The 84,234-nt window shown below is 34.9% G+C and carries 72 protein-coding genes and 8 pseudogenes; 35 read left to right on the top strand and 45 right to left on the bottom strand.

The window, feature by feature from the left end; all coding sequences use genetic code 11:
- The 3 genes and pseudogenes from CD147_RS00920 to CD147_RS11970 form a co-directional block, all read left to right on the top strand.
- Positions 1-222: pseudogene (locus CD147_RS00920) on the top strand (carbamate kinase); the annotation flags it as partial.
- Between the two features lie 302 nt (positions 223-524).
- Entirely contained in the window at positions 525-1,469 is a 945-nt protein-coding gene (locus CD147_RS00915) for a cation diffusion facilitator family transporter (protein WP_103165582.1), read from the top strand.
- Positions 1,470-2,010: 541 nt separating this feature from the next.
- Positions 2,011-2,106, top strand: coding sequence for a type I toxin-antitoxin system Fst family toxin (locus CD147_RS11970; RefSeq protein ID WP_107505571.1), 96 nt, complete (start codon positions 2,011-2,013; stop codon positions 2,104-2,106).
- A 501-nt stretch (positions 2,107-2,607) separates the two neighbouring features.
- On the opposite strand, the gene CD147_RS00910 is transcribed toward CD147_RS11970, so the two are convergent.
- From CD147_RS00910 to CD147_RS00890, 5 genes are read right to left on the bottom strand one after another with little or no spacing between them, the layout of a single operon-like run.
- Positions 2,608-3,630, bottom strand: coding sequence for a lipoate--protein ligase (locus CD147_RS00910; protein WP_103165581.1), 1,023 nt, complete (start codon positions 3,628-3,630; stop codon positions 2,608-2,610).
- A 12-nt stretch (positions 3,631-3,642) separates the two neighbouring features.
- Positions 3,643-4,539 carry an SIR2 family NAD-dependent protein deacylase gene (locus CD147_RS00905; protein ID WP_103165580.1) on the bottom strand — a complete coding sequence of 299 codons (897 nt, stop codon included), beginning with the start codon at positions 4,537-4,539 and terminating at the stop codon, positions 3,643-3,645.
- The gene (locus CD147_RS00900) at positions 4,529-5,326 is read right to left on the bottom strand and encodes a protein-ADP-ribose hydrolase (protein WP_103165579.1); all 798 of its coding nucleotides are present in this window, start codon (positions 5,324-5,326) and stop codon (positions 4,529-4,531) included. The genes CD147_RS00905 and CD147_RS00900 overlap by 11 nt, the downstream gene beginning before the upstream one ends.
- Positions 5,327-5,668, bottom strand: a complete 342-nt coding sequence (locus CD147_RS00895; protein WP_103165578.1) for a glycine cleavage system H family protein — start codon at positions 5,666-5,668, stop codon at positions 5,327-5,329.
- A gap of 21 nt (positions 5,669-5,689) precedes the next feature.
- Positions 5,690-6,691: an LLM class flavin-dependent oxidoreductase gene (locus CD147_RS00890; protein WP_103165577.1), complete on the bottom strand. Its 1,002-nt coding sequence runs from the start codon at positions 6,689-6,691 to the stop codon at positions 5,690-5,692.
- Between the two features lie 233 nt (positions 6,692-6,924).
- On the opposite strand from CD147_RS00890, the gene CD147_RS00885 reads away from it, so the two are divergent.
- The 3 genes from CD147_RS00885 to CD147_RS00875 all read left to right on the top strand — a co-directional run bounded on the left by CD147_RS00885 (position 6,925) and on the right by CD147_RS00875 (position 9,646).
- Positions 6,925-8,118 (top strand): NADH-dependent flavin oxidoreductase, encoded by a 1,194-nt coding sequence (locus CD147_RS00885; protein ID WP_103165576.1) that lies wholly within the window; start codon positions 6,925-6,927, stop codon positions 8,116-8,118.
- 148 nt (positions 8,119-8,266) lie between these two features.
- The gene (gene bioB / locus CD147_RS00880; protein ID WP_103165575.1) at positions 8,267-9,232 is read left to right on the top strand and encodes a biotin synthase BioB; all 966 of its coding nucleotides are present in this window, start codon (positions 8,267-8,269) and stop codon (positions 9,230-9,232) included.
- A gap of 36 nt (positions 9,233-9,268) precedes the next feature.
- Positions 9,269-9,646, top strand: coding sequence for a hypothetical protein (locus CD147_RS00875; RefSeq protein ID WP_103165574.1), 378 nt, complete (start codon positions 9,269-9,271; stop codon positions 9,644-9,646).
- Between the two features lie 77 nt (positions 9,647-9,723).
- On the opposite strand, the gene CD147_RS00870 is transcribed toward CD147_RS00875, so the two are convergent.
- Together CD147_RS00870 and CD147_RS00865 are read right to left on the bottom strand one after the other, a co-directional pair.
- Complete coding sequence (locus CD147_RS00870; RefSeq protein ID WP_103165573.1) at positions 9,724-10,035, bottom strand: hypothetical protein; 312 nt, start codon at positions 10,033-10,035, stop codon at positions 9,724-9,726.
- Positions 10,036-10,175: 140 nt separating this feature from the next.
- Entirely contained in the window at positions 10,176-11,594 is a 1,419-nt protein-coding gene (locus tag CD147_RS00865) for an anion permease (protein ID WP_103165572.1), read from the bottom strand.
- A gap of 784 nt (positions 11,595-12,378) precedes the next feature.
- Here CD147_RS00865 and nagA point away from each other — a divergent pair.
- Together nagA and CD147_RS00850 are read left to right on the top strand one after the other, a co-directional pair.
- Positions 12,379-13,533, top strand: a complete 1,155-nt coding sequence (gene nagA, locus CD147_RS00855; protein WP_103165571.1) for an N-acetylglucosamine-6-phosphate deacetylase — start codon at positions 12,379-12,381, stop codon at positions 13,531-13,533.
- A 200-nt stretch (positions 13,534-13,733) separates the two neighbouring features.
- Positions 13,734-13,976 (top strand): hypothetical protein, encoded by a 243-nt coding sequence (locus CD147_RS00850; protein WP_103165570.1) that lies wholly within the window; start codon positions 13,734-13,736, stop codon positions 13,974-13,976.
- Positions 13,977-14,027: 51 nt separating this feature from the next.
- Here CD147_RS00850 and nagB read toward each other — a convergent pair whose 3' ends face one another.
- Complete coding sequence (nagB, locus tag CD147_RS00845) at positions 14,028-14,756, bottom strand: glucosamine-6-phosphate deaminase (protein ID WP_103165569.1); 729 nt, start codon at positions 14,754-14,756, stop codon at positions 14,028-14,030.
- A gap of 27 nt (positions 14,757-14,783) precedes the next feature.
- Positions 14,784-15,470 (bottom strand): N-acetylmannosamine-6-phosphate 2-epimerase, encoded by a 687-nt coding sequence (locus CD147_RS00840; protein WP_103165568.1) that lies wholly within the window; start codon positions 15,468-15,470, stop codon positions 14,784-14,786.
- Between the two features lie 207 nt (positions 15,471-15,677).
- Here CD147_RS00840 and CD147_RS00835 point away from each other — a divergent pair, with 207 nt between their 5' ends.
- The gene (locus CD147_RS00835) at positions 15,678-16,484 is read left to right on the top strand and encodes a MurR/RpiR family transcriptional regulator (RefSeq protein WP_103165567.1); all 807 of its coding nucleotides are present in this window, start codon (positions 15,678-15,680) and stop codon (positions 16,482-16,484) included.
- An 89-nt stretch (positions 16,485-16,573) separates the two neighbouring features.
- Here the strand turns inward: CD147_RS00835 and CD147_RS00830 are convergent, their stop codons facing one another.
- Positions 16,574-17,437, bottom strand: a complete 864-nt coding sequence (locus tag CD147_RS00830; protein WP_103165566.1) for an ROK family protein — start codon at positions 17,435-17,437, stop codon at positions 16,574-16,576.
- A gap of 242 nt (positions 17,438-17,679) precedes the next feature.
- Here CD147_RS00830 and CD147_RS00825 point away from each other — a divergent pair, with 242 nt between their 5' ends.
- The 3 genes from CD147_RS00825 (at position 17,680) to CD147_RS00815 (ending at position 21,139) form a co-directional block, all read left to right on the top strand.
- Positions 17,680-18,561: an N-acetylneuraminate lyase gene (locus tag CD147_RS00825; protein ID WP_103165565.1), complete on the top strand. Its 882-nt coding sequence runs from the start codon at positions 17,680-17,682 to the stop codon at positions 18,559-18,561.
- Between the two features lie 49 nt (positions 18,562-18,610).
- A complete protein-coding gene (locus CD147_RS00820) occupies positions 18,611-20,143 on the top strand; it encodes a sodium:solute symporter family protein (RefSeq protein ID WP_103165564.1) in 1,533 nt (510 codons plus the stop codon).
- 159 nt (positions 20,144-20,302) lie between these two features.
- Positions 20,303-21,139 carry a CPBP family intramembrane glutamic endopeptidase gene (locus CD147_RS00815; RefSeq protein WP_103165563.1) on the top strand — a complete coding sequence of 279 codons (837 nt, stop codon included), beginning with the start codon at positions 20,303-20,305 and terminating at the stop codon, positions 21,137-21,139.
- Between the two features lie 194 nt (positions 21,140-21,333).
- Here the strand turns inward: CD147_RS00815 and CD147_RS00810 are convergent, their stop codons facing one another.
- Positions 21,334-22,152 (bottom strand): CPBP family intramembrane glutamic endopeptidase, encoded by an 819-nt coding sequence (locus CD147_RS00810; RefSeq protein ID WP_103165562.1) that lies wholly within the window; start codon positions 22,150-22,152, stop codon positions 21,334-21,336.
- A 166-nt stretch (positions 22,153-22,318) separates the two neighbouring features.
- Between CD147_RS00810 and CD147_RS00805 the strand changes: the two genes are divergently transcribed.
- Entirely contained in the window at positions 22,319-22,984 is a 666-nt protein-coding gene (locus CD147_RS00805) for a CPBP family intramembrane glutamic endopeptidase (RefSeq protein ID WP_103165561.1), read from the top strand.
- Positions 22,985-23,226: 242 nt separating this feature from the next.
- Here the strand turns inward: CD147_RS00805 and CD147_RS00800 are convergent, their stop codons facing one another.
- The 6 genes from CD147_RS00800 to pcp all read right to left on the bottom strand — a co-directional run bounded on the left by CD147_RS00800 (position 23,227) and on the right by pcp (position 28,725).
- Entirely contained in the window at positions 23,227-23,862 is a 636-nt protein-coding gene (locus tag CD147_RS00800; protein WP_103165560.1) for an ABC transporter ATP-binding protein, read from the bottom strand.
- Positions 23,849-24,622, bottom strand: coding sequence for an ATP-binding cassette domain-containing protein (locus CD147_RS00795; protein WP_103165559.1), 774 nt, complete (start codon positions 24,620-24,622; stop codon positions 23,849-23,851). Before CD147_RS00795 ends, CD147_RS00800 begins: the two co-directional genes overlap by 14 nt.
- Positions 24,589-25,356, bottom strand: coding sequence for an ABC transporter permease (locus CD147_RS00790; RefSeq protein ID WP_103165558.1), 768 nt, complete (start codon positions 25,354-25,356; stop codon positions 24,589-24,591). Before CD147_RS00790 ends, CD147_RS00795 begins: the two co-directional genes overlap by 34 nt.
- Positions 25,346-26,305, bottom strand: coding sequence for an ABC transporter permease (locus tag CD147_RS00785; RefSeq protein WP_103165557.1), 960 nt, complete (start codon positions 26,303-26,305; stop codon positions 25,346-25,348). The genes CD147_RS00790 and CD147_RS00785 overlap by 11 nt, the downstream gene beginning before the upstream one ends.
- Complete coding sequence (locus tag CD147_RS00780) at positions 26,298-27,863, bottom strand: ABC transporter substrate-binding protein (protein ID WP_103165556.1); 1,566 nt, start codon at positions 27,861-27,863, stop codon at positions 26,298-26,300. Before CD147_RS00780 ends, CD147_RS00785 begins: the two co-directional genes overlap by 8 nt.
- 223 nt (positions 27,864-28,086) lie before the next feature.
- Complete coding sequence (gene pcp, locus CD147_RS00775) at positions 28,087-28,725, bottom strand: pyroglutamyl-peptidase I (protein ID WP_103165555.1); 639 nt, start codon at positions 28,723-28,725, stop codon at positions 28,087-28,089.
- 265 nt (positions 28,726-28,990) lie between these two features.
- On the opposite strand from pcp, the pseudogene CD147_RS00770 reads away from it, so the two are divergent.
- A pseudogene (locus CD147_RS00770) lies at positions 28,991-30,364 on the top strand (MFS transporter).
- Between the two features lie 222 nt (positions 30,365-30,586).
- Here CD147_RS00770 and CD147_RS00765 read toward each other — a convergent pair.
- Together CD147_RS00765 and trhO are read right to left on the bottom strand one after the other, a co-directional pair.
- Positions 30,587-31,570, bottom strand: a complete 984-nt coding sequence (locus CD147_RS00765; protein WP_103165554.1) for a choloylglycine hydrolase family protein — start codon at positions 31,568-31,570, stop codon at positions 30,587-30,589.
- 139 nt (positions 31,571-31,709) lie between these two features.
- A complete protein-coding gene (gene trhO, locus CD147_RS00760) occupies positions 31,710-32,672 on the bottom strand; it encodes an oxygen-dependent tRNA uridine(34) hydroxylase TrhO (protein ID WP_103165553.1) in 963 nt (320 codons plus the stop codon).
- 280 nt (positions 32,673-32,952) lie between these two features.
- Between trhO and CD147_RS00755 the strand changes: the two genes are divergently transcribed.
- From CD147_RS00755 to CD147_RS00750, 3 genes are all read left to right on the top strand, one after another.
- Positions 32,953-33,930: an SMP-30/gluconolactonase/LRE family protein gene (locus CD147_RS00755; RefSeq protein ID WP_103165552.1), complete on the top strand. Its 978-nt coding sequence runs from the start codon at positions 32,953-32,955 to the stop codon at positions 33,928-33,930.
- Positions 33,931-33,989: 59 nt separating this feature from the next.
- Positions 33,990-34,082, top strand: coding sequence for a type I toxin-antitoxin system Fst family toxin (locus CD147_RS11965; RefSeq protein ID WP_107505585.1), 93 nt, complete (start codon positions 33,990-33,992; stop codon positions 34,080-34,082).
- A 258-nt stretch (positions 34,083-34,340) separates the two neighbouring features.
- Positions 34,341-35,987 (top strand): phospho-sugar mutase, encoded by a 1,647-nt coding sequence (locus CD147_RS00750; RefSeq protein WP_103165551.1) that lies wholly within the window; start codon positions 34,341-34,343, stop codon positions 35,985-35,987.
- Positions 35,988-36,047: 60 nt separating this feature from the next.
- Here CD147_RS00750 and CD147_RS00745 read toward each other — a convergent pair whose 3' ends face one another.
- From CD147_RS00745 to CD147_RS00715, 7 genes are read right to left on the bottom strand one after another with little or no spacing between them, the layout of a single operon-like run.
- Entirely contained in the window at positions 36,048-36,905 is an 858-nt protein-coding gene (locus tag CD147_RS00745) for an urease accessory protein UreD (RefSeq protein WP_103165550.1), read from the bottom strand.
- Entirely contained in the window at positions 36,905-37,519 is a 615-nt protein-coding gene (gene ureG, locus CD147_RS00740) for an urease accessory protein UreG (RefSeq protein WP_103165549.1), read from the bottom strand. Before ureG ends, CD147_RS00745 begins: the two co-directional genes overlap by 1 nt.
- Before the next feature lie 10 nt (positions 37,520-37,529).
- Positions 37,530-38,219: an urease accessory protein UreF gene (locus CD147_RS00735; protein ID WP_103165548.1), complete on the bottom strand. Its 690-nt coding sequence runs from the start codon at positions 38,217-38,219 to the stop codon at positions 37,530-37,532.
- Entirely contained in the window at positions 38,212-38,664 is a 453-nt protein-coding gene (ureE, locus tag CD147_RS00730; protein ID WP_103165547.1) for an urease accessory protein UreE, read from the bottom strand. The genes CD147_RS00735 and ureE overlap by 8 nt, the downstream gene beginning before the upstream one ends.
- A gap of 11 nt (positions 38,665-38,675) precedes the next feature.
- Positions 38,676-40,391, bottom strand: coding sequence for an urease subunit alpha (ureC, locus tag CD147_RS00725; RefSeq protein ID WP_103165546.1), 1,716 nt, complete (start codon positions 40,389-40,391; stop codon positions 38,676-38,678).
- Positions 40,388-40,798: an urease subunit beta gene (locus CD147_RS00720; protein WP_103165545.1), complete on the bottom strand. Its 411-nt coding sequence runs from the start codon at positions 40,796-40,798 to the stop codon at positions 40,388-40,390. The genes ureC and CD147_RS00720 overlap by 4 nt, the downstream gene beginning before the upstream one ends.
- 13 nt (positions 40,799-40,811) lie before the next feature.
- Complete coding sequence (locus tag CD147_RS00715; RefSeq protein WP_103165544.1) at positions 40,812-41,114, bottom strand: urease subunit gamma; 303 nt, start codon at positions 41,112-41,114, stop codon at positions 40,812-40,814.
- A gap of 214 nt (positions 41,115-41,328) precedes the next feature.
- On the opposite strand from CD147_RS00715, the gene yut reads away from it, so the two are divergent.
- Positions 41,329-42,231 (top strand): urea transporter, encoded by a 903-nt coding sequence (gene yut / locus CD147_RS00710; RefSeq protein ID WP_103165543.1) that lies wholly within the window; start codon positions 41,329-41,331, stop codon positions 42,229-42,231.
- A gap of 144 nt (positions 42,232-42,375) precedes the next feature.
- On the top strand, positions 42,376-43,257 hold the full coding sequence (rbsK, locus tag CD147_RS00705) for a ribokinase (protein ID WP_103165542.1): 882 nt from the start codon (positions 42,376-42,378) through the stop codon (positions 43,255-43,257).
- 175 nt (positions 43,258-43,432) lie between these two features.
- On the opposite strand, the gene CD147_RS00700 is transcribed toward rbsK, so the two are convergent.
- The 8 genes from CD147_RS00700 to CD147_RS00665 all read right to left on the bottom strand — a co-directional run bounded on the left by CD147_RS00700 (position 43,433) and on the right by CD147_RS00665 (position 52,204).
- Positions 43,433-44,356: an ABC transporter substrate-binding protein gene (locus CD147_RS00700; RefSeq protein ID WP_103165541.1), complete on the bottom strand. Its 924-nt coding sequence runs from the start codon at positions 44,354-44,356 to the stop codon at positions 43,433-43,435.
- A 418-nt stretch (positions 44,357-44,774) separates the two neighbouring features.
- Positions 44,775-47,036, bottom strand: coding sequence for an ATP-binding cassette domain-containing protein (locus CD147_RS00695; protein WP_103165540.1), 2,262 nt, complete (start codon positions 47,034-47,036; stop codon positions 44,775-44,777).
- A 68-nt stretch (positions 47,037-47,104) separates the two neighbouring features.
- Positions 47,105-47,890, bottom strand: coding sequence for an arylamine N-acetyltransferase family protein (locus CD147_RS00690; RefSeq protein WP_103165539.1), 786 nt, complete (start codon positions 47,888-47,890; stop codon positions 47,105-47,107).
- A 109-nt stretch (positions 47,891-47,999) separates the two neighbouring features.
- Complete coding sequence (locus CD147_RS00685) at positions 48,000-48,635, bottom strand: ABC-2 transporter permease (RefSeq protein ID WP_103165538.1); 636 nt, start codon at positions 48,633-48,635, stop codon at positions 48,000-48,002.
- Positions 48,635-49,480: an ABC transporter ATP-binding protein gene (locus CD147_RS00680; RefSeq protein WP_103165537.1), complete on the bottom strand. Its 846-nt coding sequence runs from the start codon at positions 49,478-49,480 to the stop codon at positions 48,635-48,637. The genes CD147_RS00685 and CD147_RS00680 overlap by 1 nt, the downstream gene beginning before the upstream one ends.
- A gap of 83 nt (positions 49,481-49,563) precedes the next feature.
- Entirely contained in the window at positions 49,564-50,277 is a 714-nt protein-coding gene (locus CD147_RS00675) for a DUF3169 family protein (protein WP_103165536.1), read from the bottom strand.
- A complete protein-coding gene (locus tag CD147_RS00670) occupies positions 50,274-50,477 on the bottom strand; it encodes a helix-turn-helix transcriptional regulator (protein WP_103165535.1) in 204 nt (67 codons plus the stop codon). The genes CD147_RS00675 and CD147_RS00670 overlap by 4 nt, the downstream gene beginning before the upstream one ends.
- A gap of 188 nt (positions 50,478-50,665) precedes the next feature.
- Positions 50,666-52,204: a bifunctional metallophosphatase/5'-nucleotidase gene (locus CD147_RS00665; protein WP_103165534.1), complete on the bottom strand. Its 1,539-nt coding sequence runs from the start codon at positions 52,202-52,204 to the stop codon at positions 50,666-50,668.
- Between the two features lie 388 nt (positions 52,205-52,592).
- Between CD147_RS00665 and CD147_RS00660 the strand changes: the two are divergent.
- The 8 genes and pseudogenes from CD147_RS00660 (at position 52,593) to phnE (CD147_RS00625) (ending at position 59,944) form a co-directional block, all read left to right on the top strand.
- Positions 52,593-53,542, top strand: a pseudogene (locus tag CD147_RS00660) (phosphate/phosphite/phosphonate ABC transporter substrate-binding protein).
- 161 nt (positions 53,543-53,703) lie between these two features.
- Positions 53,704-54,477, top strand: a complete 774-nt coding sequence (gene phnC, locus CD147_RS00655; protein WP_103165533.1) for a phosphonate ABC transporter ATP-binding protein — start codon at positions 53,704-53,706, stop codon at positions 54,475-54,477.
- Between the two features lies 1 nt (position 54,478).
- Positions 54,479-55,281, top strand: a pseudogene (phnE, locus tag CD147_RS00650) (phosphonate ABC transporter, permease protein PhnE).
- Positions 55,278-56,105 (top strand): phosphonate ABC transporter, permease protein PhnE, encoded by an 828-nt coding sequence (gene phnE / locus CD147_RS00645; RefSeq protein ID WP_103165532.1) that lies wholly within the window; start codon positions 55,278-55,280, stop codon positions 56,103-56,105. Before phnE (CD147_RS00650) ends, phnE (CD147_RS00645) begins: the two are co-directional and overlap by 4 nt.
- Positions 56,106-56,378: 273 nt before the next feature.
- The gene (locus CD147_RS00640; protein WP_103165531.1) at positions 56,379-57,332 is read left to right on the top strand and encodes a phosphate/phosphite/phosphonate ABC transporter substrate-binding protein; all 954 of its coding nucleotides are present in this window, start codon (positions 56,379-56,381) and stop codon (positions 57,330-57,332) included.
- 212 nt (positions 57,333-57,544) lie between these two features.
- Positions 57,545-58,318, top strand: coding sequence for a phosphonate ABC transporter ATP-binding protein (phnC, locus tag CD147_RS00635; protein ID WP_103165530.1), 774 nt, complete (start codon positions 57,545-57,547; stop codon positions 58,316-58,318).
- Between the two features lies 1 nt (position 58,319).
- Positions 58,320-59,120: a phosphonate ABC transporter, permease protein PhnE gene (gene phnE, locus CD147_RS00630; protein ID WP_103165529.1), complete on the top strand. Its 801-nt coding sequence runs from the start codon at positions 58,320-58,322 to the stop codon at positions 59,118-59,120.
- A pseudogene (phnE, locus tag CD147_RS00625) lies at positions 59,117-59,944 on the top strand (phosphonate ABC transporter, permease protein PhnE). The gene phnE (CD147_RS00630) and the pseudogene phnE (CD147_RS00625) overlap by 4 nt, the downstream one beginning before the upstream one ends.
- Positions 59,945-60,016: 72 nt before the next feature.
- Here the strand turns inward: phnE (CD147_RS00625) and CD147_RS00620 are convergent.
- Positions 60,017-60,244, bottom strand: coding sequence for a DUF6440 family protein (locus CD147_RS00620; RefSeq protein WP_103165528.1), 228 nt, complete (start codon positions 60,242-60,244; stop codon positions 60,017-60,019).
- A 246-nt stretch (positions 60,245-60,490) separates the two neighbouring features.
- Between CD147_RS00620 and CD147_RS00615 the strand changes: the two genes are divergently transcribed.
- Together CD147_RS00615 and CD147_RS00610 are read left to right on the top strand one after the other, a co-directional pair.
- Positions 60,491-61,522, top strand: a complete 1,032-nt coding sequence (locus tag CD147_RS00615) for a DUF4352 domain-containing protein (RefSeq protein ID WP_174694336.1) — start codon at positions 60,491-60,493, stop codon at positions 61,520-61,522.
- Between the two features lie 58 nt (positions 61,523-61,580).
- Positions 61,581-62,057 (top strand): peptide-methionine (S)-S-oxide reductase, encoded by a 477-nt coding sequence (locus CD147_RS00610; RefSeq protein WP_103165527.1) that lies wholly within the window; start codon positions 61,581-61,583, stop codon positions 62,055-62,057.
- Between the two features lie 83 nt (positions 62,058-62,140).
- On the opposite strand, the gene CD147_RS00605 is transcribed toward CD147_RS00610, so the two are convergent.
- Together CD147_RS00605 and CD147_RS00600 are read right to left on the bottom strand one after the other, a co-directional pair.
- A complete protein-coding gene (locus CD147_RS00605) occupies positions 62,141-62,500 on the bottom strand; it encodes a hypothetical protein (RefSeq protein ID WP_103165526.1) in 360 nt (119 codons plus the stop codon).
- Positions 62,501-62,518: 18 nt separating this feature from the next.
- The gene (locus tag CD147_RS00600) at positions 62,519-63,571 is read right to left on the bottom strand and encodes an LLM class flavin-dependent oxidoreductase (protein WP_103165525.1); all 1,053 of its coding nucleotides are present in this window, start codon (positions 63,569-63,571) and stop codon (positions 62,519-62,521) included.
- A gap of 279 nt (positions 63,572-63,850) precedes the next feature.
- Here CD147_RS00600 and CD147_RS00595 point away from each other — a divergent pair.
- A pseudogene (locus CD147_RS00595) lies at positions 63,851-65,028 on the top strand (MFS transporter).
- A gap of 408 nt (positions 65,029-65,436) precedes the next feature.
- Here CD147_RS00595 and CD147_RS00590 read toward each other — a convergent pair.
- The 5 genes and pseudogenes from CD147_RS00590 to CD147_RS00575 all read right to left on the bottom strand — a co-directional run bounded on the left by CD147_RS00590 (position 65,437) and on the right by CD147_RS00575 (position 71,996).
- Positions 65,437-66,006: a TetR/AcrR family transcriptional regulator gene (locus CD147_RS00590; protein ID WP_103165524.1), complete on the bottom strand. Its 570-nt coding sequence runs from the start codon at positions 66,004-66,006 to the stop codon at positions 65,437-65,439.
- A 378-nt stretch (positions 66,007-66,384) separates the two neighbouring features.
- Positions 66,385-67,329, bottom strand: a complete 945-nt coding sequence (locus tag CD147_RS00585) for a glycine betaine ABC transporter substrate-binding protein (protein ID WP_103165523.1) — start codon at positions 67,327-67,329, stop codon at positions 66,385-66,387.
- Positions 67,330-68,143: 814 nt separating this feature from the next.
- Positions 68,144-70,295 (bottom strand): annotated as a pseudogene (locus tag CD147_RS00580) (MMPL family transporter); the annotation flags it as partial.
- 289 nt (positions 70,296-70,584) lie between these two features.
- A complete protein-coding gene (locus tag CD147_RS12035) occupies positions 70,585-70,755 on the bottom strand; it encodes a hypothetical protein (protein WP_167409737.1) in 171 nt (56 codons plus the stop codon).
- Positions 70,756-71,117: 362 nt separating this feature from the next.
- Positions 71,118-71,996, bottom strand: coding sequence for a LysR family transcriptional regulator (locus CD147_RS00575; protein WP_103165521.1), 879 nt, complete (start codon positions 71,994-71,996; stop codon positions 71,118-71,120).
- Positions 71,997-72,145: 149 nt separating this feature from the next.
- On the opposite strand from CD147_RS00575, the gene CD147_RS00570 reads away from it, so the two are divergent.
- The 3 genes and pseudogenes from CD147_RS00570 to CD147_RS00560 all read left to right on the top strand — a co-directional run bounded on the left by CD147_RS00570 (position 72,146) and on the right by CD147_RS00560 (position 76,836).
- On the top strand, positions 72,146-72,757 hold the full coding sequence (locus CD147_RS00570) for a metallophosphoesterase (protein ID WP_103165583.1): 612 nt from the start codon (positions 72,146-72,148) through the stop codon (positions 72,755-72,757).
- A 116-nt stretch (positions 72,758-72,873) separates the two neighbouring features.
- Positions 72,874-74,919, top strand: a complete 2,046-nt coding sequence (locus CD147_RS00565) for a ring-infected erythrocyte surface antigen domain-containing protein (protein ID WP_103165520.1) — start codon at positions 72,874-72,876, stop codon at positions 74,917-74,919.
- Positions 74,920-75,262: 343 nt separating this feature from the next.
- Positions 75,263-76,836, top strand: a pseudogene (locus CD147_RS00560) (YfcC family protein).
- A 262-nt stretch (positions 76,837-77,098) separates the two neighbouring features.
- On the opposite strand, the gene CD147_RS00555 reads toward CD147_RS00560, so the two are convergent.
- The gene (locus CD147_RS00555) at positions 77,099-79,219 is read right to left on the bottom strand and encodes an amidase domain-containing protein (RefSeq protein ID WP_103165519.1); all 2,121 of its coding nucleotides are present in this window, start codon (positions 79,217-79,219) and stop codon (positions 77,099-77,101) included.
- A 212-nt stretch (positions 79,220-79,431) separates the two neighbouring features.
- Here CD147_RS00555 and CD147_RS00550 point away from each other — a divergent pair, with 212 nt between their 5' ends.
- Positions 79,432-82,248 (top strand): YhgE/Pip domain-containing protein, encoded by a 2,817-nt coding sequence (locus tag CD147_RS00550; RefSeq protein WP_103165518.1) that lies wholly within the window; start codon positions 79,432-79,434, stop codon positions 82,246-82,248.
- Positions 82,249-82,341: 93 nt separating this feature from the next.
- Here CD147_RS00550 and CD147_RS00545 read toward each other — a convergent pair whose 3' ends face one another.
- Entirely contained in the window at positions 82,342-82,887 is a 546-nt protein-coding gene (locus tag CD147_RS00545; protein WP_103165517.1) for a hypothetical protein, read from the bottom strand.
- A gap of 202 nt (positions 82,888-83,089) precedes the next feature.
- Here CD147_RS00545 and isaB point away from each other — a divergent pair, with 202 nt between their 5' ends.
- Positions 83,090-83,620, top strand: coding sequence for an immunodominant staphylococcal antigen IsaB family protein (gene isaB, locus CD147_RS00540; RefSeq protein WP_103165516.1), 531 nt, complete (start codon positions 83,090-83,092; stop codon positions 83,618-83,620).
- A gap of 147 nt (positions 83,621-83,767) precedes the next feature.
- Here the strand turns inward: isaB and CD147_RS00535 are convergent, their stop codons facing one another.
- Entirely contained in the window at positions 83,768-84,049 is a 282-nt protein-coding gene (locus CD147_RS00535; protein WP_103165515.1) for a YolD-like family protein, read from the bottom strand.
- Positions 84,050-84,234: the final 185 nt, after the last annotated feature.

Below are 84,234 nucleotides of genomic sequence, written 5' to 3'. Positions count from 1 at the left end.
AACTTTGGAAAAGATAATCAAGAAGGTCTTGGCGAAGTGACAGTTGATGAAATCAAACAACATATTGCTGATAATCAATTTGCGAAAGGAAGTATGCTTCCTAAAGTTGAAGCTGCATTACAATTTATTGAGAAACATCCTGACGGCAGTGTACTTATCACATCATTAGCAGATTTGGGAGATGCGTTAGAGGGTAAGATTGGTACATTAATTACAAAATAACGATTAGATAGTTTAACTGTTGAAGCAGTGATTATACCCCTATATATTAAATAAATAAGTAAAACCTGAGCTTAACGTATGTGATTTACATAGTTAAACTCAGGTTTTTGAAATTAAAGAGAATGATTTAAGCTAAGGTCGAAAAATCCTATTATTATGATACAGTATGAAAGTACTCTTGATTGAAGAAATACATAATAAAATATTAAATAGCTATATATCTTTTTCTAAAATGACAATCAAAATTAAATTTATTAAAAAATAAAGATGTCTTACATTAGGTTATTAAAGGAGGGACATAGATGAAGCAAGTATATTTTCATCATGTGGAACATAGTAAGGTGCAAAAGCAATCTAAATTGACTTTATGGGCAACACTCTTAATTACTTTGTTTTTTACAATTGTAGAATTTGTAGGAGGGTTCGTATCTAATTCTTTAGCTTTATTGTCTGATTCATTTCACATGTTAAGTGACGTACTTGCATTAGGGTTATCTATGTTAGCTATTTACTTTGCGAGTCGTAAGCCAACAGCACGGTTCACTTATGGTTATTTGCGTTTTGAAGTGCTAGCGGCTTTTTTGAATGGTTTAGCTTTATCAGTGATTTCTATTGGGATTTTTTACGAAGCTATCATACGTATCATTTATCCCAAACAAGTTGAAAGTGGTTTAATGCTTGTTATTGCTATAGTTGGTTTAATCGTAAATATTGTACTAACTATTATTCTAATGCGTTCTTTAAAGAATGAACAAAATATAAATGTTCAAAGCGCTTTATGGCATTTTATTGGGGATTTATTAAATTCAGTTGGCGTGATTTTAGCAGTCTTATTAATACATTTCACAGGTATTCAGTTATTTGACCCTATATTAAGTATACTAATTTCAATCATTATCTTTAGAGGTGGTTATAAAATTGTGCGTAATGCTTGGATGATATTGATGGAGTCTGTGCCAAAAGATTTAGATACAGATGATGTTATGAAGACAATTAAGACTGTTCCTGGAGTTATAGATGTTCACGAATTTCACTTATGGAGTATTACCACAGATCAATACTCTCTAAGTGCACATATTGTCTTAGATAGTAGAAGTAGTAAAGAGGCGTTTGTTCATATTAATGCCATAGAAGAATTATTGAAGGAAAAGTATAGATTAGCACATACGACACTACAAATAGAACATTTGGATATTAATCATCTTGATGAACCTTATTTTGATAAGATTAAGCATAAGCAAGATTAATTTAAATCAAGCCATAATCAATGTGAGCGTGTTGCAAAGCGTTTAAAATAGGAAATAAAGTATAAATAATATCGTTTTATGAGGCAAACCTCTAGTAGTATTAATGATTTAGAGATTATATTACACAAACTGTAAGTTAATTAGATATTATTTAAAAATCCCCTCACTATTGCGAGTAGTGAGGGGATTGGTGCATATATGCATATAATCTTCGTTAAGTGTATTATAACACCTTAATAGTCAGAAGTACAAAGTTATATTAAGTTTTTCAGATTTTATACTTTAACTAAAGATTTGAGAGTTCTATACTCTTAGCAACTTCATCACTGATTGAAATATTGAAAGATACATGATTCTCAATCTTTAGTAGCTTAGTAATTAAACTTTTTTACGATTGATAACCCTATTATTAAATTATTGTATTAACATAGTGTTACTTATCGGAAACCCTATGCAACCAAGACGTATAAGAGAGTATAATATAAAAGTCGCCTATATCTCTCAGGCGTCAATTTCGACGTAGAGAGGGGGTGCATATCAAATGTTAGAATGTTTTGTTAACGTTATAACCACAATAATAAGTGGTTGCATTATTGCGTTATTTACGCATTGGCTACGTAATCGCAATAATAAATAGGTGATATAGCCAAACCCAAAAATCCCCTTACTACGGACATAGTAAGGGGATTTGGTGCATATATGCTAGAATGTTTTGTTAGGTGTATTATAACATCATAGTATAGAGGAATGCAAATCGGTATCTATATAGGAGGATGAAATAAGATAGAGAATATTATAGGAATTCTAACAATAATTTTCTTTATTGCAATGACTATCACTTTTACTTTTGCGGCTATACTTTATAGAAGAATCACATATTAGGCATAATCAAAAAATCCCCTCACTACTCGTAATAGTGAGGGGATTGGTGCATATAATGCACGAAGCTCTTGTCATATAGATTATAACTCTAAATAGTAGAAAAACGCAAAATACCAATTTAAATTTTTTTACATATAATTTTGCACCAAAGTCTAGGGCATCAATATGCAAAATGTCCTGTCTTTAAGGTCCACTAATACATTTCTATCACCACTACCTAAAATTTCTATCGTCGCTTCCAAATAAACCGGCATTATTAACTTAAAATAAGATCGACAAGTTCGTCGGCGGTAATATTGCCAAAGTAGAAGTTTAGGTTGATACTGTTTAATCGTGCGAATAAATCTGCTTTAACCATACGTGTGCCGACTAAGTGTGCTTCGACATCAATTATGTTGCCTTGACCGAAGAAATCGCCAAAGATACTACAAGCGGCAATGCGGTTATGTTCAATGGATAATGAAATATCTATCGTGCCACTATTAAAACGTTCATTACGGTTGTATTCATAACGTGGTGAACGACCATAATTCCATTCCCAATTATCATACTTTTCAGCGACTAATTGATCGATGCCAGCCCAATCTTCCTCGGTTAATTCATAGCGTTTGGCCTCTTTAATGTCATTGATTCCCATAATTTGAGTAATAATTAAATCTTTGAATTCATCGATAGTAATGTTCCGATATTTAGGGTCTAATGAATCTCTAATTTGACCAACACGGGCGCGTACGGATTTTATTCCTTTAGATTCAATTTTCTTACGGTTTGGTTTTAATACGTTAACCATCGCTTCATAATCGACATCAAGGAGTAGGGAATACCCGCCATAAATTCGATTATTTAATAATGTCATCGCTGCACCTGATATTTTTTTATCATTTAAAGATAAGTCATTACGGCCACTTTGAATTACTTCAGTCGCACCTAAGTTATGTAATGCTTGAATAGCTGGGCGATAGAAACGTTGGAAGTCACCATAAATAGAAGTATCTTGCTCTAAAATGCAACATACATTTACGGCGCCATCATCAACATACACGGCGCCACCACCTGTATCACGACGCACAACTTTAATGTCATGGTCATCTACATAATCTTGGTTAATTTCTACAGCCGTATTTTGAAAACGGCCAATCTCTACTTTAGGTTGGCAGTAGTAAGGTAACAAGATATCTTCGTCTAAAAAGAGATTATTATTAATATAAACCTGCATTGCTAAGTTGACGGCGCCATCATCGATATACTTTCCATTACGAATAGGTTCTATTAAATACATGATTTTGCTCTCCTAGATTGCTAATATTTTATGAACTTTTTTAATTAAGTATGAAATATCTTTATCTAAATGAATGGTTCTATCTTGAATTGCTTTTGGAACGTGGTAATCTTTTTTATTTAAAGTCACGAATATGGCGTTAGGGTTCTCACGCGTCATACGATGGAATGGATGCTTAATGAATTGAGGAGTCGTATAGCCTACGCCAATTTCTAAATAGGCTACCTTATCACCTTTATGCTCTTCGAGAAATTCATTATAGCGATTTAATTGCTCATGAAATTCTTCATCTTCTACCATACCGACCGCAGCTTTACGCTTATTGATTTCCATTGGTGCATCGCATTTAGGACAACGAGGGATAAGCTCATATGGGACTTTCATATTTTCTTGTTTAGCGACCATTTCACGAATCGCATCTTCATCTCGATAGGTTTGTGCATGACAATGTTGACTACATTGCCAGAGAATATACTTACCTTGCATGTGAAAGACTCTACTTTCATCAAAACATGCAAATTCAATGCCATTATCTGCGTTAGTAGTAATGATGAAGTAGTCATACATATATTTAAGTAAATCTCTAAGTCTAAGGTAAGAAGGACCCACGGGTTGCTCTAAAAAAATTAGTTTTACGAAACGACTTTGGAAAGCCCAATATTCTTGCCAGCTTTCAAAAGAATGTAAACTCGCTTGTAACATATCCAAGAAATTATATTTTTCGATAAAATCCGGAAAATTTTTCGTGAAACGGTCACCGACATAAGTATAACCGTCTGATGCTGACATCCCAGCACCTATCCCAATAACCAAAGCATCGGATTCGGCAAAGACTTGAGCCAACACGTCGGCTTGAGAGGTCTTTTTATCATGTGCTAGAGTCAGGGCAGTCCATTGGTCATTTGTCATATTGATCGAAAGCCTCCTTGTAAAGGGCCCAATCTTTATCGCTAAACACGTTAAAGATAACGTTAATAGATGAGTCTGTTTCTCGTAAATATGTCATTGTAGTGTCAATCGCGATACGGCATGCTTCCTCTTGAGGGAAACCAAAGACGCCTGTTGAAATAGAACAGAAGGCGAGATGACGTAAGCCGTGCTCATCAGCTAGCTCTAAACAACTACGGTAACAACGTGCTAATAAATCTTTATTCATTTGAGACACAGGACGCTTACGAATTTGCGGTCCAACTGTGTGCAATACATAGTTGGAAGGTAAGTTGTAGGCCGGCGTGATTTTCGCTTTGCCGACACCTTCTTTACGACCCTGTTCTTCAATAATCTTTGCACAATCTAATCGCAATTGAACTCCCGCTTTAGTATGAATAATATTATCAATACAATCATGGTTCGCTTGCATGCAGCCTAAGAAACGACTGTTCGCTGCATTCACAATACCATCTACTTTAAGCGTCGTAATATCGCCTTGCCATAAATAAAGTTGCGTTCCTAAGATAGGGTCTAAATCATTTAAACGAGTTAAATCTTGTTGGTTATTAAGTGTAGATAAATATGCATCTTGAACATCGATATATTCCGCACTAACAGGCTCTGGTGGACGTATATTCGCTAGCCCACGATAACACTCCCATTGTGCTTCGTCAGTGTCAGGGAAGTCTAAAGGCTTATCTCCATAACGTTCTTCCCACATAGATTGAATAAGATAAGCAAGACGTTCTTGTTGTGTATCTAGCATTTAGTCTTCGTCCGATTCCGGTAAAGCATTATAAGCATCTTCATCTACATCTTCTAATTTTACTAACCAGTTTTCTTCTGCTTTTTCAGAATTTAAAATTGCAGGTTCATCTTCTGCTTTCGTATTACGTTCAACGATTTTACCAGCAAGTGGTGATTGCACATCTAATACCGTTTTAGACGCTTCAATACTCACAATTTCATCGTTGACACTCACTTCATCTGGTCCCATAAATTCTACATAACCCACTGTACCAATATCATCCTGCAATTCAGGTGTCATGCGATAAATATATTGGTTGCCTACTTTTTCAACAAATAAATAATTAGCTAATTTAGCCATGTCATAACTTCCTTTCTATATCTATAAATACGCGTGTGCTAATAATTCAATAGTACGACAGCGTTGTTCAATGCCCGGTAATAACGGTACAACTAAGACTTCATCGGCTTCAAATTCTTGAATCATCGCATCCAAGCGAGGCTTTACCTGTTCTAATGTACCCGCTAAGATACGTGCACGGTGTTGCGCGATAACACGTTCGTCACGCTCACTAAGTTTGTAATGTTGCGCAGTTTCAATAGATGGGAAACGCTCAAATTCCGCAAACTGACGCTTACCTAATAACCAAACGTCCAATGCATGTAATAGCTGTTGCGCCTCACCTTCATCATCCGTCACAATCACGAACGTCGTTAACATTACCTTAGGCGCCATGTTTAACGCTGTTTTTTGAAAATGATCGCGATACGTCGCAAGGCTGTTCTTGGCCGCTTCTATTTTATCCTCACTAGGTAGTAAAAATGTACCTAACGTATAGCCCATTCCTTGCATAGCAGCAAGCTTAGCAGAACGTTGACTTGTACTTAAGAGCCACATTTCCGGATGGCGAGAGAGTTGCGGTTGCACAATAACCTTGCCAACACGTTGTTCATCAGATGGACTTGTTAAGTAATGACGCAAATCTTCAATACTTTGCGCGTAATCGAGGTACGCGCTTTTATCTTCATCCATAGCGCGTTTAACAACAGTAGTTCCAGGATTATTCCCAATGCCTAGATCTACACGGTTAGGATGTAATGCCTCTAACATTTTAAATTGTTCCGCTACTTTAAAGGGACTGTAGTGTGGCAACATCACGCCACCAGAACCTAGTTTGATAGATTCTGTGTGGTTAAGTAAATGCAACATGAGTAGTTTAGGACTACTACCTGCAAAGGCAGGAACGTCATGATGTTCCGTTAACCAAAAGCGATGATAGCCTAGTTGATCTGCCAACTTCGCTAGTCGCGTCGTATCTTGTAACGCTTGTTCTGCGTTTTTACCTTCATCAATTAAGGCGTAATCTAAAATACTTAACTTCATGTCGCGTTCATCTCCAAAACGTACTGTTTCCCTTTTATAATACCCACTACTATTTTAACGTGTTTAACGAAAATTTGTTAACTTTTGATTTTTATCACACACTTTTCCCGGGGAATAGAATATGAGCGAGTAGCGTTCTGTCTTATAGTGTTCACAAACAAGTCGATTGAGTATTATGAGAACGCATGGTAATTTGAATTTAAGAGATAAAATACGAAAGAGGATGTCATCACATGTCAAACTACGCACCATTACTTCAACCTATCACGTTACCCAATGGTATAAAGCTATCAAATCGTTTTGTCTTGTCTCCAATGACTACCAACTCATCGACCAAAGAAGGGCATATTACTGATGAAGATTTACGCTATGCGCTACGACGTGCAGATTCTGCTCCCTTACAAGTTACTGGCGCAGCGTACATAGAACCGTATGGCCAGTTATTCGAATATGGTTTTAATATTTCTGATGATGATTGTATTCCAGGTTTGAGAAAAGTGGCACAAGCCATGAAACAAAATGGTAATAAAGCGATTATTCAACTCGCACATGCGGGACGCTTTTCAACGACAGCAATCATGAACTATGGCAAAGTCTACGGACCGAGTTCGATGACGTTACATTCACCAATTCAACATGAGGTAGAGGAGATGTCAGTCGCTAAGATTCATGAAGTTATTACACAATATGCGAATGCCACGTCACGTGCTATTCAAGCTGGATTTGATGGTGTTGAGATTTCGGTAGCGCAACGTTTACTTATTCAAACCTTCTTTTCAACATTCTCAAACCAACGTCACGATGAATATGGGGTCGATACATTGGAGAATAGGGCACGCTTTGGTCTAGAGGTAATGACGGCAGTACAAAAAGTCATTAATGACGAAGCACCTGATGATTTCATTTTCGGATATAGAGCGACACCCGAGGAAACAAGAGGTAATGATTTAGGGTATACGGTTGATGAATTTAATCAACATTTAGATTGGGTAATGGATGTAGCTTCTATCGATTATTTAGCAATTGCCAGTTGGGGACGTAATATTTATCAGAATAAGACACGTACGCCGGGCAAACATTATGGACGTCGTGTTAATCAAGTGGTTTATGAGTATTTAGATGGACGCGTACCGTTAATTGCGAGTGGTGGCATTAATTCGCCAGAGGCTGCGTTAGATGCTTTGGAAAATGCGGACATGGTAGGCATGTCATCCCCATTTGTAACAGAACCAGATTTCGTACACAAACTTGCAGAAGGGCGAGTACAAGACATTGATTTGCATATTCAGCCTGAGGATTTAGATGAACTGGCGATTCCACATGCAGCGTTCAAAGATATCGTCCAAATGATGGACTATGGCCAAGGGCTTGAAAAGAAAACACGTGATGAATTACGTAAACTAGAACAAAACTATGATAATAAATAGGTAAATGAAAACTACATTGATATAAAAATGACATCAATGTAGTTTTATTATATTATTTTTAATGTAAACTTATAATTATAAAAAGTTTACATTATATAGTTTATCGAAGACATTGGGTAATTTTAAAAGGTAAGGAGTAAGAGATAACATGACATTAAACTTAGCACAACGTATCTTAAATCAAGAGGCGTTAACTAAAACAGAAGCGTTAGAATTATTTGAGAATCCAAACATCGACACATTCGACTTATTACATGAAGCGTATATTGTAAGAAAGCATTATTACGGCAAGAAAGTAAAATTAAATATGATTTTAAATGCGAAGAGTGGCATTTGTTCAGAAGACTGTGGGTATTGTGGTCAGTCTGTAAAAATGAAACAAAAACAGAGATATGCCTTAGTAGAATCAGAAAAGATTAAAGCTGGAGCTCAAGTCGCTTCGGATAATCATATTGGAACGTATTGTATCGTAATGAGTGGGCGCGGTCCTACAAATAAAGAAGTGAATCATATTTGTGATACCGTACAAGATATTAAAGAGCTACATCCTCAACTTAAAATATGTGCGTGCTTAGGATTAGTGGATGAGGAGCAAGCAGATAAACTGAAAGAAGCGGGGGTTGATCGCTATAATCATAACTTAAATACTAGTGAACGCTATCATGAAGAAGTGGTAACGACGCATACATATCAGAATCGTGTAGATACAATTGAAATTATGAAAGAACATCATATTTCGCCATGTTCAGGCGTCATCTGCGGTATGGGGGAAACGCAAGAAGATATTATTGACATGGCCTTTGCCTTAAAAGCGATTGATGCCGATAGTATTCCAATCAACTTCTTGCACCCGATTAAAGGTACAAAATTTGGAGGCTTAGATTTACTATCACCGATGAAGTGTTTGCGGATTATCGCTATGTTTAGATTGATTAATCCAACAAAAGAAATTCGTATTGCCGGTGGACGTGAAGTGAATTTACGTTCATTACAACCTTTAGCACTACAAGCAGCTAATTCTATTTTTGTAGGAGATTATTTGATTACCGGAGGCCAACCAAACGAACTTGATTATCAAATGTTAGAAGATTTAGGCTTCGAAATTGATGGGTAAAGCATAGTGAATCGTTTTTAAAGTGAGGTGTTAGATGTGCTTCAAGATAAAGAAAGCACAAGATTGTTATATCAAGCAATTAGTGAATTGGCAGAAGAAATGGGACAAAATCAAATTGATACGAAGTCTGTAAGTTTGTTATTTTTAGATATGGACTTAGAACATGAAGTATTTGAAAACGTCTTTGGAGCATTTGTAAAATATGTGGCACATAGAAATGAAGAAGATATTGAATATAAAGACTTAATCGCATTAATTGACCAATCATTGCCAGAAGATCGCGAATTAGCACCCATTATAAAGAATCGTATTATTATAGGATTTGCTAATAATTATCTACCTATACTTAAACCGCTTGCAACTGATATTCAAAATGAAATGGGTATGAGCATTCAACCAGATTTAGATATATAAGAAAAAATAAAGTCCTTAAACACTTGTCTATTACAAGAATATAAGGACTTTTTATGTTATATAAACATGGAAACTTATTATAATTTACTGTTGATTTGATCGGCTTTACGATTAGCTGCGGCTGCATCACGACTGGCACTCGCTGCATAATCTCTAGCTGCAGCTGAATTGTCTGATGCTTTTTTAGCCCAAACTGCTGATATTGCTGAATTGGTTGCAGCAATATTTGAGGCATATCTTGCAGCTCGAGCATCGACACTCGCTTGTGACACAGTAGATAGAATTTGTTGTTGTTTATTTTCTAAACGTGCTTGGTGTGCTTCTGTTTCATATAAGTTGATAGCTTCTTTTAACGTATCCGCACGATGATTATAGAGATATTCAAACATTGATTGAAGTGCATGGAGATGAGCGTATTTCTCTGGAAATTCAATCCAAACAAAGTGTAGTACTGATAAAAAATAGTCTTGAAGGTAATTTCTATTGAAATCATCTTCAAGACTATAACTGTATGATTAGGAATGCATACTTACATTAAACCAATGACTTTCATCCATAATGAACCGATACCGAGCCAGATAATGAAATAAACCACACCTAGCACCAGGTTCATTAGCCACCAACGTTTTTGACTTACATAGCCTGCCGCATACAGAATAGGCGCTGGACCACTACTGTAATGAGTTGTCGAAGCCATTAAGTTACCGAAGAAACCAAGCATCAACGCACTAAATAATGGTGGTGCACCAGCAGCAACAGCTACCCCAAGTAACGCTGCATACATGGCACTTACGTGAGCAGTTGAACTCGCAAATAAGTAATGTGAATAGAAGTAGAAAATAACTAAAATCACAAGTACAATTGGCCAACTTAAGCCACCTAAACTATGGGCAATTGTACTACTTAACCATGGAATAAAGCCTAATTTATTCAATTGATCTGCCATCATAACAAGTACTGAGAACCACACTAGTGTATTCCAAGCACCTGTTTCATTAAGGATATCTTTCCAATTTAACACACCAGTAATAAGTAATAATGATAAAGCGATAAAGGCAGTTAATGTAGCTTCAATACCAATAAAGCTACCAGCTATCCAGAGTAAAAGGGCGATAATAAAAATACCAATCATGAACTTTTCAGTTTTAGAAATAGTGCCCATTTCTGAAAGTTCATTCTCAGCCCATCGCTTAGCGTCAGGCGTTTCTTTAATTGTAGGTGGATACATTTTGTAAATAATAAATGGCACCACAATTAGTGAAATTAAACCAGGAACGAGTGCAGCTAAGAACCAGTTCATCCATGTTAGATGAACGTTAGCCGTTTTTTCAGCCAAATTTTGAGCGAGGGGGTTACCTGCCATCGCTGTTAAGAACATTGCCGCAGTAATTAAGTTACCTTGGAATTCTGTAAATATTAAAAATGCTCCCATCTTACGTTCAGTGCCTTGTTTAGGGTCTGAGTCGAAAGATTTTGATAATGATTGAATAATTGGAAACATAATACCACCTGCACGTGCAGTATTACTAGGAGTAGCAGGCGCTAGGATTAAATCTACTCCGACTAATGAGTAGGCAAGACCGAGTGTCTTTTTCCCGAAAAGTTTCACGAACTGTAAGGCGATACGACGACCAAGTCCTGTCTTTACGAAACCTCTAGAAATAAAGAAGGCCATCGCAATAAGCCAGATACTAGGATTACCAAAACCTTGAACCGCTGTTTTAGTATCTACTACACCAACAAGCACGGTTAATGTGAAACCAAGGATTGAAACGGCACCAATTGTCATAGGTTGTGTAATACAAGCTATAATTGTACCAACAAAAATCGCAAACATCATCCAAGCTTGTAGGTTTAATGCTTCAGGTCTAAACGGTGCGAGCAAAGCAATAAGAATACCTACAACAAGTGGAAGTATAAATTTCTTATATTTTACTGAGTTCTCCATAGCCGAACCTTCTTTCTAAGATAATGAACATTTCATACAATAGAATAGACTTAATTTTGAACAATGTACAGAGGATGCAGAAAATTAATTGAGAATATTTCTCATTATTTTAAATATAGTTAATATAAAAAAGCAGGGCCCACATCTCGAGTAATTCCAAAGATTGTTTAGACCCGCTTCGATAGTATTTAAGATAGATTAAACGATATTTTAAAATTACATCATTAACAATTTAGAAATAGAAAATAAGAAGCTGTTGTATTATTTTCGATACTTATTAAATATACGAAATAATAAAGAGCGACAGCTAAAGACGATGAAAGGTAATAAACAATAGAGACTAACAATCATCCAATTATCATCTACTTTGAAAATAATGAAATATAAAATGAATAAGAATAGGGTCGATAATAAACCAAATAAAGGCATCAGTTCATAGTATTTTTGAATGTTACTTTTGTTCTTTTTCATTATCGTCATCCTTTTTAATTGAGATTTCTTTTGCGCGTTGTTCTAGAGGAATGGAATAATCTTTATCGTCGCTAATATAAGATATTTGGAAATGTTTCGTATGTTCTCAATGTAACGCCCGCATAATTGAAATCAATTCTTCTGTATGTCGTTCGTTACGAGTATAACTATAATTTTGAAAACTTACAAAATACCGTTTTTTATAAAATTAAGCATGAAAACTTTTTCCAAAACTAGAATTACGATAAATTCAAGAATGTGAAATGCTATAATTGATTACATTAGAAGAATTATTTAGAAAAGAAGGTCAAACATGTCAAAGTATGTCATTACTAATGGGAAGATTTATACAGAAACACACGTTATTGAACAAGGATATCTTGTAGTAGAAGATGGCAAAATCAGTGAAATCCAAGAAGGCCAATATACTGGTGAATTAGAACAAATTGATGCTAAAGGCCAAAATGTCTTACCGGGCTTTATCGATATTCATATTCATGGAGGCTATGGTGAAGATGCCATGGATGCATCATTTGAAGGTTTGAAACACTTATCTGAACAATTGTTATCAGAAGGCACGACTACATTTTTAGCGACAACAATGACACAGTCGGATGCCAATATTGAAAAAGCGCTAAAAAACATCGTTGCATATCAAGCGCAACAGCAAAGAGGCGAAGCATCTGAAATTGGAGGCATCCATTTAGAAGGACCATTTATTTCAGAACATAAAGTTGGCGCACAAAATCCTGAATTTGTGCAACGTCCGTCCGTAAATAAAATCCAACATTTCCAAGAAATCGCACAAAATCAAATTAAAATCATTACATTTGCGCCTGAAGTAGATGGTGCGCGTGAGACATTAAATGCGTTACATGACGACATTATCTTTTCAATGGGTCATACTGTTGCTACATTTGATGAAGCGAACGAAGCGGTTGAACGTGGCGCAAAGCATATTACTCATTTATATAATGCTGCGACACCATTTACACATCGTGATCCAGGTGTCTTCGGTGCTGCTTGGACAAATGAAGGATTGAACACAGAAATTATTGGTGACGGTATCCACTCACATCCAGCTTCTGTACAAATTGCTTATAAACAAAAAGGCAATGAACATATGTACTTAATTACTGATGCTATGCGTGCGAAAGGCATGCAAGATGGTGAATATGATCTAGGTGGTCAAAACGTAATCGTGCGTGGGCAAGAAGCTCGTTTAGCAAGCGGTGCCTTGGCAGGAAGTATTTTAAAAATGAATAATGGTTTGTATAATTTAATGAACTTTACTCATGACACGTTAGACAATTTATGGCGTGTGACAAGTTTAAACCAAGCTATTGCTTTAAATATCGATGACCATAAAGGGAGTTTAGCAGTAGGGAAAGATGCGGATATCGTCATTGTTGATAATAAGATTAAAGTTAATACTACGATTAAAGCAGGTACAGTTCATAATTATTAAGACTACCCGTAGTGTGGGAATTTTCATTTCTGAAAGCAGAATATCGTCTTACGATATAACTTCTCAATCAACTTATTTTCATAAGAACATATACAAGTTGTATACACTTTTATTCTAATAGGTTTGAAATAATACGTAGAGGTGTATATAACTATTGAATATATAAACATGACTTCATATAGAGAAAGAGGTGTGAGAAGATGCAACATGACTTGAGGTTCCCTAGCGCTAAAAATTTTTTCTCATCGTTAGCATGGCTAGCAATTATTGCTTTACTAGCGTGGACAGTGATTAATCTAATTGCAAATAGTAGATTTACTAAAGACTTCTCTATTGGTATAAACTTTAATCAGAACGATATTATCTTCGTAAGCACGTTTGCGATTATTGCAGTGGTAAGTTTAATTATTGCGCAAATTCTAAAAGTATTTAAACATTCATAAAAATGAGGCTAAGCCATTTCTATAGCGATGGTTTAGCCTCGATTTGTATATTTATAAATTCTTATAAATTGTATCGTCAACGATTACTTCTACATTTGGGTGGTTGTGTAGGATTGAAGCGGGCAGATTTTCTGATACTTCTTCATTTAATAGTCGCTTAATCGCATCACGTTTACGTTCGCCAAATGCTAGTAAAATAATACGTTTAGCACGCATAATTGAGTTTAACCCCATAGACACGGCTTGTTTTGGTACGTCTTCAATATTATCGAAATTAACGCTATTGGCTTTAATTGTAGATTCAGTTAGATCAACCACGCGTGTTTCACTATCGAAAGATGTCCCAGGCTCGTTAAAACCGATATGACCATTTTCCCCAATACCTAATAATTGAAGGTCGGGCTGGCCGATACGTTTTAAGCTTTCCTCATAACGTTGTGCTTCATCTTCTAAATCATCAACATTACCTTGAGGAATATGGATATTAGAAGTTTGCCAACTATCATTGTGATCAAATAGAAGTTGATGCATATATGTGTAATAACTCTGTGAATGCTTAGGTTCTAGACCAACATATTCATCTAAATTAAAAGTTTGGACGTGACTTAAATCGACATCATTAGCGTTCAATAATTCAGAAAAACGGGGATATACATCTGTCATAGTATTGCCAGTAGCTAAGCCTAAAATCGTTTTTGGCTGTGCTTGAATTAATTTTAAACATTCGATAGCGACATAATCACTTGCGATCTTTTTATCCTTCAAGTTAGTAACTCTCATAATATTAACGCCTCCATCATACGTGCATTATTCAGGTTGAACAGCTTGTATAAAACGTTCAGTAATTTGCTTAGGACGCGTAATAGCACCTCCTACTACTGTGCAATGTACGCCAAGATTAGTGACTTGTTTATACATTTCAGGGGTGATGACATTCCCTTCTGCAATCACTTTCGCATTCACTTTTTGTATTATTTCTTTTAAAAATTCAAAGTCATTTTCATAAAGAATATGACCTTTCGTATATGAAGTATACCCACGTAATGTTGTGCCAATGTAATCAAAGTTTAAATTATCTGCTTGAATGGCTTCTTCAACGGTAGAAATATCAGCCATAATTTCAACGTTAGGCGCTTTTTCGCGAATGTATTTCACTAAATCTTCTAATGATTCTTTAGGGCGTGCTTGTGTCGTAGCATCTAGAGCAATTACTTCACAACCACTTTCAATAAGTTCGTCCACTTCTTTAGATGTAGCAGTAATAAAAACATTAGAATCGGCATAATTACGTTTGACGATACCAATTACTGGTAGAGAAACCTCTTTACGAATAGCTAAAATATCTTCCTTTGAATTAGCGCGTATTCCTACTGCGCCACCTTGGTAAGCAGCTAATGCCATTTTTGACATAATAAATGATGAATGTAGCGGTTCATCTTCCAATGCTTGGCATGAAACAATTAATCCTTGCGGTAACATATCGACACTCTCCATATTCTTTGAATTTGTAAATAGTTGATTACCGTGTAGTACTAATTATCTTTAGATTTAAAAGTAGTTACTACGTTGGTAGAAATGGTTGTAGTTTAATTTATTCATTCATATCATAACATCAAGAAAATATTTATCAATTTAAAAATATAATTTGAAAAAAATTTTCATTTATATTAAAGTTGGTTTATCAATTACCGAGGTGAGAAGATGAAATTTGAAAACCGCATTCAACGTTGCCGTCATTTATTAACTAAAATGGATAAAAAGATTATTGAATATATCCAGAGCCACGAATTAGATGATAATTTTTCTACAATTAGTTCCTTAGCCCATGCGATTGGTACGTCACCAGCTACTATAACGCGTTTTAGTGATAAGTTGAATTATGATAATTTTCAAGATATGAAATTCAGTCTATATCATGAAAAGTCGGAAAAGGTAGTTGAAAATGCGCCACTTGTTCAATTAATCCATCGTTATCACCAAAATGTTATTCAGCAAACTGGAGAATTTATTTCCGAGGAAAAGGTTAAAAGATTAGCACATAATTTGAAAACATGCCGACAAGTTAATTTTGCAGGATTAGGTAGTTCAGGTTTAACAGCGACTGAATTTTACTATCGGACGATGCGAATGGGTGTTAAAGGTTCGGTATCTACAGATGCTCACTTGATGAAAATTTCTGCGTCACTATTATCGGGGCAAGATATGTTTGTCGCTATTTCAAATAGCGGAGAAACGATAGAATTAATTGAAGCGGCTAAGATAGCACGATCACAGGGAGCTTATGTAGTGGTAATTACAAACTTTGAGGGCAGTGCTCTAACTAAAAATGCAGATTTAGTGTTAATAACAACCGCTCAATCAAGTAACAATGATTCAAGATTCATCAATTCACAAATCGCCACGCATTTCTTATTAGATATTGTAAGTTATTTATTGTTGGGAGATGCACATATGCATCAAGTTTATCAACGTACACGTGAACTTATTCTTAATGATGAAAAAGAATAGATATATAAAAGTTGGGACATGGATGAGTTATGGAATGAGCAACCGAGTAATGGGGTGCTCGAATCTTTATCAACCGTGTCCCAACTTATTTATTTTTGAATAGCACCGAATAAAGCGGCATTATTTTCTAGTTTAGTAGTTTGAAGTCGTGCAATACCATAATCAGATGGAAGGTAGTTGTGCATCTTTGGTTCAATATATTTTAATAGTGTGCTACCTTGTGATGAAATACCACCGCCGATTAGAATAAGTCCTGGATCATAGATGATTTGTATTTGTGCTAAGCCTTCTGCTACAAAGTCACCCCACACATGTAAGATATCTAAAGCTTCCTGATTACCAGCTTCTGCTAATTCAAATAGTTTTGGTACATCCGTATTATATTCGAAATTTCGGCGTAACATTAGGTCTTTTAATGCCGATGTTGAGGCACGTTGTTCAAACGTTGTCTCATCCAATTTTCGATAAAGTAAATAACCTATTTCATTCGCTCGATAACGTGCACCGCGGTAAATGCCTCCCACCTTACTATAGAATGCTCCTCCAATACCTGTCCCTAATGTTAAACAGAAAATATTATCTTCTTCATACTCGTGAAAAGTAAGCTCTCCTAATAAAGCGGCATCTACATCGTTATATAAAGTAATGTCTGTGGACAAGTCACTAAAGGATTCAAAGAAATTAGTTCCATCAAAATTTGGGATAGTTGGGCCTGTATAGATAATTTTGCCTAATTCTGAATTCACCACTCCTGCACTTGATATACCAATATGTGGGTTATCTAAATGATATTTATGAATCAAAGTTTCAATAAGTGTATGTGTTTCATCCACAATTAATACATTTATATTATCTGGCGTTGAAATTTTCTGGTAGTCCACAATTTCTAAGTTATCATCAATTACTGCGATTTTAATATTTGTTCCACCAATATCTACTGCAATTTTGTACATACTGAATCCTCCTATTTCACATCTATTATAAGTACTCCAAACAGTTAGATGTACTGAATATCTAATTTTGAAAATTATTTTCGTTAAATTTATTATATTTTGTTAAAACTTTTCAAAAGTAGTTGTTTAGAGAAATGATAGCGTTTACAATTAGAAATGTAAATAGAAATTGTTGTTGTTCAATTTATCTCAAAATCTATAAAAATGATTTTTCATAAAATAAAAAAACGGAGGAATACAACGTGGAAGATAAATTAAAAGGCTTATATGCTGCATTATTAGTACCATTTGATGAACAAGGTCAAGTGAAAGAAGAAGGTTTAAAACAAATTGCCAAGAATGCGATTGAAACAGAAAAACTTGATGGTCTATATGTAAATGGTAGCTCTGGTGAAAACTTTTTAATTAGTAAAGAGCAGAAAAAACAAATCTTCAGAGTAGTTAAAGAAACTGTTGGTGACCAAGTTAATTTAATTGCTCAAATTGGTTCTTTAGATTTAAACGAAGCAATAGAACTCGGGAAATACGCAACGGAATTAGGCTATGACGCATTATCTGCGGTAACACCTTTCTATTATCCATTCTCATTTGAAGAAATAAAACAATATTATTTCGACATTATTGAAACAACTCAAAACAATATGATTATTTATGCGATTCCTGATTTAACAGGTGTGAATATTAGTATCGAACAATTCGGTGAGCTTTTCAATCATGAAAAGGTAGTAGGTGTGAAGTATACAGCGCCTAACTTCTTCTTATTAGAACGTATTAGAAAAGCATACCCAGACAAATTAATTTTATCTGGATTTGATGAAATGTTAGTACAAGCAGCAATTTCTGGAGTAGATGGTGCGATTGGATCAACGTATAACGTAAACGGACGTCGCGCACGCCAAATTTTTGATTTAGCGCGTGAAGGTAAAATCGATGAAGCTTATCGAATTCAACATGATACAAATGACATTATTGAAACTGTACTTGGCATGGGCATTTATTCAACATTGAAAGAAATATTAAAAACACGTGGTATTGATGGTGGTTTACCTAAACGTCCATTTACACCATTTAATGAAGCTAATCGTGAAACGTTAAACAACTTAATTAAAAAATACGACTTATAAATATTAAAAAAATCAAACAACAGAATATGTGAAACAAGAGGTGTTAGTTATGCAACAAGTAGGTTTTGGGACTTGGAACTGGATTGCCGTTATTGGATATCTCGTAATTATGTTAATCATTGGCGCTTACTTTACGAAACGAGCGGGGAAAGATACGGATAGTTTCTTCACTGCGAGTGGACGTCTACCTTCATGGGCAATAGGATTCTCGATTTATGCCACTACGTTAAGTGCTATCACATTTATGTCTACCCCGGAAAAAGCATTTTTAACAGACTGGGCATACATCGCTGGAAACATTGCGATTGTGGCAATTATTCCGATCTTAATTGCATTTTATGTACCATTCTTTAAAAAATTACGTGTTACTTCAGCGTATGAATATTTGGAAGCTAGATTTGGACCAAGTATTCGTGTCATTGGTTCGTTATTGTTTATTGTTTTCCACTTAGGGCGTATCGCGATTGTTATTTATTTACCAACATTAGCGATTACAGCTGTGTCAGATATTAACCCATATATCGTCGCAAGTTTAGTCGGTATTTTATGTATTCTTTATACTTTCTTAGGCGGCTTTGAAGGCGTGGTATGGAGTGACTTTATCCAAGGTGTAATCTTACTTGGAGGCGCACTATTAATTATTATTATTGGTGCTTTTGAAATTAAAGGTGGCTTTGGCACAATCATTAGTGATGCCATCGCAAATAAGAAAATTATTAGCGCTGATAATTGGAAGTTAAATTCAGCTGCTGCAGCTCTTCCAATTATTTTCCTAGGAAATATCTTTAACAACTTGCACCAATATACAGCTAGTCAGGACGTCGTTCAACGTTATCAAGCGTCTGACTCATTAACTGAAACTAAGAAATCACTATGGACAAACGGAATATTAGCCTTAGTTTCTGCGCCAATCTTCTATGGAATGGGAACAATGATGTATTCATTCTATCAACATGAACAAGCATTACCTAAAGGATTCAATACATCATCTGTAGTACCGTATTTCATTTTAACTCAAATGCCTCCATTTGTAGGTGGTTTACTTATCGCAGCTATCTTCGCAGCTGCGCAATCTACTATTTCATCTAGCTTGAACTCAATTTCAGCATGTATTTCAGAAGATATTAAAAACCGTTTCTTTGGAAGAGGAACAGACAAATCTGAAGTTAACTTTGCTAGATTAGTTATCGTAGTTGCTGGACTATTAAGTTATGGTATTTCAATCTACTTAATTGCTGCAGATTCTAATAATCTCTGGGATCTCTTCTTACTTATCACAGGATTATTTGGTGTACCATTAGCGGGTATCTTTGCGGTTGGTATCTTTACAAAACGTGCCAATACATTTGGCGTGTTAGTAGGTTTAATTGCTGGTGTCATTATTGCTTATCTATTAAATGGTGTTGGTGGCGGTAACTCTCCATTCTACGTTTCAATTATTTCATTCGCCGTTGCCTTTATCTTCGGTTACTTAGTAAGTTTAGTTGTACCAACGAATAAATCAAAAGATATTACTGGTCTTACAATTTACGATAAAAATAAAGCATCAACATATATTTCAAAAGTTGGAAATAGAAATTAAGTGAGAAGTTAGATTTATATACTTCTTATAGTCATAATATTTTACTTTTATCATAGAAGGGATTGGGAACGAATAGGTTTCCTAACCTCTTCATTTTTGTGTAAAGAAGTGTGCTAAGATAAAAATGGATACGAGTTCAATTCACTTAGGAGAATAATTATGAAACTTTTGAAAATTATAGGTATGTTTTTGTTAGCCATTGTTATTATGGGACTAGCCAACGGTGTTGCTTCGCTATGTGATGCCCTTATTCCATTTCTAGGGATAGGCGTCATATTAATGGCGGTCGTTTATATCGCTTTAGCTTTCGTGACTGTTCGTTTTTTTATTAAAAAAATATTGAAAGATAAATTAATCGCTTATCGTATTACACCACCAAGAATTCAAATGAAATTCATCTTATTAGGCATAGGATTATCTATCTTTGTGTATGCTATTTATTTAATTTTTGTACCTGGTGACTTTAAAGTGCATCATTTTAATTCTATACATCACACCTTGCATACACTTTTTTGGCCGATTTTCGTACAAGCCATGGCTGGTGCATTTGTGGAAGAACTCGTATGTAGAGGACTTTTGATGGGGTATATCGAGAAGAAGACAAATATTAAAGTAGCTATCTTATCTACGGCAATATTCTTTGCAGTACTTCACTTATTTAACGGCGCCTTAAATGTAAGTAGCTTTTTATTGTTGCTTATTAGCGGCTCATTAGTGGGAATAATGTTTGGTTTAGCAACGTACAAAGCGAATACAATATGGGCGAGTATTACGTTGCATTTCTTTTGGAATATTTTCCAGGTTTTACATATTACTGAAAAGCAAAGTAACTACAATATTTGGGAATATGTGGTTCGTAACCATAATATGGCTATTACAGGTGGGCAATTCGGCTATGAAGTCTCATTGATATCAATTATAGGATATTTAATTGTGATATTTATTTTACTCAAACAACCTAAAGTTACAACTACAAAGCGATTTTTAAATAGCTAGAAAGTTCGATATACTCAAAGTGCAAGCTCTTAAAAAGATAAATAATACCTTAAATAAAAGTGGCTATTTCTATTTGAAATTAGATAGAAATACCACTTTTATATTGCACTAGTTTTTTAAGAAACCTTTAAGGTTGGATTAAACAAAAGTTTGTTAAGTTATTCATAGGAGGTGCGTTTATTTTAGCTATCCTATTAACCAAATAATAAAACAAAATAACTCACTAGCATAATGACACCTGTTACACCGTTATGAATCATGTGAACCATCATATTATCTCGCACATTACCACGACGATGATAAGCAAGGTAGAAAATCATACCCATGAGCGTGTACATAACAATTGCAACCCAGTTGGATAGACCATGTTGAGAGGCAAAGATTAATGAAGACAAAATAAATGGTAACCAGAAACGTGAACGTTTAAATAAAGTTTCTTTAAAGATGCCACGATAAATAAGTTCTTCTAAATAGGGTGCAACGAAAATTATAACAATCACGAAAACAATAAATGGAAAAATTTGGCCTAATTGGTCAGGCGTAGGTTTATTCGCGTTCATGTCGCCGAGTAAGAATTTATCATTTTGCGTTTGCATAGACCCAGTCGCAAATAACATTAAATAACTCATTCCAATAACGATTAAACGGAGTAAAAAGGCCCAACCGATATTAGTTATAATATCTTTACCTTTAAATTTTGAAGGGTGTTCATATGTATGACGTTTGTAATAGCTTCTTACAAACCATGTGATAACTGTTGTTAACAATAAAAAGATAAGAGTGATAATAGTACCGGTTAATAGGTCCATGTAGAGAGAAAAGCTGTAAATAAAAAGAATTGTAACTAAAGGTATTTGTGCGAGGAGTAACCAACCAATAAAGATAAGGGCTCTAACAAACTTATTTCCTTTAGGATAGCTCTCTTCATTATGTAAGTCATCTTCCTTAGTTTGGTGTTCATTAGGAGAAACTGGTGTAGCGGAGTGTGTATTCATATTTTCACGTTCTTTCATGCTAAACCCACCTTTATTTAATATTGTAAAACTTGAAAACGAATACTTCTCTTTAAATGTAACATATATTTTACACACTCTACAATATTAGTTAAGGGTTAAGTTATGAGTTATTTAAATTTTTAAGAAATCTATTTATTACGCAATATCACAAAGGAGGAATATTATGTTGGAAAAGATTTCCAAAATACAAAATCATCAACAAGAATTTCAAATTTCACATAAATCCTATTGGAAGTTATTACTTCAATCTATATTTATGATTATTGTAATGTTTATCGCCGAAACTTTTATTCTATTTTTAGCTGAAAAACCTCAGTATTACTGGATAGCTATTTTAGCTGTAATCATCGCTTTCTTATTATTATACGCTTTTAAGTTGAAGTTATTTAATTTTAGTATGCTTACTAAAAAACAATGGCTCTTTATTCTTATTGCGTTTGTAGTCGTTAGTGCGATTGATTTTTTATATTTGTCATTTATGCCAACACCGCCAAATCAAAAGGATTTGGATGCATCTTTTGAACATATACCGTTTTATTTACAAATATTAACTATAGGTATTTTAGGTCCAATTATAGAAGAAGTGATGTTTCGAGGATTATTAATTAAAGGAGTATTTAGAGGAGCACCTATCATTGGGGGAGTTGTGTCAGTTATATTATTTGCAGGGGCACATGGACCTACAAATATAAGTGAATGGCTTATTTATGGTCTCTCGGGCGTAGTACTTGTAATCGCATATTTAAAAACTAAACGGCTCGAAGTTCCTATTGTTATTCATGCATTAAGTAATATCTTATCGGTATTTCTATCTAACTTTTGGTGGTAAATATCACTTTCTTGAATTTCATGGTAATTTAAACGGCAGTCTCCTATTATTTTAAAGATTCCAATATAAATTTCATTGCAATTAACGAAGTATTGTTGGTGACACTCCTAGGGGAACAGGGCTAGGCTAAGACCTTGGCTTAGCCAGTCCCCCCAGGAAAGGGAACCAACAATACGAAGTATTAATAACAAAGCTCGAAGATTGTATTCTAGAACATCTTCGAGCTTTCGTTATAGTGTAAATTAATGTGATTGGCCAATAGTTAGCTTTTTACCCGGTAGGCTGTGTAATAAATAAGGATCATGCGTAATGATAATTAATTGAAGATCTTTCAATTCTCCTAACATTTGAATAATCATTTCCTCATTAATCACATCTAAATTCGTTGTGGCTTCATCCAAAATGAGAATATCTGGATTAACTAGCAATGCTTTAGCAATCCATAACCGTTGAAATTGACCACCACTTAACGTGCCTACTTTTTTATTCAACAATTCTCTATCTAATTTACATTGAGATAGCACATCATTTAATCTAGTCTCATGCTCATTAGAAGAAATATTAAAGTTCTTCAAGGGTTGTTGTAATGTCCATTTCACCGTTTTTCGAGGATCTAATGTCATCGCATTGTATTGAGGGACATATTGAATACGTTTCATCCACTCATGACGCGATACCTTACCAAGTGTTAAGTCGTTGTAGCTCACAATTCCTTGGTAATTATCATCTAACCCTGCCATGATTTGAGCTAGGGTAGACTTCCCGCTCCCACTTACACCACTAATAATTAAATTTTCATGCTTATTTATTTCTAAATTAAAGTTTTTAAAAATCTCTTTTTCTGAAAATGCCTTATTCAACTGTTTAATCTGCAACATAACGATTTCTCCTATTCGCCAGTTCAATCAATTGTTGTGTAAAGGGATGTTGAGGAGACTCTAAAATCTCTTTAGCTTCTCCACTTTCAATAATTTGTCCATTCTGCATTACGCTAATATGTGTAACGTAATCCATCGCTAAACTTAAGTCATGCGTAATAAACAGAATGGTCATGTTATGTTCACGCACAACATGGTTTAAGAGCCACATTAAACCATTTCGGTTCTCATAGTCTAATGCGCTAGTAGGTTCGTCAGCTATAAGAAATTTCGCTTCACGGACGATAGACATTACTAAAGCAATCCTTTGCGCCATACCTCCACTCAATTGAAAAGGAAAATAATGTAGTAATTCTTGTGGATGTTCTAAACCGAGGTGTGTAAATTGTCGTTTTACGAATTCATGTTGTTCTTTACGTGATGATGTTGAATTTAATGAATCAAATAGCGCGTCAAAGTGCTTATGGATTTTAACATTTTGAAAGAAATTGCTATTAGTATCTTGAAACATGGCATCGGTATTATCTATATCTATTTCAACTTGACCTTCGTAGCGCAATTGAGGTTGACGCATGCCAAGTGCAGTACGTGTTAATAATGATTTACCGCTTCCACTTTCGCCTACTAAGCAATGAAAGCTTCCTTCTAACACTTCTAAATTCACGTTATTTAATAATGTTGCTTCGCCGTCGTAGACTGAGACATTTTCAAAATGAAGTAATGGCGTTAACGAATGTAGCGACGGTTGAGTAGTTGACATATGAGTGCGAAACCTCCTAACAGGACACCTGGGAAGAAGAATAACCATGGTGCAGAATAGAAATAACTTTTGCCATCAAATAAAATGGCACCTAATTCAGGTAACGGTGGCTTAACGCCTAATCCGATGAAGGCTAGGCCGGAAATACTAAGCATGAGTTTACCGAAATCTGCAGTAATCAGCGCCATCACGTTGCTTAATAGGTGTGGAACGATATGATAAATCGTTGTTTGTAATTTTGAAAAGCCACTTAATGATGCGTATTTCACGAAAGGTTGCGTTTTAGCATCGCGTGCCAAGTTTCTAAAGTAACGTAAATAGCGACCGAGCCATCCAATAATCAAAGCGAAACATAAACCGAGCACAGAATTATTCATAAATCCTAATATCACAAGGGCAATAATAATTGCAGGTAAAGCGATTAACATATCAGCTAAAGCCATCAACACAGAATCAAGCCATTTACCGACAAGCGCTGATACTAACCCTAACATAAGACCTAATAACACGGTGCCAACTAAAATTAAAGTAGTTAAACCAAGTGTGACAATGCTGCCTACAAATAGTCGTGTTAAAAAGTCACGTCCTAAGTGATCGGTACCTAGTAAGTGAGTCAGACTAGGTGGTAGTAGCGCTTCGGATTGATGAATAGTGTTCGCTTTATCGTATAACAAATAGGCGAGTAGCGCTAAAATAATTATAATGATCGGCCATATCCAATGTTTAATCTTCATATGTCACACGGCCTCCTGACTTTTTAGACATTCTTAGACGAGGGTCACTTTTTTCAAGTAATAAGTCGCCGAAGAAATTTAATATCATAATCATTAAAATAATCATCATTAGTATCCCTTGGATTAGTGGATAATCACGTAAATTGATACCATTAATTAATAATTTTCCTAAACCAGAAATACTGAAGATGACTTCGAGAATAATGATACGGCTAAATAAATGGATAAAATTATTAATGGTAATTGTTAATAATGGCGCTAATATTTCTTTTAGTTGAACGTAAATCCGATCCTTTAACTTGAAATGGCGCAATTGAGCTAATTGATATGGTTGGCTATGAAGTGTCTGTTCAAAAAGATGACTGCTCAATAACACCATATGACTGCCTTCAACTAACACTAAAATAGTGATAGGAAGAACGAAGTACTGCCAACTATTACTACCTACAAACGGAAAGAGATGCCATTTAACACCAAAGTAGTAAATAAAGATAATCGCTAACCAATACTCAGGCAATGATGTAATGATTTGAGATACGCGCGTAGTAATGATTGCCCACTTTTTACGCGGATGGTTCCCGCAAAGATAACCAATAATATAACCTAGAGGGAACAAGATAATGGCTGAACCTATAATAAGTTTAAGTGTTGGAACAATAGCCTGAGTAATGCGGTCAGTCACAGGTTCACCATTACTAAAACTTGTTCCCAAATCCCCAGTCAAAGCATGGCCTAGCCACTGGACGTAACGAATAGGCATAGCTTGACTTAGGCCTAACTTATCTTGTGCCATTTTAATGCGTTCAGGCGTAATTTGTGCGACGCCATGTTCTTGTAAGTACTGAATGGCCGGGTTGCCGGTAGTATTTTCCAATAGTACAAATAGAATAAATGAAATGACAACTAAATAAATAATTAACTTAATGAAATGTTTTACGATACTAATCATGATTTGACACCTTCAATTTATCGAAGTTTATCGGTGCGTCCGTCTGTCCTGAAAATTGGAAATGCTTAATCTTCGGACTTGTCACAAACGTTTCGTCGGGATAAGAAATAGGGACGACTAAGTATTGACTATCGATATAATTGGATAGTCTATCGAACGCTTGTTGACGCTGATTCATATTTATAATAGATGAGAATTCTTTAATCATGCTGGTTAATTTCGCGTCATCCGCAAAAGCGCCGGGTTGTTGATCAGCCTGTTTGAAGCGCGCATTGAGGAAATTATACGGCATTAAAGCGTTGGTATAAGTACGATAGTAAATAAGATCAAAGTCCTTACGTACCGTTAAAGTTTCATAGTACGTTTGGGCGTCTAACACGTTAATATCTAACTTAATACCTATATTTTTCAATGCTTGTTGCATAATTACGGCTTTCGTTTTCCATTCTGGGAACTCATCTGTTTGAAGTGCCAATTTTAAGGAAAGCACCTTGCCATCCTTTTCAAAATAGCCATTCGAATTCTTCTTGTAACCTAATTCTTTAATCAATTTCTCTGATTCCTTAGGCGCGTATCGATGATTGTGTTGATTGTCAGAATTAACATATTGTACACCGCTTTGGAATAAACCCTTCAACTTCTTATTTGAAGAAAGTTCATTTGTATCAATTGCCTTGCTAATAGCTTCACGCATTTTTTTATCTTGTAGTACTTTGTGTTGAGGATTAAAGCCCATAAATTGTGTTTCAGTACTTGGATACTTATGTACTTTTAAATTCTCGCTACGTTGAGATTCTTTAACCTGTTGTGGCGTCATTTGACCTAACGCGCCACCTGTAATATCAATCGAGTTACTTTCTATAGCGAGATGACGTGAATCACTATCTTCAATTGACTGGAAGGTTAAATTGTAGTCCAAAGGGTGGCCGTTTCGATAATATTTATTCGGTTTAAATGTTACAGTTTCATTTGTTGACTCAGCGACTTTAAATGGTCCTGTACCAATTGCTTTCTCGAACTTGCCTGTTGTTTTTTCATCTTTAACCGCATGGGGGCTCATGATTCGAAGCGGTCTGATTTGTGTTAATTCTGGTAAGACTTGGTTGGAGGGTTCTTTCAATTTAATCTCGATTGTATATTTGTCCTTCACTGTCACAGATTGTAACTTGTCTAACGTTTCCATAGGGTCTGTCGTATCTGTAGCCTTCGCTCTTTCTATTGAAAATTTGACCGCCGACGCGTCAAATTGAGATCCATCATTAAATTTCACATCGTGCTTAAGATGGAATATGTAATCTTTACCATCATTTGAAGCATCCCATGATGTTGCGAGACCAGGCTCAATCTTGCCATTCTTACCATACTTTACAAGAGATTGATATACTGCGCTATACACTGGCATAGGGGCATCGAAGCCTTGAGCATCAAGCTGCTTAGGATTAAATTCACGAGGTAATGACACCTTAACTTCTTTATCATTATCATGGTGATGTGGAGCACAACCGCTTAAAATCAGCGTAGCGCACATGGTAAGGGTAGATAACATGCGCTTATTCAATATTTTACCTTCTTTCAATTGTGTTAATGTATATATTTAGAATTAAATTTGTATTCAAAATATATAAATATATCAATAGGCATTATTATATAATACACCTTTTTTAGGTATTATTAAAATTTAGCGAGATAGATTTTTTTCACTTTAAGGGCGACAATATATCATTTAATATAATCTATCCTTAACCGTTGTACATATTTTTAGTAGAAGTTAAAATCTACTTTTAGTGTGTTTGGCCTAGTGCTACTTTAATATCTTTTTCATATGAAATAGCTTTGATAGCAGCAGTAAGTCCTTTAGTCATCGTTTCAATAGACATAGAAGGTGTCTCTGGTTTAGTAGTCACTTGTTCTGGAATAAAAGGTACATGAATAAAGCCAAATAGTAAGTTAGGGTAGGAATGTTCGGCTAAATAACCTAATTGATAGAGGATGTGGTTACATACAAAGGTGCCGGCTGTATTAGATAGACTTGCAGGGAAGCCAACTTGTTTAATAGCTTCAGTCATCTTTTTAACAGGCATATTTGAAAAGTAGGCAGGCGCACCATTTGGTTGAATAGGGGTGTCAATTGGCTGTTGCCCCTTATTGTCAGGAATACGTGCGTCATCGATATTAATGCCTACACGTTCAGGTGTTAATGCACTTCGACCACCAGCTTGTCCAACCGCTAACACAGCATCATAGTTTCCTTGAGCTAATGTGGTATTAATTGTTTCTATTGAATCGTGAAATACTGTAGGAATCTCTAACTTCGTAATCTCATGTTCACCGATTGAATCTTCTAATCGTTTCACTGCCTCTAACGCCGGATTAATAGATTCCCCACCAAATGGTTCAAACGCCGTAACTAATATCTTCATAAATTACATCCTCCTTACTATTATATGTTTAGCTTAAATAGATAATTATATGTTAGTAATTTTTCATCTTATATCATTTATATCATGATTATAAAACTCTGACTTAGTTTATTTTTTAATTTGTTGATATTTAAGTGTAAAAAACTTTCTCGAACCCTAGAATTGTATAGTACTTCTCTTTATCACGTGATATAATAATCTGAGTTAATTGAGAATTATTCTCAATAATAAATATTATATTTCTTGATAAGGGAGTGTAGGTGTGATGTCACATCAGAATAAATTTGACTGGAATTTAGTCATTGCAACAAGCTTTGCAGTGTTAACATATTGGTTGTTCGCACAATCATTTATCAATATAGGCTTAAGTGTCCAAAAAACATTTGGCGCCACTGATTCAACATTGAATCTATCCATTAGCTTAGTTTCATTTGTTACAGGTATCTTCATGGTTGGTGCAGGAGATATTGCAGATAAAGTAGGTAACCTCAAGATGACCATTATTGGGCTAGTACTAAGTATTATTGGTTGTCTAAGTTTAATTCTTGTACCAGCTACACCATTCCTAGTAATTGGTCGTATCTTCCAAGGCTTCTCAGTAGCAATTTTATTACCATCCACTATCGGTCTCGTATCTGATAAATTCGAAGGTCAGAATTTACGTAAAGCCTATAGTTTTATGATGATAGCTACAGTAGGCGGAATCGGTTTTTCTTCATATGTGGGCGGTATAATTTCTAGTCTTTGGAGTTGGCAATTCATCTTTGCATGCTCCATTATTTTATCCGTGATTGCTATTCTTATCCTAAGCCGTAAGAAAGAAACACCTCGCGCAGAACGTGATCATCAACCGTTCGATTATATTGGGATGCTCATCTTCGGTATCTTCATCGCTTGCGTTATGCTACTCATGACCCAAGGTTTCACGTACGGTTGGACAAGTAACTTCTCATTAACAGTAGCAGGTCTCGGTCTTATAGCATTAACGATTTTTTATCTTTTTGAAAAAGGCAGAACCACACCATTTATCGATTTTTCAATAGTAAAAAATCGAGAATTTCTAGGTTCAACATTAAATAACTTCGTAGTAAATACAGGTGTAGGTACAACTGTCGTCTTCAATGGTTATGCGCAAAAACAATTTGGCATGAGTGAAGCACAAACAGGTCTGGTCACTGTGCCGTACGTCTTCATGGCTATTGCTATGGTACGTTTAGGTGAAAAAGCCATTCAACGTTATGGTGGGAAAAGTATGTTAATTGCTGGTCCACTATTCCCGGCAATTGGTATTATGTTAATCAGTTTAACGTTCTTAACGCCAAGTTGGTATGTGGGCCTAGTTACATTTGCATTTGTAATATGTGCGATTGGTAATGGTTTAGTAGCGACACCTGGTTTAACGATTGCGGTATTTAACATGCCAGAAGAGAAAGTAAGCTTTGCGACTGGTTTATACAAAATGGGGGCTACACTTGGTGGCGCGTTCGGTATTGCCTTGAATACGACCATCTTTACGGTATGACAACAAATTTATCCGGTAGAAATAGCGGCGATGATTTCATTCTTTATCGGAGCCGTTATTATGATACTTGGTGTTACCTCTGCCTTTATTCTAATACCAAAAAACGTAAAAGCTTAAATGTGATAAATTTATATAAATGAAAGAGAGAGCGGGACAGAAATCTAATGTAATTTCAAAGATTTCGTTGTCCCGCCCCGGCAAGTTTGACTAAAAATGAAGAAAGCGATGTTCGAGCGCATCTTCATTTCAGACAACTACTGCCATAACTAAAGGCTGAACCACTTTTTTATATTAATGGCTCAGCCTCTTGTTTTGTAGTGATAGTTGAATTCTTAAAATCTATTTTACTTGTTCTGTGGCAATGCCTTGTGGAATAGGCTCAAATATTACTAAATCATCACTATTCAATAAGTCCTCTGTTAGCTGTAACTGGGCGATACGGTTAGAATTATAATAACTCACATAAACTGTTCGGTTAGTAAGATTGAATACTGTTTGATACAACGTGTAATGGAACTCATTTTCAGAAGGGCGCACGGCACCTTTAGGAATACTGACGCTATCAAGAATTCTGAAGGCATCTAGTACGGCATCATCGCCATCGTCGGGCAACATATTATTAATAAGGTATGCCGCTCTAACAAAGCGTTCACCAGACGTGTAACCTCCAGGCAGACCGAATGTGCCACCTTCATTACCTAAAGATTTAAGTTCGATGCCATTAAAGGTCTTACTTTGTGGTTTATACGGTGTAACGTTAACGTAATTTTTTAAATTCTCGTAGTGCCAGTTTAAATCGGGGTTATTGGTAAGTACGCCGACTGGATTGTCATGTACGACAATACGTCCTTCGACAAATGTAATTTCTGCCGTACGACCCGTTTTATCGGATACGTGGAAATGAAGCGGTGGCGCTTCGTTAATATCGTTTAATGTATGACCAACAACGTTGACTTGTGGTGCGTTATTGATAAGTTCATCGATAGTTTTATTGTAGCCAAGCGCCCATGTAAGCACTTCGGTTTGAGAAATATTGATATAACCTTCGCGAATTTCTGTCGCATAGGAAGCATAATCGCGGTCATACTGGTTGGAAATAGCGAGCCCATGTTCATTGACGCCATCGCCAAAGATGAACCCTTCCATATCAGAACCGGCGCCTGTGAAACCGTATTTAGTCGTCCCTTTATAATCGACACGGGATTCCCAATAGAAGTTGCGTGGTTGCACGGCGAGATGACCGGTAAGCGGGTAGTCATAATCCATTGTACGACCTAAGATGATGTCGCTATTTTTTGCTTGAAAAGTAAAGCCCGTACACATATTAATCAACTCCGTTTATTTTATAATTGATAACTATTATCAATTATAAAATTTGCATTTAGATATTTCAATTCATAGTGATTGCGAGAAATAAAAAGAGAGGGCAGAAATTAGTAGAATTTCTGTCCCTCTCCTATAATTATGCGTGTGCGTGTTCAGGCACGTCTTTGAAATTTTCTAGACGACGATTCCATTCTTCATCGCTAATATTATGTTTAGCAACATAACGGTTACGCTCATGTTTAGCGCAGTCATATGAACATGCGCCAAGATATTTTTCTTCATTTTCTTCAGATACTAAGATTTGTTTGTTGCATTCAGGGTTTGCACAGTTAATATAACGTTCGCAAGGCGTGCCATCGAAATGTTCTTTACCGATAACTGTTTTCTCTACTTGGTTAACGTCAACGCTAATACGTTCGTCAAATACGTACATTTTACCGTCCCAGTATTCGCCTTTAGTTTCTGGATCTTTACCATACGTTGCGATACCACCGTGTAATTGACCTACATTTTCGAAACCTTCTTTAACTAACCAGCCAGAGAATTTTTCGCAACGGATACCACCTGTACAATATGTTACGATGTTTTTACCTTCTAATTGGTCTTTATTTTCGCGAATCCAATCTGGTAAATCTCTGAAACGAGTAATGTCAGGACGAATTGCACCACGGAAGTGGCCAAGGTCAAACTCATAGTCGTTACGTGCATCGACGATGACTGTATCATCGTCTTCTAAAGCTTTTTTAAATTCGCTAGGTGAATAATATTTACCTGTTGTTTCGCGAGGATCGATATCATCTTCAAGACCTAAAGCGACGATTTCATTTCTTGGACGAACGTGCATTTTTTTGAAAGCGTGACCTTCAGCTTCATCAATCTTGAAAGTCATATCTGCGAAACGCTCATCTGCATGCATATGTTCAATGTATTTATCTGTATCTTCTTTAGTACCTGATAATGTACCATTGATGCCTTCAGTAGAAACTAAGATTCTACCTTTTAAATTGTTTGCTTTACAGAATTCTAAGTGCTCAGATGCGAATGTTTCAGGGTCATCAATTGTAGTATATTTATAATATAATAATACTCTATAATCCATTTTCTGATTCTCCTCTAAAAATTTTAATTTATCATAAGGGCAAGCCGTGTAATGTGTATAAATATTAAATCATTACTTTTTTACAAAATTCAACATTATATAATTTTACCAAAATTACAGTAACTTTCAATATTTTGATTTACAAATATTGCCATAGAGCAAAAGAAATATGCTTTATTCTTCTTGAAAACGATTACATATAGTAAGATAAGAATTAAGTACAGCTTTAAAATATAATAGCTTATGATAATACTTTTCAAAAAGAGAAGGAGTGTTAAGAATGACTAATCATTCATTACCTAGATTAACTTATACTGGGACATCTAATAGTGCAGTACCAATTATCTCTGAAAGTGAGTTACAAACAGTGACGGCAGAACCTTGGTTAAAGGTTTCGGATGAAGGACTTCAATTAGAAGGATTAATCTTTGATAGATATCATAACCTATTTTTATGTGAAGTATTTGGAGGCAAAATTTTGAAAGTAGACCTACCATCTAAAGAGGTAACTACGGCTTTTCAATCTACTAAGCAAAATCCTGCTGCAGTGAAAATACATAAAGATGGCCGTTTATTTACATGTTATTTAGGCGACTTTGAGTCAACTGGTGGTATTTTTGCGACTGATGAACACGGTGAACACTTCGAGGAAATTATTTCAGAATTAAATACAGACTATTGTATAGATGATATGGTCTTTGATAGTAAAGGCGGATTCTATTTTACTGATTTTAGAGGTTATTCTACTCAACCTAAAGGTGGCGTGTATTATGTTTCACCTGACTTTAAGACAGTAACACCTGTCATTCAAAACATTTCAGTAGCGAATGGTGTAGCGTTAAGTACGGATGAAACGGTGTTATGGGTGACTGAAACTACAACAAATCGTCTTCACCGTATTCAATTAGAAGATGATGGTGTAACGATTGCGCCATTTGGGGCGACGATTCCGTATTACTTTACCGGTCACGAAGGTCCAGACTCATGTTGTATCGATAGCGATGATAATCTATATGTCGCTATGTATGGACAAGGCCGTGTATTAGTATTTAATAAACGTGGTTATCCAATTGGTCAGATTTTAATGCCAGGTAGAGATGAAGGTAAAATGTTACGTTCAACACACCCTCAATTTATCCCTGGTACAAACCAATTACTTATTTGTACGAATGATATTGAGAACGACTCAGAAGGTGGTTCAATGATTTATACAGTAGAAGGCTTTGCGAAAGGCCATGAAAGTTATCAGTTCAAATAAGTGAAAGCATGAAAATAAGCACCATAGTATAAAAATGTCTTTTGGAGTTATTTTGTACTATGGGGCTACTTTTTGTAAGCATCATTGCTCCTGTCATATCAGGATGTATTATTACGGCTTTTAAGTATTGGCTAGAGAACCGTAATAAGTAACTAGCGACAGTATCTAGCTCACCTAATAAACCCCTTACTGTCCCAGCAGTAAGGGGTTTGGTGTTGTGTTGGAGCTACTTTATGAGGATATTATATCACTATGAGTTACTTATTGCAATATTTATTGGAGTATCTCACTTTTCAATATATCTGTAATTCTCCTATGCAATATTTACATATCTTGTGAAACTTACGTTAATATCCAGTATACTAAAAATGAATAAGTATAAATTAATAATGATAAGAAAGGTGTATAAAATGAAAGACAGTTGGACGAAACATAAACAAGATAGTCTTGTGGCATCGTTTTATGATGTACAAACACCTGAGTTTCAGGCACAAGGTTTTGAAACTGAATTAGCATTTGGTACAGCAGGGATACGTGGACAGTTTGGCTTAGGTCCAGGTCGTTTAAATCGCTATACAGTCCAACGCCTAGCACTAGGTATTGCCAATTATTTACAAGACAAAGAGGAGCATCCTTCAATTGTCATTCATTATGATATCCGTCATCTCTCATCAGAATTCGCCGAAATCATCACTCGAATTTTAGCGTCTAAAGATATTAAGGTTTACTTGGCAGATACATATCAAACGACACCACAACTGTCACATACGGTGAGATACTTAAAAACTTCTGCTGGTATTATGATTACGGCAAGTCACAACCCTAAAGATTATAATGGCATTAAAGTTTATGGATCAGACGGGGCACAATTAGATGAACAGGCCTCGCTTGAAGTAGCTGACTATATTGAACAATTGGGTGACCCACTTGCCCTAACTATTGAATTAGATGAAAGACGTATTCAAAAGAACCGTCACATTGTAGCTGATGACGTGTATCAAGATTACATATCTCATGTAAAACGCCTTGTGGGTGCTATTCCACAATCAGAGTTAAAGGTAGTATATACCAGTTTACATGGCACAGGAGTGCCGATTATTCCTGATGTGCTACAGCATCTTCATTTTCAAAACTTTAAGTTAGTTGAAGCACAGTGTAAGGTGGACCCTAACTTTAGTTCAGTGAAAAGTGCGAATCCTGAAGAACGTGACGCCTTTGACTTAGCAATTCAACAAGCACCAGAGACTAAAGCTGATCTCATTATTGCGACGGATCCGGACGTGGATCGCATGGGCTTTATAGAAAGAGATAGTGAGGGAAACACGTATTACTTTGGTGGTAGTGAAATTGGTGCACTACTTATCAAATATCTTCTTGAATACACTGACGTCTCCAATGATGCCGTCGTTTTACAATCTATTGTAAGTGGTGAATTAGGTAAACGCTTGGCACGAAAACATGGTGTAAGTGTGCGGGAAGTCTTAATTGGCTTTAAACATATTGCGAAAGCTATTCGTGAGTTTGATACAAAAGAATCATTACTCTTTGCCTACGAAGAAAGTTATGGTTACTTGGCAGATGATTTCGTGCGCGATAAAGATGCCGTCCAAATCGTACCACTCATTATTAAATATGCCTCTATTTTGAAAAATGATGGCAAAACACTTCTCGATGCATTAAATGAAATCTATGACGAGGTAGGAGAGTATCGGGATAAACCGACTTCCAAAGTATTTGAAGGTCAAGCTGGTCAGCAACATATTGCTGATATTATGACGAAAGTACGTCAAAACGTGCCGGATACTATTGCAGGACTTGAGGTCGTGGCAGTAGAAGACTATCAGATACAACAAACGTTAAACAAACAAACCCAATCAGTTGAGGCAATCACATTACCACAAGCCGATGTCATCCGAATTATCTTTAATGAAGGATTTATTGCACTAAGACCATCAGGGACAGAACCTAAAATTAAATTCTATATTTCCTTATGCGTAGATAACTTTGAACAAGTTACACAAGATATTTACGATTATATATTTAATGAAGAAGAATAAAAAAAGCACTTTATAAGTAGGCGCAATTGCCCAAACTTATAAAGTGCTTTTCTATATCAATTAATATTTACGCAAGAAATCTAGTTGACGGTCATATAGCTGTTGAGCAATAAATGCTTGTACAGTATGAAGAATCTCTTCAATTTCCTGGGTCATATTTGATAACACACGTACCGTAAAACCATGTGTCGGTAGCTGAGTAATACCGATACGACAATCATAAGTCTTCGTATAATCCTTAATTTTGTCATAGACTGTATCGATTAACTTTTGCGTCACGTCAGGATGGATACAGTAAGCAGAACCTAAGTGTGTATAGTTCTCCATATAACCGATTGACGTTATCTCCGTTTCGCTTGGATGCATACGTAAGTTATCATATGTCACTAATTCCCCGTCTACGTATATCTCATTGATTAAATGCATATAGTTATATGTGAAATTCTCATCTTTCATCGAATATCCAGGTGTTAGGATATCTGTATAAAACATGGATGCGCTAGCGTCTAAATTAAATACGTTGTGTTGGAAGAATTTTGCATTTTCATACGCGATAATAGGATCGCCTACATATTCCATATAACCATCTTTAGCAATATTAAAGGTCTGGTATTGCTCCACACGATCGTTTAATGTCTTGTAAATCTTTGTAGCACCTTGTGAAGTTAAGGTGACTGAAGCTGCTTCTTCTACATTAATATTCATATTATAACGGTCGCCGTCTAAATAACCGCCACCCACATTTACGATATAGAACGTTGGAATCGTCGAATTATTTAAATAAACTGGACGGATAACTTTCAGGGCCTTTTCAAAGAAGATATCACGCGCAACTGAACGCTTACCATTATTGAAAACAGTGAGATTGAGCTGGCCTGTCCAAGGTTGTGTAGCGCCTTGAGTTGTTTCTTTAGCCATTAAGACAATCCTTTAAGTAATACATCACGTTCTATCCATTCGATAACGTTATCTAAACCATCATCAGTTTTAAGGTTAGTGAATGTGAATGGACGGTCGCCACGGAATGTCTTCGTATCTTCAGCCATTTGGTCTAATGAGGCACCAACAAATTCTGCTAAGTCTGTTTTATTAATTACAAAGTAATCAGATTTAATCATACCTTGTCCACCTTTACGTGGAATCTTTTCACCTTGTGCTACGTCGATAATATAAATTGAGAAATCAACGAGTTCTGGACTGAATGTTGCAGCTAAGTTATCGCCACCTGATTCGATAAAGATAAGTTCGATATCGTCATTGCGTTCTAATAACTCATCAATCGCCGCGAAGTTCATTGATGCGTCTTCACGGATGGCTGTATGAGGGCAACCACCAGTTTCCACACCGATAATTCTATCCTCATCTAATACGCCTGTATTAACTAAGATTTTTTGGTCTTCTTTCGTATAAATATCGTTTGTAATAACTCCGATACTTAAATCTTTAGACAGACGGCGCACTAATTTTTCAACTAATTGTGTTTTACCTGCACCAACAGGACCGCCTACACCAATTTTGATTGGATTTGCCATAATATACCTCCTATGAAATAAAGATTCTCACATTAACATTCTCATGTTCCATCTGGTTAAGCTCTAATCCTGGAGCCGTCATACCAAAGTCTTCCTCTTTTAATGTGAAAATGTGTTGACGTGTACGTTCAATGTACGGAATCATTTCCGTCACGACTTGTTGACCAGTGGTTTGGCCAAGTGGAATTGCACGTACCGCGTTTTGCGTTAAGCTTGAAACATTCTGATAGAGATAATAATCAATAATCGTTTCTATATCAACGCCTAAATAATGTCCTAACATGGTAAAACAAATGGCTGGATGTAACTTAGCACGCTTGTTAGTCATTTGCGTATGATACCAAGTAATCCATTCGCTATCATAAAGTTCCATTGCAAGTTTCGCCATGCGAGTACCCATTTGTTTCGTACCTACACGTGTTTCGCGTGGTAAATTCTGTACGAAGATTAAGCGATCAAGGTGCAATATCTTGTCTTCATCCTCGTTATCTAAAGCTTCATATACTAAACGCATGACTAGACCATCAGAGTACGTTAATTGTTCATTTAGGAAAAGTTGAAGCCATTCCTTAAATGATGAGGCATCATGAACGGCATCATGTTGAATATACGTTTCAAGACCGAACGAATGACTAAATGCGCCGGTTGGGAATTGTGAATCACAGAACTGAAATAGTCTTAAATTTGAATGATTAATCATGTGAATGGCCGATATGTCTAAAGGCTTTATTGACTTTGCGATCTTCATGACTATAAGGAATACTTAATGTTTTAAGTAGGTCCTCTACTAAATAGTCATATTGGACTAACATTTCAGTTTCTGTAAATTGCGCTGGTAAGTGACGATTACCTAATTGATGGGCAATGTCTCCCATTTCTTGTAATGTACGTGGTTTAATAACGAGTAAATCTTCAGAGTTTACATCAACTACAATCATATTAGTGTCATCTTGATATAAAATATCTCCATATTGTAAGTCGATAGGTTGTTTTAAACGGATGCCGATTTCATTGCCGTGATCTGTTGTGACACGTTGAATACGTTTAACTAAATCTGAATTCTCTAAGTAAACTTTTTCGACATGTTTATTTTTCTCTTCGGCAGATAGGTTGGCGATGTTGCCTTGAACTTCTTCTATAATCATTGAAAGACCTCCTAGAATAAGAAGTATCTTTGTGTTAATGGTAATTCAGTAGCAGCTTCGCTTGTTACTTTTTTACCATCTACAAATACTTCGTATGTTTGTGGATCTACATCTAACTTAGGTGTAGCGTCATTGTTCTTCATATCTTTTTTAGATAAGTTACGGATGTTTTGAACAGGACGGACCATACGTTGTAAGTTAAGTTGATTGTAAATACCATTTTCATAAGCTGTTTTAGACACAAATGTAATCGCAGTATGTTGTTTATTAGTGCCATATTGACCATACATTTTACGATATTTTTGAGGTTCAGATGTTGGGATTGAACCATTAGCATCACCGTTAACAGCTGAGTTGATTAAACCGCCTTTAACGATCATTTCAGGTTTAACGCCAAAGAAGATTGGATCCCAAATAACTAAATCGGCTAATTTGCCACCTTCAATTGAACCTACGTAGTCTGAGATACCATGTGTAATCGCAGGATTAATTGTATATTTTGCGATATAACGTTTAATACGATTATTATCGTTGTATTCACTATCGCCTTCTAATGCGCCACGTTGTTCTTTCATACGGTGGGCAACTTGCCAAGTACGTGTGATGACTTCACCTACACGTCCCATCGCTTGTGAGTCAGAACTTACCATACTGAAGACACCCATATCTTGTAAAACGTCTTCGGCAGCGATTGTTTCTTTTCTAATACGTGAATCTGCGAAAGCAATATCTTCAGGAATAGATGCGTTTAAGTGATGGGTAATCATAACCATATCTAAATGTTCATCTACTGTGTTATGTGTGTAAGGTAATGTTGGGTTAGTAGAAGATGGAAGGATATTTGGATAAGATGCTGATTTAATTAAGTCAGGAGCATGTCCACCACCGGCACCTTCAGTGTGGTACATGTGTAAGACGCGGTCTTTAACTGCGGCCATTGTATCTTCCATAAAGCCAGCTTCATTTAATGTATCAGCGTGTAGGGCGATTTGAACATCAAATTCATCTGCTACGTCTAGAGCATGACTTAATGCAGAAGGTGTAGCTCCCCAGTCTTCGTGAACTTTTAAGCCGATTACGCCCGCGTGAATTTGTTCGATTAAAGCAGTATGGTTAACAGCTTGTCCTTTACCAGTGAAACCAACGTTAACAGGTAAAGCTTCGGCTGCTTCTAGCATACGATGGATATGCCATGGTCCAGGTGTTACTGTTGTAGCCTTTGCGCTTTCAGAGGCACCAGTACCGCCACCGATATGTGTAGTAATACCACTTTCAAGTGCTACTTCTGCTTGTTCAGGATTAATAAAGTGAACATGTGTATCAATACCACCAGCAGTAACGATTTTACCTTCAGCAGCAATAATATCTGTTGTTGCCCCAATAATAATATCTACGTTATCCATAATATCGGGGTTACCTGCTTTACCAATGCCGAATATATAACCATTTTTAATACCGATATCAGCTTTAACGATTTTATCGTAATCAATAATAAGCGCGTTGGTAAGAACTAAATCTGCGACTTTACGGTCATCGCGCGTAACATTAGGATTTTGTGCCATACCGTCACGGATTGATTTTCCGCCACCAAATGTAGCTTCATCACCATAATTAGCATAGTCTTTCTCAACTTGCGCAAACAAGTTAGTATCACCCAGTCTTACAGAATCGCCTTTAGTCGGGCCGTATAGACTCGTATATTGTGATTGCGTCATTTTAAAACTCATGCGTCGTCCTCTCCTTTTTTATTGAAATTTTCTTCACCTTCGTCATTGAATACTCCAGCATATTCATCTTTTTCATTGGTTGGACGATACACTCTATCTTCGTCAATAGTGTTATTAACCATGCCTCTGAAACCATAAATTTTGCGATTGCCAGCATATTCTACAAGTTGGACTTTCTTCTCATCGCCAGGCTCAAATCTAACTGCAGCACCTGCTGGGATATCTAAATGTTTACCGTATGCTTTTTCACGTTCAAAGTGTAACGCTTTATTTGATTCAAAGAAGTGGAAGTGAGATCCGACTTGAATAGGGCGATCACCAGTATTTTTAACAGTAATTACAGTTTCTGGACGACCTTGATTAATTTCGATTTCAGTTTTTTTAACTTTAATTTCTCCAGGAATCATCATTTAATCCTCCTTACACGATTGGATGATGGACAGTGATGAGTTTTGTACCATCAGGGAATGTTGCTTCGATTTCAATTTCAGTAATCATACTTGCAACACCATCCATAACATCGTCTTCATTTAGAATAGTCTTTCCATAGCTCATTAGTTCTGCAACAGTTTTACCATCACGTGCGCCTTCTAATAATTCATCACTGATTAAAGCGAGCGCTTCAGGATGATTTAGTTTCAATCCACGTGCTTTACGACGTCGTGCAACTTCTGCAGCTACAACTATCATTAACTTATCTTGTTCGCGCTGAGTAAAATGCAAAATTATTCCTTCTTTCCTTATTAAAATGACTGTCCGCTTTTAATGTTAGAACTGTTGAAAATTTTCCACAAGTAATATAGTCTTTCAAATAATTTCAATGTAAAATTAAAATGAATTTATACATTATTTAATTATGTAAAATTATTTTACAAAACGTATTGCAATGCTAAACTTGAAATAATGAGGAATAAATATTAAGGAGTAAGGTGAGTTTGTGAAGTATATAGACATATTTTTAAAAAATGTAGCACAAGTAGTATTGATAAATAATAAGTGGACAGGGCTATTTATTTTAATTGGGTTATTTATTGCAGACTGGAAGATTGGTTTAGCGGCAATGTTGGGAAGCTTATTAGCATTATTGCTTGCACCATATTTTAATTATAGTAGTGAAGAAATTCGTGATGGTCTAGCAGGTTATAACTCTGTGTTAACAGCTATTGGCCTTGCATTGTTCTTACAATCCTCGACATTATCATGGATTGTTTTAATTATTGGTGTTATTTTAACGTTACCTGTAGGATCTGCTGTGCGAGAATTCTTAAAACCTTTTGGCGTACCCATGTTAACCTTTCCATTTGTGTTAATGACGTGGCTCGTTTTAGCAATGACTACCCAATTTTCAAAATTACCAGTAACGATTCATATCTTACCACAAAAGGTTCAACCGCCTGACATTAGTCACAATCATATCAGTTGGTTAAGTGGTATTACGACAAATTTTAGTGAAATTTTCCTTGTAACTTCAGTTATCGGAAGTTTATTAATTATCCTCGGTATTTTTATCGGCTCCATAAAAGGTGGTATCTTTGCTGTTATTTCAAGTATTTTAGCTGTGATATTTATTGTGTCATTAGGAGGAGACTATCCATCTGTTACAAATGGTTTGTACGGTTATAACTCTATTCTGACTGGTATCGCATTAGGGGCAACATTTAAGACGAAACTCAATACATATATTGCAGTGATTACCGGCTTATTATTAACAGTAGTTATGCATGGTGCCGTGGCAACTGTATTAGCACCTGTAGGGTTACCCGTATTCACTGCACCGTTTATCTTCGCAACATGGTTAGTCATGTTTGCTGGTAGAACAAATGGTTCAGATAAAGCTTAATATTTATAACAATATGTGCGAAACGGCGAAATCTTTGTATATAAACTAGATTTCAGTTTCGCACTTTTTATTTTATTGTCACTCTAGCTTCAACTTGGGTATGATGAATATAAGAGATTAGACAATTATAAAGAGGTGTGACATATGGAGAAACACATTTATGTTATTGGCAGTATGTCGATGGATTTAGTAGTAGCAACTGATATAGTCCCTGGAAAAGGTGAAACCGTACTTGGCAACTCATTTTTTAATGCTCCAGGTGGTAAAGGTGCCAACCAAGCCGTAGCAGCTGCTCGTTTAGGCCATCATGTACATATGGTAGGACGTATTGGAAATGATGATTTTGGCGAATATATTTTTCAAAATTTAAAAAACAATGGTGTTAACGCAGAATATGTAAAACCAACTGAAGGGAAGTCTGGAACGGCGCATATTACTTTAAATGATAATGATAACAGTATTATCGTGGTGCCTTCAGCCAACAATGAAGTAACTCCAGAATATGTAGAACATGTATTAGAATCTACTAATGTGGGTGATATCGTATTATTACAACAAGAAATTCCGGCCGAAACAGTGGAAGCGGTTGTGAAGTATTGTTATGACCATGAGCTAATTTCTATCTTAAATCCGGCACCTTATAGAGAAGTGTCAGATGAAGTGATTGAAAAGGCAACTTATTTAACACCTAATGAAACTGAGAGTGAGAAGATGTTTAAAGGCGAAGTAGATCAAGCATTAGAACGTTACCCCGATAAATTAATTGTGACGTTGGGAGAGCTTGGTGCAGTATATCACGACGGTGTACAACAAGTTGAAATTAAAGGCTTTAAACGTGAAGTGAAAGATACTACTGGGGCAGGAGATACATTTAATGGTGCACTCGCAGTCGGTTTACAACGAGATTATGAATTACCAAAAGCGCTCACGTTTGCTAATTTAGCAGCGAGCCATTCAGTCACAGGCATGGGCGCACAAGGTGGCATGCCTACATTAGAAGATTTACAAGATGATATAGAAGTTTAGAACGTCTTGTTTGAAAAAGTGTTCGACCCATCCACCTAGGAAATGAGAGCCAAACAATACGAAATTTTTATATAAATTGAAAAGAAAAGACGTAGAGATGATTCATAATTGAATCATCTCTACGCCTATATCTAAGGATTTATATCCCAGATTTTGAGTGTGTGATGAGCGAGAATTATTTATCTGCTACATCTAATAATTTTTTCTTTAAATCTTTACGTTCATAGTCAAGAGAATAAGGATCGTTTAACCAATAGATACCTTCATCAACTTTGAATGTATGACCGTTTTTAACAGCGTCTGTGTTTTTCCAAACGTCTTTATTTCCAAATGATAAGTCAGCGCCTTTAGCTACTGGAGTTACAACATAATCGCCAGTCATTTCTGGAATTTGTTCTTCAGAAATATCAGCTAAATCTTCTTTCTTAGTAGCTTTTTCGACTTTACTTGGCATTGTTAGTCCAAATGAATCATAAAGAACTTCACTACCGTGACCATATGTTTTACCTAAGACATAGATTTTTTTGTCGAAGTCTTTGATGATAGATACTGTGGCATCTTTACCAATGGCATCTTTGATTTCTTTACCATCGTCTTTTGTTTTATCTTCCCATTGATCAACCCAATCTTGGGCTTTATCTTTCTTGCCAATGATTTTACCTAATTCTAAATGTTGCTCTTTGTAGTCATGTTTCATGTAATCAAACGCAACAGTTGGTGCAATTTTTTTCAATTTTTTAAGGTTTTTGTCTGTGTTATACGTAATGATTAAGTCTGGTTTTTCTTTAGTTACAGCTTCTACATTTTCAGGGTCAATTTTCTTAACGTCTTTAAATTTATCTTTTAATACTGAGCTATCATCCACGTTTTTAGCAACGGCTTGGATGTTTGCATCAAGTTCTTTTAATCCACCTGCGTAAGTTGTGCCTAATACTACGATACGTTTAGGATTTTTAGGGATTTTAACTTTATCTCCTGAATCAGTAGTATATGATTTAGTATCTTTTTTTGAATCTTTTGAAGAGCTATCATCGCTGTTATTGCCACATGCAGCTAATGCAATTACAAAGACTAGTAAAGCTACAAGTAATCTTTTCAACTTTTCCATCTCCTTTTATATGTATAATGCAAGTATATAGGAAATTTATATTTAAAAAAAGGTGAATTTTATGAACTTAGATATACATGATAAATTAGCAATTGTACTTATTTTGGCTTTTTTACTTATTGGGACGGTTAATATGTCAGATGTGCTTGAATTAATTCTAAAATCACTTATTCTTCTAGGGATTATTATTAATCTTATTATTAAGATAAGAAAGAATAGGAGAAATAAGTAGTAGCGTGTGGAATGGAAGTAGTAGATTTCACTTGTGTTGTGACGCTTTCTTGCGCGAACTCGAAGAGCCACGGTCTCGTTCTTCGTTCTTTTGCGCCAGGAGTCATTCTAGATAACTTAATATACTTGTAAAAATACCCTCACCATGATAAATCATCATATGAGGGTATTTGTATGTTTAACCTTTTGTAATATAGCGTTTTAAATGTTTGGCGGTAACTGAATTATCAATGTCAAAGATGCCTTTAGGGTAGCCTGAATATAATAATTGGCCACCTTTATCTCCGGCAAATGGACCAACGTCAATAAACCAATCGGCTTGTGTCATCATCGTTAAATTATGTTCAATTAAGATAACAGTGTTACCTTCGTCGATAAGATGATTAAAACAATCGATAAGAATTGGTAGATCATCTTCATGTAAACCAGTCGTTGGTTCATCAAAGATAAATGTTTTATCGCTCACATCTTGTGTTAAGTAACGGCTTAATTTGACACGTTGAATCTCCCCGCCAGAGAGGGTGTCGAGAGACTGTCCTAATGTCATATAGTTAAGACCTGTATCAGCCAATGCTTGAAGTGGACGTGTGATAGTTGGACTATCTTCAAATTTTTCTATCGCTTCATCTACTGTTAACGCAAGAATATCAGCTATTGAATATCCATCTACTGTAGCTTCAAGTACTTCAGGACGATATCTTGTTCCTCCACACATTTCGCACACTTGTGAAAAGTCTGGCATGAACGCAAGCTCCGTCTTCAATACACCTTTACCATGACATTCTGGACAAGCGCCTTCAGAGTTATAACTAAACATACTTTTTTTAAGACCGGTGTGTTTACTAAAGAAACTACGCACATCATCAAAAATATCTAAATATGTTAATAAGTTAGAACGGTTAGAAGCGTGTACTGGTTTCTGATCAATAAATATAGCGTCATTATCACGTTCAAATCCAGCTTTTATTAATGAACTTTTACCAGAGCCAGCTACGCCAGTAACCACCGTCATCGCATGTTTTGGTAGCTCAGTTGACACATTTTTAAGGTTATTACGGCTAATATTTTGTAGTTTAATCATTTCTGTAGCTTCACGTGGTGGTGATTTAAGTTGATGTTGACGTTTTAAAGCATGACCTGTACTTGTATCAGAACTAAGTAGCTCATCGTAAGTACCAGTAAACGTGATGCTACCACCGTGTTTTCCAGCTAAGGGTCCTAAGTCAATAATGTAATCTGCCGTGTCTATGACGTCAGGGTCGTGTTCAACTACTAATACGGTATTACCTTTGTCTTTTAAGGACTGAATAATATTGTTAATACGTTGAATATCTTCCGGATGTAAGCCGACGCTTGGTTCATCGATAATATAGACTAAATCACTTAAAGGACTATTTAAGTGGCGAATTAACTTAATGCGTTGCGACTCACCACCAGATAATGAAGTAGTTTCCCTTGCGAGCGTTAAATAGTTTAACCCAATATAACTGAGCGATTTCAGCTGTTGTTGAAGCGGTTCTATAATTACTCGTGCCTTATTAGATTCTATTTTCTCTAAAAATGCTAACGCATCATCAATTTGTAAATTCGTAAATTCTGCAATATTTAAGCCATTGATTTTACAACTTAATACTTTGTCATTTAAACGTTGGCCATGACAACTAGGACAATCATGCTTAGAAACTACACGATCGATATCCTCTTTAAAACGTTTCTTTTCAAAATTATCATTAAGTAAAAACGAGCGACGGAAGCGATGAATTAAGCCCTCAAATTTCGCAGTTCTTGGCCAATTAGAAGGTGGATTCTTCAATTTAGTAGGTTCAGTGTAAAGTAATGTATCCATCTCTTCTTTGGTATAATCTTTTAACTTTTTATCATTGTCAAAAAGCCCTGAGTATAGGTAACGTTTACCACGCCAACTGTCAGGTCTAAAAGAAGGGAACTTAATCGCATCTTCATTTAATGACTTGTCATAATCGAGTAACTCATTTAAATCAATATCTTCTACATAGCCTAAACCAGAACATGTTTCACACATGCCTTTAGGATTATTAAATGAAAATATATCGGAATAACCAACAAATGGCTCACCAATTCGAGACCATAGTAATCGTACTGATGCATAAATATCAGAAATTGTACCTACCGTCGAACGTGAATTACCACCTAGACGTTTTTGGTTAATTACCATGGCGACGGGTAAGTGTTTGATTTGGTCTACATCTGGTTTCTCATATTGTGTAAGTTGATGTTGGACGTAACTTGAATAGGTTTCATTTAACAAACGTTCTGATTCTGCAGCAACGGTGTTAAATACTAAAGAAGACTTCCCCGAGCCTGACCGCCCTGTAAAAACAGTTAATTGATGTTTTGGAATCGTTACATTTATGTTTTTTAAATTATTTTGTTTTGCGCCGATAATCTCTATGTTAGACATGCCTTTCACCTCTTAATAACTATATTACCCTCAGAGGTTTAGTTTTATCCATGTTGCTACGAAGGTACTTACTTCTCAAATGGTTTGATTTTAACATCAAGATTGAAATAGTCTTTTAGGATTTTACGATAGTTGTTGGATGTCACTTCAGTTTTTTCTTTGTTGTTTGGTTTACTTAATGTTAAATGATTAAATGACATCGTAGCACGCCCATAAGTTTGTGGTTTTGTCACAATTAATTGTTGTACAAAGATAGACTCTGGATTTGAAGAATTATATTCAATCATTTCCGAAAAATCACTAATTTGTTTAGGTGTATTATAGGCTTGATAACGTGTAACCCATTCGTCATTTTCTAATTTTTGTACTTTATAGGTTGCTTCATTTTCAGAAATAGCGCGGAATTCACCAGTAATGTCAGTGATCGGCTGAGTTGGGTCTAAATTAGTGATGGGTAGGGCTTGTAATGGTAAGTCCCCAAAACCTACATCGGCTACATAATTGACGCCTTCAAGTGGGACAACAAGTGACATATGAGAACCATCTGGGCTAAAAGTACCTCCTGGTTGATGCACTGTAGCTGACATGCGATAAACAGTGAATCCTTTTGCTTCGAGGTAAGTCCCAAAGAAATGGTTCATTTCATAGCAAAAACCACCACGGCGTTGGTTAATAATCTTATCGTATAAATCATCGATATCTACCGAGATAGGTACGCCATTTTGGACATTTATATTTTCAAAAGGCACCGTCAACATATACTGTTTAATGTAATAATTGAGTGCCTCAAGAGTAGGTTCGTTAAATATAGAAGCATCAATATCTAAATATTGTTCGATTGCTTGAATATTCATGTAATCACAACTCCTTTATAATGTGCTTTTAGTAATATATTACCCTGAATAACATAAAAAAAGACCTAGAAGAAACGTTCATTGTTCTTCTAGGTCTTTATAGTAAGTCTTATAATTCTTGTTTTTTAAAGATAGAAAGTGATGCAAAGTATGAGACTGTAAAAATGATTAAGCCAAGGACTGCATATCCAATAACCGCGAATAAAACAATTGGGTTTGTGGTCATTTTTTCAAATGAACCAGATTGGACAAGAATAGGTGTTATTACGAAAAACCACATTAAAAAGAATAAAACGATAGCAATGATTGAAGTAGTAATCATAATAACATTTGAATTTTCAGGACCAAATTTAAATGTGAAAGGAAAGATTAAAGCGTAAGTGCCGACCATTCCGATACCTATACATGCTGATAATAGGGTCATCATAGGATTTTGAGTTACCGCTAAACAAACAACTACTCCGATGATTAAACCTATTGAAACTAGTAACCCATAAAAAGCAAAGTAAGCTTTAACATATGTGCTTCTGTGGGTAGGTAAAGTTGAAACATAATACATCCACTTAGAATCTTTCTCTCGTTTAATATTATCTGTTATCGGTGAAATTAACATAACCATTGGCATGAAACATGACATCATTGGGCTAACAAAGCCAAAGATAATACTTGCGATTATCCCAACAATTAAATACGTGATAAGCGATTTTTTTGAAGCATAAAAGCTACTTAGTAATAAGCCTTTCATTATTTCTCACCTCTCATAAGTAGTTTTGTTGCATCATCAATATTGTCGAGTGGACGTGCATCTGGTGTTTGAGTACGATTATTCACAAGAATTTGGCGTTGCCCATTACGTACTCTTGTTGCGACTATGATTTCATTAGGAAGGTTAGTTGCATCATTTTCAGGAATTTCAACGATACCATAATGATTGAGAAGTGAATGTTTATCTTCTTCAAGCACAATTGCGCCATCACGCATAAATATTAGTTTATTAGCTAATTGTTCAATATCTTCAGAAATATGAGATGAAATTAAGATACCGTTACCTTCAGAAATATAATCTTCTAAATTCTCTATAACTTCTTCACGACCAGAAACATCCATTCCTGCAGTTGCTTCATCTAGAATCAGTAATCTACTCTCATGCGATAAAGCAATAGCAAGAGCTGCTTTCATACGCATACCTCGTGAGAACGTTGTAATTTGATTATCGATAGGGAGCTCAAAATCTTTAATGAGACTGAAGAATTTGTCGCTATCCCAAGTTTTATAAATGTTCATAAATACTTTATCCATGTCTTTAATTGTTAATTTATTAGGGACACGTAAATCATCAAAGACGACACCGATGTATTCTTTATAGGCGTGGTCTTTATCAGAAACTAATTGATCAAAAAATGATATGTCTCCAGAATCTTTAAAACGGTTACCGACTAAGGTGTTAATTAGTGATGACTTACCTGAGCCGTTCTTACCGATTAAACCGATGACTTCACCAGGATGTAGTGTAAAAGAGATGTCATGCAATTGAAACTGAGATTTCTCGTAAGACTTGTTAAGATGTTGCACTTGCAATAGGTGTTTCATAGTAATCCTCTCTTTCTGTTTTTGAAAAATAATAAAATATTACATTGTTACTTTTATCATAATATATTTTTATTAATAATTAACTATGATTTGTAAAATTCACGTACTTTTAATAAATATCCGAAACTATTATAAATAAATGCAATTGTTAAGAATAAAATGCCTAACGTTTGATTTGAACCGGTTCCCATTGCATAAATGCCAACAAACATAATTCCAACCATTAATAACACTAGGTTTATTTGATAATTTTTATACATGCCAAGTAAGGCGATATGACGTTCCCCATCATCAAGTAAGTTTAGTGTTTTTTCGGTATAATTTTTTTCTCCTATTTTAGGGAAACGTGTATCCAAACGACGATTGAAAAAGCCATCCATAATTGAAGGAACACTCGTTAATAGAAGTGGAATTACTATATATAGAATATCGTGGTCGGAACCTTTTCCTAAGACAATTAATAATACACATAAAAAACTAATTGTCATCTGTAGATAAATAATTATTTTTGCTTGATTATACTTTAAGTTGGCTTTTCTTTCATACGTGTCTGCATCATCGTCTTCAATTGATTGAAGAGAATGGCGTTTAAATTTAAGCGCATCATTTTGAACTTTCCATAAATAAAGCGTTAAACCTATGATTAAAAGAGAAGAAATTATAAAAATAATCATTTTTTGAGTATGAGAGAAACTAGCGTTCGCTATAAGTGAACTAATACTATCCATTCCTCCACCTATAACGCCTCCGATAAGTCCTCCGATGATAAGTAATAGTAAGTATCTTCGTACTTTCATAGATCTTCCTCCTCAAATATAAATACATTTTCAACGTGTTCATTAAATATTCGTGCGATTTTGACTGCAGTTAAAATAGAAGGCATGAAATCGTTACGTTCAATTAAAGAAACAGTTTGACGTGAAATGCCAGCTTTTTTTGCAAGTTGTGTTTGGTTATAACCATCACGTGCACGTAATTCTTTTAGGCGATTTCGCAAGTTGATCAACTCCTTACTTAAACGATATACTATCCTAGTCATTTTGACAACTATATTAGTCAAAATGACATAAATTAATTGCATTAATCGATATAAAAGGAGCCTCCGGGTTGTCTGAAGTTAGACATCCGAGAGGCTTATAAAAGCGATGATAGCAGGATTTAAATCAGTGGTACAAAGATGGGTGTTTAAACTACTACTTCAAAATCAACGACTTGAGGAAGAGTAGACACATCGTGTTTAGTCATAAAATCTATTAAAATTTGTGCGCCTTCTTCTTGAATATCTTTAATTACAGGTGCATTCGCAAACATTTTATAATTACCACCGCCTACAGCACGATAATTATTCACGCAAATAGTGTAGACTTCCTCAGGATTTAGAGGATTTTTGCCAACTTTAATATTAGTAACACGTTGACCAATGGGTTGTCCTACGTGAATGGTATAGGTAACGCCACCATAAATATCATAGTTATAATGTTGTGGTTTAGGATATAAATAATCTTCATTTACAGTGATGCGGTTATTGTTGTCTAAGGTAAAATAGCTTGCTGATTGTTCTATTGCTTCTTTTATTTGAGCTCCTGAAAGTTTTAATACTTGGAATGTATTAGGGAAAGGATAATTATTAATAATTTCCCGCATAGTAACTTGTTGATTAAAACCTGTTGCTGAATCGAATAATGCGGTACTAGCTATATCTGCACCACTTTTCTCTAATAAAATGTAGTTCAGTAAATTGAGAAAAGGATGAGGTTGTAGCCGAGCTTCAAATTTATCATTAATTAACATCGGTTCAGATAGTGTAGTGATGTTAGTATCTAGCCAATCTTCTAAACTATTTAATAATGAAGCATCCTGGTCTGAAAGAATAAGGTCTATATCTGAAGGAACTGGTAAGAGCTTAGCTTCTTTTTTAATAATTTGGCGATGATTAAGAGTTAGCGTGACTTTGCCAACTTGAGTACCACGTGTGCCTGGTTGGATAACAGCAACATCATGTTTAATCGATGCAATTTCACGATGTTGATGACCGGTAATAAGAACATCTATATCTTTATGGAATTGATTTAAAATAGCAGAAGCTTCATTTTCTCCTGTTAGATCCTCTGTAGGTTCATTACTTTCAAGATCTCTTTCAAAACCCCCATGATAAGAAACAACGACAATATCAGATTTTTCACGTACTACAGGCAATAATTGTTTAAGTGTATCTATAGCACTTTTGAACGTTAAGTCTTTAATATTCGCTGGATTTTCCCAGTTTGGAATATATTGTGTCGTTAAGCCAATTACGCCGATAGTTAGTCCACCTTTTTCAAAATAATATACTCCGTCACCCGTAAAAGGTCTGTTTTGACTATCTAAAATGTTAGCGCATAACATTGGATGGTTAAGGTGACTCAATGTGTCTTTAAGATAAGGGAAACCGTAATTAAATTCATGATTACCGATAGTGCCAAAATCAAAGTTAAGGCGATTATAGATGTCAGTTAATGGCTTACTAGAACCTAATTCAGAGACTAAGTAATTACATAATGGGGAGCCTTGTAAGAAATCGCCATTATCAATTTTTAAACTATAATCATCACGTGCACGTTCTTCTTCAATCAACTGATTTGCTTTGAGTAACCCCATAGGTAGTGCTTGATTGCGTTGTGAAAAGTTGGTTGGGAATATGTACCCATGTACATCGCTAACAATATAAAAAGAGAGTTGTGTCATAATCATCATCCTTTCGAAAGTAGAGGTATAAAGATAGTTGGGCTTATGAAAAGACGTTTTATTCTTCATCTTTAAAGTCTACTTAATTATAAACTACTAAATAATACCAGTGACTAATACTTTATTTTCTTTTTAATGAGTATGAGTGTCTAAAATATCTCCTAATATATATTAAGGTATAGAAAAATTATAGTGTAAATAAAAGGGGACAAAAGATAAACGGGATAATATTTAACTAATTTTTTACAGTATCTTAATATTTTAAATGTTATTTATATAATATTAACTATTATTAAATGTTATTAATTTTAATGTTGTGCTATTCTTAAATTATCGGATAATTTTATGGATTCGAGATTCTATACATATTGAACGGGGGCATTACGCAATGAAAAAAATCACCTATCTTTTAATAATGGCATTGGCCGTTATTATTTTTGCAGCAGCTTGTGGAAGTAACAGTTCTTTGGAGAGTAAAGAGGGTAGTTCTAATAGTGATTCAGGTAAAGATGGCTACACTCCTAAGAAATTAACAGTACAATTTGTACCTTCTCAAAACGCAGACACATTAGAAGCAAAAGCAAAACCACTGGAAAAATTGTTGTCTAAGAAATTAGGTATTCCAGTTAAAGTATCAGTATCAACTAACTATAATACGATTGTTGAAGCAATGAAATCTAAAAAGGTAGATGTTGGTTTCTTACCACCAACAGCCTATACATTAGCGCACGATCAAAAAGCAGCTGATTTACTGTTACAAGCACAACGTTATGGAGTTAAAGATGATGGTTCTAGCTCAGAAAAATTAGTAAAAGATTATAAATCAGAGATTCTAGTGAAAAAAGATTCAGGAATTGATAGTTTGAAAGATTTAAAAAATAAAAAAATCGCATTACAAGATGTTACTTCGACAGCAGGTTACACTTTCCCAATTGCAACACTTAAAAAGATGCAGGTATTGATGCAACTAAAGACATGAATATTGTAAACGTAAAAGGGCATGACCAAGCGATTATTTCATTATTAAATGGAGATGTTGATGCAGCAGTCTTCCAAGATGCACGTAATATTGTGAAAAAAGATCAACCAAATGTATTTAAAGATACTAAAATTCTTAAATTAACAGAACCTATTCCTAACGATACGATTTCAATTCGTCCAGATATGAATAAAGATTTCCAAGACAAATTGAAAAAAGCTTTTAAAGATATTTCTAAAACAAAAGAAGGACACAAAATTATTAGCGAAGTTTACTCTCATGAGGGATATACAGATGCTAAAGATTCAGATTTTGATATTGTAAGAAAATATGAAAAAGAAGTTCAAGATATGAAATAAAGCACTTATCCTTATTATTTAAATGAAACAACACAGATTGAACAAGTAATCTAGAAAGAGGCTAGGACATATAAATAGAGTGATATGATGAGATATTTATCTTATTTTATACACTATTAGTGTCCCGACCTCTTTCTCTTTATAAAAGAAAGGTGTTAGAAATGAGTCAAATTGAGTTTAAGGAAGTCAGTAAGGTCTATCCTAATGGTCATGTAGGATTAAAAAATATTAATTTAAATATTGAAAAGGGTGACTTCGCGGTTATAGTAGGATTATCAGGTGCTGGTAAGTCTACTCTTTTAAGAGCAGTGAACCGATTACATGACGTTACTTCAGGTGAAATATTTATAGAAGGTAAATCGATTACAAAAGCCTCAAATAAAGAATTATTATTAATGCGTCGAAATATTGGAATGATTTTTCAACATTTTAATTTAGTAAAACGTTCTTCAGTTTTACGCAATGTTTTAAGTGGTCGCGTAGGTTATCATTCAACTTGGAAAATGGTGTTAGGTCTATTTCCAAAAGAAGATAAATTAAAAGCGATGGATGCCTTGGATAGAGTGAATATCTTGGATAAATGTAACCAACGTTCAGATGAGTTGTCAGGAGGACAACAACAACGTGTTTCTATTGCTCGCGCTTTAGCTCAAGAGGCCTCAATCATTTTAGCAGATGAACCTGTTGCTTCGCTCGATCCTTTAACGACCAAACAAGTTATGGATGATTTAAAAAGAATCAACGAGGAATTAGGTATAACAATCTTAATCAACCTACATTTTGTAGATTTAGCACTTGAGTATGGGTCTCGAATTATTGGACTACGTGCAGGTGAGGTAGTATATGACGGGCCGGCACATGAAGCAACAGAAGAGGTGTTTGATGAGATTTATGGTCGCAAGCTTAAAGCCGATGAAAAGCTAGGGGTGGAGTAAAATGAGTACACCCACTACTAATAAATACAATCAATACTTAAATAAAAAAATGTCACTAAAGACGAGTTTCTCAGTGCTTATTGTTGTTGTATTAGTAATTTGGAGTTTTCTATATACTGGTTTTAGTTTTGGAGATTTATTGATTGGCCTTCCTCAAATTGGAAATTTTTTCGCTCAAATGGTACCGCCTGATTGGTCTTATATACATACAGTTTTAAAACCGATGTTAGACACAATCCGAATGGCTATTGTAGGGACATTTTTAGGGGCGATTGTTTCTATTCCTATATCACTAATTTGCGCAAATAATATTATTAAAGCAAGGTGGATTACTATACCAGCACGATTTATTTTAAATATAGTACGTACTATTCCAGATTTATTATTAGCATCAGTTTTTGTAGCGATATTTGGAATTGGTCAAATTCCTGGGGTCTTAGCTTTATTTATTTTAACAATAAGTGTTATAGCTAAATTGTTTTATGAATCATTAGAAACTATTGATGAAGGACCTATGGAAGCTATGACTGCTGTAGGAGCGAATAAAATAAAATGGATTATGTTTGGTGTAGTACCACAAACAGTTTCAATATTTCTATCGTATGTTCTATATTTGCTTTCGAAATTAATATTCGTGCCTCTGCAGTGTTAGGACTTGTAGGAGCCGGGGGTATTGGTTTGTTTTATGATTCAACATTAGGTTTATTTCAGTATCCTAAAACGGCGATGATTATTTTGTTCACACTAGTAATTGTGGTCATCATTGACTATATCAGTTCGAAAGTGAGGGAACATCTCGTATGATACAAGAAGAAAAACATTTGGAAGAGAAGTATCTTTTAAAAACTAAAAAGCAAAAGCAAGAAGTAATAAAAAATTGGATAATTGTACTAATTGTATTAGCTATTATTGCTTGGGGATTCGCTGGAATGCCAGCTTTAGAATTAAAGTCTAAATCTATTGAAATCTTAAAATCAATTTTCAATGGTCTGTTCCATCCTGATTGGAATTATGTATATATCCCGGCAGGTGAGGATTTATTAAGAGGACTATTCGAAACGTTTGCTATTGCGATTATTGGTACGTTTATTGCCGCAATGATGTGTATTCCGTTTGCATTTTTAGGTGCTCGTAATCTTGTTAAATTACATCCAGTAAGTGGAGTTACTAAATTTTTTCTAAGTGTGATTCGTGTATTTCCTGAAATAGTAATGGCTCTTATTTTTATTAAAGCAGTAGGGCCTGGTTCATTCTCGGGAGCGTTAGCCTTAGGGATTCATTCAATAGGGATGCTTGGCAAATTGTTTGTTGAGGACATCGAAAGTTTAGATTTCACATCAGTAGAATCATTAAAGGCAAGTGGCGCAAACAAAACCAAGACGTTAGTGTTTGCGGTTATCCCGCAAATTCTTCCTTCATTTTTGTCACTCGTTTTATATCGTTTTGAATTAAACTTGCGTTCGGCGTCTATTCTAGGATTAATTGGTGCTGGCGGTATAGGGACTCCGTTAATCTTTGCAATACAAACACGTTCTTGGGATCGCGTCGGTGTTATTCTAATTGGTTTAGTAGTAATGGTAGCTATTGTAGATTTGATTTCAGGCGCTATTCGGAAACGTATCATTTAAGCTTTTGAACATAATTTTTAAGAAAATTAATAATATATATCCCCCAATATTAGACAATTAAATTCTAATATTGGGGTTTTCTCTAGCTTTTTCCCTTCATTTCTGTAAACTTCTCCCTTAACTATTTTAACAAGATAGCGTTAATACTGTATAAAATAAATATAAAATTCATTGATTATTAAATACTATTTATGTCTATATTGTGATACTCTTATATTGTCGAGTGATTTGACACCATAGAAGACTTTTCATATTGAACCGGGGCATTATGCAATGAAAAAAATCACTTATCTTTTAGTAATGGCTATGGCAACCCTTATTTTTGCGACAGCTTGTGGAAATAATAGTTCTTTAAGTAGCAAAGATAATAGTTCTGACAGTGGTTCAGGCAAAGATGGCTATACGCCTAAAGAATTAAAAGTTCAATTCGTACCATCTCAGAACGCCGGCACATTAGAAGCAAAAGCTAAGCCACTTGAAAAAATATTATCTAAAGAGTTAAATATTCCAGTTAAAGTATCAGTATCAACAAACTACAATACTATTGTGGAAGTGATGAAATCTAAACAAGTAGATGTTGGTTTCTTACCTCCAACAGCTTACACATTAGCACACGATCAAAAAATAGCAGATTTATTACTTATAGCTCAACGTTATGGGGTTAATTTAGATGGATCTGAGTCTAAAGAGCTTGTGAAGAATTATAAGTCAGAAATTTTAGTGAAAAAAGATTCAGGTATTAATAGCTTAAAAGATTTAAAAAATAAAAAAATTGCATTACAAGAAGTAACTTCAACATCAGGTTATACTTTCCCAGCAGCAACACTTAAAGAAGAAGCGAATATTGATTTAACTAAAGATATGAAAGTTATCAACGTTAAAGGTCATGACCAAGCAGTTATTTCATTGTTAAATGGAGACGTTGACGCAACAGCAGTTTATCAAGATGCACGTAATTTAGTGAAGAAAGATGAACCTAATGTATTTAAAGATACTAAAATCCTTAAAATAACTGAACCAATCCCAAATGATACGATTTCAGTACGTTCAGATATGAATAAAGATTTCCAAGAGAAATTAAAACAAGCATTTAAAAATTTAGCTAAAACAAAAGAAGGTCACGACATTATTAGTGAAATATATGGTCATGAAAGTTATGTAGAAGCACAAGATTCTGATTTTGATATAGTTAGAAAATATGAAAAACAAGTTCAAGATATGAAATAAAGTGACTTGTTTATTACTTAAATAAAAGCTGTTTCAAGCACAATTAAATAAGCGATATAGAAAGAGGCTAGGACATATAAATATTGAGAGTTTAGGGCATGAAATACATAAATGTTTGAAACCGGTTAACGGCATTTCAAAGTAAGTGTTTGGACCCATCTTTCAATTGAATGTCCAGACCTCTTTCTTTGTGTAAAAGAAGGGTGTTAATAATGAGTCAAATTGAGTTTAAAGAGGTCAATAAGATTTATCCCAATGGGCACGTAGGATTAAAAAATATAAATTTAAATATTGAAAAAGGAGACTTTGCAGTCATCGTTGGACTGTCTGGTGCTGGTAAGTCTACCTTATTAAGATCAGTGAATAGATTACATGATGTTACATCTGGCGATATTATTATCGAAGGTAAATCCATCGCAAAAGCGTCAGGTAAGGATTTATTACTTATGCGCCGTAACATCGGTATGATTTCTCAACATTTTAATTTAGTAAAACGCTCTTCAGTTCTACGCAATGTATTAAGTGGACGCGTCGGCTATCACCCAACTTGGAAAATGGTGTTAGGACTTTTTCCAAAAGAAGATAAAATCAAAGCAATGCATGCATTAGATCGAGTAAATATATTAGATAAGTGTAATCAACGTTCAGATGAATTATCAGGAGGACAACAACAACGTATTTCTATTGCACGCGCTTTAGCCCAAGAACCTTCAATTATTCTAGCCGACGAGCCTGTGGCATCATTAGACCCTTTAACAACAAAGCAAGTTATGGATGACTTAAAACGAATTAACGAAGAGTTAGGCATTACAATTTTAATTAATTTACACTTTGTCGATTTAGCACTTGAATATGGAACTCGGATTATAGGCTTACGCGACGGTGAGTTAGTTTATGATGGACCAGCAAGTGAAGCGACAGAAGAAGTGTTTAATGATATTTATGGTCGTGAGCTTAAAGCTGATGAAAAACTAGGGGTGGATTAATATGGCAATACCTACAACAAGCAAATATGATCAATATTTAAATAAGAAGTTGTCACTTAAAACGAGCTTTACTGTGCTACTAGTTATGGTACTAGTAGTATGGAGCTTTTTATATACTGGATTTAGCATTAGTGACTTAATGGTTGGGCTTCCGCAGATTGGTAATTTCTTTGTACAAATGGTGCCGCCGGATTGGTCTTATATACATATAATTTTACAACCAATGTTAGACACGATTCGAGCGGCTATTGTAGGAACGTCTCTAGGTGCGATTGCTTCGATTCCCATTTCATTAATTTGTGCGAGTAATATTATTAAAACGAAATGGATTACAATTCCAGCACGTTTTTTATTAAATATACTACGAACTATTCCTGATTTATTATTAGCATCAATATTTGTAGCAATATTTGGAATCGGACAAGTACCAGGGGTATTAGCATTATTTGTTTTATCAATATCAATCATAGCTAAATTATTCTATGAATCACTTGAAACAATCGATCCAGGACCTATGGAAGCTATGACAGCAGTAGGCGCAAATAAAATAAAATGGATTATGTTTGGTGTTATTCCACAAACCGTTTCAATATTCTTATCTTATGTATTATTCTCTTTCGAAATTAATATTCGTGCATCTGCAGTATTAGGATTAGTAGGAGCAGGTGGTATTGGTCTCTTCTATGATTCAACGTTAGGACTATTCCTATATTCTAAAACGGCAATGATTATTTTATTCACGCTTGTTATTGTAGTCGTAATTGACTATGTGAGTTCGAAAGTGAGGGAACGATTGATATGACACAAGATCTGCAAAATTTAGAACGTAAATACCTTTTAAAAGTAAAAAGTAATAAAAGAAAAATAATTAAAAATTAGGCTATTACACTTGTTGTTATCATTGTTATTGCTTGGGGATTTTCAGGCATGCCTTTATTACATTTAAAATCTAAATCTTTAGAAATTTTAAACTCAATTTTCTACGGGTTATTTCATCCTGATTGGGGTTATGTATACATTCCAGAAGGCGAGGATTTATTACGTGGCTTACTAGAAACGTTTGCTATCGCAGTCATTGGTACATTTATTGCTGCTATTATATGTATACCGTTCGCATTTTTAGGGGCGCCTAATTTGATTAAAGTACGTTCAATTAGCGGGATAACAAAGTTTATGTTAAGTGTAATTCGTGTTTTTCCAGAAATAATCATGGCGCTCATCTTTATTAAAGCAGTAGGGCCAGGCTCGTTTTCAGGAGTGTTAGCTTTAGGAATTCATTCAGTTGGTATGTTAGGTAAATTATTTGTTGAGGATATTGAAAGTCTAGATTTCACTGCAGTAGAATCATTAAAAGCAAGTGGAGCCAATAAGACAAAAACACTAGTGTTTGCGGTTATTCCCCAAATACTACCATCATTTTTATCGCTTATTTTATATCGTTTTGAATTAAATCTTCGTTCAGCTTCTATTTTAGGTCTGATTGGCGCCGGGGGAATTGGTACACCATTAATCTTTGCGCTACAAACACGTTCTTGGGACCGTGTAGGTATTATTTTAATTGGCTTAGTTATTATGGTTGCTATCGTAGACTTAATTTTGGGCGCGCTACGTAAACGCATTGTTTAATATTTTTAGGACGAGAGGTAAGACACATTAATTAGCTTTTAGAGTATAAACTATTGATGCCTTGCCTCTTGTTTATATTATAATCTTACTTCCCTCTTCATCTAAGTTACTTACATCTACTTTGGTAATATTGCCATTTTCATCTAATAACGGTGTGATTCCACCACCTGTACTTATCCAAGTTGATAAGTATTGAATACCTGTCTTTTTATCCGTTAAAATATAGCATCTTGTAGAACCATTTCCTCCAACTTTTTCAACTAAAAATCTGTTATATTCTTTTTCTTTATTGCCAAACATAAGCACCCTCCTTACTAGATATATATCATCAAATCCTTGAAAGTAAACTTATTGGAGTCTGTATTTTCCGGAAAATAATCGTTAACCATAAAATCGAATTTTAAATATTGCTTTTTTATTAAAAATTAAATTGTCTTACAATATTAATTTTATTACGAAAATATATTGCATTTAAGTTTTTTGGATATAGAATTATATGTGTGAATTATATCTTTTTCGATTTACAAATAAAACTAGGAGGTCAATATGAAAAGGTTATTTTTTATATGTATTATGTTTTTATTTTTATTAGTAGGTTGTTCTCTCGGTGAGAATAATCAAGATTCCGATGAAAATTCAGAGAAAAACAGTAAAGCCAAAGCGACAGATAAGATGAAGTCTTTTAAAATGGGGCAAGTTGTTGAAGCAGACGGTATTGATATTAAGGTCGTAAAAGCAGAATTCATTAATAGTTACGATGAGTTTAGTGCACCAAAAAATGGTAAAGCGTTAAGAGTCTATATTAAATTTAAAAATAATAATGATGATCAAGTATTAATAGATAATACTGATTTTGGAATGAAAGTGAATAATGAGAACTATGAAGAGTGGTATAGTAGTGATGACATGCATGAAGGATTTAGCCATCAATTGAATCATAACAATACAGCTTCAGGTTATATCACTTATGACGTTCCAGATAGTGATAACTATACTTTAGAACTAGATGCAATACCAAATTTTAATAAAGTAAGAGCAAAATGGGTTATTAATAAATCTGACATTAGCAATTCAGATGAAAACAATAGTACTTCAGGTAATAGCTCAGCTAGGGAGGAGAATACATCAACAAATGATTCTGACGACTCAGCAACAGACGACGACTCAACAGATGCTGAAGAAGAGGATGAAGGTGTGACATACCCAGCTTCTATGTATAATGACTTGGTTGATGAATATAATTCTCTTACTGATGGTGAAAAGATGAATCATGTATCAAAAGATGTGTTAGAAATCGAATATGACCAATTAGAAGCACGTGTAGAAGCATTGTATGAAAAAGAAGAAGAAAAGTACGAAAAACAGGCTGCTAAAGAAGAAGCAGAATATGAGAGACAACAAGCAAAAGAAGAAGCAGAGTTTGAAAAAGAACAAGCTGAAGAAGAAGCAGAGTACGAAAAACAACAAGCCGAGGAAGAAGCTAAAGCCGAACAAGAAGAACAAGCTGAAGAAGAAGCCGAAAGTGCAGAATCATCTTCAGATGAAGAAGATGCCAACTCAGAAGATAATGCCGCTTAAAAATAATCCATCACTTTATTTCTTTTATGTATAATTTAGAGAAAAGGAAGTGATATTGATGGAAACAGTTTATATTGCAGGGGGATGTTTATGGGGTGCTCAAGCATTTATTAAGACACTGCCTGGCGTAATTTCAACTGAAGCAGGACGTGCGAATGGAACTACAAGTCAACTAGATGGCGACTATGATGGTTATGCAGAATGTGTAAAAACTGTATTTGAGCCCAAACGTATCACTATTACTGACTTAATGAACTATCTGTTCGAAATAATAGACCCTTATAGTGTGAATAAACAGGGCGTCGACGAAGGTCCTAAATATCGCACAGGTATTTATAGTGAAGACGATAAGCATCTTCAAGAAGCACAGGACTTTATTAACAACCGAGAAGATAAAGAACGCATTGCGGTCGAGGTCTTACCATTAAACAATTATGTTAAAAGTGCCGAAGAACATCAAGACAGATTAGATAAATCGCCAGAAGATATCAGTTATTGTCATATTCGTTCGGACATACTAACTAAATATTTATAAAACAAGATATGACTTTCATCAGAAATAAGGTATGAAAAAAGAGGTTGGAACATTCTAATAAATGCCCAACCTCTCTTTTTAAATTATTTATTGTCACAATCAAAAGTATCAGCGAAACTTAACGCAGCTAAGCCTAATAAGTCTAACGCATGTTGCGCGCCTTCTTTACCGTGACCAGCTTCGAAATGTTTGTAAGCAGCAACGCCTAATACACCGAAAGTAGTGATTGAACCTAAACGAGATAAGTTTTTGTTTAAGAAACTAACTGCGTAGAAAGCAGCGGCAGCAGCTTCTAATGAGCCAGCTAATTTAACTGAGTTTTCAGGTAAACCAAATACATTTGTGAAAGTTTCTTTCATTTCTTGGTCACCTTTAAGTTTTGGTTTTGAAGCAGTGTATAATTCTTTAGCAAGTTTTAAGTTTGCAGCATAACGTAAAATCATAATTTAAAAATCTCCTTTTTATTTGTTTTCAAAATATTTATCAACAATAGGTTTAACGCGTTCGCCAAATAGACGAATTGACTTCATTACATAGTCATGAGGCATAGAGCCTACAGGGGTATGAATCATGAAGCGGTTAAGTCCTAATGTTTCTACCGTCTCAATAATCTTTTGGGCAACCGTTTCGGGACTGCCAAGGTAGATTGCACCATTACTTCCTATTTCTCTTTCAAACATATTTTCATCAAATTCAGGCCAACCACGTTCGCGACCTAAAATATCATGATGTGCTTTTAAAGAAGGGAAGTACTCTTTCTTAGCTTGTTCATCTGTTTCAGCTACGTAACCCCAAGAATGTACAGAGACTGGCAATTCATCAGGATTATGGCCATATGATTCTGCCACGGATTTATAAATTTCAATATTACGTGTAAATCGTCTAGGATTACCGCCAATAATCGCATACGTAATTGGTAATCCAAAGGCACCAGCTCTTAATGAAGATTCAGGTGTGCCACCAGTCGCAATTGAAATAGGTAATTTACCATGTTCTACACGCGGATAAATTCCTGTCGCTTCAAAACTTGGTCTCAATTTACCATCCCAACTGACTACTTCATGTTCATTAATATGTAAGAGTAATTGTAACTTTTCATTAAATAAATCTTCGTAGTCATCTAAATTATAACCGAATAATGGGAAAGATTCGATGAATGACCCTCGACCAATCATTATTTCAGCACGTCCATTAGATACTGCATCTAATGTTGAGAAACGTTGATAGACACGCACAGGATCATCAGAGGATAAGACTGTTACCGCTGAAGATAACTTAATATTTGTAGTACGGCCAGCTGCAGCAGCTAATACAGTCACAGGGTCTGAAACTGCGTAATCTTCTCGGTGATGCTCACCTAATCCGTAAATGTCTAACCCTAATTGGTCAGCCAATTCAATTTCTTCAACTATATCGCGAATTCTTTGAGCATTAGATACTGCTTCTTGTTTACCATCGGGCATATAAATGTTTCCATTATCCGCAAATGAAGTCAATCCTAATTCTATTTTCAACACGCCACCTCCTATTGGTATAAATTTTATACTTGAATTGTATGCCTATTTTAAAGGTTAGTCAATAGAAATGTTTCGAATTAGAGATATTTATTTTTGAAAATGTAGGTTTTTTATTTTTTATGTATTGGGATCTAATTGGGGATATATTAAGAGTTAACGCAAATATATGAACTTTAAAAGTATTTTGTAAATTTCAAACAGTCTTTAGAAAAGTTAAATATCGTGGCATAATATAAATGTTGTGAAAAACTTTATGAAAGGGTAATAACAATGTCTATTCAAAAACCAATGAATTATAATAAAATAACAACGATATTCTTTATCGCAGGAATTATTGTTATGAGCAGTTTATATACAGCTATACCATTAACTGCAGAATTCGCTAAAGACTTCAGGATTCCACCATCTATCGCTACGTTAAACGGGGTTGCCTTCTCGATTACCTACTCAGTAAGTTGTTTATTCTACGGTACTATATCAGAAAAGTTCAGTCGTATTCGCACCATCCTATTTGGTGTTAGTGGACTAATTATTATTTGTTTAATAATAGGGTTTATTCATTCATTTATGCTACTAGTCATTTTACGTGCAATTCAAGGTGTGTTTGCGGCAGCCTTTCACCAATTTCAATTACTTATGTGACAGAAACATATTCTCCAGTTAAACGTATGACGGCGATTAGCTTTATTAGTACGAGCTTCATGCTATCTGGTATTATCGGTCAGAATTTAAGTGAAATTATTGTTAGTTTTTCAAATTGGCATGTAGTCTACTTTACGCTTACCATTCTTTATATCTTACTAGCATTCGTTATTTATAAAAACATCCCAGAAAGTCCAATTAAAAATCCACAAATTAAGCTATTACGTTTCTTTAATAATTTTAGTGATTTTAGAACAAATAAAGCAGTATTACTATGTTATGGCGTATCTTTAACACTACTTACAATGTTTATTAGTATGTACACGGTATTTAATAATTACATTACTTCAGATATTATTGGTGGAAATGACACAACTGCAATTAATGCAAAATTGTTTGGAATAATTGGTATGCTATTATCGCTTATTGCTGGGCGAATTAGTGATCGTACAGGAGTTAAAAATATTATTCTAGGAGCCTTAATAGTAAGTACAGTATCACTCATTTTAATGTCTATCACTACGAATATTATTTTACTTATCATATGGAGTGTAACGTTTGTAGGGGGTATTGCTTTTGCTATACCTTCAACAATTTCTAAAGTTGGTTTAACTGTTAATGGTAATCAGGGTTTCTTCCTATCAGTAAATACATTTATTCTATTTTTAGGTACGGCTATAGCGCCAATTTTAAGTATTGTGCTAAACAATATTAATAGCTTTACTGTACAGTTTAATGTGATTGCAGTAATAGGTATTATTGCTATTGCTATTGTTTTATTCTTACCACGTAGAAAAAATGAAATAAGATAAAGATAGGAATGAAAATTTGAAAGTAATTACTTGAAGATGCCTAACACTACTTCGTAAATAACGTGGTCTTATATAGATAATGAGTTAAAAAATAAGAGTAGCTAGAGAGGGGATAATCACTGTATTATTTATCCTATAAATATGAAGACATTGATTAGGGTAAGGGAGTAATGAGGTGATATTAATGGACCAGAAGATGATAATCGCTAATATCATAAACATTATATTATTGGTCATGTTAATCATTTATAATATGGCTAATTTATCCACATGGGTTTTAACTATTATCGCTATTTTGATGGTAATTAATAGTGGTTATATGGTTTATAAGTCTATCTCGTCTAAAGAAAATAAACGATAACGTATAATTTAAAAAGCATTCTCACTAATGGTTGGTGAGAATGCTTTTTAATCGTTTTGACAAGTTAATGAGGTTTCTAAAATATCATTTAATGTTTCGAAAACTTCTTCTACAGTATAATTATAATCGTTTTCTACCCATCGTCTTAACACTTCTATCACACCACTACTGTAAAAATCGGCAATAATTTCAGGATGCTTACTGTTTTGAATTTTTATAGATAGTGGATCATCTTGTTGCCTAGTATCGTTCAAAATCATTTCACGACTCACGTTTGTCAAAGTGCGAAATACATCGACCTGACGAGAGGATACTAATAAATGTTTAAATATCTTCTTATTCTGCCCTATGTAATAAATGAATTCTTGAAAAGATTCGGACGTAGTTATACCTTCAGAGTTATTTTCGGTCATAGTAATTTTTTGAGTTATGAAGTTGGTTAAAGAGTAAAGTAAATCGTATTTATCTTGGAAATAACGATAGAATGTACTGCGATTAATTTCTGCCACTTCACATATTTTTTGAACAGTAATTTCATCAAAATGATAATCATACAATAATTCAAATACTGTTTCGTGAATATGTTTAATCATACGTTTTTGATTTGCTGTAGGCATACTTCGATTCTCCTATACACTTTATTAATAGCCTAATGTAATAAGAGTAATTTATCACAATAGTAGCTACATTTCCAAAAATAAACATTACTCTATCTTTTTTACATATAATTTCAATTGAATTGAATCTTTGAAGATTGAAAAAATTTTTATAAAAAAGTGAGAGTTTAAAAAGTAATTTGACCTTGAGAGACGTTTATATATGTGAAAGGAAATAAAAATAGGTTTAAAAATATACTAGATGAGAGTGTTGAAAAAATTAACATAGAATATAAAAAAGAGGCCAAGACATCAATGATTAAATGCCTTAACCTCTTATTCATGCTATTTGATCAAGCATGCCCCTTAAAAATTTCTCCCGATTGTTTGATACCAAACTTATTTAGTATTGATATCTTCTAACCATTCATCCACTTTGTTGTCATTATTATCTACATAATCTTTCGCAACTTTTTCTGGATTTTTGTTGTCGACAAAGATTTTCTTAGCTAATTTCTCTTCGTCTTTCTTACTCCAGTCATCCGCAATACGAGTAGCTATAGTGTATGCAGCTGGATGTTGTTCTTTGAAGTCACTGTTAAATACTAAATCAATATGTTGATCATTATTACCATAAATATTATCTGGGTCTTTTAACATTTTAGCGTCTAATTCTTTAGTAAACCAACTTGGTTCCATAGCAGTAAAGACAATAGGTTGTTGTTGTTTATAAGCTTTTTGAATTTTTTTGAACTGATCTTGGTCAGAACTTTCTTTCAAGCTATATTTATCTAAATTATCGCTATCAAGTTCATCTTTTGTTGATTTCATAACACCATTTCTAGCGTCTGTTCCTTGAATTGTCCAATCTACAGATTCACCAAAGTCTTTATTTTTTAAATCGCTAATTGAATCAATATCTTGTTCATATTTTGGTACAGCTAAACCAACTCTGACATTATCTATTAAATGTTTGTCGTCATAAACTGTTAAGTTACTTTTGAATTTATTATAGTAACTTTTATCAGTAGTAGGGAAGATACCTGAAGCATGGAATGAATCTTTACTTTCTGAAACTGCTGCATATAATGGACCACTAGCAGTTACAGGTGTCGTTGTTACATCATATCCAGCATCTTTTAATACTTCCGCAATTACTAAAGATCGTGGTGTAGAGTTATCAGTTGCGATATATGGAATTTCGATTTCTTTATTACCAAGTGACGTCTTACTATCGTCAGATGAGCCACTACCGCTACCGCTATTACCACATGCACTTAGCACAATGGCTAAGGCAAGTGTGGCTAGTAGTCCTAGAAACTTCGAACTACATCGTTTAAACATAACGTATTTCCTCCTTTTTAGAATTAATCTCTGCGTTCGTCATCGTGACGATTTGTATTAGACTGTTGGTTATATCTATCGTAAATACCTTTATTGTTTTCACGAGCGTATAACATTAATGCTTTAAATAATACGTCTTGATCAGTATCATTATCTGTTAAATCTTTATATAAATCTGTTGTTTTATCGAAACTAGAATTGTAGTTATCTTCATATCGATGGTTTCTATCGTCTTGGTGATTATAATCTTCATGACGATGTTCTTGATAATAACGTTCATGGTTATCATAGTGGTTATAATCATTAGGATAATAACTATTGCCGTTTTGAGTATACAATCTTTCATAATCGACATCGTCACGTGGTGCTATTGGTTGTCCATAAGATGGGCGACCATGATATTGTTCATTGTTATAAGGACGACGTGCTAAATCATTATAACGGAAATTATCATCGCGACGTTGTTGATATTGTGCATCTCTGTCACGTTGACTAGCTTCGCGACGGTCGTAGTCACGACGGTCGTCGTAGCGTCTGTTTGGTTGTGCTTGGTCGTTGTCTAAGCGTACGGAACGGTTGTAATCTTCATTGTTGTAATGTTCAGGGCGTTGAGTGTTATCACGATGGTTATCGTGAGGGTATGTGCCTGCTGCATATCCTGCGTTGTAGTTGTTGTGGTCTGGGTGTTGGTTTTGATTATTGTTATAGTATCTGTCGCTACGTCTGTCATCTTGATAGCTAGCGTTGTAATGGGCTGGGCTAGTGAATTCTCTATAGCGTGTATCTTCATGACCTTTTCTAGAAGCGGAAGAATCGTGATTATCTTCTTCTAGGGCTTTACCTTCAACGTCAACGTTTGGTAAGACTGCGCCTAACCATTTAGGTAGGTACCATGACGCGTTACCGAATAGTTTAGTTAGGGCTGGGATTAATGTCATACGTACAACGAATGCATCGAATAGTACACCGAATGCGAGGGCGATACCCATTGATTTAATTGCGCTATCGTCTTGGAATACGAAGGCGATGAATACGCTGAACATAATAAGTGCTGCTGCTACGATCACTGGGCCACTTTCTTTAATTCCTACTCGGATTGAGTGGTCGTTATCGCCTGTTTTACTGTATTCTTCATGAACACGCGTCATTAAGAATAGCTCGTAGTCAATGGCAAGTCCGAACAGTAATCCAATAGTAATTACTGGTAGGAAGGCTAATAATGGGCCTGTATTACTGATACCGAATAGGCCGCTTAAGAAACCATGTTGCATTACTAATGTTGTGAAGCCTAGTGTTGCCATTAATGATAGGATGAATCCAAGTACAGCTTTTAATGGTACTAAGATTGAACGGAATACTACCATTAATAAAATAAATGCTAATACAACGATTACACCAGCGAATACTGGAATTGCGTTGTTAAGTTTTTCTGACATATCAATATTGATTACACTTTGACCAGAAATTTCTGAATCAAAATTATATTTTTCTTGAGCTTGCTTATGGTAATCACGTAAGTCATATACTAAGTTTTCAGTTGATTGAGCGTTTGGTCCTTTATCAGGAATAATTGTAAATAATGCGTAGTTGTTATTGTCATTTAGACGAGCTTTAGATACTGAATCGACGTTGTCTAAATCTTCTAAGTCACTGCGCATATTGTTTAAGTCGCGATTGATGTCGTCTTTACTGCCACCATCTTTCGTATTAACTAACATTACAATTTGTCCGTTGTGACCTTCGCCAAAGTTGTCTGAGATTAAGTTATAAGCTTTATGTGCTGATGAGTCAGCTGGTTTTAAGCTATCGTCAGGAATACCAAGACGCATACCACTTACTGGGATAGCTGCTAAGATTAAGATAAGTAAACTTACAACTACTGCGATAATTGGTTTACCAACAATAAATTTCGCCCAAGGATGATCTTTAGGATCTTTACTTTTTGTTGGCTTATCTTTGATTTTAATACTTTTATGGAAAATGCTAATTAAAGCAGGTAATAATGTTAATGCTGCTAACACAGCGAATAATACACTGATAGCTGAAGCAAATCCCATAATTGCTAAGAAGTCGATACCTACTAGTGATAAGCCACAAACGGCAATCATTACAGTAAGACCGGCAAAGATAACGGCACTACCAGCAGTTCCTACAGCTGTTGCGATAGCTTCTATAGTGTCGACGCCTTTTTTCTTAAGTTCTTTATATCTAAATAGAATAAAGAGGGAGTAGTCGATACCTACAGCTAATCCAATCATCACGGCTAACGTTAATGTGAAGTTTGGAATGTCAAAGATAAACGTTAATAGTGCAATGATACCTACACTTGAGCCTAGGCCGATAATAGCACTAACAATTGGCATACCTGCCGCAATAAGTGAGCTGAAAGTAATAAGTAAGATAACAAACGCTACTACAATACCAACGATTTCTGAAATACCACCAGGTTCAGCATTCATTGCGCCACCTTGTGTTTTTTCAATCTGTACGTTGTGGTTATCTTTTACATCTTTTAATTCTTTATCAATTGTTTTTTCAGATGAGTCTTTCAAGCCTGTTTGAGGGACGACATAGCTAATGTTTGCGATAGCTGTATCGCCTTCATCATTTACTTGTCCACTATCATATGGACTTGAGATGTTTTGAATGTAATCATCTTTTTGTTTGATGTTATCTAATGCATCTTCAATATCTTTCTTAGTATCGTCTTTTGTAAGTCCATCTTCTCTATTGGAGTGGAAGACGATTTTCATCGAGGCTTTTTCACTATCCTGATGGAACTCTTTACTAATTTTATCGTTCGTGTCTAATGATTTAAGACCATTCATTGTAATGTCACTATCAAACTTAGGTGAACTAATCATTAACGGGGTAATAATCACACCTAGGATGACAAGCCATCCAATGACACTAAGCCATTTGTTCTTAGCTATAAATTTTCCTAATTTGTATAATAGCTTTGCCAAGACATTTCCTCCTATTTATTAAATTTTGAACGCCTAACATATGGATGTAGTGTTGATGAGATGTGAGCAGATAATATATCAATCCAACTACGAAAAGGTAAGCGTATTTTAATGTTACATTTGCTAATGTAACAAGTTATACCCTCGTTTGGTACCATTAAAAGTTTTATGACGTTGGAAAATGAAACACTTTAAGGGTTTTGTTGGATTTAAAAAGGGATTCAAGAAGAATTTACAAAAAAACAGGTAAGTTATTAAAGACTTTACCTGAAAATAAATATGTATGTAGTTAGTTGACGAAATAGCCTATAAATAATATAGCTCCGACTAAGAAGAGAATCACGCCGGGGATATAGATCTTTTCTCTGAGGTCAATATCATCATGTTGATAGGCAACGAATCTACTAGTACCAATCAAAATTAAGCCAAACAATAATAAAATGATTGCTAGAACGAGCATCAACATATCCTCCTTAATCAATAGTTGCTTCATTGCTAAATTATTTCGTATGTATGAGCTTTCATACTTATTATATTATCTACCTAACTATTTTTATAGAGTTATATTAATATATTGTAAAATTGATATATTTTTAGCGATGATTTATTAATTAACTTTATAGAATATTAATATTTTATAAAGTTAATTAAAAATTAAACTTGTAGGATTAATAATAGTGAATTTACAGTGGGAAGGGGAAAGAGAAATTCAATTATAATTAAAGAGCTATCACGATAGTCTAGTAATATTAAAAAGGCGACGAGATTGAGAGGTGAATAACTTGCATCCATGTCTCAAATTCGTCGCTATATGGAAAGAAATTAATAATAGGTATTGGTGTCAATAAGGGCAATAAAGTCCTCAATGATAGGTGTTAGATGTCTGTCGTTACGATATAATAACGATATATGACCAGCTGACGGGGCGTTGGGTAGCGCTTTAGCAATAATATTTGGATGATGATATAACACGCTAGCGCTAACTAAACTTAAATAATTTGAATCTTTTATCGTTGTTAAAATACTACTAATACTATTTGATTCCATGTGAACATCTAAGTTAACAAAGTTATTTTTACGCCATTCATCGATACTTTCTCGTGTAGAGCCACTATTATGTATGATAAAGCGATATTCTTGTAAATCTTCTAAAGAAATCTTATCTTGTTGTGCTAATGGATGCCGTTTGTCCATTGCAAGGACTAAAGGATTTTCTTGTAACCTTGTAGTTTGAATTTCACTTTCATTAAATCCTTTTTCAGAAATAATAGCGATATCTATCTTTCTGTTTTTAACTTTCTCGATAATTATAGGCGCAGTCTCAACGGTTAAATCAATATCGATATTTGGATGTTTATGCATGTAGTTTTTAAAAGTTGACGGGAGGATACTGTATACCGGCGCATGAGAAGCACCAATCCTTAAAGTGCCACGTTTGGATTGCTTGAACTCTTCCATCATATCTGTCGTTTCTTCCATAAGGTTTAAAACTTTGTTGGTATTTTGGTATAACAGTTCCCCGGCTTCTGTAAGGTTAAAATGTTTCCCTTTTTTAAAGTATAAGGACAACCCAAATTCTTTGTTTAAGTTTTTTAGATGGAACGTTACAGTAGGTTGTGTAATGCCAAGTTTATCGGCAACTGCGTTTTCGTTTTGCATTTCTACAAAGTGTTTAAAAATAAGAATTTGCTTTGTATTCATAAATTGATTCCCCAAAATTAAATTTGTCTATACTATCTTTATCATAAAGAGAAAAGGTTGAGGAGACGTTAATATTTTGTTTAGAGTTAGTTAATGAGTGTTTTTTACATAAGAGGTAAGTAATAATGAAAAAGATAGGAGAGAGTGGAATGAAGGAGAGGCTACTAGTGGTTTCTGATATTCATGGTCATCGGAAAGCACTTATAACGCTTTTAAAAAAGGCGAAATATAATGCTAGGAAAGATCAACTGGTATTAGTAGGCGATTACGTGAATAATGGACCTGATTCATTTGGAACGTTAAAACTGGTAAAGAGATTGAAACGTAAAGGTGCACTAGCATTAGCTGGCAACCATGAGATGCGTTGGTTAGCAAGCAAAGATAAAAAGATCAAGCGTTGGCATACGTTTTTAAGAGAGCTATCTACTGTTGAAGTCATAGGCGACTATATTTTTGCGCATGCTGGAATAGATACGAGTAAACCTTTAAATAAACAAATTAAAGAATATACTACTGGTCATTATAATCATGAATTGAATACTCATGTGCCTAAAAATAAGTTGTTGATACATGTTCATGTCCCGAACTATCGCCTTGGTTTGAAAAATGACGAGTTATATATGAAGAAAAACATTCTAGACATCGACACAGGAGCAGGGCATGACAAGTATTTATCACTAATCGATTTAACAAATCACTACCAATATTCGGTGAGGGTAACAGATATTAAAAAAGTGAATTGTAAGCGTCTAAAACTATAAGAATAAGTACATTCTCAAGTGACGTATAAGTTCTTAATTTTCAAAGATAAAGCGTATAACTTTTACAATAAATGTTATATAATGTAGGGGAATATTAATCAAAAAGGGTGACATGATTGAATTATAATACGCGAGTTTCTAAATTAAACCTATACGTCAAAGCGTCATGTTCAGCGGTATTATTAAGTGGCTCACTAGTTGGTTATGGATTTACAAAAGATGCTTTTGCGCAAACGAAAGAAAATAGTAATGATATTTCGGAACATGTTGCATCTGTTCAACGTGAATTAGATAAAGCTATGGCTAAGGCAAAAGTAGAAATTAACCGACTACATCATTTAAATGCTACTGAACTACGCAGTTATCAAGAGGATATTGAAGATGCACAGAGTCAAGATGATATTAAGCAAATTGTGACAGATGCTAAGGAAGAAGATCGTTTATCTGCTCAAGAAATAACAGATAATAGTCTCAAACATTCATCTAACAATAAGAATTCAGACTTGAATAGTGATCAAACCACTTCAACCAAATTAGATGAAATAATGAAAGATTTGGATGCTTTTTCTAAAAAGGTTGACACCCGTCAACAAAATAACACTACAACATCTAAAGAAGATTCGAGCGCTACGTCTAATTTTACAACTGAACGACCTACGACAGATGCTAGTGAACGTTCTCATTTGAATAAAGATGAGGCGACCTCTGTATTAGATGAATTAGACAATCTGAAAAACGAAGTTGGCCAAGACAAACAAAGTACAGATACATCTACTACTGAAGATAAAGCAAGTTCTGAACTAAAAACTTCTATTAAAGATAAAGTAGAAGAAGCAAAGGACGATCATTCTACCGAAAGTGTTTTAAATAACTTAGAAAAAGCTGACAAATTAACTCAATCTCAACAAAAAGAGTCAAGTGCTATACCACATAATGCGTCACTTCAAGATGAATTAACGGCACCCGAAAAAATCGATCAGGCAATTACTAAAATTGAAGACAAACCTAATGAAACAACGCAACGTTATACTGACCATAAGCTTGAACAATTAAGAAACCTACGTCAACACGTGAATGATAATCAAGATTTATCTTCAACACAGAAGCATAATATTGAAAAAGATATCACGACTGTTCGCAATAATGTAAAAAATAATCGTGAGGCTCTTCTTGATCGCTTAAATCACACTTCTAATAAGCAAGCCACTGTTGAAAAAATAGTGGGAGACCTTTTCAGTAAGAATGAAGCACAACATATCTTAAAAGATATTAATACTAAAGGTATGTCTGATAAGCAAATCACTGACCAGTTAATGAAGCGGTTAGACGGCCTGACAACTACAACCGGTGATGACATTTTGACATCGATGTTTGACCAAACTTCTGATAAAGAAAAACTCTTAAAAACATTATTGTCTACGAGATTAGGTAATAGCGAAGCGACGAGCATTGCGCAACGTTTAGCTAATGAAAAATTACCAAACTCTGAGCTAGTCAATCGCTTAAAAGAAGAATATAAAACACACGACTCTTTAACGTCAGATGACATTTTAAAAGATGTATTAGAATATTCATCTAATCCAAAACAAACGATAGAAACTTTATTAGCGACTAAGTTAAACCAAGCCAAAGCACATGCGCTCGCTGATATTATTATGCAAGCACAAACTGGAAAAGCAGATATGTTAGCGTTAGTGAAAAACGCACTAAATGGTAAAGCAAACGATTTACTAGGGCTGCAACAACGTTTTGGTCAAGCTAAAAACAAGTTGGATTATATTTTAGCGCCTATCACACAACGTCCGTCATTATTGGATCGCATATCAGGCAATTCACACCAACCTATTACTTTACCTCAAGGTTCGGATCTATTAAGCAATCTTACTGGAGGTAGTCTACTAGGTGGTCTAAATTCAGGGAATAGTTTATTAGATAACATCCCCGATATTCCAGATCCTGTACAAGGTCTGTCTCTTGGAAACTTAGATAGTGATGGTGGTCTCTTGAGTGGACTATTTGATGATGACGGTAATCTTTCATTACCAGCTACAGGTGAGCTAGTTAAGAAATCAGCGTTACCTATTACGACAATATTAGTGTTGATTGGTGGCACATTTATTTGGGTAGGACATCGCAAACGACGTCATCATTCTAATAATTAAATGACACAATTAAGAAGTAGATAATTATCGAGTATGCACAACTTAATTATCTACTTTTTTCTTACTAAAAAGGAAGCTGGGTATTGGGTAACCGATTACATAACGAAAACAAAATGACAAGGGAAATTTCTCTCAATGATTCTTAAAGTTATGTGAAAAATCTATAATTTTCTTAAGAATATTTATACTTTATTTTGTATTGATATTGAATGTAAATCGCATTAGACATACACTAGTAATGATAAATAAATTAGGATTAAATGTTAGTTATCAATAACTATACAGGATTTATGCATTCTAAATGCGTGATATATTCTCAAAAATAGAAAAGGAGATGAAGTATATGACATATTCTGAAGAAATTTCTAACACAACTGCGACAGGTCGTAAAAAAGGATTCAATTTTAAAATGCCTGGTGCATTTACAATCTTATTCATTTTGACTATTGTCGCTGTAATCGCTACATGGTTAATTCCGGATGGGCGTATTCAAAGTTATCGTATGATTCAGGAGCGCAAGAATTTAAAATTGTCGATGCACATCAACATTCAAAAACTGTACCTGGGACGCAAGAACAATTAGATAAATTAGGTGTCAAAATCGATGTCGACCAATTTAAGTCAGGCGCGATTAATAAACCTATTTCTATTCCAGATACGTATGAGCGCTTAGAACAAAATCCAGCTGGACCTGATCAAATTACTTCAAGTATGGTTAATGGTACGATTGAAGCGGTCGATGTCATGGTCTTCATTTTAGTATTCGGTGGCTTGATTGGTGTAGTTCAAATGAGTGGTTCATTTGAATCTGGATTACTAGCATTAACTAAAAAGACAAAGGGGCATGAATTCTTACTAGTCTTTCTAGTGTCAGTATTAATGGTATTAGGGGGCACGCTTTGCGGTATTGAAGAAGAAGCCGTAGCTTTCTATCCCGTCCTAGTGCCTATCTTCATTGCGATGGGCTATGATTCAATTATTTGCGTAGGGGCTATCTTCCTTGCAAGTTCGGTCGGTAGTACATTCTCAACAGTCAATCCTTTCTCGGTAGTCATTGCGTCTAATGCAGCGGGGACAACGTTTGTTGATGGATTGTATTGGAGAATTGCAGGTTTAGTTATCGCTACTATCTTTACCGTTGGCTATCTGTATTGGTATGCTAAACGTATTAAAAAAGATCCGAATGCATCTTATACAATAGAAGATAAAGATAAGTTTGAAGATCAATGGTCTGTTATTAATAATAATGGTGAAGAAAGTCCATTTACCTTACAGAAAAAGATTATTTTAATTCTATTCGTCCTACCGTTTCCAATTATGGTGTGGGGCGTTATGACTCAAGGCTGGTGGTTCCCAGTCATGGCCTCAATGTTCTTAGCCTTCACAATCGTTATTATGTTGATTGTCGCATTAGGTAAGAATGGTATGGGCGAAAAAGCAGTGGTAGATGCCTTTGTGAATGGAGCTTCAAGCTTAGTGGGTGTATCACTTATCATTGGTTTAGCGCGTGGGATTAATATGATTATGAATGATGGACTTATTTCAGATACTATCTTGAATTTCTCATCATCACTCGTACAAGGCGTAAGTGGTCCAATCTTTATTATTATCTTATTAATCATCTTTTTCTTCTTAGGCTTTATTATTCCGTCATCATCAGGTTTGGCCGTACTATCAATGCCAATCTTTGCGCCACTTGCTGATACGGTAGGTATTCCAAGATTTGTTATTGTAACAGCTTACCAATTTGGGCAATATGCGATGTTATTCTTAGCTCCAACAGGCTTAATTATGGCAACATTACAAATGCTAGATATGAAATATTCACATTGGTTGAAATTCGTATGGCCTATCGTTATCTTCGTACTCGTCTTTGGTGGCGGTATGTTAATTACGCAAGTTTTAATTTATTCATAATTGGGAGCGAGACAGAAGTTTAATGTAATTTCAAAGATTTCGTCGTCCCATCTCGGCAAGGTTGTCTAGAAATGAAGAAAGTAATGCTCGAACTCATCTTCATTTCAGACAACTACTGACAAAGATAACGAAGCTATAAGCTATTTCAGTAAGATTAACTATAGATGAAAATGAGTTTTAGTACCTATGCATCTCAATTAGTTATTTCTATAAGAGAAGCCTGCAACATTAGCGAAAATGTTGCAGGCTTCTTTTTTATATATTATTTAGGCTCAATATAATGTAATTCTTGAGCTGTATCCGAGTCAATTGAGCGGTAAGACACGATACCTAGACCCTTGACGTTAGATTCAGAGATAATGATTGAACCGTCTTCATTTACCTTTTCAACAAAAGCGACATGACCATACATTTCATGGGCACCAGCTTGTCCTGCTTCGAAAACGACAGCGGTATGTGCTTTCGGTTCCTGATCCACATTATAACCCTCATCTTCAGCACGATTATCCCAGTTATGCGCATCGCCCCAACCACGACCGACATGCTCGCCAAACTGTTGTGTACGTTCGTAAACATACCACGTGCATTGGCCTTGTGGGTATGGTGATGAGCTATCCATGATACTAAATGGCTTAAAGTCGCCACCTGAGACGTCAGTGCCATTCGAAGGTGTCTTAGCATAATCATTTAAATTAGGCATTTTCTTCTTATCAAATGCAGTTAAATTATAATGTTTAATCAATTGATTTAACTTCGTCGCATAGTGAGGATCTGTAGCATACGTACGACTCAACTGACGTGTAGCCGCTTGGTAAGTTGTAGCTTCACTCTTCCAAGTAGGCTTGTAAATCGTTGGATTACCATCGATACCATGTTTAATTAACTCGGCATAATCCTCTAATGATGCTTTAAGGTTAGGATATTTTCGAAAGTGTGCATTAATACTGAACATAGAATTATCCTGACCGGCTTCAAGAGTATTAAAATTTACAGCTTGTCCTTTATAACTACCTTTAATACCAAATAAATTATAATTTGGCGCTTGGGCTAATGCACTATTGCCAGAACTAGATTCTAAAATAGCTTGAGCGATCATAACAGAAGCAAAAATGTCTTCCTTCTGTCCGATATCATGTGCATTTTTAGCAATCGATTTGATGAAATCACGTGTTTCCTTGTTCTCAACGACAGCGATATCATTGTCACTGACGTTGTTACCATCAAGTTGTGGTAAGGTTTGGAACAGACTTGTTGAGCGTGTGTTATCTCGTTTAACATCTTGTTCAAAGGATTGTGCTGGTTCACTTTTATGTTCAAGTTCTTTTTTAGTTGGCAATTGAGGATTCGTTGTTGATGACGCCTGATGGTCAGTATCTTTAGTTTTATGTTCTTTCTCTTTAGATTGAGTTGATGACTCATTATTTTGTGTCTTTTCATAATCTTGATGTGTATCAGTCGCATCTTCGCTGTATTTATCAAGTATTGAGTCTATAGCTGCATCTGACAAATGCTCGCTTTTAGCATGAGAACTTGAGTTAGAATCACTATCTTCTGTTGATGGCTTATTACTTTCAGAAGATGTGCTTTCATTTGATGCTTGGTTGTCAGTGCCTGTATTATTAGTATCTTTATCTTCAGTAGTCTCGGACGTTAAATCATCAATAGCATCTAAGGCTTCACTTATACTTGAGTCATCGCTACTAGTATTAGGATTTGCCGTTTTATTTTCTTGTTTAGATGCCGTTGAGTCTTCTCTTGCAGCTGATTCACTACTTGGAGACTTAGAAGTTTCGTCGTGGTGAGCTGTGCTACCTTGAGTAGAACCTTCGTGTTTGTTATCAGTGTTGGGTGCTTCATTTTCAGAAGAAGTGGCTGGTTGTTCATAATCTGAAATATCGCTATCGAAATTGAATAAAGATGCGATTAAATTAGTAAGACTGAAACCATCCTCATATTTATTAGGATCTAAAAATTTAGAAACTGGTTCTCCGTTGAAATTGCTAATATCGAAGACAGGAGATAAAGGAGTATGATACGTACTTTGTTGATTTGACGTCTCTTTCTCATCTTTGCCTGTGGACTGATGACTTTCAGATGAGCGTGGTGTAGCTTTCTTAGTTGTTGGCTCGTCATCTTGATGTTCAGTGCTTTGTGGTTCTTCTTTAGACTTTTCATTTGAATCAACATCACTAGTTTTATGATTGTCAGCAGATTTCGCCGTCTCATCTGTCTTAGCGTCAGATATTTCATGTTCTTGCTTAGTAGACGTGTTAGATGTTGGCTCTTCGTCTGAGGCCTCTTTTGCTTGCGCGATATTTATTGAAAATGATGGCAACACCAGTGTAGTTGTTAAAAAATAAAGCATTAATTTGTGCTTGGACATTGATAATATAATCCTCCTAACCAATGTAATGTGATGGTATGCGAACCGTTAATAATTTGGTATAATGCTTATTGTAATTTATATAGTTGACACATATCAACTAATAGTTATTTTACTTAATAAAAGTATTATACTAACTCTACAAAGTAAAAGACAATGCCAAAAACATTTTTAATACAAAATCTTAATATTTCCTTTTTAGGAGTGTGAAAATGAAAAATGCACTGAAATTATTTAAAACGGACTTAAAACGTGTCGCCAAAACACCTGCTGTTTGGGTTATTCTCGCAGGATTAGCTATTTTGCCATCATTCTATGCATGGTTCAACTTATGGGCGATGTGGGATCCGTATAGCAATACGGGACATATTAAAGTCGCAGTAGTAAATGAAGACCAAGGTGATAAAGTTCGAGGTAGGAAGATTAACGTCGGTAACACCCTTGAAGATAATTTGAAAAAGAATGATAAATTTGATTGGCAATTTGTTAGCCGTGAAAAGGCAGACCATGAAATTAAGATGGGAAAATACTATGCCGGTATATACATACCTAAATCATTTTCGCACCACATAACCGGTACATTACGTAAGAAACCACAACAAGCCGACATTGAATATAAAGTAAATCAAAAAATCAATGCCGTGGCGCCTAAAATGACTGATACGGGTTCAACTGTTATCGTTGACGAGGCGAATAAACAATTCAATGAGACCGTCACTAAAACTTTACTTCAAGAAGCCAATAAAGTAGGGCTACAAATAGAAGATGAAGTACCAACGATTAATAAAATTAAAAACGCCGTGTACGCCGCGCATGATTCATTGCCGAAGATTAATAAAATAGCCGATCGCATCGTCTATCTTAATGAGCATCAAGACCAGTTAGATGAATATGCGAATAAATTTCGTGCGCTTGGTAACTATAAAGGTGATATTTTAGATGCTCAACAGAAACTGAACGATGTTAATGCGGCGGTACCGTCATTAAATGAGAAAGCTAAACTTATTCTCGCTTTAGATGCTTACATGCCTAAGGTTGAAAAGTTACTTGATGTAGCGTCAAACGACATTCCGGCTCAATTTCCTAAACTCAACAGAGGCGTAGATATTGCTAGCGAAGGTTTGGATTTAGCGAATACGCGCTTGAACGATGCACAGGGCTATCTTACACAGGCCCAACAACGTGTCGGAGATTATCAAGAAGTCGCTAATCGGGCTCAAGAAGTCAACGGCCAAGCCAATAATGCGTTACGCCAACAAAGTACTGCAAGCATGCCTGAATATGCGGTGACGCCGTTAAGCACAGATAGTAGTAATGATAACGTTAATGATAAACAGATTGTTTCTGACAATGATGTTAAATCTATGAATAGTGCTTTTGCCGAAGCACTTTTAGCACTATCTAGTAATGCTGATACTCAAGCTAAGGCTACTCAATCCGATATCAAGGCTTTGAAGAATAGTACATATGGCGTGCTTGGTTCCAATCGACCAACCGAGTTTAATGAAACGTTACGTAATATTACTTCCCGTCTTGAAAATAATGCGAAATACAACCAGCAACTTGTAGACATTTTAAAAGAATTAGAAAACAAAGAACATGTAGATTTATCATCCCAAATCAAAGAAATTGAACACGCTAATCAACGTATTAATGAAACATTACGTTCTACCAATCAACTGACTCAAGCATTAGGTAATGGTAGTTCAGGTAAATCTGAAGCGGTCAATGTATTATGGACATTACCAGATTTAAATAACGGCTTAAGCGACTATCGTGATTTCATTAAAAAAGACTTGAATAACCGTCTATTAGTCGTATCAAACGAGATTACTCAACAATTGAATCAAGGTCAAAATACCTTATCACGCGTGCAATCTAAACTTGATACCATTAACCAAGTGATTCGAGCAGGGCAAGATATCGTTTCTACAGGTCAAAATCGTGTCGCTACTATTCAAAGTGAATTGCCAGCCTTAGAACAAACTTATATTGAAGCGATGCAAACGGCACAACGATACTTCCCAACAGTGAAACAAGATGTGGCCAAGGCGGCTGACTTTGTACGTAATGATTTACCTGGATTAGAACAACAATTAGCCAACGCGACTGCCACGGTAAATGCTAATCTACCAACATTGTTTAATAAATATGATAACGCAGTAGACTTGTTAGATGAGAATCAACCACGTGCGAAAGAAGCATTAGCAAACTTGGCTAACTTTTCAGAGAATCGCCTACCAGGTATTGAAAAAGATTTAGAGAAGGCTAATAAGATTTTCAAAAAGCTAGATGACGATGATGCGGTGGATAAATTAATCGACACATTGAGAAATGATTTGAAAAAACAAGCCGATGTCATCGCAAATCCAATTCATAAAAAACAAACTAATGTGTTCCCGGTAAAAGATTATGGTTCAGGAATGACACCATTCTATACATCATTATCTATATGGGTAGGAGCGCTATTATTAGTCAGCTTATTATCAGTCGATAACAAGCACACACATCTTGAAGATGAATTGACGAGACGTCAGGTTTATTTAGGTAAAGGCGCATTCTTCATTATGATGGGGGTTATACAAACCCTCATCGTAACGACAGGAGACTTGTTTATCTTGAAAGCTCAAGTCGAATCTCCATTATTATTTGTATTGGTAGCACTATTTGGAGCGATTATCTTTAATACTATCGTCTATACATCGGTCTCACTTCTAGGTAACCCAGGGAAAGCTGTCGCAATTATCCTATTAGTATTACAAATTGCAGGTGGGGGCGGAACATTCCCAGTAGTGACAGCACCTAAGTTCTTCCAAACAATTTCGCCATTCTTACCATTTACGTATGTTATTGACTCCTTGCGTGAAACTGTAGGAGGCATCGTGCCAGAAATTTTAATTACAAAATTGATTATCCTGGCATTATTTGGACTAGGATTCTTTATAGTCGGTGTCTTAATTAAACCAGTTTTAGATCCCGCAATGCGTAAAATTTCTAAACGTATAGATGAAAGTAACGTTACAGAATAAACATTTAAACTGTTTTTGGAAAATGAGTTAGGTACTAAAATACAAATATAAGGCTAGGACACTTATTATATAGATGTCCTAGCCTTATTTATATTAATTGTCTTTATTATTCGAGTTACCTGACTTACCAGCATTTTGAGTTGAACTACTTCTATTTGTTGAGGTGCTACTTTGAGTAGAATTCTTTGGTTGTGTACGTTGTTGTGTTGATGCTGGTCGTTGTGTACTCGGTTGTTGTGTCGTCTTAGTTTCTTTGGTACGTTTTTCTGACGTTGCACTTTCTGAACTATTCTGTCTTGAATGACTAGCTTTATTTTCTTCTGAAGTTGATTGTTTCGTTTTAGTTTCTTGAGTTTGAGGTGTTACATTATTATATTGTTGAGTTGAATAGTTTTGCTGAGTATTTACTGAGTGATTATATGTAGGTTCTGACTGTGCATTTTCACCGTTATCGGCATCATCGTTTTCTTTTTGTGTTTCTTCAGTAGACTTTTCTTTTTTATCTTTTTTATCATGTTTTTCTGTCTTATTATCATCGCTAATATTTGAACGTTTAGTGCTAGTTATCGCAAAGAATATTGAAAAACCTAAAGCTACCACAAGTAGTAAAATGACTATGCCTGCTAATACTTTTTTCAAGATGTGGGCCTCCGTCCTTAATTCATTTCTTTCTCCTATTATAATAAAACTTCATAAAATAGATAGTATTTCCACAATTTTATAATATTAAATTTTGTTTACTAAATTATATGATAAATACATCTTAAGTACAGTGAATGTTTATGGGTAATGTGAGATAATATAAGTGAAGTACAAATCTAATATAGAAAGAAGGACTAACATGAATAAAGTAGTAAAAACTATTGCTTCAACAACTTTAGCATTTGGAACACTTTTAGGAGCTAGTACAGCTGTATTACCTTTACAAGATACAGCGAACGCTGCAACACAAACAAAAGGATATTACTATTCTTACAATGGCTACGTTGATAAAGACGCAAAATTCTTAACAGATAAGAACTTTATCAAAGCTGTTAAACATGACAATGTGACATTTAGTGGAGTTAAACTTGCACCGACAAAGAGTGAAAAAGTTAAAGAAAAACATAATCAAAAATTTACTGGTCTAACTAAAGATGGCAAGAAAGCACATAAAGTACAGTTTATCGTAAAAGGTGATTTAACATACAATCAACTTAAAAAAGCTTACGGCAAAGATTTGAAAAAAGTTAAGGGTAGTCATGACGTTAAAGGAAGCGGTATTTATGTGTATAAACCTGTTAAAGATGGCTTAGCTACTTCATTTGTAATGAATGATAATCACGTTGTAGAAGTAGATATAAGCTATGAAGGCTTCACAACTAGTAAATAATTGAATAATAGAGAAACATATTTACAAAGTTAGTCTGATCATCCCCTGTAGTTAATACTTTAGCGAGTAAAACTATAAGGGATATTTTTATATGTATATCGCGATGTAATAATTATTTAAAAGGTACTATATTTAATGTTTTTTACGCTATGTGATATTACAAATATTTTCTTTTAATAATTGATATGTTTGCTCATTACCATCGCAAAAGATGAAAGAATTACTTAATGGATCAAACTTTAAAATATTGCCAGTATAATTTTGAATATGACCATCTTCCCAATAATCTAAAGAACAGAGCTCATCAGTTTGAAGCTTTTGCTGAACAATATAATCTAAATGACTTAACGCGTCTTCAGATAATGAAGGCTTTTTTATTTTATTCTGGATTTGAATAATTTTATTCAATATTTCAAATTGTTCAGGTATGGTAGCGAACGGTTATATATATGTTGAAGAATATAGACTATTTTGTTTAAAATGAATCATATTTTAAGAAAAAATGAACAAAGTAAAAATATTAAATAGTCTTTTTTTATTACGTGTAATAAGTTTAATATGTATGATGTAAAAAGAATTTGAATAGTGTATACTTATACTATTAAAATTAGAAA

Origin of the sequence: Staphylococcus devriesei (assembly GCF_002902625.1) — a bacterium.
Lineage (GTDB): Bacteria > Bacillota > Bacilli > Staphylococcales > Staphylococcaceae > Staphylococcus > Staphylococcus devriesei.
Note: the sequence above shows the minus strand (reverse complement) of the source record. Positions and strands in the feature narration are given on the sequence as shown.

Excerpts from the sequence above, each read along its gene's own strand:
- CD147_RS00915 (WP_103165582.1), top strand. The coding sequence starts at position 525 with ATGAAGCAAGTATATTTTCATCATGTGGAACATAGTAAGGTGCAAAAG.
- CD147_RS11970 (WP_107505571.1), top strand. The coding sequence starts at position 2,011 with ATGTTAGAATGTTTTGTTAACGTTATAACCACAATAATAAGTGGTTGC.
- CD147_RS00910 (WP_103165581.1), bottom strand. The coding sequence starts at position 3,630 with ATGTATTTAATAGAACCTATTCGTAATGGAAAGTATATCGATGATGGC.
- CD147_RS00905 (WP_103165580.1), bottom strand. The coding sequence starts at position 4,539 with ATGACAAATGACCAATGGACTGCCCTGACTCTAGCACATGATAAAAAG.
- CD147_RS00900 (WP_103165579.1), bottom strand. The coding sequence starts at position 5,326 with ATGCTAGATACACAACAAGAACGTCTTGCTTATCTTATTCAATCTATG.
- CD147_RS00895 (WP_103165578.1), bottom strand. The coding sequence starts at position 5,668 with ATGGCTAAATTAGCTAATTATTTATTTGTTGAAAAAGTAGGCAACCAA.
- CD147_RS00890 (WP_103165577.1), bottom strand. The coding sequence starts at position 6,691 with ATGAAGTTAAGTATTTTAGATTACGCCTTAATTGATGAAGGTAAAAAC.
- CD147_RS00885 (WP_103165576.1), top strand. The coding sequence starts at position 6,925 with ATGTCAAACTACGCACCATTACTTCAACCTATCACGTTACCCAATGGT.
- bioB (WP_103165575.1), top strand. The coding sequence starts at position 8,267 with ATGACATTAAACTTAGCACAACGTATCTTAAATCAAGAGGCGTTAACT.
- CD147_RS00870 (WP_103165573.1), bottom strand. The coding sequence starts at position 10,035 with ATGTTTGAATATCTCTATAATCATCGTGCGGATACGTTAAAAGAAGCT.
- CD147_RS00865 (WP_103165572.1), bottom strand. The coding sequence starts at position 11,594 with ATGGAGAACTCAGTAAAATATAAGAAATTTATACTTCCACTTGTTGTA.
- nagA (WP_103165571.1), top strand. The coding sequence starts at position 12,379 with ATGTCAAAGTATGTCATTACTAATGGGAAGATTTATACAGAAACACAC.
- CD147_RS00850 (WP_103165570.1), top strand. The coding sequence starts at position 13,734 with ATGCAACATGACTTGAGGTTCCCTAGCGCTAAAAATTTTTTCTCATCG.
- nagB (WP_103165569.1), bottom strand. The coding sequence starts at position 14,756 with ATGAGAGTTACTAACTTGAAGGATAAAAAGATCGCAAGTGATTATGTC.
- CD147_RS00840 (WP_103165568.1), bottom strand. The coding sequence starts at position 15,470 with ATGGAGAGTGTCGATATGTTACCGCAAGGATTAATTGTTTCATGCCAA.
- CD147_RS00835 (WP_103165567.1), top strand. The coding sequence starts at position 15,678 with ATGAAATTTGAAAACCGCATTCAACGTTGCCGTCATTTATTAACTAAA.
- CD147_RS00830 (WP_103165566.1), bottom strand. The coding sequence starts at position 17,437 with ATGTACAAAATTGCAGTAGATATTGGTGGAACAAATATTAAAATCGCA.
- CD147_RS00820 (WP_103165564.1), top strand. The coding sequence starts at position 18,611 with ATGCAACAAGTAGGTTTTGGGACTTGGAACTGGATTGCCGTTATTGGA.
- CD147_RS00815 (WP_103165563.1), top strand. The coding sequence starts at position 20,303 with ATGAAACTTTTGAAAATTATAGGTATGTTTTTGTTAGCCATTGTTATT.
- CD147_RS00810 (WP_103165562.1), bottom strand. The coding sequence starts at position 22,152 with ATGAAAGAACGTGAAAATATGAATACACACTCCGCTACACCAGTTTCT.
- CD147_RS00805 (WP_103165561.1), top strand. The coding sequence starts at position 22,319 with ATGTTGGAAAAGATTTCCAAAATACAAAATCATCAACAAGAATTTCAA.
- CD147_RS00800 (WP_103165560.1), bottom strand. The coding sequence starts at position 23,862 with ATGTTGCAGATTAAACAGTTGAATAAGGCATTTTCAGAAAAAGAGATT.
- CD147_RS00795 (WP_103165559.1), bottom strand. The coding sequence starts at position 24,622 with ATGTCAACTACTCAACCGTCGCTACATTCGTTAACGCCATTACTTCAT.
- CD147_RS00790 (WP_103165558.1), bottom strand. The coding sequence starts at position 25,356 with ATGAAGATTAAACATTGGATATGGCCGATCATTATAATTATTTTAGCG.
- CD147_RS00785 (WP_103165557.1), bottom strand. The coding sequence starts at position 26,305 with ATGATTAGTATCGTAAAACATTTCATTAAGTTAATTATTTATTTAGTT.
- pcp (WP_103165555.1), bottom strand. The coding sequence starts at position 28,725 with ATGAAGATATTAGTTACGGCGTTTGAACCATTTGGTGGGGAATCTATT.
- CD147_RS00765 (WP_103165554.1), bottom strand. The coding sequence starts at position 31,570 with ATGTGTACGGGCTTTACTTTTCAAGCAAAAAATAGCGACATCATCTTA.
- trhO (WP_103165553.1), bottom strand. The coding sequence starts at position 32,672 with ATGGATTATAGAGTATTATTATATTATAAATATACTACAATTGATGAC.
- CD147_RS00755 (WP_103165552.1), top strand. The coding sequence starts at position 32,953 with ATGACTAATCATTCATTACCTAGATTAACTTATACTGGGACATCTAAT.
- CD147_RS11965 (WP_107505585.1), top strand. The coding sequence starts at position 33,990 with ATGGGGCTACTTTTTGTAAGCATCATTGCTCCTGTCATATCAGGATGT.
- CD147_RS00750 (WP_103165551.1), top strand. The coding sequence starts at position 34,341 with ATGAAAGACAGTTGGACGAAACATAAACAAGATAGTCTTGTGGCATCG.
- CD147_RS00745 (WP_103165550.1), bottom strand. The coding sequence starts at position 36,905 with ATGGCTAAAGAAACAACTCAAGGCGCTACACAACCTTGGACAGGCCAG.
- ureG (WP_103165549.1), bottom strand. The coding sequence starts at position 37,519 with ATGGCAAATCCAATCAAAATTGGTGTAGGCGGTCCTGTTGGTGCAGGT.
- CD147_RS00735 (WP_103165548.1), bottom strand. The coding sequence starts at position 38,219 with ATGATTAATCATTCAAATTTAAGACTATTTCAGTTCTGTGATTCACAA.
- ureE (WP_103165547.1), bottom strand. The coding sequence starts at position 38,664 with ATGATTATAGAAGAAGTTCAAGGCAACATCGCCAACCTATCTGCCGAA.
- ureC (WP_103165546.1), bottom strand. The coding sequence starts at position 40,391 with ATGAGTTTTAAAATGACGCAATCACAATATACGAGTCTATACGGCCCG.
- CD147_RS00720 (WP_103165545.1), bottom strand. The coding sequence starts at position 40,798 with ATGATTCCTGGAGAAATTAAAGTTAAAAAAACTGAAATCGAAATTAAT.
- rbsK (WP_103165542.1), top strand. The coding sequence starts at position 42,376 with ATGGAGAAACACATTTATGTTATTGGCAGTATGTCGATGGATTTAGTA.
- CD147_RS00695 (WP_103165540.1), bottom strand. The coding sequence starts at position 47,036 with ATGTCTAACATAGAGATTATCGGCGCAAAACAAAATAATTTAAAAAAC.
- CD147_RS00690 (WP_103165539.1), bottom strand. The coding sequence starts at position 47,890 with ATGAATATTCAAGCAATCGAACAATATTTAGATATTGATGCTTCTATA.
- CD147_RS00685 (WP_103165538.1), bottom strand. The coding sequence starts at position 48,635 with ATGAAAGGCTTATTACTAAGTAGCTTTTATGCTTCAAAAAAATCGCTT.
- CD147_RS00680 (WP_103165537.1), bottom strand. The coding sequence starts at position 49,480 with ATGAAACACCTATTGCAAGTGCAACATCTTAACAAGTCTTACGAGAAA.
- CD147_RS00675 (WP_103165536.1), bottom strand. The coding sequence starts at position 50,277 with ATGAAAGTACGAAGATACTTACTATTACTTATCATCGGAGGACTTATC.
- CD147_RS00665 (WP_103165534.1), bottom strand. The coding sequence starts at position 52,204 with ATGACACAACTCTCTTTTTATATTGTTAGCGATGTACATGGGTACATA.
- phnC (WP_103165533.1), top strand. The coding sequence starts at position 53,704 with ATGAGTCAAATTGAGTTTAAGGAAGTCAGTAAGGTCTATCCTAATGGT.
- phnE (WP_103165532.1), top strand. The coding sequence starts at position 55,278 with ATGATACAAGAAGAAAAACATTTGGAAGAGAAGTATCTTTTAAAAACT.
- CD147_RS00640 (WP_103165531.1), top strand. The coding sequence starts at position 56,379 with ATGAAAAAAATCACTTATCTTTTAGTAATGGCTATGGCAACCCTTATT.
- phnC (WP_103165530.1), top strand. The coding sequence starts at position 57,545 with ATGAGTCAAATTGAGTTTAAAGAGGTCAATAAGATTTATCCCAATGGG.
- phnE (WP_103165529.1), top strand. The coding sequence starts at position 58,320 with ATGGCAATACCTACAACAAGCAAATATGATCAATATTTAAATAAGAAG.
- CD147_RS00620 (WP_103165528.1), bottom strand. The coding sequence starts at position 60,244 with ATGTTTGGCAATAAAGAAAAAGAATATAACAGATTTTTAGTTGAAAAA.
- CD147_RS00615 (WP_174694336.1), top strand. The coding sequence starts at position 60,491 with ATGAAAAGGTTATTTTTTATATGTATTATGTTTTTATTTTTATTAGTA.
- CD147_RS00610 (WP_103165527.1), top strand. The coding sequence starts at position 61,581 with ATGGAAACAGTTTATATTGCAGGGGGATGTTTATGGGGTGCTCAAGCA.
- CD147_RS00605 (WP_103165526.1), bottom strand. The coding sequence starts at position 62,500 with ATGATTTTACGTTATGCTGCAAACTTAAAACTTGCTAAAGAATTATAC.
- CD147_RS00590 (WP_103165524.1), bottom strand. The coding sequence starts at position 66,006 with ATGCCTACAGCAAATCAAAAACGTATGATTAAACATATTCACGAAACA.
- CD147_RS00585 (WP_103165523.1), bottom strand. The coding sequence starts at position 67,329 with ATGTTTAAACGATGTAGTTCGAAGTTTCTAGGACTACTAGCCACACTT.
- CD147_RS12035 (WP_167409737.1), bottom strand. The coding sequence starts at position 70,755 with ATGCTCGTTCTAGCAATCATTTTATTATTGTTTGGCTTAATTTTGATT.
- CD147_RS00575 (WP_103165521.1), bottom strand. The coding sequence starts at position 71,996 with ATGAATACAAAGCAAATTCTTATTTTTAAACACTTTGTAGAAATGCAA.
- CD147_RS00570 (WP_103165583.1), top strand. The coding sequence starts at position 72,146 with ATGAAGGAGAGGCTACTAGTGGTTTCTGATATTCATGGTCATCGGAAA.
- CD147_RS00555 (WP_103165519.1), bottom strand. The coding sequence starts at position 79,219 with ATGTCCAAGCACAAATTAATGCTTTATTTTTTAACAACTACACTGGTG.
- CD147_RS00550 (WP_103165518.1), top strand. The coding sequence starts at position 79,432 with ATGAAAAATGCACTGAAATTATTTAAAACGGACTTAAAACGTGTCGCC.
- isaB (WP_103165516.1), top strand. The coding sequence starts at position 83,090 with ATGAATAAAGTAGTAAAAACTATTGCTTCAACAACTTTAGCATTTGGA.